Origin of the sequence: Thermococcus sp. ES12, from assembly GCF_012027515.1 — an archaeon.
GTDB lineage: Archaea > Methanobacteriota_B > Thermococci > Thermococcales > Thermococcaceae > Thermococcus > Thermococcus barossii.
This window is the reverse complement of sequence record NZ_SNUP01000002.1, coordinates 218,136-326,878: the sequence shown is the minus strand read 5'-3', so window position 1 is coordinate 326,878 and position 108,743 is coordinate 218,136. Positions and strand designations below refer to the sequence as shown.

115 protein-coding genes, 5 tRNA genes and 1 pseudogene (2 of these 121 cut by a window edge) are annotated in these 108,743 nt (G+C 56.3%); 55 read left to right on the top strand and 66 right to left on the bottom strand.

Features of this window, described 5'->3' with window-relative positions; all coding sequences use genetic code 11:
• Nucleotides 1-1,507: the 3' portion of a S9 family peptidase gene (locus tag E3E37_RS06535; protein WP_167715931.1), read on the top strand. 359 nt of this gene lie to the left of the window's left edge; only the last 1,507 of its 1,866 coding nucleotides appear in the window; its start codon lies beyond the left edge, outside the window; its stop codon occupies nucleotides 1,505-1,507.
• Here E3E37_RS06535 and E3E37_RS06530 read toward each other — a convergent pair.
• Nucleotides 1,420-2,193 carry a hypothetical protein gene (locus E3E37_RS06530; RefSeq protein ID WP_167715929.1) on the bottom strand — a complete coding sequence of 258 codons (774 nt, stop codon included), beginning with the start codon at nucleotides 2,191-2,193 and terminating at the stop codon, nucleotides 1,420-1,422. The genes E3E37_RS06535 and E3E37_RS06530 overlap by 88 nt on opposite strands.
• A gap of 155 nt (nucleotides 2,194-2,348) precedes the next feature.
• Between E3E37_RS06530 and E3E37_RS06525 the strand changes: the two genes are divergently transcribed.
• The 3 genes from E3E37_RS06525 to E3E37_RS06515 are packed head-to-tail and all read left to right on the top strand — an operon-like array spanning nucleotide 2,349 to nucleotide 8,044.
• Complete coding sequence (locus tag E3E37_RS06525; RefSeq protein WP_167715927.1) at nucleotides 2,349-5,312, top strand: OB-fold nucleic acid binding domain-containing protein; 2,964 nt, start codon at nucleotides 2,349-2,351, stop codon at nucleotides 5,310-5,312.
• A 5-nt stretch (nucleotides 5,313-5,317) separates the two neighbouring features.
• Entirely contained in the window at nucleotides 5,318-6,640 is a 1,323-nt protein-coding gene (locus E3E37_RS06520; RefSeq protein ID WP_167716353.1) for a tripartite tricarboxylate transporter permease, read from the top strand.
• A 6-nt stretch (nucleotides 6,641-6,646) separates the two neighbouring features.
• Nucleotides 6,647-8,044 (top strand): metal-dependent hydrolase, encoded by a 1,398-nt coding sequence (locus E3E37_RS06515; protein ID WP_167715925.1) that lies wholly within the window; start codon nucleotides 6,647-6,649, stop codon nucleotides 8,042-8,044.
• On the opposite strand, the gene E3E37_RS06510 is transcribed toward E3E37_RS06515, so the two are convergent.
• Genes E3E37_RS06510 through E3E37_RS06500 form a run of 3 tightly spaced genes read right to left on the bottom strand, consistent with a single transcriptional unit; the run spans nucleotide 8,041 to nucleotide 10,959 of the window.
• Nucleotides 8,041-8,898, bottom strand: a complete 858-nt coding sequence (locus tag E3E37_RS06510) for a methyltransferase domain-containing protein (protein WP_167716351.1) — start codon at nucleotides 8,896-8,898, stop codon at nucleotides 8,041-8,043. The genes E3E37_RS06515 and E3E37_RS06510 overlap by 4 nt on opposite strands.
• Before the next feature lie 40 nt (nucleotides 8,899-8,938).
• Entirely contained in the window at nucleotides 8,939-9,874 is a 936-nt protein-coding gene (locus E3E37_RS06505; protein WP_167715922.1) for a dipeptidase, read from the bottom strand.
• Nucleotides 9,871-10,959, bottom strand: a complete 1,089-nt coding sequence (locus E3E37_RS06500; protein ID WP_088865411.1) for a hypothetical protein — start codon at nucleotides 10,957-10,959, stop codon at nucleotides 9,871-9,873. Before E3E37_RS06500 ends, E3E37_RS06505 begins: the two co-directional genes overlap by 4 nt.
• Nucleotides 10,960-11,022: 63 nt before the next feature.
• On the opposite strand from E3E37_RS06500, the gene E3E37_RS06495 reads away from it, so the two are divergent.
• From E3E37_RS06495 to E3E37_RS06485, 3 genes are all read left to right on the top strand, one after another.
• A complete protein-coding gene (locus E3E37_RS06495; RefSeq protein WP_167715920.1) occupies nucleotides 11,023-11,574 on the top strand; it encodes a DUF531 domain-containing protein in 552 nt (183 codons plus the stop codon).
• The gene (locus E3E37_RS06490) at nucleotides 11,547-12,023 is read left to right on the top strand and encodes a signal peptidase I (protein WP_088865409.1); all 477 of its coding nucleotides are present in this window, start codon (nucleotides 11,547-11,549) and stop codon (nucleotides 12,021-12,023) included. Before E3E37_RS06495 ends, E3E37_RS06490 begins: the two co-directional genes overlap by 28 nt.
• Nucleotides 12,024-12,479: 456 nt before the next feature.
• Complete coding sequence (locus tag E3E37_RS06485; protein WP_167715917.1) at nucleotides 12,480-13,229, top strand: biotin/lipoate A/B protein ligase family protein; 750 nt, start codon at nucleotides 12,480-12,482, stop codon at nucleotides 13,227-13,229.
• A 1-nt stretch (nucleotide 13,230) separates the two neighbouring features.
• Here the strand turns inward: E3E37_RS06485 and E3E37_RS06480 are convergent, their stop codons facing one another.
• On the bottom strand, nucleotides 13,231-13,869 hold the full coding sequence (locus tag E3E37_RS06480) for a hypothetical protein (protein ID WP_167715914.1): 639 nt from the start codon (nucleotides 13,867-13,869) through the stop codon (nucleotides 13,231-13,233).
• Between the two features lie 137 nt (nucleotides 13,870-14,006).
• On the opposite strand from E3E37_RS06480, the gene E3E37_RS06475 reads away from it, so the two are divergent.
• The 3 genes from E3E37_RS06475 to E3E37_RS06465 all read left to right on the top strand — a co-directional run bounded on the left by E3E37_RS06475 (nucleotide 14,007) and on the right by E3E37_RS06465 (nucleotide 15,261).
• A tRNA-His gene (locus tag E3E37_RS06475) sits at nucleotides 14,007-14,083 on the top strand.
• A gap of 290 nt (nucleotides 14,084-14,373) precedes the next feature.
• Entirely contained in the window at nucleotides 14,374-14,901 is a 528-nt protein-coding gene (gene cobO / locus E3E37_RS06470) for a cob(I)yrinic acid a,c-diamide adenosyltransferase (RefSeq protein WP_167716349.1), read from the top strand.
• A 108-nt stretch (nucleotides 14,902-15,009) separates the two neighbouring features.
• Nucleotides 15,010-15,261 carry a UPF0147 family protein gene (locus E3E37_RS06465; protein ID WP_014013138.1) on the top strand — a complete coding sequence of 84 codons (252 nt, stop codon included), beginning with the start codon at nucleotides 15,010-15,012 and terminating at the stop codon, nucleotides 15,259-15,261.
• Nucleotides 15,262-15,296: 35 nt separating this feature from the next.
• Here E3E37_RS06465 and E3E37_RS06460 read toward each other — a convergent pair whose 3' ends face one another.
• Together E3E37_RS06460 and E3E37_RS06455 are read right to left on the bottom strand one after the other, a co-directional pair.
• Nucleotides 15,297-15,857 (bottom strand): aldolase, encoded by a 561-nt coding sequence (locus tag E3E37_RS06460; protein WP_167715913.1) that lies wholly within the window; start codon nucleotides 15,855-15,857, stop codon nucleotides 15,297-15,299.
• Nucleotides 15,854-16,435 carry a hypothetical protein gene (locus E3E37_RS06455; RefSeq protein WP_167715911.1) on the bottom strand — a complete coding sequence of 194 codons (582 nt, stop codon included), beginning with the start codon at nucleotides 16,433-16,435 and terminating at the stop codon, nucleotides 15,854-15,856. The genes E3E37_RS06460 and E3E37_RS06455 overlap by 4 nt, the downstream gene beginning before the upstream one ends.
• A gap of 76 nt (nucleotides 16,436-16,511) precedes the next feature.
• Between E3E37_RS06455 and E3E37_RS06450 the strand changes: the two genes are divergently transcribed.
• A tRNA-Tyr gene (locus tag E3E37_RS06450) sits at nucleotides 16,512-16,589 on the top strand.
• 172 nt (nucleotides 16,590-16,761) lie between these two features.
• A complete protein-coding gene (locus E3E37_RS06445) occupies nucleotides 16,762-17,205 on the top strand; it encodes a Tfx family DNA-binding protein (protein WP_088865398.1) in 444 nt (147 codons plus the stop codon).
• Here the strand turns inward: E3E37_RS06445 and E3E37_RS06440 are convergent.
• Together E3E37_RS06440 and E3E37_RS06435 are read right to left on the bottom strand one after the other, a co-directional pair.
• Nucleotides 17,167-17,841, bottom strand: coding sequence for a CidB/LrgB family autolysis modulator (locus E3E37_RS06440; RefSeq protein ID WP_167715909.1), 675 nt, complete (start codon nucleotides 17,839-17,841; stop codon nucleotides 17,167-17,169). The two genes, E3E37_RS06445 and E3E37_RS06440, sit on opposite strands and share 39 nt — an antisense overlap.
• Nucleotides 17,838-18,185, bottom strand: a complete 348-nt coding sequence (locus tag E3E37_RS06435; protein WP_167715907.1) for a CidA/LrgA family protein — start codon at nucleotides 18,183-18,185, stop codon at nucleotides 17,838-17,840. Before E3E37_RS06435 ends, E3E37_RS06440 begins: the two co-directional genes overlap by 4 nt.
• An 89-nt stretch (nucleotides 18,186-18,274) precedes the next feature.
• Between E3E37_RS06435 and E3E37_RS06430 the strand changes: the two genes are divergently transcribed.
• Nucleotides 18,275-19,741 carry a DUF2139 domain-containing protein gene (locus tag E3E37_RS06430; protein ID WP_167715905.1) on the top strand — a complete coding sequence of 489 codons (1,467 nt, stop codon included), beginning with the start codon at nucleotides 18,275-18,277 and terminating at the stop codon, nucleotides 19,739-19,741.
• Nucleotides 19,742-19,751: 10 nt separating this feature from the next.
• Here the strand turns inward: E3E37_RS06430 and E3E37_RS06425 are convergent, their stop codons facing one another.
• The gene (locus E3E37_RS06425; RefSeq protein WP_167715901.1) at nucleotides 19,752-20,057 is read right to left on the bottom strand and encodes a DUF3213 domain-containing protein; all 306 of its coding nucleotides are present in this window, start codon (nucleotides 20,055-20,057) and stop codon (nucleotides 19,752-19,754) included.
• A 9-nt stretch (nucleotides 20,058-20,066) separates the two neighbouring features.
• The gene (gene tes, locus E3E37_RS06420) at nucleotides 20,067-21,842 is read right to left on the bottom strand and encodes a tetraether lipid synthase Tes (RefSeq protein WP_167715898.1); all 1,776 of its coding nucleotides are present in this window, start codon (nucleotides 21,840-21,842) and stop codon (nucleotides 20,067-20,069) included.
• Nucleotides 21,843-22,001: 159 nt separating this feature from the next.
• Here tes and E3E37_RS06415 point away from each other — a divergent pair, with 159 nt between their 5' ends.
• The 5 genes from E3E37_RS06415 to E3E37_RS06395 all read left to right on the top strand — a co-directional run bounded on the left by E3E37_RS06415 (nucleotide 22,002) and on the right by E3E37_RS06395 (nucleotide 27,557).
• Nucleotides 22,002-22,361 (top strand): hypothetical protein, encoded by a 360-nt coding sequence (locus E3E37_RS06415; RefSeq protein ID WP_167715895.1) that lies wholly within the window; start codon nucleotides 22,002-22,004, stop codon nucleotides 22,359-22,361.
• A 9-nt stretch (nucleotides 22,362-22,370) separates the two neighbouring features.
• A complete protein-coding gene (gene udg, locus E3E37_RS06410; protein ID WP_167715892.1) occupies nucleotides 22,371-22,958 on the top strand; it encodes a type-4 uracil-DNA glycosylase in 588 nt (195 codons plus the stop codon).
• A gap of 310 nt (nucleotides 22,959-23,268) precedes the next feature.
• Nucleotides 23,269-24,864: a Na+/H+ antiporter NhaC family protein gene (locus E3E37_RS06405; protein ID WP_167715889.1), complete on the top strand. Its 1,596-nt coding sequence runs from the start codon at nucleotides 23,269-23,271 to the stop codon at nucleotides 24,862-24,864.
• A gap of 67 nt (nucleotides 24,865-24,931) precedes the next feature.
• Entirely contained in the window at nucleotides 24,932-25,834 is a 903-nt protein-coding gene (locus tag E3E37_RS06400) for a pantoate kinase (RefSeq protein ID WP_167715888.1), read from the top strand.
• Between the two features lie 43 nt (nucleotides 25,835-25,877).
• Nucleotides 25,878-27,557, top strand: a complete 1,680-nt coding sequence (locus E3E37_RS06395; RefSeq protein WP_088865388.1) for an ATP-dependent DNA ligase — start codon at nucleotides 25,878-25,880, stop codon at nucleotides 27,555-27,557.
• On the opposite strand, the gene E3E37_RS06390 is transcribed toward E3E37_RS06395, so the two are convergent.
• Nucleotides 27,541-28,284 carry a PrsW family glutamic-type intramembrane protease gene (locus tag E3E37_RS06390; protein WP_088865387.1) on the bottom strand — a complete coding sequence of 248 codons (744 nt, stop codon included), beginning with the start codon at nucleotides 28,282-28,284 and terminating at the stop codon, nucleotides 27,541-27,543. The two genes, E3E37_RS06395 and E3E37_RS06390, sit on opposite strands and share 17 nt — an antisense overlap.
• Before the next feature lie 106 nt (nucleotides 28,285-28,390).
• On the opposite strand from E3E37_RS06390, the gene pyrE reads away from it, so the two are divergent.
• Complete coding sequence (pyrE, locus tag E3E37_RS06385; RefSeq protein WP_167715885.1) at nucleotides 28,391-28,951, top strand: orotate phosphoribosyltransferase; 561 nt, start codon at nucleotides 28,391-28,393, stop codon at nucleotides 28,949-28,951.
• Here pyrE and E3E37_RS06380 read toward each other — a convergent pair.
• Both E3E37_RS06380 and E3E37_RS06375 read right to left on the bottom strand, forming a co-directional pair.
• Nucleotides 28,907-29,740, bottom strand: coding sequence for a MinD/ParA family protein (locus E3E37_RS06380; protein WP_167715883.1), 834 nt, complete (start codon nucleotides 29,738-29,740; stop codon nucleotides 28,907-28,909). The two genes, pyrE and E3E37_RS06380, sit on opposite strands and share 45 nt — an antisense overlap.
• A 52-nt stretch (nucleotides 29,741-29,792) precedes the next feature.
• The gene (locus E3E37_RS06375) at nucleotides 29,793-30,008 is read right to left on the bottom strand and encodes a helix-turn-helix transcriptional regulator (protein WP_088865384.1); all 216 of its coding nucleotides are present in this window, start codon (nucleotides 30,006-30,008) and stop codon (nucleotides 29,793-29,795) included.
• 109 nt (nucleotides 30,009-30,117) lie between these two features.
• On the opposite strand from E3E37_RS06375, the gene rlmD reads away from it, so the two are divergent.
• Together rlmD and lrpA are read left to right on the top strand one after the other, a co-directional pair.
• Nucleotides 30,118-31,371 (top strand): 23S rRNA (uracil(1939)-C(5))-methyltransferase RlmD, encoded by a 1,254-nt coding sequence (rlmD, locus tag E3E37_RS06370; protein WP_167715880.1) that lies wholly within the window; start codon nucleotides 30,118-30,120, stop codon nucleotides 31,369-31,371.
• 69 nt (nucleotides 31,372-31,440) lie between these two features.
• Complete coding sequence (gene lrpA / locus E3E37_RS06365) at nucleotides 31,441-31,866, top strand: HTH-type transcriptional regulator LrpA (protein ID WP_088865383.1); 426 nt, start codon at nucleotides 31,441-31,443, stop codon at nucleotides 31,864-31,866.
• A gap of 172 nt (nucleotides 31,867-32,038) precedes the next feature.
• On the opposite strand, the gene E3E37_RS06360 is transcribed toward lrpA, so the two are convergent.
• Both E3E37_RS06360 and E3E37_RS06355 read right to left on the bottom strand, forming a co-directional pair.
• Nucleotides 32,039-32,116 (bottom strand) — tRNA-Gly (locus E3E37_RS06360).
• Between the two features lie 16 nt (nucleotides 32,117-32,132).
• Nucleotides 32,133-32,768 carry a class I SAM-dependent methyltransferase gene (locus E3E37_RS06355; RefSeq protein WP_167715877.1) on the bottom strand — a complete coding sequence of 212 codons (636 nt, stop codon included), beginning with the start codon at nucleotides 32,766-32,768 and terminating at the stop codon, nucleotides 32,133-32,135.
• 99 nt (nucleotides 32,769-32,867) lie between these two features.
• Between E3E37_RS06355 and E3E37_RS06350 the strand changes: the two genes are divergently transcribed.
• The gene (locus tag E3E37_RS06350) at nucleotides 32,868-33,503 is read left to right on the top strand and encodes a hypothetical protein (protein WP_167716347.1); all 636 of its coding nucleotides are present in this window, start codon (nucleotides 32,868-32,870) and stop codon (nucleotides 33,501-33,503) included.
• Here the strand turns inward: E3E37_RS06350 and E3E37_RS06345 are convergent.
• The 7 genes from E3E37_RS06345 to E3E37_RS06315 form a co-directional block, all read right to left on the bottom strand.
• Nucleotides 33,500-33,796 carry a DUF2103 domain-containing protein gene (locus E3E37_RS06345; protein WP_088865380.1) on the bottom strand — a complete coding sequence of 99 codons (297 nt, stop codon included), beginning with the start codon at nucleotides 33,794-33,796 and terminating at the stop codon, nucleotides 33,500-33,502. The genes E3E37_RS06350 and E3E37_RS06345 overlap by 4 nt on opposite strands.
• Nucleotides 33,797-33,820: 24 nt before the next feature.
• Nucleotides 33,821-34,861, bottom strand: a complete 1,041-nt coding sequence (locus tag E3E37_RS06340; protein ID WP_088865379.1) for a hypothetical protein — start codon at nucleotides 34,859-34,861, stop codon at nucleotides 33,821-33,823.
• 2 nt (nucleotides 34,862-34,863) lie between these two features.
• Complete coding sequence (gene arcS / locus E3E37_RS06335; protein WP_167715874.1) at nucleotides 34,864-36,570, bottom strand: archaeosine synthase subunit alpha; 1,707 nt, start codon at nucleotides 36,568-36,570, stop codon at nucleotides 34,864-34,866.
• A 9-nt stretch (nucleotides 36,571-36,579) separates the two neighbouring features.
• Complete coding sequence (locus E3E37_RS06330; protein ID WP_167715871.1) at nucleotides 36,580-37,482, bottom strand: coiled-coil protein; 903 nt, start codon at nucleotides 37,480-37,482, stop codon at nucleotides 36,580-36,582.
• Between the two features lie 145 nt (nucleotides 37,483-37,627).
• Nucleotides 37,628-38,470 (bottom strand): ATP-dependent Clp protease proteolytic subunit, encoded by an 843-nt coding sequence (locus E3E37_RS06325; protein WP_088865376.1) that lies wholly within the window; start codon nucleotides 38,468-38,470, stop codon nucleotides 37,628-37,630.
• A 47-nt stretch (nucleotides 38,471-38,517) separates the two neighbouring features.
• Nucleotides 38,518-39,465: a carbamate kinase gene (arcC, locus tag E3E37_RS06320; protein ID WP_167715868.1), complete on the bottom strand. Its 948-nt coding sequence runs from the start codon at nucleotides 39,463-39,465 to the stop codon at nucleotides 38,518-38,520.
• 137 nt (nucleotides 39,466-39,602) lie between these two features.
• A complete protein-coding gene (locus E3E37_RS06315) occupies nucleotides 39,603-40,871 on the bottom strand; it encodes an NAD(P)/FAD-dependent oxidoreductase (RefSeq protein WP_167715865.1) in 1,269 nt (422 codons plus the stop codon).
• A gap of 99 nt (nucleotides 40,872-40,970) precedes the next feature.
• On the opposite strand from E3E37_RS06315, the gene E3E37_RS06310 reads away from it, so the two are divergent.
• On the top strand, nucleotides 40,971-42,677 hold the full coding sequence (locus E3E37_RS06310; protein WP_167715862.1) for a class I SAM-dependent DNA methyltransferase: 1,707 nt from the start codon (nucleotides 40,971-40,973) through the stop codon (nucleotides 42,675-42,677).
• Here the strand turns inward: E3E37_RS06310 and E3E37_RS06305 are convergent.
• The 11 genes from E3E37_RS06305 to gcvT form a co-directional block, all read right to left on the bottom strand.
• Entirely contained in the window at nucleotides 42,666-43,514 is an 849-nt protein-coding gene (locus E3E37_RS06305; RefSeq protein WP_167715859.1) for a hypothetical protein, read from the bottom strand. The genes E3E37_RS06310 and E3E37_RS06305 overlap by 12 nt on opposite strands.
• A gap of 55 nt (nucleotides 43,515-43,569) precedes the next feature.
• Nucleotides 43,570-45,528, bottom strand: coding sequence for a glyceraldehyde-3-phosphate:ferredoxin oxidoreductase (gor, locus tag E3E37_RS06300; protein ID WP_167715855.1), 1,959 nt, complete (start codon nucleotides 45,526-45,528; stop codon nucleotides 43,570-43,572).
• A 116-nt stretch (nucleotides 45,529-45,644) separates the two neighbouring features.
• Nucleotides 45,645-46,010 (bottom strand): DUF1667 domain-containing protein, encoded by a 366-nt coding sequence (locus E3E37_RS06295; protein WP_167715851.1) that lies wholly within the window; start codon nucleotides 46,008-46,010, stop codon nucleotides 45,645-45,647.
• Nucleotides 46,003-47,253, bottom strand: coding sequence for an NAD(P)/FAD-dependent oxidoreductase (locus E3E37_RS06290; protein WP_167715848.1), 1,251 nt, complete (start codon nucleotides 47,251-47,253; stop codon nucleotides 46,003-46,005). The genes E3E37_RS06295 and E3E37_RS06290 overlap by 8 nt, the downstream gene beginning before the upstream one ends.
• Nucleotides 47,243-48,742, bottom strand: a complete 1,500-nt coding sequence (locus E3E37_RS06285) for an NAD(P)/FAD-dependent oxidoreductase (RefSeq protein ID WP_167715845.1) — start codon at nucleotides 48,740-48,742, stop codon at nucleotides 47,243-47,245. Before E3E37_RS06285 ends, E3E37_RS06290 begins: the two co-directional genes overlap by 11 nt.
• 298 nt (nucleotides 48,743-49,040) lie before the next feature.
• Complete coding sequence (gene glpK, locus E3E37_RS06280; RefSeq protein ID WP_167716345.1) at nucleotides 49,041-50,528, bottom strand: glycerol kinase GlpK; 1,488 nt, start codon at nucleotides 50,526-50,528, stop codon at nucleotides 49,041-49,043.
• Between the two features lie 118 nt (nucleotides 50,529-50,646).
• Nucleotides 50,647-51,774, bottom strand: coding sequence for a fructose-1,6-bisphosphate aldolase/phosphatase (fbp, locus tag E3E37_RS06275; RefSeq protein ID WP_167715842.1), 1,128 nt, complete (start codon nucleotides 51,772-51,774; stop codon nucleotides 50,647-50,649).
• A gap of 105 nt (nucleotides 51,775-51,879) precedes the next feature.
• Nucleotides 51,880-52,116, bottom strand: a complete 237-nt coding sequence (locus E3E37_RS06270; RefSeq protein WP_167716343.1) for a hypothetical protein — start codon at nucleotides 52,114-52,116, stop codon at nucleotides 51,880-51,882.
• Nucleotides 52,117-52,414: 298 nt separating this feature from the next.
• Nucleotides 52,415-52,555 (bottom strand) — tRNA-Trp (locus E3E37_RS06265).
• Nucleotides 52,556-52,594: 39 nt separating this feature from the next.
• On the bottom strand, nucleotides 52,595-53,422 hold the full coding sequence (locus E3E37_RS06260; RefSeq protein ID WP_167715839.1) for a DMT family transporter: 828 nt from the start codon (nucleotides 53,420-53,422) through the stop codon (nucleotides 52,595-52,597).
• A gap of 129 nt (nucleotides 53,423-53,551) precedes the next feature.
• Complete coding sequence (gene gcvT, locus E3E37_RS06255; protein ID WP_167716341.1) at nucleotides 53,552-54,748, bottom strand: glycine cleavage system aminomethyltransferase GcvT; 1,197 nt, start codon at nucleotides 54,746-54,748, stop codon at nucleotides 53,552-53,554.
• Nucleotides 54,749-54,850: 102 nt separating this feature from the next.
• On the opposite strand from gcvT, the gene E3E37_RS06250 reads away from it, so the two are divergent.
• Nucleotides 54,851-55,687: a universal stress protein gene (locus tag E3E37_RS06250; RefSeq protein WP_167715836.1), complete on the top strand. Its 837-nt coding sequence runs from the start codon at nucleotides 54,851-54,853 to the stop codon at nucleotides 55,685-55,687.
• A gap of 91 nt (nucleotides 55,688-55,778) precedes the next feature.
• Here E3E37_RS06250 and E3E37_RS06245 read toward each other — a convergent pair whose 3' ends face one another.
• Both E3E37_RS06245 and cutA read right to left on the bottom strand, forming a co-directional pair.
• Nucleotides 55,779-56,366, bottom strand: coding sequence for a DUF99 family protein (locus tag E3E37_RS06245; protein WP_167715833.1), 588 nt, complete (start codon nucleotides 56,364-56,366; stop codon nucleotides 55,779-55,781).
• A complete protein-coding gene (cutA, locus tag E3E37_RS06240) occupies nucleotides 56,363-56,674 on the bottom strand; it encodes a divalent-cation tolerance protein CutA (protein WP_167715830.1) in 312 nt (103 codons plus the stop codon). Before cutA ends, E3E37_RS06245 begins: the two co-directional genes overlap by 4 nt.
• A gap of 71 nt (nucleotides 56,675-56,745) precedes the next feature.
• Here cutA and E3E37_RS06235 point away from each other — a divergent pair, with 71 nt between their 5' ends.
• Nucleotides 56,746-57,021 (top strand): acylphosphatase, encoded by a 276-nt coding sequence (locus E3E37_RS06235; protein ID WP_167715827.1) that lies wholly within the window; start codon nucleotides 56,746-56,748, stop codon nucleotides 57,019-57,021.
• Here the strand turns inward: E3E37_RS06235 and E3E37_RS06230 are convergent.
• Complete coding sequence (locus E3E37_RS06230) at nucleotides 57,011-57,604, bottom strand: regulator of amino acid metabolism, contains ACT domain protein (RefSeq protein ID WP_088865359.1); 594 nt, start codon at nucleotides 57,602-57,604, stop codon at nucleotides 57,011-57,013. The two genes, E3E37_RS06235 and E3E37_RS06230, sit on opposite strands and share 11 nt — an antisense overlap.
• Before the next feature lie 116 nt (nucleotides 57,605-57,720).
• On the opposite strand from E3E37_RS06230, the gene E3E37_RS06225 reads away from it, so the two are divergent.
• The 4 genes from E3E37_RS06225 to E3E37_RS06210 all read left to right on the top strand — a co-directional run bounded on the left by E3E37_RS06225 (nucleotide 57,721) and on the right by E3E37_RS06210 (nucleotide 60,490).
• Nucleotides 57,721-58,611, top strand: a complete 891-nt coding sequence (locus tag E3E37_RS06225; protein ID WP_167715824.1) for an ADP-dependent ribose-1-phosphate kinase — start codon at nucleotides 57,721-57,723, stop codon at nucleotides 58,609-58,611.
• Nucleotides 58,612-58,751: 140 nt separating this feature from the next.
• Nucleotides 58,752-59,036 carry a hypothetical protein gene (locus E3E37_RS06220; protein WP_088865357.1) on the top strand — a complete coding sequence of 95 codons (285 nt, stop codon included), beginning with the start codon at nucleotides 58,752-58,754 and terminating at the stop codon, nucleotides 59,034-59,036.
• Nucleotides 59,037-59,177: 141 nt separating this feature from the next.
• Nucleotides 59,178-59,711: a transcription factor E gene (tfe, locus tag E3E37_RS06215; RefSeq protein ID WP_088865810.1), complete on the top strand. Its 534-nt coding sequence runs from the start codon at nucleotides 59,178-59,180 to the stop codon at nucleotides 59,709-59,711.
• A gap of 44 nt (nucleotides 59,712-59,755) precedes the next feature.
• Complete coding sequence (locus E3E37_RS06210) at nucleotides 59,756-60,490, top strand: DUF2110 family protein (RefSeq protein ID WP_167715821.1); 735 nt, start codon at nucleotides 59,756-59,758, stop codon at nucleotides 60,488-60,490.
• Here the strand turns inward: E3E37_RS06210 and E3E37_RS06205 are convergent.
• The 3 genes from E3E37_RS06205 to E3E37_RS06195 all read right to left on the bottom strand — a co-directional run bounded on the left by E3E37_RS06205 (nucleotide 60,474) and on the right by E3E37_RS06195 (nucleotide 63,870).
• Nucleotides 60,474-61,841 carry a hypothetical protein gene (locus E3E37_RS06205; RefSeq protein ID WP_167715818.1) on the bottom strand — a complete coding sequence of 456 codons (1,368 nt, stop codon included), beginning with the start codon at nucleotides 61,839-61,841 and terminating at the stop codon, nucleotides 60,474-60,476. The two genes, E3E37_RS06210 and E3E37_RS06205, sit on opposite strands and share 17 nt — an antisense overlap.
• Before the next feature lie 86 nt (nucleotides 61,842-61,927).
• A complete protein-coding gene (locus E3E37_RS06200) occupies nucleotides 61,928-62,830 on the bottom strand; it encodes an Mrp/NBP35 family ATP-binding protein (RefSeq protein ID WP_167715815.1) in 903 nt (300 codons plus the stop codon).
• 122 nt (nucleotides 62,831-62,952) lie between these two features.
• The gene (locus tag E3E37_RS06195) at nucleotides 62,953-63,870 is read right to left on the bottom strand and encodes an AAA family ATPase (protein WP_167715813.1); all 918 of its coding nucleotides are present in this window, start codon (nucleotides 63,868-63,870) and stop codon (nucleotides 62,953-62,955) included.
• 335 nt (nucleotides 63,871-64,205) lie between these two features.
• Between E3E37_RS06195 and E3E37_RS11765 the strand changes: the two are divergent.
• From E3E37_RS11765 to E3E37_RS06165, 7 genes and pseudogenes are all read left to right on the top strand, one after another.
• Nucleotides 64,206-64,286, top strand: a pseudogene (locus E3E37_RS11765) (4Fe-4S binding protein); the annotation flags it as partial.
• A 141-nt stretch (nucleotides 64,287-64,427) separates the two neighbouring features.
• Nucleotides 64,428-64,811, top strand: coding sequence for a 4Fe-4S dicluster domain-containing protein (locus E3E37_RS11760; RefSeq protein WP_371731703.1), 384 nt, complete (start codon nucleotides 64,428-64,430; stop codon nucleotides 64,809-64,811).
• Nucleotides 64,808-66,778: an anaerobic carbon-monoxide dehydrogenase catalytic subunit gene (cooS, locus tag E3E37_RS06185; protein WP_088865351.1), complete on the top strand. Its 1,971-nt coding sequence runs from the start codon at nucleotides 64,808-64,810 to the stop codon at nucleotides 66,776-66,778. The genes E3E37_RS11760 and cooS overlap by 4 nt, the downstream gene beginning before the upstream one ends.
• A gap of 33 nt (nucleotides 66,779-66,811) precedes the next feature.
• Entirely contained in the window at nucleotides 66,812-67,291 is a 480-nt protein-coding gene (locus tag E3E37_RS06180) for a 4Fe-4S binding protein (protein WP_088865350.1), read from the top strand.
• Complete coding sequence (locus tag E3E37_RS06175; RefSeq protein ID WP_167715810.1) at nucleotides 67,288-68,340, top strand: FAD-dependent oxidoreductase; 1,053 nt, start codon at nucleotides 67,288-67,290, stop codon at nucleotides 68,338-68,340. The genes E3E37_RS06180 and E3E37_RS06175 overlap by 4 nt, the downstream gene beginning before the upstream one ends.
• Complete coding sequence (locus E3E37_RS06170) at nucleotides 68,340-68,864, top strand: 4Fe-4S dicluster domain-containing protein (RefSeq protein WP_167715807.1); 525 nt, start codon at nucleotides 68,340-68,342, stop codon at nucleotides 68,862-68,864. The genes E3E37_RS06175 and E3E37_RS06170 overlap by 1 nt, the downstream gene beginning before the upstream one ends.
• A gap of 21 nt (nucleotides 68,865-68,885) precedes the next feature.
• A complete protein-coding gene (locus tag E3E37_RS06165) occupies nucleotides 68,886-69,347 on the top strand; it encodes a hydrogenase maturation protease (RefSeq protein WP_167715804.1) in 462 nt (153 codons plus the stop codon).
• A 39-nt stretch (nucleotides 69,348-69,386) separates the two neighbouring features.
• Here E3E37_RS06165 and porB read toward each other — a convergent pair whose 3' ends face one another.
• The 7 genes from porB to E3E37_RS06130 all read right to left on the bottom strand — a co-directional run bounded on the left by porB (nucleotide 69,387) and on the right by E3E37_RS06130 (nucleotide 75,020).
• A complete protein-coding gene (gene porB, locus E3E37_RS06160; protein WP_088181006.1) occupies nucleotides 69,387-70,382 on the bottom strand; it encodes a pyruvate synthase subunit PorB in 996 nt (331 codons plus the stop codon).
• 10 nt (nucleotides 70,383-70,392) lie between these two features.
• Complete coding sequence (gene porA / locus E3E37_RS06155; protein WP_167715799.1) at nucleotides 70,393-71,577, bottom strand: pyruvate synthase subunit PorA; 1,185 nt, start codon at nucleotides 71,575-71,577, stop codon at nucleotides 70,393-70,395.
• Nucleotides 71,578-71,588: 11 nt separating this feature from the next.
• Nucleotides 71,589-71,906 (bottom strand): pyruvate synthase subunit PorD, encoded by a 318-nt coding sequence (gene porD, locus E3E37_RS06150; RefSeq protein WP_088865345.1) that lies wholly within the window; start codon nucleotides 71,904-71,906, stop codon nucleotides 71,589-71,591.
• A gap of 66 nt (nucleotides 71,907-71,972) precedes the next feature.
• Nucleotides 71,973-72,908 (bottom strand): 3-methyl-2-oxobutanoate dehydrogenase subunit beta, encoded by a 936-nt coding sequence (locus tag E3E37_RS06145; RefSeq protein ID WP_167715796.1) that lies wholly within the window; start codon nucleotides 72,906-72,908, stop codon nucleotides 71,973-71,975.
• Between the two features lie 5 nt (nucleotides 72,909-72,913).
• Nucleotides 72,914-74,104: a pyruvate ferredoxin oxidoreductase gene (gene porA / locus E3E37_RS06140; protein ID WP_167715793.1), complete on the bottom strand. Its 1,191-nt coding sequence runs from the start codon at nucleotides 74,102-74,104 to the stop codon at nucleotides 72,914-72,916.
• A gap of 1 nt (nucleotide 74,105) precedes the next feature.
• The gene (locus E3E37_RS06135) at nucleotides 74,106-74,423 is read right to left on the bottom strand and encodes a 3-methyl-2-oxobutanoate dehydrogenase subunit delta (RefSeq protein WP_088865342.1); all 318 of its coding nucleotides are present in this window, start codon (nucleotides 74,421-74,423) and stop codon (nucleotides 74,106-74,108) included.
• Nucleotides 74,424-74,462: 39 nt separating this feature from the next.
• Nucleotides 74,463-75,020 carry a pyruvate/ketoisovalerate ferredoxin oxidoreductase subunit gamma gene (locus tag E3E37_RS06130; protein ID WP_088865809.1) on the bottom strand — a complete coding sequence of 186 codons (558 nt, stop codon included), beginning with the start codon at nucleotides 75,018-75,020 and terminating at the stop codon, nucleotides 74,463-74,465.
• 230 nt (nucleotides 75,021-75,250) lie between these two features.
• On the opposite strand from E3E37_RS06130, the gene E3E37_RS06125 reads away from it, so the two are divergent.
• Entirely contained in the window at nucleotides 75,251-76,213 is a 963-nt protein-coding gene (locus tag E3E37_RS06125; RefSeq protein ID WP_167716339.1) for an inorganic phosphate transporter, read from the top strand.
• Nucleotides 76,214-76,218: 5 nt separating this feature from the next.
• Here the strand turns inward: E3E37_RS06125 and E3E37_RS06120 are convergent, their stop codons facing one another.
• From E3E37_RS06120 to hflX, 4 genes are read right to left on the bottom strand one after another with little or no spacing between them, the layout of a single operon-like run.
• Nucleotides 76,219-77,031 (bottom strand): hypothetical protein, encoded by an 813-nt coding sequence (locus E3E37_RS06120; protein ID WP_167715790.1) that lies wholly within the window; start codon nucleotides 77,029-77,031, stop codon nucleotides 76,219-76,221.
• Nucleotides 77,028-77,201, bottom strand: a complete 174-nt coding sequence (locus E3E37_RS06115; RefSeq protein WP_167715788.1) for a hypothetical protein — start codon at nucleotides 77,199-77,201, stop codon at nucleotides 77,028-77,030. Before E3E37_RS06115 ends, E3E37_RS06120 begins: the two co-directional genes overlap by 4 nt.
• A gap of 9 nt (nucleotides 77,202-77,210) precedes the next feature.
• The gene (locus E3E37_RS06110; RefSeq protein ID WP_167715785.1) at nucleotides 77,211-78,089 is read right to left on the bottom strand and encodes a hypothetical protein; all 879 of its coding nucleotides are present in this window, start codon (nucleotides 78,087-78,089) and stop codon (nucleotides 77,211-77,213) included.
• A gap of 45 nt (nucleotides 78,090-78,134) precedes the next feature.
• Nucleotides 78,135-79,421 carry a GTPase HflX gene (gene hflX, locus E3E37_RS06105; protein WP_167715783.1) on the bottom strand — a complete coding sequence of 429 codons (1,287 nt, stop codon included), beginning with the start codon at nucleotides 79,419-79,421 and terminating at the stop codon, nucleotides 78,135-78,137.
• Between the two features lie 110 nt (nucleotides 79,422-79,531).
• Here hflX and E3E37_RS06100 point away from each other — a divergent pair, with 110 nt between their 5' ends.
• Nucleotides 79,532-79,888 carry a carboxymuconolactone decarboxylase family protein gene (locus E3E37_RS06100; RefSeq protein ID WP_088865339.1) on the top strand — a complete coding sequence of 119 codons (357 nt, stop codon included), beginning with the start codon at nucleotides 79,532-79,534 and terminating at the stop codon, nucleotides 79,886-79,888.
• A gap of 14 nt (nucleotides 79,889-79,902) precedes the next feature.
• On the opposite strand, the gene E3E37_RS06095 is transcribed toward E3E37_RS06100, so the two are convergent.
• Nucleotides 79,903-80,235: a nascent polypeptide-associated complex protein gene (locus E3E37_RS06095; protein ID WP_167716337.1), complete on the bottom strand. Its 333-nt coding sequence runs from the start codon at nucleotides 80,233-80,235 to the stop codon at nucleotides 79,903-79,905.
• Between the two features lie 88 nt (nucleotides 80,236-80,323).
• On the opposite strand from E3E37_RS06095, the gene E3E37_RS06090 reads away from it, so the two are divergent.
• Entirely contained in the window at nucleotides 80,324-80,506 is a 183-nt protein-coding gene (locus E3E37_RS06090; protein WP_088865337.1) for a hypothetical protein, read from the top strand.
• Nucleotides 80,507-80,522: 16 nt separating this feature from the next.
• Here the strand turns inward: E3E37_RS06090 and E3E37_RS06085 are convergent, their stop codons facing one another.
• The 3 genes from E3E37_RS06085 to E3E37_RS06075 are packed head-to-tail and all read right to left on the bottom strand — an operon-like array spanning nucleotide 80,523 to nucleotide 82,769.
• Complete coding sequence (locus E3E37_RS06085; protein ID WP_088865334.1) at nucleotides 80,523-81,554, bottom strand: tetratricopeptide repeat protein; 1,032 nt, start codon at nucleotides 81,552-81,554, stop codon at nucleotides 80,523-80,525.
• Nucleotides 81,530-82,066 carry a methylated-DNA--protein-cysteine methyltransferase gene (gene otg, locus E3E37_RS06080; RefSeq protein ID WP_167715781.1) on the bottom strand — a complete coding sequence of 179 codons (537 nt, stop codon included), beginning with the start codon at nucleotides 82,064-82,066 and terminating at the stop codon, nucleotides 81,530-81,532. Before otg ends, E3E37_RS06085 begins: the two co-directional genes overlap by 25 nt.
• On the bottom strand, nucleotides 82,053-82,769 hold the full coding sequence (locus tag E3E37_RS06075) for an RNA methyltransferase (protein WP_167715779.1): 717 nt from the start codon (nucleotides 82,767-82,769) through the stop codon (nucleotides 82,053-82,055). The genes otg and E3E37_RS06075 overlap by 14 nt, the downstream gene beginning before the upstream one ends.
• A gap of 45 nt (nucleotides 82,770-82,814) precedes the next feature.
• Between E3E37_RS06075 and E3E37_RS06070 the strand changes: the two genes are divergently transcribed.
• The 6 genes from E3E37_RS06070 to E3E37_RS06045 all read left to right on the top strand — a co-directional run bounded on the left by E3E37_RS06070 (nucleotide 82,815) and on the right by E3E37_RS06045 (nucleotide 88,114).
• Nucleotides 82,815-83,714 carry a 2-dehydropantoate 2-reductase gene (locus tag E3E37_RS06070; RefSeq protein WP_088865332.1) on the top strand — a complete coding sequence of 300 codons (900 nt, stop codon included), beginning with the start codon at nucleotides 82,815-82,817 and terminating at the stop codon, nucleotides 83,712-83,714.
• Nucleotides 83,715-83,749: 35 nt separating this feature from the next.
• The gene (locus E3E37_RS06065; protein WP_167715777.1) at nucleotides 83,750-84,397 is read left to right on the top strand and encodes a TIGR00153 family protein; all 648 of its coding nucleotides are present in this window, start codon (nucleotides 83,750-83,752) and stop codon (nucleotides 84,395-84,397) included.
• A gap of 13 nt (nucleotides 84,398-84,410) precedes the next feature.
• Nucleotides 84,411-85,325, top strand: a complete 915-nt coding sequence (locus tag E3E37_RS06060; RefSeq protein ID WP_167716335.1) for a hydroxyacid dehydrogenase — start codon at nucleotides 84,411-84,413, stop codon at nucleotides 85,323-85,325.
• 121 nt (nucleotides 85,326-85,446) lie between these two features.
• Nucleotides 85,447-86,739 carry an ATP-binding protein gene (locus tag E3E37_RS06055; protein ID WP_167715775.1) on the top strand — a complete coding sequence of 431 codons (1,293 nt, stop codon included), beginning with the start codon at nucleotides 85,447-85,449 and terminating at the stop codon, nucleotides 86,737-86,739.
• A 17-nt stretch (nucleotides 86,740-86,756) separates the two neighbouring features.
• The gene (locus tag E3E37_RS06050; RefSeq protein WP_167716333.1) at nucleotides 86,757-87,608 is read left to right on the top strand and encodes a fumarate hydratase; all 852 of its coding nucleotides are present in this window, start codon (nucleotides 86,757-86,759) and stop codon (nucleotides 87,606-87,608) included.
• Entirely contained in the window at nucleotides 87,599-88,114 is a 516-nt protein-coding gene (locus E3E37_RS06045; protein ID WP_167715773.1) for a FumA C-terminus/TtdB family hydratase beta subunit, read from the top strand. Before E3E37_RS06050 ends, E3E37_RS06045 begins: the two co-directional genes overlap by 10 nt.
• On the opposite strand, the gene E3E37_RS06040 is transcribed toward E3E37_RS06045, so the two are convergent.
• Both E3E37_RS06040 and E3E37_RS06035 read right to left on the bottom strand, forming a co-directional pair.
• Nucleotides 88,111-89,721 carry an acyl CoA:acetate/3-ketoacid CoA transferase gene (locus tag E3E37_RS06040; RefSeq protein ID WP_240921930.1) on the bottom strand — a complete coding sequence of 537 codons (1,611 nt, stop codon included), beginning with the start codon at nucleotides 89,719-89,721 and terminating at the stop codon, nucleotides 88,111-88,113. The genes E3E37_RS06045 and E3E37_RS06040 overlap by 4 nt on opposite strands.
• 52 nt (nucleotides 89,722-89,773) lie before the next feature.
• A complete protein-coding gene (locus E3E37_RS06035) occupies nucleotides 89,774-91,045 on the bottom strand; it encodes an NADP-dependent malic enzyme (protein ID WP_167715769.1) in 1,272 nt (423 codons plus the stop codon).
• Nucleotides 91,046-91,184: 139 nt separating this feature from the next.
• Between E3E37_RS06035 and E3E37_RS06030 the strand changes: the two genes are divergently transcribed.
• Together E3E37_RS06030 and E3E37_RS06025 are read left to right on the top strand one after the other, a co-directional pair.
• Nucleotides 91,185-91,262: transfer RNA gene (locus E3E37_RS06030), tRNA-Ala, on the top strand.
• Between the two features lie 184 nt (nucleotides 91,263-91,446).
• Nucleotides 91,447-92,724 carry a phosphoadenosine phosphosulfate reductase family protein gene (locus E3E37_RS06025; RefSeq protein WP_167715767.1) on the top strand — a complete coding sequence of 426 codons (1,278 nt, stop codon included), beginning with the start codon at nucleotides 91,447-91,449 and terminating at the stop codon, nucleotides 92,722-92,724.
• Here E3E37_RS06025 and E3E37_RS06020 read toward each other — a convergent pair.
• Nucleotides 92,719-94,647, bottom strand: coding sequence for a S16 family serine protease (locus E3E37_RS06020; RefSeq protein WP_167715765.1), 1,929 nt, complete (start codon nucleotides 94,645-94,647; stop codon nucleotides 92,719-92,721). The genes E3E37_RS06025 and E3E37_RS06020 overlap by 6 nt on opposite strands.
• Nucleotides 94,648-94,758: 111 nt before the next feature.
• Here E3E37_RS06020 and E3E37_RS06015 point away from each other — a divergent pair, with 111 nt between their 5' ends.
• The 3 genes from E3E37_RS06015 to E3E37_RS06005 are packed head-to-tail and all read left to right on the top strand — an operon-like array spanning nucleotide 94,759 to nucleotide 97,065.
• Nucleotides 94,759-95,316 (top strand): universal stress protein, encoded by a 558-nt coding sequence (locus tag E3E37_RS06015; RefSeq protein WP_335755155.1) that lies wholly within the window; start codon nucleotides 94,759-94,761, stop codon nucleotides 95,314-95,316.
• Between the two features lie 9 nt (nucleotides 95,317-95,325).
• A complete protein-coding gene (locus tag E3E37_RS06010; RefSeq protein WP_167715763.1) occupies nucleotides 95,326-96,612 on the top strand; it encodes an SLC13 family permease in 1,287 nt (428 codons plus the stop codon).
• A 3-nt stretch (nucleotides 96,613-96,615) separates the two neighbouring features.
• Entirely contained in the window at nucleotides 96,616-97,065 is a 450-nt protein-coding gene (locus tag E3E37_RS06005) for a universal stress protein (RefSeq protein WP_088865322.1), read from the top strand.
• On the opposite strand, the gene E3E37_RS06000 is transcribed toward E3E37_RS06005, so the two are convergent.
• Together E3E37_RS06000 and E3E37_RS05995 are read right to left on the bottom strand one after the other, a co-directional pair.
• The gene (locus E3E37_RS06000; RefSeq protein ID WP_088865321.1) at nucleotides 97,062-97,316 is read right to left on the bottom strand and encodes a hypothetical protein; all 255 of its coding nucleotides are present in this window, start codon (nucleotides 97,314-97,316) and stop codon (nucleotides 97,062-97,064) included. The two genes, E3E37_RS06005 and E3E37_RS06000, sit on opposite strands and share 4 nt — an antisense overlap.
• On the bottom strand, nucleotides 97,313-97,822 hold the full coding sequence (locus E3E37_RS05995) for a metalloregulator ArsR/SmtB family transcription factor (protein ID WP_088865320.1): 510 nt from the start codon (nucleotides 97,820-97,822) through the stop codon (nucleotides 97,313-97,315). The genes E3E37_RS06000 and E3E37_RS05995 overlap by 4 nt, the downstream gene beginning before the upstream one ends.
• An 82-nt stretch (nucleotides 97,823-97,904) precedes the next feature.
• Between E3E37_RS05995 and E3E37_RS05990 the strand changes: the two genes are divergently transcribed.
• The 5 genes from E3E37_RS05990 to E3E37_RS05970 all read left to right on the top strand — a co-directional run bounded on the left by E3E37_RS05990 (nucleotide 97,905) and on the right by E3E37_RS05970 (nucleotide 104,090).
• Complete coding sequence (locus E3E37_RS05990) at nucleotides 97,905-99,266, top strand: TldD/PmbA family protein (protein ID WP_167715761.1); 1,362 nt, start codon at nucleotides 97,905-97,907, stop codon at nucleotides 99,264-99,266.
• Between the two features lie 86 nt (nucleotides 99,267-99,352).
• The gene (locus tag E3E37_RS05985) at nucleotides 99,353-99,838 is read left to right on the top strand and encodes a ferritin family protein (protein ID WP_240921947.1); all 486 of its coding nucleotides are present in this window, start codon (nucleotides 99,353-99,355) and stop codon (nucleotides 99,836-99,838) included.
• A gap of 43 nt (nucleotides 99,839-99,881) precedes the next feature.
• Nucleotides 99,882-101,171, top strand: a complete 1,290-nt coding sequence (locus tag E3E37_RS05980) for a TldD/PmbA family protein (protein ID WP_167716332.1) — start codon at nucleotides 99,882-99,884, stop codon at nucleotides 101,169-101,171.
• Between the two features lie 63 nt (nucleotides 101,172-101,234).
• Nucleotides 101,235-101,897 (top strand): DUF257 family protein, encoded by a 663-nt coding sequence (locus E3E37_RS05975; RefSeq protein WP_167715757.1) that lies wholly within the window; start codon nucleotides 101,235-101,237, stop codon nucleotides 101,895-101,897.
• A 45-nt stretch (nucleotides 101,898-101,942) separates the two neighbouring features.
• Entirely contained in the window at nucleotides 101,943-104,090 is a 2,148-nt protein-coding gene (locus tag E3E37_RS05970) for an alpha-amylase family glycosyl hydrolase (protein WP_167715755.1), read from the top strand.
• On the opposite strand, the gene E3E37_RS05965 is transcribed toward E3E37_RS05970, so the two are convergent.
• The 6 genes in view from E3E37_RS05965 to E3E37_RS05940 are tightly spaced (at most 47 nt apart) and all read right to left on the bottom strand, a layout consistent with a single transcriptional unit that may run on beyond the window.
• The gene (locus E3E37_RS05965) at nucleotides 104,087-104,665 is read right to left on the bottom strand and encodes a PH domain-containing protein (RefSeq protein ID WP_088865315.1); all 579 of its coding nucleotides are present in this window, start codon (nucleotides 104,663-104,665) and stop codon (nucleotides 104,087-104,089) included. The genes E3E37_RS05970 and E3E37_RS05965 overlap by 4 nt on opposite strands.
• 47 nt (nucleotides 104,666-104,712) lie before the next feature.
• Nucleotides 104,713-105,534 carry a hypothetical protein gene (locus tag E3E37_RS05960; RefSeq protein WP_167715753.1) on the bottom strand — a complete coding sequence of 274 codons (822 nt, stop codon included), beginning with the start codon at nucleotides 105,532-105,534 and terminating at the stop codon, nucleotides 104,713-104,715.
• Complete coding sequence (locus tag E3E37_RS05955) at nucleotides 105,531-106,784, bottom strand: DUF58 domain-containing protein (protein ID WP_167715751.1); 1,254 nt, start codon at nucleotides 106,782-106,784, stop codon at nucleotides 105,531-105,533. Before E3E37_RS05955 ends, E3E37_RS05960 begins: the two co-directional genes overlap by 4 nt.
• Complete coding sequence (locus E3E37_RS05950) at nucleotides 106,781-107,752, bottom strand: MoxR family ATPase (RefSeq protein WP_167715749.1); 972 nt, start codon at nucleotides 107,750-107,752, stop codon at nucleotides 106,781-106,783. The genes E3E37_RS05955 and E3E37_RS05950 overlap by 4 nt, the downstream gene beginning before the upstream one ends.
• The gene (locus E3E37_RS05945; protein WP_167715748.1) at nucleotides 107,749-108,738 is read right to left on the bottom strand and encodes a hypothetical protein; all 990 of its coding nucleotides are present in this window, start codon (nucleotides 108,736-108,738) and stop codon (nucleotides 107,749-107,751) included. Before E3E37_RS05945 ends, E3E37_RS05950 begins: the two co-directional genes overlap by 4 nt.
• Nucleotides 108,731-108,743: the end of a transglutaminase domain-containing protein gene (locus tag E3E37_RS05940; RefSeq protein WP_167715746.1), read on the bottom strand. 3,215 nt of this gene lie beyond the right edge of the window; 13 of the gene's 3,228 nt are visible here — the last part of the coding sequence; the start codon falls outside the window, past its right edge; it ends in the stop codon at nucleotides 108,731-108,733. Before E3E37_RS05940 ends, E3E37_RS05945 begins: the two co-directional genes overlap by 8 nt.

Sequence of the window (108,743 nt, the reverse complement as noted above, 5' to 3'; positions counted from 1 at the left end):
TGTCGGCTTCAAGCGCAGGGATGACGACGACTTCGTCTTCGACGACGACGTCCCTGCCTGGTTCGACGGCATGGGCTTCTTCGACGGGGAGAAAACAACATTCTGGGTCCTCGACACCGAAAGCGAGGAAATCCTTGAGGAGATTGAGAAACCCCGCTTCAGCTCCGGCCTCTGGCACGGCAATGCCATAATCATAAACGTCCCGCACAGGGAAGGTTCCAAGCCGGCCCTCTTCAAGTTCCACGACATCTACCTATGGAAGGACGGCGAGGAGGAGAGGCTCTTCGAGCGCGTTTCCTTCGAGGCTATCGATTCCGACGGGGAAAGGATACTCCTGAGGGGCAAGAGGGAAAAGCGGTTCATCAGCGAGCACGACTGGCTCTACATATGGGACGGGGAGCTTAAGGCCGTCTATGAGGGCCCACTCGACGTCTGGGGAGCGAAGCTGACCGACGGGAAGGTTTACTTCCTCACTCCGGACGCTGGAAGCGTGAACCTCTGGCTCTGGGACGGAAAGGCCGAAAGGGTCGTTGTGGGCAACCACTGGATTTACGGGCTGGATGCGAGCGGGGGCAAAGCTCTGCTCCTAATAATGACGGCAACGCGCATAGGCGAACTCTACCTCTACGACGGCGAGCTGAGACAACTGACGGACTACAATGGGCCGATATTCGCCAGGCTAAAGACCTTCGAGCCGAGGCATTTCCGCTTTAGGACCAACGACCTTGAGGTGGACGGCTGGTACCTGAAGCCCGAGCTGAAGGAGAACGAGAAGGCGCCGGTTATAGTCTTCGTCCACGGCGGACCGAAGGGGATGTACGGCCACCGCTTCGTCTACGAGATGCAGCTGATGGCGAGCAAGGGCTACTACGTCGTCTTCGTGAACCCGCGCGGCAGCGACGGCTACACCGAGGACTTCGCGCTCCGTGTTCTGGAGAGAACAGGCCTGGGGGACTTCGAGGACATAATGGCCGGAATCGAGGAGTTCTTCAGGCTTGAGCCCCAGGCCGACCGCGAGAGGGTTGGCATAACGGGCATAAGCTACGGCGGCTACATGACCAACTGGGCGCTGACCCAGAGCGACCTCTTCAAGGCTGGCATCAGCGAGAACGGCATAAGCTACTGGCTGACGAGCTATGCTTTCTCGGACATCGGCCTCTGGTACGACGTCGAGGTCATCGGCCCGAACCCGCTCAAAAACGAGAACTACCGCAGGCTAAGCCCCCTCTTCTATGCGGAGAACGTCAAGGCCCCGATACTGCTGATACACAGCCTTGAGGACTACCGCTGTCCCCTCGACCAGAGCCTCATGTTCTACAACGTGCTGAAGGACATGGGCAAGGAGGCCTATATAGCGGTCTTCAGGCGCGGTCCACACGGCCACAGCGTCCGTGGAAGTCCGAAACACAGGGCAAAGCGCTACAAGCTCTTCATCGAGTTCTTCGAGAGGAAGCTGAGAAGGTACGAGGATGGCTTTGAGGTGGAGAAGATACTCAAGGAAAGCTGAGGCCCATCTCTTTTAGCTTTTCCTTCAACCTTTTTCTGCTCCCTCTGAAGTAAAAAAACGCACCACCCATCTCTACAGGCGATTTTGAACTCTCCATCAACGTCGTCGATGTTTCCTTCTAGCTGGACTACCCCGACGAAGCAGCCTTTATCCCTCCAGATTTCGGGTTTCTCCGGCTTTAGAAGCCCCATGTAAAGGGCCTCTCTCAGGGCGAAGAACTCGAAGGCACAGCTGACTATCCCAAAGTGATGGTTGTGCTCGAAGAGCCTGAGGAGAAAGGCGATGTAATCCTCATCGTTCAGGTCGTAGATGGGGTCGGGCAATCTTTTCACGATTTCCTTTGGGACCGGCTTTCCCTCCAGGAACAGCGTTCCTGCCAGGTAGAAGGGAACGTAGGGATCGCCGACTTCAATGATGCGGACCCCACCTTTTTCTGCTTCCACTATCAGCTCCTCCGCTTTATTGAACCCCGCAACAACTCCCAGAAGAACGTACTTCCCAAGGAGCTCAAGGAAAGACTCTTCCCTGTATCTCACCAGCCCCTCCATGAGGTAGTTCCTCTCGAAGTCCCCGAGAACCTTCTCGAATTCTGCCCTGTTTCCCTCAACGAGAGCCTTGCTTGCCTTGACGATGAGGAGCCGATGGAAAAGATGTCTTTTTTGGTCTGTGACCATGATAACGCGCATGACGTGATTGTGTTCCCATGATTTAAATTATTTTCTGCCATCGTAAAGTTCTTTCCTGCCCAGGTATGCCCTTTTCTGCCTCCATCTGGCACGAAAGCGTTAAAAAGAGCACCCATCAACTGGATTGCTACGTCAAATAAACCGGGGGTCTGTTCATGACCGAGAGGAAGGGTGAGAAGAAGCTCTATTATCACGGTCTGAAGGAACAGAAGAGACTCGACGTTTCGAGGCTCAAGTATCTCTCGCTCCTGCTCTCAGTTATCGGCGTTGCCGTTCTTCTCGTTGCTGCCCAGAGCGCCCAGGCACCGCTCGTAAGGGTGAGCGACGTCTACGGCAACTACCTGATGAACTACGCCGTGGTGAGGATAAACGGAACGGTGGTTACCGTCCCCTACGTCTCCCAGACCGGTGGAAAGCTCGGCATTACGTTCACGGTCGACGATGGAACCGGGCAGATCGACGTCCGCGTTTACTCCCCGCTGGCGGACGAGATGATACGGAAAGGCCTGGTTCCCTTCCCCGGCGACGAGATAACGGCCGAGGTCCAGCTCCGCGTGAGGGAGACCTACACCTACTCGATGCTCCAGTACCTCGGCGGCCTGGAGTTCCGTTCGAAACTCTACTCTGAAAACCCACCTCTCGTCAAGTCCCTCACGGTTAACATGAGCAACACCTACGTGGCCGTCGAGGGCATCGTCACCGGGTTCTCCAACGTCAGCTCTGGCTACCTGCTGACCGTCGATACCGGCGATTCCTCCGTCTCGGTTCTCATCCCGAGGGTCCTCCTCGTCTTCAACAACCTCTCCGTCAAGGTCGGGGATACTCTCTACGCCCCGGGGATAGTCTACCTCTACAAGGGCACCTCGCCGGAGATAGTCGTCAGGAACCTCACTCAGCTGTCTATAACTCCCATCGAGGAGGCGCCGCTGGTGCCCATAGGCGAGGCATCCCGCTATCCTGGAATGGTCATGGCCGTTGAGGGGACGCTGGCCGGAATAACCTACGAGAACGGCCGCTACGCCCTCACCCTCACCGATGGTCAAGACTACCTCGATGCCCTCGTGCCGCGCGAGGTTCTCGCGAACCTCAACCCCTTCAACGCCTCCAGCGAGAGCACGGTCAAGGTTGCGGGAAGAATGGGGGACGACGGCAGGCTCGTCGCGGCTTACCTTGAAGTCGTCAGGCCTGTGAAACCCGAGTTCAGGCCGATAGGGACGCTGACCATCGACATGCGCGGCTCGTTGGTGGCGGTGAAGGGTAACATCGAGGAGGTTGACAGGATAGGCTCGAACCTCAAGCTGGTCATCGACGACGGCACCGGAAGGATGGACGTCTTCATACCCTCGGCCACCCTCGCCGAGCTCTCGAACGAGACCCTGGCCCAGCTCAAAGTCGGCCTCGGCGTGGAGGTCGGGGGTTATCTGGAGGAGTACCGTGGAAGGCTCGAGGTTGTCGTTTACACCGGAGAAGGGATTAGGGCCCTCGGAGAGCCGGTTCCACCTGGCGAGATAGAGCTCCCGAGAGTGACCGCAGGTGAGCTCGGGGACTACGTTAACCAGCTCGTGGACTTCGTCGGCTCCATCGATGGCCTGACCTACGCAAACGGCACCTACTACCTCACAGTGGACGGCGTCAAGGCTTCTCTCCCGAGGGAGGCCCTGCTGAACCTCAACCCGCTCAAGGCCGGAACCGGAAGCCAGGTCGTTGTCAGGGGCCTCGTCATCGAGGAGGGCCTGGTGAAGGGACAGAACCTCACCGTTGAGGAACCGATTCCACCGACCCCGCTCAGACCCGACGAAATCACGGTCGAGATGAGGGGAGAGCTGGTTGAAGTGGTGGGCAGGGTCACGGAGGTGGCCAACCTCAGCGGCAACCTCAAGATAACCATCGGCGAGCTGCCTGTCTTCGTGCCGCGCTCAACCGCCAACGGGCTGACCTACGTCCCTGCCAAGGGTGACTTGGTGCGGATCGGCGGATACGTTGAGATATACCGCGACGAGCCCGAGGTGGTGCTCTTCAACCCGGCCTCGATCGAGAGGGTCGAGGAAACCGGCCCGAGGGAGGGCACGGTCTCCGAACTCGCGAACGCCACGGAGCCGCTCCTCCTGACGGTCACGTGGGACTCAATTGCCTACCAGAAGCCAGACTACGCCCTGACCTTCCACGACTCCACCGGAAGCGCAACCCTGCTCGTCGAGCGCTCCCTCCTGCCCAACCCGCTCAAGGCCGGAACCGGGAGCGAGCTGAGAATCGTAGCCGACCCGCTCTCCGGCAGGATAACTTCCCTCAACGTCACCAGGGCCAAGCCATCGCCGCTGGTCAGGACGGGCTCAATAGACCTCTCCATGAAGGGCAAGACCGTGGCCGTGAACGGAACGGTTTCGAGCGTCTTCACCCTCGGAAGCAACCTCAAGCTGACGGTAGATGACGGGAGCGGTGGGATAGCGGTCTTCATACCAGGAGGCGCCAACCTGAGCGTCAGGAAGGGCCAGAGCGTCACCGTAGCCGGCTACGTGGACGAGTACGGCGGCGAGGCCGAGATCATCGTCTACGACCTCGATGCAGTGGTTATCGGGGAGGAACCCGTGGAGGGGATAGAGGAGATAACCGTCTCGGAGCTTCCGGACGCGACCGGTAAGGTGAACCTCACCGTCACCTGGGACGGGCTGAGCTACGATAAGGGCTACCTGATGACGATTCACGACCACACGGGGAGCACCGAGCTCAGGGTTGCGAGGGAGCTCCTCCCGGACCCGAGGGAGGCGGGAACGGGAAGCAGGCTGAGGATAACCTACGACGCCGACGCCGGCGAGGTGGTTTCCATAACCGTCGTTGAAGCGGTTCCGGCGGAGGAATTAAGGACGGGCGACGTTACCCTCGACCTCCTCGGGAAGACCGTGGTCGTTGAGGGGACCATCACGGACGTCTACACCGGCAGCACCTTCGTCAAGCTGACCATCGACGACGGAAGCGGGGAGCTGGTGGTCTTCATACCGAAGAGCGTGGCCCAGCCCGACCTCAGCGAGGGCCAGACGGTCAGGGTCGCTGGCTACGTCGCCGAGTACAAGGGGGTCGTCGAGGTGATCCCCTACAGGGCCGACTGCATCGAGGTGAGGTGATGGCCATGCTCCCCCTCTCTGACCTTTTAATCTGGTCCCTCGCCGGTGTGCTCTTCGGCGCCCTCATATCCTGGATCCCGGGATTTCACATATTCAACATAATGGCCCTGCTCGTTGCCGTCTTCGGCGTCGGCGAGCTGATGCCGGTCCAGGCCTTCCCCTTCTTTGCCATCGGCGCCATAGTCGCCTACGCCTACGTGAGCGCGATATCGAGCGTCTACTTCAGCGTCGCCGACGAGAGCGCCGTCTTCCTCCTCTTCCCCACACAGCGCTACCTCCTCCTTGGTAGAGGCCACGAGGCGGTCCTGCTCTACCTCATCGGAGCGGTAGCGGGGACCCTCTTCCTCGTGATCGGCGCGCTCTTCCTCTTCCCGAGGATCCTCCCGCCGATCTACCAGGCGACCAGCCCGTACATCACCTACTTCCTCGTTGCGATAGTGGTCTTCATGTTCATGAGCGAGTGGCCCAAGGAGGGCGACCGCGGAAGAACACCGGCGGAGAGGCTCTGGCTGGCTTGGAGGCAGATATTCGGTGGAATCCTCGTGTTCTTCCTCTCGGGCCTGCTGGGATTCATAGTGATGAACACCAACCTCCTGCCGACGACGAGCGCCTACACCCGCCTTACCCCGATGTTCATAGGCTTCTTCGGAATGTCCTGGGTGATACTCAACATACTCTCCAACCCGCCGATGCTCGAGCAGGTTCCCGACGACAGGGTCGAGAGCAGCCTCTACAACACCCTCAAGGCCAGCTTCGGCGGTGCCCTCGGTGGAACCATAGCGGCCGTCTACCCGATAATCACCGGTGGAATGGGAGCTTTGATAGCGGGCCACATGACCAGCCAGCGCGGAGACGACGCCTTCATCATAAGCCAGGGGGTGAACAGGGTCATCTACTACGTCGGAGCCTTCACGCTCCTCTTCCTGCCCCAGCTGAGGCTCACGAGGGGAGCCGCTGCGTGGCTCGTCAGCTCAATCTACACCCCCAAGAGCTACGCGGAGTATCTGGCCGCGATAGGTGCCATACTGCTCAGCGCGGGCATAAGCTTCCTCTTCACCTACTACCTCTCCAGGTTCCTAGCCAAGAGCTTCAACGTCGTCCACATCAAGAAGCTCTCCTACGTTGTTGCGGTGACGCTCGTCGTGATAAGCTACCTCCTCACCGGCCCGATGGGGCTGGCGGTGCTCTTCGTATCGACGGCGATAGGCCTGATGGCGGCTGCCTTCAACACCAGGAGGAGCTACTGCCTCGGTGGACTTATCCTGCCCGTGCTCATCAGCATGACCGGCCACACCGGCTACTTCATGCACCTGCTCGGACTGGGGTGATGTGAGATGAGGGGATTCACCCACTACATCTCGGGCCTCGCGGCGGCGACCTTCTTCGCCGCCCTCGTCGGTGATCTAAGGCTGGGCATACTCATTCCGGTCATCGCGGCCGCCTCCGCCTATTTCCCGGACTTCGTGGACTTCAAGTTCGGAAAGTTCCTGGCGAGGAGGGACTACGAGATAGACCCCGCCCCCTGGGACGAGAAGAAGCACTACGCGCCGAAGCTCGTCAAGGTAAGCGAGCTGAGCGAGGAAAACCGCTACCAGTTCTTTGCCATCGAGGGAACGGTGGAGGATATACTCGTCAGGGGCTCCGGGAAGGTCTCCTACAAGGTCCTCCGCGAGGACGGAAGCGAGGAGACCGTCACGGAGGAGTACAATAGCATAGTCTTCACCCTCAACGACGGAACGGGGAAGATAACCGTCGAGGCCTTCGGCGACGACTACGAGTTCTTCGAGGAGGAGTTCGGAAAGATTGAGGAGGGCAAGGAGATACTCGTCTTCGGCTACGTCGATGTCGATGAGGATGGCCTCAAGCTCGTCGTCAGCGATGCCCCCCACCCGCAGGGCATAGCGGACACCATAGCGAGGGCCATCGAGGAGGCCTACCGCGAGGGCGAGAGGATAGTCAAGATACACAACATTCGCCTTCCTGGCGACGTTTACAGGCGCTTTCTGGTTCACCTCGACCCGCCCAGGAGGGAAGTCCGCGTCGAGATGGGGCCGATAGTAACGCCTGGAGGTGTCGCGATAGGTGGCGAAGTGCCCGAGTACAGGAAGTACGGCGTGGCCAAGGTGAGCGTGCCCTTCATCAAGACCTACCCCAAGCCCACCAGGATAGACTCCTTCTCCGGCCCGGAGATAGCCTTCAGGAGGGCCGAGTTCAGGGGCAAGACGGTCGTCAAGGACCGCTTCCTGCCCTGGCACCACGGCTTCAGCCACTCCCTCACGATGGGCATGATAATAGGCCTCGTCGTCTTCGCCCTCTTCAAGCTGATCGGCTACGAGCACGCCACGGAGCTGGCACTCGCCTCGATGATCGGCCAGTGGCTCCACGTCTTCGAGGACCAGCTCGGCTTCATGGGGAGCAACCTGCTTCCTCCCATCACGAAGGACGTCGTCCCGGGCTTCAAGCTCGGCGAGAGCGGCAGCGGCCTGACCAACTTCTCGACGGCCTGGCTGATGATATCCTTCATGATATGGAACTTCAACCGCTTCACCGACCCGAGGCCGATACCGATGAGCGACGCCAAGCTGCTGCTCCTCCTGGCCTGGCCGTCGATAGTAGGCTTTGCCATAGCGATAGTCAGGAGCTTCAGGCTTAGAAGGGAGATCTCCGAGCTCATGGACTACTACACGAACCTCGAGGCCTTTGAGGAGATGGAGGAGGTCGGAGGGATTTAATCCTTCCCTCCTTTGTTTTCCGGTTTTCTCGCCACGACGCCGAGAGCTTCCTCAACGCGCTTAACGCCAACGAAGCCCGCCCTCCTCAGCCTCTCCATGACGCCCCTCTGCAGGTCCTTCCTCCGGTACTTCTTCCCGGGGTTCCCGACGTAGTGGAAGAGCCTTCCGTCAGGTTTGAGAACCCTGAAGAGCTCGCCGTAGAACTCCTCCGAGTAGAGCTGGCCCGCTAAAGAAAAGCGCGGCGGGTCGTGGATTATCGCGTCAAAGCTCTCATCTCTAAAGCGTTTCACGACCTCGAAGGCGTCGCCCTGAATAACCTGAACCTTTCCCCCCGTGAAGAGTTCCCTGCTCCAGGGGTTTATTCTGGCAAGCTCAATCACGTTCGGGTCCTTCTCGATGGTTATGACGTACGCCCCGCGCTTTGAGGCTTCTATGGCCGTGTAGCCGAGTCCCATGCAGGTGTCGAGAACGGTCTCCCCTTCCTTTGGCTTCACCGCGTTCACCTTGTTCCTCGTGTCCTGGAGGGGGTTCACTTCCTTTGTCCTGTGCATCCTGATGCCGTTTATCTCAATCGTCGGCGGAATCGTCGGGACGAGCTTGTAGAAGTGTTCCCCCGCTATGGCCGCCTTGTAGATGCCGTTTTTGACGAAGTAAACGCTCCCCTCGTCCCTCGCGATTCTCTCCAGAACGTCCCGCGAAACCCTCGTTCCGTCGGGGAAGATGAAATCCTCTCCCTCCCGTTTTATCTCCCACGCCCTGCTGGTTTTCCTTAGATCGAGGTTGAGCCTGACGTTCCCCCCGGAGAAGAGAAGCCTTCTCGCCTCCCTCGCTGTCAGAAAGTAGAGCTCGTCCATAACTCCCACCGTGCAGTGCTGGGGACGGGGGAATAAAAACCTAACCCACGACCCTCTCAAAAACGCGCTCGAAGTTCTTAAAGGTTATAGCCTCGATCTCTTTTTCGCTGAAGTTCTCTCCCAGCCTCTCGACGAGCGCAGGAATCCTGGATTCGTCCTCAAAGCCCTCCACGCTCCTCCCGCTCCAGCCTGGAAGGTAGTAGACGAAGTCGAAGCCGAGGCCGACGTGCCTGTAGCCAATCAGGTCCGCCATGTATGCTATGTGCTCCACGTACCTTTCCAGCGTGGGCTTTTCTCTGTGAACGAAGCTCGGTATCGCGACCGCTCCAACGACGCCGTCCCTCTCCGCTATCGCCTTCAGCTGTTCGTCCGTTAGGTTCCTCGGGTGGTCGCAGAGCTTCCTTGCGTTGGAGTGCGAGGCAATCACTGGGAAGGAGGTGACCTCCAGCGCGTCCCAGAAGCCGGCCTCGTTTATGTGGCTCAGGTCCATCACTATGCCAAGCTCCTCGGCCTTTCCGACGACCTCGACTCCGAAGTTGGTAAGCCCTCCGCCGGTTCTCTCGAAGACCCCATCGGCTATCGCGTTCCTCAGGCTCCATGTGAGCGTCAGAACCCTCAGTCCAAGGCGATGGAAGACCTCAAGGAGGTGTATACTCTCCCCTATCGGCTCCCCTCCCTCCAGGCCGAGCCATAGGGCGACCCTTCCTCCCTCGATGGTCCTTTTCATGCCGTCAACGGTTGTCACGAGTTCGAAGTGCTCGCTCTCCTCGATGTCCCTGATGAAGGCGTTCAGAACCTCCAGTCCGTAGACGGTCGCGTTGCTCCTTCTGTCTGGCCTCGTCCATATCGCCATGACTCGCGCGCCTATTCCCGGGGCGAAGAAGCGCTCGAAGTTCTCCTCCAGGACGCGAGTTTTTCCTGCCTTCCGCTCATCGTAAACGAAGGTTGGGAGGTCTGAATGGGCGTCGAATATCATATCCCCTCACTGGCCTCCTCTATGGCTATTATCTCCGTCAGCGCCTCGGTCTTTATTCTGGGGTCTGGTATGCTTCTCACGATTTCTCTGGCTTCCTCGAATTCTTTCCTCCTCGCCAGCTCCAGGGCTATTGCCCTGAGCGCATCGCTCCTCTTGCGGACGTCCTTTATCTCCCTCGCGAATTCGAGTGCCCTCTTTAGGCTCCCAAGTTCGGTCAGAAGCCGGGCTATCTTCTGAACGTTAGCCTCAGTGAAGCGTGGACTCTCGCAGTGTTCAAAGGCCTTGTCCACTATGTCCAGGTACTCTATGTTGTTAACTCTCTTCATCCAGAGGGCGACCTCCAGCTCCCCGATGAGCCTCACAACGCCTGCGTATTTCTTCTCTATGAGGGCTAGGGCGTAGTGGTTCCTCCCTTCGAGGAGGGCCCGCCGTATGGCCGGAAGGCCGACGTCATAAACGGTCTGGGCCAGCTCTATCTTCTTCTCGACTATGGCCGCGCGCTGGTTGACGTGAAGCTTGTCGAATATATCGAATGCCATCCTGTAAAAGTCGAGGGCCTTGTTTGAGGGTAGCGTGTCGCCAGCCTTCTCAAGGAGCTCTCCTATTCTTATTATGCCGTCCACCTTGAGGTTGTAGCCTATCTCGGCTCCTATTATGGTATCGAAGGCTATGTTGAACAGTTCGAGGGCCGTGTCGGGACGACCGGCGAGGGCCAGGTGATAGGCCAGCTCCGAGAGAACCACTCCCTTCTCTATGGGGCTTTTTATGCCATCCGTCTCGTCTATGGCCCTGTTGAAGAAGTCCATCGCGTCCTCTTCGTACTCCATTCTCGCGAGGGAGGAAGCTATCGTCGAGTAGGCCACAGCCTTGTTGGCGGGGTCCTTGAGCTTCTTGGCTATGTACATCGCGTCCTCTATTATGCTCGGAATCCACTCCTGTGGTCCGCCGTGCTCGTATATGGCAACGGCTATGTCCGTGAGAACCTCTATCTGGTCGAGGGGGTCGTTCAGCTTGTGAACTTTGGACAGAGCCTCCTCGTAGTATCTCCTCTCCACTAGTAGTTCTATCTCCTCTCGCGTCGTCATACTAACTATTTAATCCGTTCTAAATCCTTATAAACCTTTGTTGGACACTCTGAGTGAGGAACGATGTTGACGCTGGCGCTTTACAACACGTATGACCCCAAAAAGCTTCACGAGGCCCACTTAAGGGCGATAGCCAGGGCGGGTCCAATAGCGTACTCATACGGCTTCCATCTGGCCCTCGTCGGCTTTCCCTTCGAGGGAAAATCCCTCGACGTTGCTGAGGAGATAAGCACCCACACGACCATAGGTGAGGGAGGCAGGTACCTCCTTGAGCTGGCTGAGAGGAGCCGCTTCCACCTCCTGGAGTTTCCAAAGAGGGGTTTTCCGCCTCAGTTTGGAATCCCCGTGGCAACGACAAGAAAGCCGAGTGAAGAAAAGGAGATAACCCCACTGGAGCTCGCCGAGAGGGCCCTCCGCGGTGAGAGTTTTCTCCTGCTCGTCGGCCTCGGGAGACACGGTCTCCCGAAGGAAATCTTTAAGATAGCCCGTTATCATATGGATATCACCGGAAAGAGGGTGAGCCTCGAAACGTGCACCGCAATAGGTGCCATACCCGCGAGAATAAGCACCCTCATGGAGGCGCTGAGATGGAGGACTCATGGAAAAAAGATTTAGCCTGGGTACTTATAGCCCTGCTGGCCGTCTTCACCCTTCAGACGGGTCTCAAGGTGGCCCTTCACACGGACTCGCCCCTGGTGATAGTCGTCAGCGAGTCCATGGAGCCGGTGTTCTACAGGGGAGACGTCGTCCTGCTCAAGGGCATAAACGAGGAGAACATAGACGACGTTCACCTCAACGACGTCATAGTCTACAAACGCCCCGGTTACGAGTATCCCATCATTCACCGCGTTAGGGATATAAAGACCGTTGAACTGGGGGGTAAGGTGGAGAAGTGTTTCGTAACCTGGGGGGACAACAACTGGGCGCCCGATCCGGATTATCCGACCCCCTACGGGATGATACCCTGTGTCCCGGCCTACGCGGTTGAGGACAAAGCCCTGCTCGTCTTCCCGAAGATTGGCCTCATCCCGCTGATAATCAGGGAACACCTCGGCCTGGGATGATGTGAGGGTAGGTGACTGAGCTGTGATGAGCTAATCGGCCCCTGACCGGCAGCCCTTTGCTTTGCAAAGCGCTGGCGGAAAGTTTGGCTCCTTTTAGTTTTTTCTCCTGAGTCTGCGCACCTGTTAAACGGCGGATTTATGGTGATTTCAGCATCGAAGGGCGGATTTTCTATCGAGTCCCTCAAAGTACGACGCCCTACGGGCGTCAAAAGAAAGTAGACTCAGAAACAACTGCCCCCTAACTAACTGAAATCTCAGCACGTTTGAGGGCTTTTAAGAGGTGCACCCTAACTTGCTCCTGATTTTTAATGGGTCGCGGGCTTTGATGAAACTTTGCGAGGGCAAAGTTTCTTATCCGCTCAGTGGTGACCGCTCTCATCACCCCTCTCAGGAGGGCTTGGGCGTCATCATCGCTGGACTTAAAAACGCTCTTGATTTTTTAACTTTGGTGATGGCATGAGGTTCATTCCGCTCATAGTTGCCCGACCTGAGGTTCAGATGGCGATAGACGAGGCAATAATGCGCGCGAGGATTGAGGGCAAGGTCCCCGACACGGTCAGGCTCTACGCCTTCTCGCCGAGCTCGGTGACAATCGGGAGATTCCAGAGCATCGTCCATGACGTCAACCTGGGGGAGGCGAGGAAGCTCGGTATTCCCGTCGTCCGCAGGATAACCGGCGGCGGTTCGGTGTTCCACGACGAGTTCGGCGAGATAACGTACTCGGTGGTCATCGGCGAGGACTACCACCCCATGCTCAGGAACGTCGAGAGCAGCTACCGCTACTTAGCCGGCCCGCTGGTAGATGCCCTGAGAGAGCTTGGCCTTGATGCCGGCTTTGCCGGCCTTAACGACATCGTCGCCAGCAGGAAAAAGATAAGCGGCTCGGCCCAGACGAGGAGGAAGGGGGTTATACTCCAGCACGGCACCTTCATGTACGCGACGCGCGTTGAAGTCCTCGCGAAGGTTCTGAGGGTCTCGAAGGTCAAGCTCTCCGATAAGGGCGTTTCAAGCATCTGGGAGCGCGTCACCACCCTGGAGCGCGAGGGGATAAAGCTGAACCGCTGGGAGGCCTACGAGCTGCTGAAAGACAAGTTCTTTGCCGCGTTTGAGCTGGAAGAGGGCCAGCTGACGGACTACGAGCTCCAGCTCGCCGAGAGGCTGGTGGAGGAGAAATACGGGAATCCTGAATGGAACGAGAGCCGCTGAACTAAGGCAGCTTCCAGTTTTCCTCTATTTTGTAATTCTCGGCCAGTTCGTAGAAAATCTCGTCTTCTCCAAGCTCTTTCCTCAGCCTCCTGAAGTTCTCCTCAAGCCTCGGTAACCTCCCCTTGCTCCTGCGCAGCATGCTGTTTCCGAGCTCAACCGCAAAGCGGAGGTATTCTTCGCCCACGAGAATTTTTCCGTCCCTTCCGAGTGGTGCCGTGAGGTACTCGGTGGCGTTTATCTCCACGAGGTGGCGCTTCGAGACGACCTTGAAGGTGGTGTACTTGAAGCCGCTCGCGAGGCCGAGCTCGTGCAGTCTCTTCGCCCTCTCCATGTCCTCGGCGACGACGTGGAATATCGGGGGCTGGCTCTTGAGGAAGATGAGGCCTTCCCTCGCTTTCTTCAGCGCCTCCCTCGCTTCCTCGAACTCCATCGGCCTGTGAACCTTGACCAGCCACCTCGCGAGGGGCTTCGCCCCGAGGTCGGGCTCCTCTATTATGCCGATCCTCCCGGAGCAGGACGAGGTCGTGTAGATGCCGTTAATCGAGTTGATCAGCAGGAGGAGGTCGGTTATGTCTCCGTCGACCTTTCCTTCTCTCATCGCCGTGAAGAGGCTCACGAGGGCTTCGCGCTTGGCTTTCATATTCAAACCCTCCTTGCTCTTTCCCGCGTTAAATCTCGCCTCAGCGCCTGGTTATGGTATGTAAAAGGTCTCAGCTCCCTCTTTCAGCCCGTTCCGTCGAAAACTTTATAAAGCTAACCCAAAAGCTTTTAGCGATGGCCGGGGTGGTGTAGCCTGGTCAGCACAGGGGACTGTGGATCCCCTAGCCCGGGTTCAAATCCCGGCCCCGGCCCCAGAATTACTGTTCTCCCAGAATAAAAAGCTTCCAAAGCCAACTCCACTGGCGTTACTGTCTGGGGGTTTCATCACAAGGCCCCTTTGTGGGTGTACCCTTCTAAACTGGCGGATACTGAAAAAAGTGGGAGAAATGGTGAACCCTTTGATGTGTCTAGTACCCGGCCGTCCTACATACTGTGGAAGTGACGGCCCGTCACTAATGATGGGATGTTCACTAGTTTGACCAATTCCCTGAACATGCCCAACACCCTTAAAACCCCTGGCAATTATATCCATCCGGTGAATGGTATGTCGTGGAAGGACAAGCTCGGCTTGGTTCATATCTACACCGGCAACGGGAAGGGGAAGACCACCGCGGCATTTGGCCTCGCCGTGAGGATGCTCGGCTCCGGCGGGAGGGTGATAATCCTTCAGTTTATGAAAGCTGGAGACGTTTACGGCGAGCAGAGGAAGATAGCCGAATGCGGCACGGTCATAGAGTCCTTCGGTTTGCCAAAGTTCGTCCACGGGAAGCCGGAGCCGGACGACATAGAGGCGGCCAAAAAAGCTCTTCAGCGCGCGAAGGATGTCGTCTCAAGCGGCGAGTGGGATCTGGTGATCCTCGATGAGATCTGCGTTGCCCTCGGCTTCGGCATGCTCGACGTTGATGAGGTCAGGGGGCTCATCGAGAGCAAAGCCCCTCACACCGAGTTAGTTCTAACCGGCCGCTACTGCCCGGAGGAGCTCTTTGAGCTGGCCGACTACGTGACGGAGATGAGGGAAGTCAAGCATCCCTACCAGAGGGGGATTCTCGCGAGGAGGGGCGTGGAGTTTTGACCTCCTTCCTTTTCCTTTCGACGTTGACCGAAAAGCTTTTTAGTTAGGAGAGCTTAAGATAATCCGGGAAGGTTTTAGTAACAATTCTTTAGAAAAGGGGGTGATAGAATGAGCGAGCTCATCGGTCAGATCGTGCAGGTTCTCAAGGAGCAGGTCGTCCAGGACACCGTTGTTCCCAGGAACATAAGGCGCGCCGCCGAGCAGGCCATAGAGGCCCTCCTCGACGAGAGCAAGGAGCCGGCCGTTAGAGCGGCCGATGCCATAGCGATCCTCGAGGAGATAAGCGAGGACCCGAACATGCCTATGCACACGAGGACGATCATCTGGGAGGTCCTCGGTGCCCTTGAGCAGGTCAAGTGAGCGTTTTTCTTTTCCCGCTCATTTCCTGCGTTTGATCAGTCTCTTCTGCTTAGGTACCACAGTTTGGCGCTCTCCTCCACAAGCTCTGCCTTGTAGAACGCCTCCCTCAGGCTCCTCCCCACGGTAACTATGCCGTGGTTCTCCATGATGGCGGCGTCGGAGTGGCATATAGTTTCCGCGACAATCCTGGCCAGCTCCTCAGTTCCAGCGGGCCTGAACGGCACTATCGGGATTCTCTTCAGGTATATCTCGGCCTCGGGGGTTATTATGGGAAGCTCGACATCGATGATGGTGGAGGCGGTTATGGAATACGGCGGGTGGAGGTGCGCTATTGCCGTCACCTCCGGCCTCTTGTGGTAGATCTCCAGGTGGAGCCTGTATTCGGAGGAGGGCCTCACGCCGGAGACCTGCCTCCCTTTCATGTCGATTACGGCAATCTGTTCCCCCGTCATGTCGTCCATCACCGCTCCGGTGGCCTTGATGAAGACGAGGTTTCCTTTTCTGATGCTCATGTTTCCTCCAAATGCTGCCGTAAGTCCCCTCTCGTGGGCCAGCCGGGAGTACTTCACGAGCTGGGCTTTGATGGCCCTGCTCATCCTCTCACCACCTTCACGCCGTAGCCGCAGTCTTGGCAGTAGGCCTTCTCCCCTTTCCATGCCAGCTCCCCGCCGCATATCGGGCAGGTGTGGATGTCTCCCTCACCCCTCCAGCGCTCGTAGGTTTTGCCGTCGATGACGAGGAAGAGCCCCTCCTCATCCTCCTCGAAGTGGCCCAGAACCGGGTTGCTCTCAAGTTCAAGCGTCTCCCCGTCTATGATTATCGGCTCGATTCCAACGTTGCCCTCGTACTCCAGGTCGTTGGTCGGGAGTATCTCAACGACGAAGGCTTCGAGCTTTTTATCGGGATAGGCTATGACCTCCAGCGCGTCGCTGAGTTCACCGCTGGAGGAAATCACATCGATCACGATGGTCTCCTCCCTCGGAAAGACGAGCGCTATCAGAAATTTACTCCTGTAAACCCCAAGCCCCCTGTCGAGACAGACCTCCTCAGGGCCGAGGTCCTTCAGCATCTCGCGAAGCTCGTCGCCGCTTGGCAGCCTGCCCTTCCGTCGTATGAACTCTCCAATCTCCTTTGCGAGCGGCATGGCGAGAGTAACGGGTTCGTAGAGCTTCATGTTCCCACCTCCATTAACTCGGGAGAAAAATTTATAAACCTACCCGGGGCACTATGGAACGGGCTGACTGTAGGGTCCCGCGGTAGCCTAGCCTGGGAGCGGCGGCGGACTGTAGATCCGCAGGTCCCCGGTTCAAATCCGGGCCGCGGGACCACCAGAATTCTAAAGTGTCTTCTGAAACCTTAATCTGTCGGGTTCTCTCGTGTTCGCTGGGAATCGTTGGACTTTTATGCGTGGCCGGTTTTGAGAGTTGGTACTTCGCAGTGGCATCTTTGCGGGAAAAAACTTTTTAATCTTTGGCGCCGTGTTAAACTCTGGTGTTTAAAATGGGGAACCGGAGCTTTCTCACCGAGCAGCAGATTAGAATCCTCCGCCTGCGAGCCAGGGGCCTGAAGCAGAGTGAGATTGCGGAGATGCTTGGCACGAGCAGGGCAAACATAAGCATCCTTGAGAGACGAGCGCTTGAGAAGATTGAGAAGGCGAGGAACACGCTCCTCATCTGGGAGCAGATAAACTCGAAGATAAGCGTCGAGGTCAGGAAGGGTGAGGACATCTTCACGGTCCCGGAGAGGCTCTTCAGAAAGGCGGATGAGCTGAGACTTAAGGTTCCCTACAGCACCGCCGAGATAATAGCCTTCCTCGTGGAGCATGCCCCGATAAGCGACAGGATAGCGAAGCGCGACTTCACGCTTTTTCTTGACGCGAAGGACAGGCTCAGGATAAGCGAGTGCCTACTTGAGGATTTCGATAAGGTAGGGAAGCAGGAGTGACGTGAAGACGCCGTTCAGGGCCATAGCAAGGCCGCTTACCGCCCCCGCCAGCTCATCCTCAAGGATTATCCTCGCCGTTCCGAGGCCGTGCGAGCCCACGCCCATCGCCAGACCGCGGGCTATTCTGTCCCTCACCCTCGCAAGGTTGAGGAGCTCCGGGCCGATGGCGTTGCCCATTATCCCGGTGAGTATCACGAGAACCGCGGTTAAAGCTGGAATGCCCCCTATCTTCTCGCTTATGCCTATCGCTATCGCGGTTGTAACGCTCTTCGGTGCTATGCTCAGGAGAACCTCCTCGCTCCCGCCGAGGAGCTTAGCGATGTAGAAGGCGCTGAGGATTGCGACAGTTCCACCGACGGCTATTCCCAGGGCTATCTCCTTTGAGTATGCCCTTATAGTGTCCCTGCCCTTGTAGACTGGAACTGCGAGGCTCACCACCGCCGGCCCAAGCAGGAACTTGAGTATAACCGCGCTGTCCATGTAGCTCCCGTAGGGTATCCCGAACCATTTCAGGATAACCGCTATCGTGATTATAGAGAGAAGAACCGGGTTCGTGTAGAACGCCCTTCTCCTGGAGTGGAGCTCCGAGAACAGGTAGAAGACCACCAGGGTGAGGGTTATTCCCAGCGGGTTCACATTTCATCCCTCCTGAGGAGGTCGACGGTCTTCGCCGTGACGAGGAGCGTTACAACGAAGCTTATCACCAGTGCCCCGAATATCGGCACCGCCTGGCTCTTTATCAGGCCGATGTAGGTGACTATCCCGACGCCGGGAGGCACGAACATGACGCTCATGTTCCTGACGAAGAGCTCGGCCTCGTTTTCAACCCACTCCAGCCTGATGGCACCGGTGAGGAGCGCCCCCAGGAGGAAGAGCATGCCGAGCACGCTCCCGGGTATCGTGAGGTTGAGGGCAAAGCTCGTGAACTCACCCAGGGCGTAGAAGCCGAATATTATCGCCAGTCCGCGGTAGGGCCTCATGCTTCAATTTAAGATGTCTCTGTATAAAAGCATCCCGGATGATGCGAAAGGCCAATAAGTCCCTAATGCGCAACACCTACGGTGATACAATGCTCATGAGGGACTACAGATTTCCCCCAAGATACGGTCCGGAGTGGGGCAGCGGTGGGATATTCGGGCTGAGGTACCACAACGGTGTCCTATACTACGCCCTCGCCTTCGAGGCCGAAGCGCACTTCATCGACGTGAAGACCGGCGACGAGAAGGTCTACGACTTCACCCTCCTCGGGGATGCCCCGACGAGCGGTGGCGACACCTACAACGCGGTCGAGGCCGTTGACGAGTTCATATACTTCGGCGGCTGGGTTCACGCCCCCGCGGTTTACCGCGAGGAGAGGAGAATACTCTTCCACAACAAGTACTCCCACGTCCACGTCTACGACACCGAGAACGACTCCATAAGGCTCCTCTGGAAGGACTCCATTCACCATGAGACCGACTGGGCTGGCGAGGTGGGAGATATACTCTACGACCCCGCCAACGACAGGCTCCTCATTGCGAGGGAGGACGGTCATGCAAACCTCGGAATCTACGCCCTTGACAGAAGGACCGGGAAGGCCGAGGCCCTGATTCACGAGCCATCCCTCAAGGGGACGATAGTCCATGATACTGCCTTCTTTGGCATCGGCAACAACTTCACTGAGGGGCTGAGGGAGATACGGGCCCTCGACCTTATTGGGGGAAGGTGGAGTGCCTTCAAGCCCGGTGAGAGCGTTGACGGACGGCCATACATAAGGCCCGAGTACGGCCCCCTGGCGAGCGCCTACAACAGGGCCTTCGCCTTCGTTCGCGGTGGGGTTATAGCGGGAAACCCCTTTATGGGCGAGGACTTCCGCTTCTTCCGCCTCTTCGAGTTCTACACCTTCTACGCCCCCTTCAGGGTGAACGCGATAAACCTTGGGGGAGGAATCCTCACGGCCTACAACGCCCACCACGACGCGGTTTACAGGCGGGACTCACATGCAGGGGGCATGGAGTGGACTTCGACGAACACCATACCGGGCCCCAGCGTTTTGGTATACCTCTCCCCGCCTATGGTCAAGATAGTGGGGGCCTTTGGGGCCAGGGTTACGAGCATAGAGAAAATGGACGGGAAGCTGCTCGTTGCCACCAACACCACTCCAAACACTGGCTCAACTGAGGCGACGCCCTTCGACACCGGCAACAGGGACATTGTGGTTCTCGATGAAAAGATTATCCAGGAAAATCCCCCCACGGTAAGCTTCTCCCTTCCGCTGGCACTCCCGAGCATGGCGAAGAACCTGGGGGCCGGAACCTTTGGAGGAATCCCCCTGGACGGCTACCGCGAGCCGAGGATGGTTCTCTACCTGAGCGGGGACAACAGGCTGACCGTCCACGAGTACGACCTCTCACTCCCTGGGGGAGAGGCTGTTAGCGAAACCTTCGAAGTCAAGAGGGGCAAGAATATACTCGATCTGGATTCTTTCAGCGGCATCGTGAGCTTTGAACTGGAAAAACCGGAGATGAAAGGAAAGGTAAGGATAGAGCTTCGGTGAGTTCTTTCCTTCACGATTCCATTTTTCCGAGGATGTTGTTCCATGAGTAGCTGGACTCTATGAGCTCCCCGACGGTTACGCTCTCCTCCCTGACTATCTCCGGCTCAAGGTCGCCGAGCCTCTTGAGGAGCTCCTCCCTGGGAAGGGCTTCCTCGTCGAATATCACGAAGCCGTTCTTGGCGTAGCCGTTGATGAAAGCCCTCCAGACCCTTTCGTCCTTCAGGAGTTCGTACTGCTTCGCCGTTGCCCTCTCCCAGTCTATGCTTCCGAACCTGAGGAACAGCTTGGTGAGCCTTTTATCAGGTTTGACCGTCATGCCACCACCTCACTCCTTCGTCTTTATCGTTCCGAAGTAGTCCTCTATGTCGATGTACGTCTTTCTGTAAAGCTCGCTGCTCTTCATGCTCTCCACGAACTCCCTGGTCCTGATGTACTTGTCCTTCTGGTACTCCCAGTCCGGATGGAGGGCCTTCCACTCCTCCCAGGTGTAGCTGAACTGGGCCTGCACCTTGTCGCGGTAAAGCTCTGGAATCACGTTGAACGTACAGAACGGCACTATCCTTCCGTCGGGCATGGCGTAGTGGATGACGCAGCGCTCCACCCTCTCGACGTCGTAGTTGTACTCGTCCATGAAGTGCATCATTCCGAGGAAGAGCGAGTTCATGTGGAACTTACCCAGTGCATCGTAGTTCCCGTACATGAAGGCGTTCTTTATGAGGTCGAGCACCTTCAGTCCCTTGGGGGCGTACCTGTCATCGTAGAAGCTCTTGAACTTGACGAAAATCTCCGCACCGAGCTTGAGCTTCTGGAGCCTTCCGAGGTTCTTCCACTCCTCGATTTCCTCGGCCTTGCTTTCCAGGTATTCTACGAAGCCTTCAACATCCAGGAACCTGCTTATTGGAACGACCCTCTTGTTCTCGCGGTCGAGGAAGACGTAGGTGGCGGCACCACAGCAGTAGTGGCTGGTCATGTAGTAGCGCGAGCCGGTGAAGGCCTCAAAAAAGCGGGCTATGTGACCGGCTATTGGAATCGGGTACCAGTCCTCCATGGCTATGGTTCCGTTGGTCTGCTCCTCTATGCGCTTTATTGCCCCCGGAATCGTTATCCTGAATCTCTGGCGCTCCTTCCTGGGAACCCTTCCGACGAGGGAAATCGGCTGGAAGTTGACACCCCTGACGATGTCGAGGTGATTCAGGCCGAAGTTGATTATCGCACCGAGCTCGTGGTCGTTGACGTTCCTTATGGTTGTCGGCACGAGGACTATTCCCGGCCCGTTGGCCTTTCTCACGTTCTCGAAGATGAGCGGAATCTCCCAGTGGTTCTTCCAGTTGGTCTGGGGCGTCATTCCATCGTAGCTCAGGTAGAGAACGTTAACTCCCGCCCGCCTTACCGCCTTAACAAGCTCCGGCTCGAAGGCGAGCTTTATTCCATCGGTGTTGAGCTGGACGTGGTCGTAGCCTTCCTCCTTGGCAATCTTGATTATCTCGATGAGATCCTCCCTCAGTGTCGGCTCGCCGCCGGTGAGCTGGACGGCGTTGGCACCGACTGGGTGCTCCTTCTTGGCATTGCGGAGCATCATCCGAATCTGCTCAAGTGTCGGCTCGTAGATCGGCTGACCCTCCTTTGCGTAGAAGAAGCAGTACCAGCAGCTCAGATTACAGCGGTTGGTGAGCACTATATTGAGCAAACTGGTGTGGGAGCGATGCCTCGCGCAGAGGCCACAGTCCAGGGGGCAGTTGACGCCGGAAGCGTCAACGTTGGTGCTCATGAGCTTGAAGTCGAACCTCCACCTCTGGAAGCGATAGTACTGCTCAACATCCTCGTAATACACATCGGTTATCATACCTTCGGGACAGCGCTTCGTTATCCAGACCTTACCATCCTTCTCCCATACAAGGGCAGGGACGACCCTCCTGGTCTCGGGACAGAGCGAGTACGTTCTGTGCGGCAGCGGTCCGCCGTAGGCCCTGCTGGCCTTTTTGAGCATCTCCTCGAACTGCTCCTCGCTTATTTCGGGGAACTCGATTATGTCCCTGATCCTCCTTGTTAGCTGGTTGAATTCCTTTTCGCCGCTGGGCACTTCACCAACGCTCTCTGCCATGCTACTCACCTCTCCAACTTTTGTCTTTGGTCATTTATCCAATCACCAGGTATAAAAACTTTTGCGTAAATATGAAGATTTTCCTGCATATCTATGCCCCACATCTGGGTAACGGGCTAAGGGTTAAAAGCACACGGGCAAAGTTACTCCGGTGGTTAGATGCCGGCGAGAGAAATGAGGATGGAGATGTTCCTTCGCGCTTTGCTGAGGAGGGACTTCACCAAGGCGAAGGCCCACCTGGAGAAGCTCCAGAAGATGGCGGGTTCGGACGAGTGGGGCAGAGGTTACGGTAAGGCGATAAACGGCTTTATGAGCGCCCTCAAAGACAACGACACCGATGCCCTCATAGTCCAGCTGATCAGCGAGCATGACAGGGAAAAGGCCGAGGGACTGCTGAGGCACTTTCAGAGTATCCTGGAGCACGAGTTCCGCGATGAGTACGAGAAGGGCTACTACACCGCCTGGGTCGAGTTCCTCAAGGCTTATTTAAGCCAAAAGACGCTCGCACTCAAGAGATGAGGTGTTCCCATGGGGAAGGAAGAGGCCATGAGAAAGCTCGAAGAGCGCATAAGGAACTGCAGGAAGTGTCCGCTCGGAGAACTCAGAACCAACCCCGTTCCTGGCTCCGGTAGCTACGACGCCAAGGTGATGTTCGTTGGTGAAGCCCCCGGCTACTGGGAGGACCAGAAGGGCCTGCCCTTCGTCGGACGGGCCGGAAAGGTTCTTGACGAGCTCCTGGCTGAGATAGGTCTGAGCAGGGATGAGGTGTATATAACCAACATAGTCAAGTGCCGGCCGCCAGAGAACAGGGACCCGACGGAGGAGGAGATAAGGGCCTGCTCGCCCTACCTGGACAGGCAGATAGACATAATCCGGCCCAAGGTCATAGTCCCGCTCGGCAGGCACTCCATGAGGTACATCCTGGAGAAGTTCGGCTTTGAGCCCGAGCCGATAAGCAAGATACACGGAAAGACCTTTGAGGCTCGCACCCTATTCGGGAAGTTCGTCATAATGCCGATGTATCACCCGGCCGTTGCCCTCTACAGACCTCCACTGAAGGAGGAGCTAAGGAAGGACTTTCAGAGGCTTAGAGAGCTGATAGAGGGCCAATTATGAAAGGTCCTTCAACTTTCAAATACTCTTCCGAGTGAGTGCGCCTTTCCTAGCGTTTTTTAAGCCTTAAAGTTTCTTTACTGAAGCTTTTCTGGGAAAGATTTTTATGGTATTGGTGCGCATTATTGTACCTGAGAGCATGCATTAATGCAGGGGTACACCAGTATTCATCAGAATGCAGAAAACCCGGTTCAAATGTATGGAAACGACCCACGGGATTTTCGGAAACATGTCATTGTGTCAAAAACTTTTCAGGAAACCTTATATTCCACCCAAGGATTCCAAGGCATGATATTTAGGTGGGGGTGAAACCGTGTCGGATTTCGGAGTGCTGTCTCTGCTGCCACCGCTGGTGGCTATTATCCTGGCGATATGGACGAAGAGGGTTATCCTGGCTCTGTTCGCCGGTGTCTGGATTGGAGGCGTAATGGTCTCCGGCTGGAACCCGGTGACGGGAACCACCCAGACCCTCGACTGGATAGTCGGCAACGCCATCGATGACTGGAACGTCAAGATACTCCTCTTCGACTTCCTCATCGGTGCCGGCGTTGGCCTTATATACAAGTCCGGAGGAGCGATGGCCATAGGCCGTGCCCTCGCGAGCAAGGTGCGCTCCAGCAGGGGAGCCTCGGTTATGGGATGGCTCCTCGGCGTGCTCATATTCTTCGATGACTACACAAACACCATCATAGTCGGTAACACCATGAGGCCCATCACCGACAGGACGAGGGTTTCCCGTGAAATGCTTGCCTACATAGACGACTCAACCGCGGCACCGGTTGCGGGGCTGGCAATAGTCTCGACATGGATAGGCTACGAGGTCGGTCTCATAGGAGACGCCTTCAAGGACCTCAACGTTGACTACGGCGCCTACGTCGCGTGGATGCACAGCGTTCCCTTCAGGTTCTACTCGATACTCGCGATAATACTAGTCTTCATCGTGGCCTTCACCCACAGGCACTACGGCCCGATGCTCAAGGCAGAGATGCGCGCGAGGACGGAGGGCAAGGTTCTCCGCGACGGCGCGAAGCCACTCATGACCACCGAGATTGACCTCGGCATGCCGAAGGAGGACGGCAGCGTCCACATATTCATCTGGCCGATACTGACGCTGATATTCGTCACCCTCTACGGCATGTGGTACACCGGCGGCGGGAGCGAGGCCTATGCCGAAGGTGGTCTCATGGAGGTTCTTGGAAACTCCGACTCGGCCCTTGCGCTTCTCTGGGGTTCCTTTGCCATGGTCGTGGTGGCGTTCTTCCTCGTGCTTGCCATGAAGCGCATGACCATCGAGGAGGCTGAGGACGCCATCGTCCGCGGAATGAAGCAGATGGTCATAGCCAACACGATACTGCTCTTGGCTTGGAGCATCAAGAGCGCCACAGATGCGGTTGGAACCGCTCCCTACATCGTTGACCTCGCCAAGAGCGCCGGCGTTACCGGTAGCTGGGTGCCACTGATAGTGTTCCTCATCTCCATGTTCATCTCCTTCACGACTGGAACCAGCTGGGGAACCTTCAGCATCATGCTGCCCATCGCCATACCGCTCGCCTACGGCGTCACCGGCTACGTCGGCCCGGAGGTCTTCGCGGCCATCGGTGCGGTCTTCGCCGGCGGTATCTTTGGTGACCACTGCTCCCCGATAAGCGATACGACGATCATGAGCTCGATGTTCTCCGGCTCCGACCACATCGACCACGTCACGACGCAGGTGCCGTACGCGGTAACTGCATCGGGCGTCGGCATAATACTCTACCTGCTCTTCGGCTTCGGTGTTCACAGCTGGGCAGTGCTCCTACCCCTAGGCTTTGTACTCCTCATCGGAGCATGGTACTTCCTGAGCGAGTGGTACGGCAAGAAGTACGGGATACCACACGGCAAGGTTCCGGTTTACGTGGCCGAGGACTGAAATTTTCTTTTTTCCTTTCTCGCCACTTTTAAAAGGCCGAGGGAGTACTCTTCTTGGAGGTGAAAGCTTGCTCGTCAGAGCCTTCGTTCCAGCGCATATAACGGCATTCTTCGTACCGGTGTTTCACGATGACCCGTTAAAGGCTGGCTCCCTTGGGGCCGGGATAAACCTTGACAAGGGGACCAACGTCTTCGCGAGCATCGAGACCGGAACGCTTGAGAGGCACATCCACATCGCCTTCAACGGCGAGCCCGTGAAGAGGGAAGAGGCAATAATCAGCTACTCCGTCGCGGAGAGGCTCGTTCCCAACGACTTCCTCGGCGAGGTTGAAATCTGGCAGTACTTCGACTTCCCGAACGGCCACGGCTTCGGGAACAGCGCCGGTGGTGCCCTGGGAACGGCCTTAGCTTTGAGCTACGCCTTCGGCGGGACGTGGCTTAAAGCTTCTCAGCTTGCCCACGAGGCCGAGGTGAAGCATAAGGGCGGCCTCGGCGATGTCATAGCCCAGCTCTCCGGCGGCATAGAGGTTCGCGTTAGGGCTGGAGGCCCCGGGGTGGGCGTGGTGGACAACCTCTTCTTTGAGGACTACAGGGTTCTTGTAGTCCCTCTGGGGAGACTCTCGACAAGGGAAGTCCTGGACGGGGACGTGGTTGATGCAATAGAGCGCGAGGGAAAGCTCGCCCTCGAAAACCTTCTCAAGGATCCGAGGCCCGAGCGCATGATGGCCCTCGCGAGGGGGTTCGCCGAGAAGACCGGCCTTTTGAGCGGTGAACTTCTTGAACTGGCGAGGCAGCTGGATAAAGTTATTTCCACCCCCAGCTCAATGATAATGCTCGGAAGGGGCCTCTTCGCCCTTCTCAGGGAGGACGAGGTGGAGAACGCCATAAACCTCCTCTCCGACCTCGACCTGCCCTACGACGTGACCGGAATCCATGAGGGCAGGCCGAAGGTTGGCAGGTGGGTTGGCTAAACCCTTTTATCCCTCTGTGACAACTCCATTTCAGGTGGTGAGTATGAGGTACTCCGAACTGGCCGACCTTTACAAACGCCTGGAAAAAACTACCCTCAAGACGCTAAAGACAAAATTTGTCGCCGACTTCCTCAAGAAGACACCCGATGAGCTCCTTGAGATAATTCCCTACCTCATCCTCGGCAAGGTCTTCCCGGACTGGGACGAGAGGGAGCTTGGTGTGGGCGAGAAGCTCCTCATAAAGGCCGTCTCCATGGCCACCGGCGTTCCGGAGAGGGAGATAGAGAACTCCATCAAGGACACCGGCGACCTTGGAGAGAGCGTTGCCCTGGCGCTCAAGAGGAAGAAGCAGAAGAGCTTCTTCAGCCAGCCGCTGACGATAAAGCGCGTCTACGACACCTTCGTGAAGATAGCCGAGGCCAGCGGGCAGGGGAGCCAGGATAAAAAGCTGAAGTACCTCGCCAACATCTTCATGGACGCCCAGCCGGAGGAGGGCAAGTATTTGGCCAGAACTGTCCTCGGGACGATGAGGACGGGCGTTGCCGAGGGTCTCCTGAGGGACGCCATAGCCGAGGCCTTTAAGGTAAAGGCGGAGCTGGTTGAGAGGGCCTACATGCTCACGAGCGACTTCGGATACGTGGCAAAGGTTGCGAAGCTTGAGGGTAACGAGGGGCTCTCGAAGGTTCGCATACAGGTTGGAAAGCCGATAAGGCCGATGCTCGCTCAAAACGCGGCGAACGTGAAGGAAGCGCTTGTTGAGATGGGAGGGAAGGCGGCGTTTGAAATCAAATACGACGGCGCTCGCGTTCAGGTTCACAAGGACGGCGAGAGGGTGATCATCTATTCCCGCAGGCTGGAGAACGTTACGAAGTCCATTCCGGAGATGGTCAATGCAGTGCTTGAAAGCCTGAAGCCCGAGAAGGTCATCGTCGAGGGTGAGCTCGTTGCCGTCGGGGAGGGCGGAAAGCCGAGGCCATTCCAGTACGTTCTCAGGCGCTTCAGGAGGAAGTACAACATCGAGGAGATGATAGAGAAGATTCCCCTGGAGCTGAACCTTTTCGACGTTCTCTACGTTGACGGGGACGGGCTGATTGATACCCCATTCTCCGAGCGCAGAAAGCGGCTTGAAGAAATTGTGAAGGGGAGCGAGAAGATAAGGCTGGCGGAGCAGCTTGTGACGGGAAGTGCAGACGAGGCGGAGACGTTCTACAAGAAAGCCCTTGAGCTCGGCCACGAGGGGCTGATGGCCAAGAGACTCGATTCCGTCTACGAGCCCGGGAACAGGGGCAAGAAGTGGCTCAAGATAAAGCCCACCATGGAGGACCTGGACCTCGTCATCATCGGCGCGGAATGGGGCGAGGGAAGGCGCGCACACCTCCTCGGCTCCTTCCTGGTGGCCGCTTTCGACCCGCACAGCGGCGAGTTCGTCCCTGTTGGAAAGGTGGGAAGCGGATTCACGGACGAGGACCTGGCGGAGTTCACGAGAATGCTCAGGCCACTCATAGTCCGCGAGGAGGGCAAGTTCGTGGAGATAGAGCCTAAGATAGTCATCGAGGTTACCTACCAGGAGATTCAGAAGAGCCCCAAGTACAGGAGCGGTTTTGCCCTGAGGTTCCCGCGCTACGTCGCTTTGAGGGAGGACAAGAGCCCGGAGGAGGCGGACACAATTGAGCGCATAGCCCAGCTCTACGAGTTCCAGGAGAGGTTCAAGGCGAAGAGGTGACCTCGCTTTCCTCAGTTTCTTCACCGTTTTCCCACATTTTGCCCGTTTCTTCGCCTTCCTCGGGAACCAGTTTTCCGGCCAGCTCGGCGGCCCTCTTCGCCATGAGCGGGGTCGCGAGAAGGAAGCCTGTCGAGAGGCCCGCCAGGTAAGCGATCGCGTTTCCCGAATAGCCGTCCACCATGGCCAGGGAGGGGAGGTCGTAGAGGGCGTGGGCAATCATTGAGAAGGCCAGCCCGGCGAAGCGCTTCCATTCCCTCTCTCCGAGCAGGAAGCCAACCGTGATTGCCGCCCAGGTGGCATGAAGTCCCATCAGGACGATTCTGACCCCGACGAGGTATGCCGGCTGGTTGAGGGCGAAGATTCCCGCGGTGTAAAATATCCCCTCCACAATGCCAAGGAAGAGGCCCGCTCCGATGACGAGCTTCCACCTCTCCCATTCCGGCGAGCGCCCGAAGAACTTCAGGGGCAGTAGCTTCACAGACTCCTCGATTATCCCGGCAGCGAAGGCCAGCGCAATCCACGTCTTGAGAAACAGTAACGGCGCCTCAAGGATTGACGCCATGACGAGGCCCAGTAGCCCGAGGGCGAACGAGGGAACCTTCCAGCCGCTCTCTGGAAAGGAGCGCCACCTCTGGAGGGTGTACCTGATCGCCAGAAGAACGGACAGGCCCCCGACCACCGTTATGATTCCGAAGTAGTATTCGATGACCCTCTCCGGTGTGAGCATGGTACTTTCTTACCGTCCTGCCTTATTAAAGTTGGCCCCAACTTTTTTAAATCTCGTGTGGATTTTCCTCTGGAACTGTCACAAAATTTACACGAAGGTGTTCAAGATGGAGAATGGAAAGACCAGACTCATAGACATGTTCTTCTCCGAGGGGGCGGTGCTCTTCGGCCGTTTCGTTCTCACCTCCGGCAGGGAGAGCGACTACTACATCAACGTGAAGAAGCTGTCCACAAATCCCAGGGCGCTGAGGATAATCGCGAGCCTGATGGCCGAAAAGGCCAGAGCGCTTGGCATAGAGTTCGACCGGGTCGCCGGCCCGGAGCTGGGGGCGGTACCGATAGCAACGGCGCTATCGCTGGAAACCGGAAAGCCCCTCGTCATAGTCCGGAAGAAGCCCAAGGGGCACGGCACCGGGAGCCAGATTGAGGGTGAAGTGAACCCCGGCGATAGGATACTCCTGGTCGAGGACGTGACGACTACCGGCGGGAGCGTTCTGCGCGCGGCCGAGGTTCTTGAGAATGCCGGGGCGGAGATAGTCGCCATAAGCGTGGTGGTGGACAGGGAGGAAGGCGCTGCCGAGAGAATAGGGGAGAAGTACCGGTTCATACCCCTTGTCACGGTTTCAGAGCTTTTTGCCCGCAGGCGCTCTTCCGGAGTGCAGGAATGAGGTTATGGCCTCGTAGAGCCTGTGGAAGAAACCCTCCTTTTTCTTCCTTCCGAATATCCACTCGTCCAGAACAGAGCCGGCCTCGCTGATGGCCTTTGAGGCAGGTGCGTGGGGCGCGTAATCCAGAACTGGCCGGCCCATATTGGTGGCCTCGGGAACCTTGTAATCGTAGGGGATTATGCCCACGACTGGGACGTCAACGCTGTACTCAAGGAAGTCCACCACGTCGTCGACGTTGGCAGAGGATTCCCTGACCTTGTTGATGATTACGCCCACCTTTAAACCGTAGGCCTCGCCGAGAGTCTTAAGCTTGATGACCTCGTTCTCCACCATCCGGTGTACCGAGTGTATCGGGCAGCGTTCTATCTCGAGTATGATGATCTGGTACTGGGCGAGCCTGAACGTTGATATCGTGTCGAAGGGTATTCCGACCGGGGAGTCTATTATAGTCATCCTGTATCTGGCCGAGATTTCCCTCACGATGTCTCTGAGGCGCTTGTTGTCGAGGTCAAGGACGTCGTACAGCCTTGAACTCCCCGGAAGGACATCAACTCCCGTATTCACATCGTGGTAAACCGCGTTGAGCACCCGCATCTCCGGATTCTTTAGGAGGGTGTGGAGGTTGTAAACGGGATTGTATATGCCGAAATGGAACGCCAGCTTCGGCAGGTACAGGTCGCCATCTATGACAAGAGTTCTGTAACCGTTCTTGGAGAAGTAGGTGCTCAGATTGGCAGTCATTGTGGTCTTTCCTGCCCCGCCCCTTCCGGTTATGACTACTGACACCACCTTCTAGCCCTCCGTTCGTTCCCCTTATTCCCACAAAAATTATTGAAAGGAATCAGAGGTAATCCTCTATTGTCTTGGCCCTGACCATTATTGAAGCCTTTTTCTGGCCGTAGAAAACCTCCACCAGGCCGTCGGATTCAAGCTGCTTAACTGTTTTGAGAACCGCAGGCATTGGAGTTTCAAGTTCGGCGCTTAGTGCCTGAAGCGCCACGGCCCTTTTCTTGGTAGCAAGGGTCTTGTAAACAACATCCTTACGCCTGCCGAACATCAAGGGCACCGATATCTAATTACTTCCTCCTACTAAATAAACCTTCTGGGGCGGAGTTCGGCACATGTACAAAAGGCAGGTTTATAAGGCAGCCGCTGGATGGGAAACCATGCGGGGAGTGGTCGAAGGACTCGATATGGAAGGCCTGGGCGTGGTGAGGCTTGGGAAGAGGGAAATCCACGTTCCGTTCACCGCACCGGGTGATGTTGTGGAAGTCAGGAGATGGCGGAGAAGGAAGAGAAGGCTCATAGCCACCGATTTTGACGTCGTGGAACCCTCCTCAAACCGGACCGAGCCGGGTTGTCCCTACTTCGGAACGTGCGGTGGCTGTCTCCTTCAGCACCTTCCGTACAGGGAGCAGGTCAGATTTAAATCCGACAAATTGAGGGAGATTTTAGGATTTGACGTCGAAGTTATTCCGTCTCCGAAGATATACGGTCACAGGAACCGCATTGACGTTGTCGTTTCGACAGCGGGGATTGGATTCAGGAGGCGCGGCACTTGGTGGGACGCGGTTGACATCGAGTGGTGTCCCGTTTTTGGTGAATCCAGCAGGAGGGTTCTCAAGTCCTTGAGAGAGTTTATAGAAGACCACACACCCACTCTGTATGAGATACGGAAGAACAAGGGGTTCCTGCGCTACATCGTCATCCGCGAGGGCAAGTTCACAGGTGAGCTGATGATCAATCTGGTCACCTCCGAGGGGAAGCTTCCCGAGGACTTTCCCGAGTACTTCGACTACGCCGATTCCATCTACTGGAGCGTCAACAGGACGCCGAGTGACGTCTCCTACGGCGACGTTGAGAGGTTCTGGAAGGGAGAGTTCATAAGGGAGCGCCTCGACGATGTCACCTACCTGATCCACCCCAACAGCTTCTTCCAGACGAACAGCTATCAGGCGGTTAACCTGGTTAGGAAGGTGGCGGGGCTAGTGGATGGGGAGAGGATTCTCGACCTCTACTCCGGCGTTGGGACGTTTGGCATTTACTTGGCGAAGAGGGGTTTTTCGGTTGAGGGCATCGAGGCGAACCCCTTCGCGGTGGAGATGGCCAATCGGAACGCCGAGCTGAACGGCGTTGAGGCAACCTTCCGTGTCGGTGAGGATAGGGACGTCGAAAATCTTTCGAAATACGAGACGGTAATCGTTGATCCGCCAAGGGCGGGGTTGCATCCCAAACTGATAAAGAAAATCTTAAAAGACAAACCGCAAAGCATCGTTTACGTCTCCTGCAATCCAAAGACTCTTCGGGACAATCTCGACGCTTTATCGGAGGGATACGCGGTAGAGACCGTCGTTGGGCTTGACATGTTCCCTCATACGCCTCACGTGGAGACGGTTGTCAAACTTAAACTCAAGGTTTAACTTTAGAACCAACAGGTTCAAAAACTTAATATACCTAGTCTGCATAACTGTAAACAGAGGTGATGAAAAATGCTTGATGAAAGGGACAGGATTATAATCGAGATGCTCACCAAGGATGCCCGCACTCCGTTCACGGAGATAGCCAAGGTTCTTGGCATAAGCGAGACCGCAGTCAGGAAGAGGGTCAAGGCCCTCGAAGAGGCCGGCGTCATAAAGCAGTACACCGTCGTGGTGGACCCATCGAAGCTCGGCTACAACCTCGTCAGCCTGACTGGCGTTGACACGCTTCCCGAGAAGATATTCGAAGTGGCCAGCAAGCTGAAGGAGTTCGAGTTCGTGAGGAGCGTCTACCTCACCAGCGGTGACCACATGATAATGACCGAGGTCTGGGCCAAGGATGGGGAGGACCTTTCGGACATAATCTCCAACAAGATAGGCAAGATAGACGGCGTTACCAAGGTCTGTCCGGCGATAATCCTTGAGAAGCTTAAGTGAGCTCTTCTTTCTTTTTGCTCTTGAAAGAATTCACCTTAAGCTCGGCGGTGTATTCAGCCGGAATCTCGTTGGTGTTTTCGACTAGGGCTGATACCGTTATCGTGTCCCGGGCGGTACAACGGTTTTACTGACCTTGGATAGGACTGCCGGAATACATGGACGGAAAGAATTATGGTGCGGTGGCCGGGATTCGAACCCGGGTTACCGGCTTGGGAGGCCGGTGTCCTAGACCAGGCTAGACTACCACCGCCCTGGCCCGGCTAATATTAAGCCCCCCGGTCTTTAAAAGCTTTACTTTCTTCACCGGGCTTCCTTGCAACGATGAGCCTTACTATGCCCCTGTAGTGGCTCTCCTCGTGCTCGATTTCGAAGTATTTTCTCGCAAGAACGTGAGTTTCCCTCAGTGTGTTGTCGTCGAGGAGCACCCCAAGGAGAATGTCGAGGGGCTTGAGGAAGAGCCAGTTCAAAAGCCGGCAGTCGCTCTTCGTATGCTCCAGGAAGATCGCCCTTCCGCCAGGCTTAAGAACGCGGTGTATCTCGGCCATAGCCCTTTCCGGGTTCGGGACGGTGCAGAAGACGAAGGCTGAAAGGACGGTATCGAAGCTCCCGCTTGGGAACTCCAGCTTTTCGGCGTCCATAACGTAGAAGTTTGCGTTCAATCCGAGCTCTTCCGCCTTTTTCCCGGCTATCCTGACCATTTCCGGCACTGCGTCAACTGCGTGGAGCTCAATGTCGGGGGGATAGTAAGGGAGCATCTTCCCGACGCCTACACCGACCTCCAAGACTTTTCCCTTGACAAACTCTGCCGCCCTCTTCCTGAGCGGACAGAAGAACCTATCCAGAGGTTTTTCCAGGGCATCGTATCTCTCGCCCAGCCTCGCGTACTTCTCCCGGAAGCCCATGAACCTGGCTCTCCACTTCCCGTTAAAACCCTTGCTGGGCAGGATTGGGGAGTCGGCAGGCTTTTAAGGCCAAAGGGCAAAGCGGGCGTGGTGATGCTCATGCCGTACCTGCTCATAGAGCACCTTGAGGAGCTGCGTGACTGGGTTCTCCTCGAATACAGGCACGCGAGCGAGTGGTGGGGAGAAAAGCTGATATTCACGAACGTTCTGCCGGAGGAGAGGGAGGAACTGGCGAAGCTGGGAAGCGTCCTGAGCCAGAGCGTTACGGAGTTTCCCTTCGATCGCTCGAAGCTCATAATCCTCGACCCCTTCGCCGACGAGGAGCTCAAGCCGGAGGACATCGAGGAGGACAGCATAATAGTCGTCGGTGGAATCCTCGGAGACTTCGAGTTCACGGGGAAAACCAAGAAGTTCATAACCGAGAAGATTGAAGGAGCAAAGGCCAGGCACATCGGGAGCGTGCAATTCTCCATAGACGGCTCGGCGATAGTTGCAAAGCTCATAGCCGGGGGCATGAGGCTGGAGGAGATTGAGTACGAGCTGAACCCGACGATAAAGCTGGATGAGTTCAGCGAGATAACGCTCCACTACGCGGTTCCGAAGCTCGACGGGAAGCTCCTGCTCACGCCCGGCCTGATAGAACTCCAGAAGAGGGAGCTGGGCTACACAGAAACGGACGACGGGATAAGCGACGAGGAGCTTGAGGCGTTTTTCGAGGGGAAGGAGGAGCTTTAGTCCCTCCACTTCTCTGCCAGCCCCTCTACCTCCCTTCTCACCCTCTCCCTGTCGGCCTTGTCCACGACCAAGAAAACCTCTTGGACGGAGCCGTCGCTCTTGGCGACGAGCTTCAGGCCGGTCGGTGTTTCCCTCGTCACCTTGATCTCGAACCCCCGGGAATCGCTCGCGTAAATCCTGCCAGGAATCACCTTCTTAACTCCTGGAATCTGGGCTATCTCTTCGAGGGGCTTCTCAAGTCCCCTGAGAAAGTGGTGCTCCCTTTTGACGCCCCGTTTGAAGTGCCTCGGCATGGTGTCAGGAACGAGGGGATGCTTTTAGCCTTTTCTAACCGTGAAGAACCAGGTGAAGCCTATAAGTGCGAGCAGGACAACAGCCACCCAGAACTCGAGGGCGTACGTCCTCGGCACCTCGCACCGGCTGAACGTCACGTTATCGACCGTTACCACGAACCTGCTCCCCCTGGCCTCCCCGAGGGAAAATGCCCTAATGCTTCCATCGTAGTAGAGAACGGAAACCTCCGAAATCCCGCGAACGGAGACGCTCTCGTTTCCAAAGGCCAGCATTTCGCCCGTGGAATTGGCATCCGGGGCGAAGTAGTGCGTAACGTCCGGTGGTACCAACAGAATCGCGTTCTCAAGTTCATACGCCCTGAGATGACCCGCTTCCTTGGCATCCCACAGATGCTCGGCAACGGCCCGGAGGGATAGCTCTACCCCCTTCTCAGGAATTTTAAGCTTTCCGTCGGCTACCTCGGTATTCAACGGTTTCGGCGGCTTCTCCGGTTCGTCCCCCTTCAATTCAACGCCCCACGAGCCCTTGACTACGGTTACTCCTCTGAAGTATGTGCCGCTCTCTGTTTCCCTCAGGTCGAGGATTCCGGCGGTGGCGTTTCTGGCGACATTGATGGCAAGGAGCTCGTTCTCGGACACCTGGACCACCAGGTATGGCACGGCCACGGCGAAGTTGGGCGAACCTTCCAGATTCGTCTTCACCGATGTGACCCTCTCAAAGCAGTCCTCACCCATTCTATAGACATCCACCATCCCGTCATTCGGGGCAAAAACGTAGTAGAATCCTCTGTACCAGTAAACGACCGGCATGTCCAATGATCCACCGATGAAATACGCCCCGGTCGAGTTCACGTAGAAGTTGTAGTGGAAGTACCCGGTGGGAACGAGCGCACCGCTCATGGAAGTGGAATATGGGACATAGACGAGTGAGAGAACGGCCGAATCGCCGTACACCGCTAAAACGTGAAAGTCAACGCTCTCTGCCCCAAGGTAGTCGGCACAGACACCGGAAAGGAACGAAAGGAGAACCGTGAAGATGAGTGAAAGGGCCAGACTCCTCCTCATTGTCAGGCCCTCTTCCTGACCTTGACGGCGACTCCCTTCTTCGCCTTAACCATTTCCTCGCCGCTCAGGACTGCCTTTCCGACACCGACAACTTTCCCGTCCCTGACGATTCCCACTATGTCGTCAGGTCTTATAGCTGGGTCTGCCTCATCAACTCCCACCGCGAAGACGTCGCCGCGAAGCTCAAAGTCTATCTTCACCCAGTAGCCCCCAACGGCGTCGTATATCCTCTGCATTCCGTATGGTGTAACACTTATCACACCGTCCCTGAAGGTTCCGGTCTGCTGGCCGTCGACAAAGAGGCGGAGCATCTTGGAGCCCTTGACTTTACCGTCCTCCGGCAGGACGGCCTCTCCGGCTCCGGGGCCGAAGTAGAAGTCGAAGACCTTCCTTATGCCCTCGAAGTAGCGGTAGGTCCTGTCCTCCTTCGTCCCCTCAATCTCGAACTCCCCGAGGGTTTCAGTCAGTGACCTGAGACTCTCCCTGCTCGTCGTGCCGTTCTCAACGCGGGTGAAGGTTATCTCCCTCCCGCTCATCTCGCCAGCGAGCTTTGCAATCTCGACGTAGGCCTCGTCAAGGTGCGCTATGATCGGAACGTCCTTCGGGTACTTCTCCAGTGTCTTCGCGAGGAGCTCTGCCGCTGGTTTAATCTCCTCCTCGCTCCAGTGGCCGGTGACGACTATGTCATACTTTGCTAACCACTCCCACTCCCTCGGCACGACGCCGAATGGGGAAGTGAGGATAAGCTCGTGGACCCTGGCAATGCCAGAGCCGAGGGCCTCCTTCACAGCTTTGCGGTAGAGGGTGTGTGAGCGCGAGAATGAATAGGGCTTTTTGGCCGAGCAGGGGAAGAGGAGCACAAGCTCGGTGTTCATCGGTGGGACGAAGCGCTCAGCAACGCGGGAGTGCCAGCGCTTAACTTCGGGCCTCCTTATCGAGGCTTCGCTTATGAAGTAGACCGTCTCCCTCTGGATTGGAGTGTATTTCTCAAGGTAATCCCCGTGCTCCAGGTCGGCTATCCTCAGAATCCCCGCGTGGTACTGGGTGTTGAAGAAGTTCTCGACGAGGTAGCGGAGCTTGCCCTCTTCAATGGCCCTCCTGACGAGCAATATGGTTTCCCTCGCGAAGTCGAGGGAGTTTGGTTCCTTATCCCAGAGGAAGGGGCTGTACCCGGTGAAGCCCTTGCCCTCGAAGTCGTAGAGCTTGAGCGAGCGCGTTTCAAAGGCATCGACGCCAAGGTAAACTGCCAAGGGGTAGAAAAATGGCTCTAAATCGGCGATTATCATGAGGTTGGGGAACCTCTCGCGGAGTTCCCTTAAAATCGTCACGAAGTAGCGGTATTCCCTAACGAGTATCTTAGTGTTGCCGAGGTAGACGGCCTCAAAGCCATAGCGTTCGATTATCTTGAAGAACTCGGGAAGGTACTCCGTCCTCCTGAGTGCCGGAAGGTAGAAGGCGTTGAAGCCGTCGTAGTTTACGCTCCAGAGCCTTCCCAAGGCTTTCTGAATGACCTCGTCTGGCGTGTAGAAGCCGAGCGGGATTGCCGGGGCAAGGTTGAAGTCGTAGTTACCGGGCTCCTCCGGGTGGAAGAAGGAGTTGAACGGGGAGAGGGTGAAGTCTATCCCCGCCAGGGCAGGAGTTCTGAACGCATGCTCCCTAAGCCTCACGAGGCCCAGCCTTCCAGGCCCCTCGTGCCTGATGACCTCCATAGCCAGGCCTCAGACGAGATTGTAGCGCTGGAGGAGCAGCAGCTCGTCGAGGGTGAGCTTCTCACCGCGCTTGAACTTCTCCAGAGCCTCGACTGCCTTCTCAAAGCTGGCGTCCTTCTTGGAACGCATCCTGGCAACGAGTCTGTAGGCGATGAGCTCCTTGTGCCTCTCGTCGTACTCCCTTATCTTCTTCTCGATCTCGCGGAGCTCCTTCCTGACTTCCTTGATCTTTTCTCTGAGCTCAACGACCTTGGCGTGATACTCGTCGGCCTCCTTTTTGACCTCGTCGGCCTGGTTGAAGGCCTTTATCATCTGCTCGTGGAACTGCTGGCTCTGGTTGGCAAGTTTCTGTATCTCCATGCTTATGGCCCTCCTGGCCTTCTTGAGCTGGTCGACCTTCTTCCTCGTTTCCTGGAGCTTGGTGTGGAACCTCTGGGCCTGCTGGATTATCTCAAGCTCCGTCGCCAGAACCTGTATCTGGTCAACTATCTGCTTCTCCCTCTCCGGGGTTATATTCGGGTTGGTCTGGAGTTCCCACTCCAGCTTCTCTATCCTTTCCTGTATCTTCTCCGGCGGCATCTTGAGCCGTCTGAGCTGGTTGTACTCGTCCCTCTTTGTCCTGTATTCGAGTATCTCCTGATAGAGAAGGTCGAGCTTCGCGTTTATCTCCTCGCGGTTCTTCTTCAGCTCCTGTATGTGGGCGTTGATTTCATCCCTCTTGGCTTTATACTCGCGTCCCTTCTGTCTCAGCTGCTTTACCTCGTTGTTCTTCTCGTCCCTCTTTTGAATCCATATTTGAAGCTCCTTCTCCAACTCCTCCAGTTTGGCCCTTATCTCGTTTCTCTCCTTTTCAAGGGCCTCTATCTCCCTCTTGATCCTCTTAATTTCCTCTGGGTCCACTTTCGCTTGCATCTCTCTTCCCCTTCCCTCTTTTTAGAATAGCCCGTGAGCTTACTCCAAACATCTGGACTGAAAAAGGCAAGAGTAAATAAAAACTTTTTGGCTGGAATTTTGCTGGTCTTCCAAAAATGGTGGAAGTGGAGAAAGACTAGGCTCTTTAGGAGCTCTCGCCCCTCTGGGTATACGGCATGAACTCCACCGTGCCCCTCTGCTTCGTTGGCTGCTTGTAGAGTTCCATGAGGGCATAGACCTCCTCCGGAACCTCCGTCTCGACGTGAAGTCCGAGCTCCTTTGCGTGCTCGTAGGTTATCGGGTAGTCGTGCGTCCATCTGCCCTCCGTGAGCACCTGGGCAAGTTCCCTGGCCTTCTCATCACCATACCTGTCCTTCAGCAGGTTGTAGACGAAATCTCGAACCTGCTTGATGGCCTTCTCGGCGACATCTGCTAGGATAAGCGTCTGGTCGTCCACCTTATCAACGCCCTTCCTCTCGACGGCCCTGACGATGCTCGGTCCGGGATACTGGCCGAGCTGCGGGTCAACGGGACCGAGAACCGCGTGGGGGTCCATTATTATCCTGTCCGCGGCGAGCGCTATCAAAGTTCCTCCGCTCATGGCGTAGTGAGGGACTATGACCCGTGTCTCCGCCGGGTGGTCGTGGAGTGCCTTGGCTATCTGCGTCGCCGCCAGTACAAGCCCACCCGGTGTGTGGATTATGAGGTCTATCGGCTTGTCCTTGGGGGCTGAGCGGATTGCCCTCAGCACCTCCTCGCTGTCCTCGACGCTTATGAACTTGTAGAAGGGGATTCCAAAGAGGCCGATGCTCTCCTGCCTGTGGATCATCGTTATTACCGTTGACTTTCTCTTCTCTGACAGCCTCTTGAGCAGCTTCGCCCTCGCTATCTGGAGGCTCCTGTACTGCATCTGGGGCCAGAGCAGGATGTACATGAAAAACAGCCACCACAGCAGTGAACCGAAGAATCCGCTGGCTGCCTCACTCATGGTATCACCTGATAAAGAAAGGAGGGAAGATATTTATAGCCTTTGGTTCAGCTCTTTATGACCTGCGTTCCGGTCTTCCCTTCAAGGGCCTCAACGGCCCTGTCAAGGGCAGCTATGACGGCCCTCTCGCCGCCCCACTCGACGAACCTTATCGCGGCCAGAACCTTCGGCCCCATGCTTCCCTTCTTAAAATGGCCCTCCTCGTAATAGCGCTTCAGCTCCTCGACGGTAACCTTCCCGAGCCAGCGCTCGTCGGGCTTGCCGAAGTTCACCGCCGCACCGTTCACGTCTGTGAGGATCATGAAGATGTCGGCTTTAACCTCCTCGGCGAGCCTCTCGCCGGCCAAGTCCTTGTCTATAACGGCCTCTACACCCTTGAGCTGGCCGTTCTCTTCCACAACGGGAACGCCACCGCCACCGCTGGTTATGACTATGAAGCCTTTCTCCACGAGGTCGACTATCACCGGCGCCTCGACGTGGCCCTTTGGATCGGGACTCGGCACGACGCGCCTCCATCCCCTCCCGGAGTCCTCTATGACGACCCAGCCCTTCTCCTTCGCGAGCTTCTTTGCCGTTTCCTCGTCGTAGAACGGTCCGACCGGCTTGCTCGGGTGCTGGAACGCTGGATCGTCCTTGTCCACGAGCGTCTGAGTCACTATCGTTGCAACCGGCCTCTCCACTCCGCGCCTCTTCAGCTCGTTCCTTATAGCCTGCTGAATCATGTATCCTATCTGGCCCTGGGTCATCGCACCAGCAACGTCCATCGGCTGGGCCGGAATGCCGTGGACGGCCTGGCCAGCGTCCATGTGAAGGAGAAGCGCCCCAACTTGGGGGCCGTTCCCGTGGGTGATTACAACCTCATAATCGCCGTCGAGGATTATGTCCACTATCTGCTTGGCCGTCTTCATGACGTTGGCCATCTGCTCCTCGTAGGTTCCCTTTTGGCCTCGCTGGAGAATAGCGTTACCGCCCAAAGCTATGACCACCCTCTTCATAACCTCACCTCCGGGATGTATAGATACGCGAGGGAGGATAAAAACGTTCGTTAGGAGCCAGCCCTGTTCACTGGAAAAAGGTTCGAGGGGAGGGAAAATAAGTTGGCAAAGGTAAAGAATCAGCCGGGTGAAGTGGCCTAGAGATACCACTCCCGGAAGTTCCCGAGGTTTAGCCTCTCAAGCGTTTTCATGACGCCGAGAGCTATGCCCTCGACCTCTATTCCCCCGGGCGGCCTGTAGGCGTCGCCGACGATGTAAACATCGCTTATCGGGAAGTCCTCAACGGTTTGCCCGCTCGCGACCCTGTTCACGGGATTCCCGTCGAGATACGTCTGGACGAGCAGTATTTCGCCCTCCTCGTCGAGGTTCGGGAAGATGCGGTAGATGTCATCTATTCCCTTTTTTCTCTCGGATTTTAGGTTCCTGCTCTGCAAAGCGTGGTGGAGCATCACCAGCGTGTAGCCTTCCCTTGCCAGCTCCGGGGAAAGGCTGGAGGGCTCGTTGTAGCCGTTTATCCTCTCGGTGTCGAGCGTGAAGACGACGGTGTTGCCGACCCTCGGCCCACCCTTCAGGGCCACGTTGTACTTTATCCCCTCGCTCGGCCTCAGAGAATCAACGCGCTTGAGGTAGTCCCGCTCGAAGTTGTCCCTTCCGATGAGCTCGACGGTCTCCTTGATTCCTATGTTGGACACCAGCACGTCGTAGGGAAGCTCCTCGCTGTCAGCAGTAATGACTCTCTTTTTCTCGACGTCGATTTCGACGGCCCTCTTGCCGGTTATTATCCTTCCGCCGTTCATGCGGATTATCATAGAGAGTGCCTCTGGAATGGACTTACAGCCGCCCTTGACTAAGCCAGGCCCACCCCATCTCAAAGCGGCCTTAATCTCCCTCACCAGCTCCCCTGCCGGAACATCCAGCACGCTGTCGGCCCAGCCAAGGAAGCTCTGGAAGAAGAGGTCCACGAACTCGTTGTCTCCAACCCTCTCGCGTATCCACTCGCGGCCGCTCATCTCTGCCTCCTCCCCCACGGGGAGCTTGCCCCTCCTCACGTCCGCCATGAGCTTCATCGCCCTCGCCTTCTCCCTGAAGCCAAGGTACTTCCAGCCCTCGCGGTAGGAGAAGGTTCTTCCCTCGTAGAAGATCATGCCCTTCGGCTGGGAGTTGACTATTTGAACATCCGCACCGAGGAGCTTGAGGAGGTGAGCGAGGGGCCCGTTCTCGCCGTGGGGGAGCATATGAAAAGCTCCGGTGGAGAGGCCGAAGCCCTTGTACTCCAAATTCGTGAAGCGGCCCCCTATGTAAGGGGATTTCTCGATGACGGTGACATCGTAACCATTTTTAGCCAGAAACGACGCGGTAAGAAGACCGCCGATTCCCGAGCCTATGACAACCGCTTTGGCCTTCATTTTTTCCACCTACAGCGTTAATTGACTCTGAGATTATAAGAATTGCTAGACCGCAACATTTATTTTGGATTACTCGAGTAAACTCGAGTAGGTGAAAACATGGGAGAGACCGTTACCACTGACAAGGTTAAAAACTTGGGACAGGTCATAACCCCCAGCCTCATTGCAGAGTTTATGGCTAGATGGGCTATAAGAAGCCCTGAGGATAAAGTGCTTGAACCTAGTTGTGGTGATGGAATATTTCTTAGGGCATCCCTTCGGGAACTACTGTCTTTAGGGGCTCAGCCTGAACACATACCACGGCAAGTATATGGGGTTGAACTTGATAGGGGGATGATAGAAGAAACAAAAAAACGGCTATTGTTAGAGTTTGGGGTAGTTCCTACACTTATCAATTCAGACTTCTTCGACGTTCAGCCTCCATCACCCCAGCTCAAGTTGTTCTCCGACAAACGCCAATTGCCGCCCGTTGATGTCGTTATTGGAAACCCACCATACATAAGATACCAGCTTTTCAAAGGGGAGATAAGAAAAAAGGCAATGGCTTTGTCGAAAGAGGAGGGTGTCGATCTGACTGAACTCACGGCATCATGGGTTCCATTTGTCATTCACGCCGGAAAATTCCTGCGAGATGGTGGGCGAATGGCAATGGTTCTTCCATCCAAGCTGCTGCACGTCAACTATGCAAAGTCCCTAAGGAGGTGGCTCCTGAAAAACTTTGAGAGCATAATCATAATTTCGTTCGAAAAAAGGGCATTCTCGGTACTAGAGGACACGATTATACTGCTGGCAACAAAGGGTCACTATACGAGTCCGAATGTTAGGTTTGTAACTCTCCATTCAGAGGCCGAGCTTTCAAGAGACACGTTCATGATGGAAGTTGAGGGGTATCCTGCCTTCACTCCCAATGCCGATGAGAAATGGACAAAGTACCTTCTGCCCCCAGACCTTCTCAAGAAGTACCTGAAGATCGTGAATAAGGTTGAGAACATGTTTTTTTCTCTTGGGGAGATTGGAAAGGTAACAATTGGGGTCGTGACTGGGGACAATAGGTTTTTCACACTGACTGCTGACGAAGCTGAGAGGTGGGAGATCGAGGAGAAGTATCTGGTCCCTCTCATATCTCGTGCCGAGCATCTCAATGGCCTAAAAATAAGCAACAAGGACTGGGAGTTTTTGTGCAAGTTAGGTCAAAAATGCTATCTTCTCCATGTAACTGAGCCTTGGGAAAGGATCTCCCCCCATTTGAGGGAGTATTTAACCATTAGAGGCGGAGAGCTTGGTGTAAAAAAGCGGTATAAGGTGAGGATTAGAAAGAGATGGTACGAAGTTCCTGGAGTTAGGTTCCCCGACGTTTTCATGAGTTATATGATCCATGATGTCCCCAAGGTTTCCGCCAACATGGTCCATGTCAACGGTAAGTCAGCCACGAGCACAAACACAGTTCACCAGATATTCATAAAAACTCAGCTCGAACCGGTCTTACTTGCAACGTCATTCTATAACTCGCTGACCCTAGCATCGCTTGAACTAAACGGCAGATTCTACGGTGGAGGTGTCCTTAAGATCGAACCGAGAGAAGCTGAGAAAATAGTTCTTCCAAAGATGGAAAATGCTGAGGAGCTTCTCGAGAAAAGCGAAAAGATTGATAGGCTACTGAGAAGAAGGAAGTTTAACGAGGTCGTAGGATTTGTCAATGAAGTTCTATTGGAGGGTGGTTTGGGTCTCAGCATGGGAGAAGTGGAAACTATTACAAGCGTCTGGGAGCGTCTCAAAAACAATAGGCTTGAAAAGTCAAAAAGCTGAGACGCGGGAATCAAGAAAACGGATTAAATCGTCAATGGCGTTGTCTATTCCTAAATTTAGCCCCTTTATCTCCTCTTCGCCAAAGGGAACATACTTACCTCCTTTCTCCCGGAACATGAAAACTCCCACGGCATTGTTGTATTTGCGTAATTTATCGAACTTCTCAATGAGCAATCTTGGATTGTCGGCATTTGTGACCTTATCGCCCTTTCGTTGCCCTGAGGCCAATCTCGATGCCCAGAAAGAGTAGAAGCCAGGAATCGATGACCGGATCCATTCGTCCCACCAAGCTGGATAGTGCGTGGACAATAGGCCCTCTTTGGATACTATTTTGGCCATAGTTCTGTTGGGGGTGTAATATAGTTTTAGGTCAACTGCGGTGAACTTGACTTCCTTCAGTCTCTTGTCGAGGTCACTCTGTGTTTTTCGTTCCCTCTGAATATAGTTTCCCCGACGATGGGCGGGGCTGCCAGTCATCTTAACCTCCCCAGCAACGAGAAGTGTCTCGCCTCGCACATACGCTAGATCAACGTCGTGGTTTTGTTCGGTGTAACCTCTAACCCTTCTATCCATAAGTCGGTACTGACTCCCTGACCTTACGAAGATTAGCTCGCTTATAAAATCACGAAAAGCGTTTCCCTTCTGTCTGTATTCTCCCTCAGGAAGGGTTCCGTTGATCCTTGGGATCTCAACAAGCTCGTAGTATGCATTAAGAAACTCCTCGGAGATGGGTTCGAAGTATCCTCCGGATTCTCTGGCAAGGTGTGCAATTTTATTGCAGAACCTTTTGATTGAAAAACTCTTGAGTTCATTACAGACCACGGTCATCAACCCCATGGGTTAATGCTCCGAATTAAAATTTAAAGTCTTTGGGGAGTACAAAGAAAAAATGTTAGAGCCTCCACTCAACGCCGAGCGCTTCGCTGTAGGCATCGAGAACCCTTTCGAGATACTCCTTTGCAGTGCCGACCTTGTCGAGCCTGAACCTCTCGGCCCACCTCTCGTTTCCGAACTCCTCGCTTCCCGCTGCCACGAGGTCTATAACGCGCATCGAGTCCCAGAAGACCGGGCTGTAGCCCGCTTTCCTCGTGTATTCAATGAGCCTCTTGAGCTGCTTCCTCGCGTGCTCCTCCATGTCCACGTTGACCCCGTAGGCCTCCATGAAGAGCGCCTTGAGGACGGGCTTCATCCACCCCCTGTGGAAGCGGCACCAGCCGACGTTGTCGTACCAGAACTCCCAGAGGGCGCTCGCTATTATCTTGCTCGCCAGCTCCTCCGGTTCAAGGAAGACGCCGAACTGGTAGAAGGTCCAGTAGCGGCCCTGTATTGGCAGAGGGATATAGTTGCCTATCGCCCAGTACATCGTCGGTGTCATCTCGCCGTTCTCGCCGAGGGGAGTGAAGACCGCGTAGTCCTTGAAGCTCTCGCCGTACTTGAGCCTGTCCTTGAACTTCTCGTCGAGGATAACGCTCGCCTTCCTCTTGCCGAGACCGATTATCTTGGCTATTTCGTTCTCGGCGAAGGCGACGCGGTGGGCTAATTCAGCCACAAGCTTGGCGTTGACCTCGCTCGCCTCGACCGGTCTCTCAAGAAGGGCCTCCTTAGTGAACTCGGGCTTTCCGCTGAGGCCGACCTCTTCCGGCTTGAGCAGACCGCGGTGAACGAGCTCGAGAACCCAGGCCGCGGTTCCGCCAAACTCTATGGCATCGAAGCCCATGGCATCGACGGCGTGGACGCTTATGTCGCTGGCGCGGAGGCTTATGCTTCCGCTGAGCGGGCCGTTGGCCTCGTAGGGCTCGTACTCGACGTGGTGTCCGCGGCGGTACTTCTTACAGACGACGGGACACGGCTCGCCGCAGGTCGTCCAGTTCTTGGGCTTTATCGCCTCTTCGTTGAAGGGCTCCCAGTAGTGCTTCATGATGTTCTCATGGATCCTTATGCGCTCCTCCTTCGGTATGTACGGCATCTGCCAGTTGAGAATCGGCACGAAGTCGCCCTCGGCCGGGTAGTTGCCGCCGAAGGTTCCGCCGGTGTTGAGCTTGGGGTTAAAGCGGTACTTGGTGGTCTTCTCGCTGATTATCTCGTTGTAAGGCTTCTTGTGGACGCCTTCCACTATGCCCTTGGCCGTTCTGAAGTTACCAATGTCCTCACCGGGGAAGGCGCGCTTCCTCGGCTTCCCGCCGAAGATTACTCCAACGACGTTGTGAGCACGGAGGAGAACGCTTCCAGAGCCTCCTCTCGCCGCCCAGTCCTCGCTGCCCACGAGCCTTTCTCCCTTCCTGAGGGCCTGGGAGAATATCGCGCCGTAGTTGGTGTTTAGAGCAGCGGGGCCTACAACGGCTATGCGGTACTCGAAGTCAAACTTATCGCCAAAGCTGTCTATGAGGTACTGGGTGAGGGCATAAACCCCCTCTTCGCCCTTGTAGCCCCTCCATATTTCGATGACCTTTTCGAGTTCAATCTCGTGGAGTTCAACGTGAACGTTCTCACCATCGTTGTAGAGGAGAACTACCACCGGCTTCTCGGTTTTGCCCTCAAAGGTTACGAAATCAACGCCAACGTTCTTGAAGGCGTAGGCCGCTCCGCCCATTGCAGAGGGGAAGAGCGTGCCGTAGAGCGGCGAGCGGAAGAAGAACATTAGCCTGTGCGCTCCGGGCAGGGTTGAGCCCGAGAACGGCCCCATTCCCATTATCACAACGTTTTTGGGGTCGTACGGTTCAAGGCTGTGGGTCTCAAGGCTCTCGTGAACCTCTATGCCGTAGTCCAATACGCCGTATACCCCGTCTCTCTCCAGTTCCTCGCGTTCAACTTTTCCTTCGTTCAGGTTGAGATGGAGAACCGTGAACTTCATGTTCCTCACCCCGTATCACTCCCGGTGTTATTTACAATCAATGTATTTAAGAGTTTTGAGAGTTGCACCGCATCCCGTCGTCTGAAGGAAATAAATGGAGTGGACGCTTTAAGGTTCTACGCCTCCCTCGTCGCGACTATGTTGGCCCCGGTGCCGAGGATGTTCTCCACGATGACCTGCCCCACGCGAACCGGTGCCTCGACCTCAACTCCCGCGAGCTCCCTCATGATCTTCGGAATGAGCTCCTTGGGAACGGGCCGGTCGCTTTTTACTGAGACCGTTGGGAACATTCCCCCCTTAACCTTGACGACGCTCATGACAACGCGCTTGGGCTCGGTTACCTCCTGAACGGCATACTCCTCCCCCCTGGGACAGGTGCACCCGGTTATGCCGGTTATCCTGTCGCCCTCCATCGTCACCTCTATGGTGCACCCCAGCGGGCATATTATGCAGGTCAGTCTGAACTTTTTGACCTCACTCATTGGGGACGACCTCCATCGTTATTCTGTCCCCTGCCCGGGCTATGTCCTCCTTTCTCAACTTTATCCTTATCATCTCGGACGGCTTGACGAAGGGCAGCCGAATTTCCTTTCCTATCTCCGGGAAGCGCAGCTTAACGTTCTCCTCTGGGTACGCGACCCTGGCGTATATCGTTACATCCTTGGTGTCCGCCAGATAGTGGGGCACCGCCAGCCTAATGTTCCTCCCCTTCACGAGCTTTCTCCATCTGAGCGCCGGGAGCCCGTCGTTTTTGACGAACTCGTACGCTCCCTTAGCGGCCTCTTCTCCCTGCTCAACCACATAATCCACGAGGTCGTTGATGACGAGGGCGTTTCCGGCAACGAAGATTCCCGGAACGCTGGTTTCAAGGTAGCTGTTCACGACGGGACCTTTCGTGGCGGGGTCTATCTCCACGCCGGCCTTTTCTATGATTTTCAGGTACGGCACGAGACCTGCGGCCAGGACGACGGTGTCGCATTCAATCTCCTCCTCGGTTCCGGGAATCGGCCTGAGGTTCTCGTCAACCTTTGCCACGATTACCCTCTCAACCCTCTTTCTGCCCTCAATCCTGGTGACCGCGTGGCTCAGGTACAGGGGTATCCCGAAGTCCTCCAGGCACTGGACCACGTTCCTTGTGAGTCCTCCGGGATAAGGCATCAGCTCTATGACGGCCTTGACGTGGGCGCCCTCAAGGGTGAACCTCCTCGCCATTATGAGGCCAACGTCGCCTGAACCGACTATGACTATCTCCTTCCCGGGCATTACCCCGTAGATGTCCATCATGGTCTGGGCTTCCCCGGCGGTGTATATCCCGGCAACCCTGTGGCCGGTTATGCCTATCTCAAACATGTGCCTCTCCCTGGCGCCCGTTGCGTAGATGACGGTCTTCGCCCTGACCTCGAATAGCCCTTTATCCGTCACCACCCTGAGAATCTTGTGCCTGTAGGAGTAGGGCACCACCTCAAGAACGTGGGCGTTCGTGTAGTACTCAACATTCAGCGCTCTGAACCGTTCGATTATGCGGTGTATGAACTCCGTTCCGGTCAGGTCTTCCTTGAAGTAGTGGAGCCCGAAGCCAGGATGAACACACTGCATTGGAATACCGCCGAGGAATTCCCTGTTTTCGATGAGGAGAACGCTCATTCCGAGCTCCTTCGCCTTTATCGCAGCAGCCAGACCGGCCGGCCCGCCACCGATGACAACGACATCGTACTCACTCCTCATCCCTCTCCCCCCTCAGAAGAACCTTTATGTCGCCGATGCCGTACTCCGTCCCCTCTCCCTTTAGGGTAACCTTCCAGAGCGGAATTCCGGTTTCTCTGGCGATGATGTTGGCTATCCTCACCCTGCAGTACGAGCCCTGGCAGGTCCCTGACATGACGCCGCTCCTCAGCTTAACTCCGTCGAGGGTGATGGTCTTAACGCCCATCCGCTTCATGCGGTGTATTATGTCCACTATGTCACCCTCGGTGATCGTGCGGCACATGCAGATTACCCTTCCGTAGGCGGGGTTCCTCTTTATCAGCTCCGCCTGTTTCTCTCTCGGCAGGGCCTTGAACCAGAAGGCGTTTCTGTAGGGATTCCAGTGGGACTTTTTGGTCAGTTTTACCTCCAGTTTGCCCTGAATCAGCTCCCTGACCACGTAGTGCGCTATTGCGGGCGCGGCGGTGAGTCCCGGTGACCTTATTCCGGCAACGTTTATGAAGCCCCAGGGATCGTCGTAGGCCTCTATTATCCACCTCCCGTCGGGGGGCTCTGGCCTCAGGCCCGCGAAGGTTCTTATCACCCTGTTCTTTGGGGGAAGTCCCTTAACAAGCTTCTTCGCCATCTTCCAGACGAACTCCAGTCCCTCCCTGGTCGTCGAGGTGTCGTCCTTTGCATCCTTCGGCAGATCCTCGGCGGTGGGTCCTATCATCACCCCATCGTTCATCTCGGTGATTACGTAGACGCCCTTCGTCGTGGGGGTGGGGGTCTGGTGGACTATCCTCCTGACCTTCGGCCCGGCATCGTCGTCGAAGATGTAGTACTCGCCCTTCCTGGGGCGTATGGTGAAGTGGTCTATGCCGGCCATGGCCGAGATTCTGTCCGCGTAGAGACCGGCGGCGTTTATGACGATGTCGGCTTCAATGAACCCCCCGTTGGTCTCAACGCCCTTTACCTCACCTTTCTCCACCTTTATCCCACGCACTTCAGTCTCCGGGTGGAACTTTACTCCATTTTCAACGGCGTTCTCGGTGAGCGCCACCGCCGCCATCGGGGAGGACATGACTCCTGCTGTTGGAGCCCACAGCGCTCCCGCGGCGTTTGGGTTCGCGTTGGGCTCAAGCCTCAGGAGCTCTCCCCTCTCGACCAGCCTGACACCCGGAACACCGTTCCTCTGGGCGAGTTCGAGGTAGTACTCGGCAACCTTCAGGTCCTCCTCTTCGAGGGCAACCATGAGCTCACCGGGCCACTTTGCCGGGATTCTCAGCTCCTTCGTCCACTGGTACCAGAGCCTGTTTCCCTGGACGCACAGTTTTGCCCTTAGCGGATACTTCCCGGGGTCGTCCTCGTGTCCGGGATGGATTATTCCCGTGTTGGCTTTGCTGACCCCCATTCCTGCATCGGCGTTCCTCTCGATGAGGTGAACCTCAAGCCCATCGTACTGGCTGAGAACCCTGGCTATCGACGCCCCAACGACGCCGGCACCGATTATGGCTATCCGTGTCTTCATTCCTTCTCCCTCCCAACTGACTCAAGAAAGTGTCTTTCTCGTTTTAAAGCTTTCTTAAACCTCAGGTTTTGGTCAGCGGCGCGTAGAGAACAGATTTGGGCATAAGGGGATAGCACATTGGTGGACACTGGGGGAGTGGACTGAAGTGTCCCCTGTTTGGTTTCAGGAACGCAATAAAGACGGGCTTCCTCGGGGGGTTAGTTGCCTTTGAGAACTTTTTCGGTCATCCGTTGGGCATATTCGCCCTTTCAAATTGGCCTCATGGATAACAAAAGTGGAGGAACTGAATAACCCCCTTTCAAGTTCCGGTAACCTTCGCCCACCCCAGTGCCCTCTTTACAGCCTCCTTCCAGCCGCGGTAGAGCCTTTCCCTCGTCTCCCGGTCCATCTTCGGCTCAAAGATTCTCTCGGCCCTCCAAAGGTCCTTAATCTCCTCCATGCCATCCCAGTAGTCAACGGCCAGTCCTGCTAAGTAAGCCGCTCCGAGGGCGGTCGTTTCTTTGACGACGGGCCTTATGACGCGCTTTCCAAGTATGTCCGCCTGGAACTCCATCAGGAAGTCGTTCGCCGTCGCTCCTCCGTCAACGCGGAGCTCCTTTATGCCCACGAGCCTCTCCATCTCTTCGATCACGTCGCGGGTCAGGTAGGCTATCGCCTCCAGCGTTGCCCTCGCGAGGTGCTCCCTCCCGGTTCCGCGCGTTATGCCGATTATCAAACCCCTCGCGAACTGGTCCCAGTAGGGGGCACCGAGACCCACAAAGGCCGGGACGAAGTAAACGCCCTCGTTGCTTTCGAGCTTCTTTGCGAGTTCTTCGGTCTCGGGAGCGCTCTCTATGATTCTTATCCCGTCGCGGAGCCACTGGACTGCCGCTCCGGTTATGAAGACGCTCCCCTCAAGGGCATAGGTGACCTTTCCTTTGAGCCCCCACGCTATCGTGGTGAGGAGGTTGTCCGAATACCGGACGGTCTTGCCGGTGTTTGCCAGAATGAAGTTTCCAGTACCGTAGGTTGCCTTTACCATCCCAGCCTCAAAAGCGGCCTGACCGAATAAAGCCGCCTGCTGGTCGCCTGCGTCCCCGCTCACCGGGATTTCGGCTCCCAAAAGCTCCCTCTTCGTGTAGCCATAGACCTCGCTCGACTCCCTGACCTCCGGCAGAACCTCCGCGGGGATATCAAAGATTTCGAGCAGCTCGTCGTCCCAGTCGAGTTTCTTGATGTTAAAGAGCATCGTCCGAGAAGCGTTGGAATGGTCGGTGACGTGCTCACCGGTCAGGCGGTAGATCAGGAAGGTATCCACCGTCCCGAAGAAAACTTCGCCTCTCTCGGCCTTTTCCCTCAATCCCGGCACGTTGTCGAGGAGCCACCTGAGCTTGCTCGCCGAGAAGTACGCATCTGGAACCAGGCCGGTCTTCTCCTTAATTACATCCCCGTATTCCCTCTTTATTTCCTCCACCATCTCGGCCGTTCTCCTGCACTGCCAGACTATCGCGTTGTAGAGTGGCTTGCCGCTCCTGTCCCAGACTATCGTCGTCTCGCGCTGGTTGGTGACGCCTATCGCCGCTATCTGACCCGGCTCTACCTTAGCCCTCTCCAGTGCCGTCTTGATGGCCCTGAACTGGGCGTTCCAGATTTCTTCGGGGTTGTGCTCGACCCACCCTGGCCTTGGGTAGTGCTGCGGAAACTCGTACTGACCCATCCCAACGACGTTGCTTTCCCTGTCGAAAACTATTGCCCTCGCACTCGTGGTTCCCTCGTCGAGGGAGAGTATGAATTTATCCCCGTCCATTTCAACCACCGGTGTGCATCTCCATCCTCCCGGCGGGAGGGTTATATTGACGGCTATGGCGCTCCGGGTTATAAGATTTTACTGGAGAAAAGAGATTGTGGGAATAAGGAAAAGGAAATCACTCGACGGGCTCGAACCTGTCCTTGAGCTTCTCCAGAACTCCCGGAAGGGTGGTATACTCCATGTCCTCCATCGGGAGCCTGTGGGGCTCGAAGGGTCCGTGCCTGCGCATGTATTCGGCAATCTCAACGGCTTTCTGCCTGGCACCGTCGAAGGCCGGGTCGTCGAAGAGGTCAACCGGGCCGACGAGCTTTCCTTCCGGGCTTATCTGCCAGCCGAGGGCGACTACGCGCGGCGGACCGTCGAAGCGCGTCGGGTTTGCCTGGTGCATCGGAACCGGCATGACCGGACCGTTGTGAGAACCCCTCATCCAGCCGCTGACGAGGTGCGGGAAGGCGAAGGGCTCAAGAACCTCGCCGAGGGCCGGAAGACCGCTCTGGGCGCGGACTATCGCAACCGGATCGTCCTTTCCGACGTACTCCCCCGCTATTTCATAAAGCTTCTCCGTGCTGACAACTGCCACTGGCTCGTCCTTGGATATCTTGTGGCCCTCCTTCGGGAAGACACGCTTGATGACGTAGCGGCTCTTGGCCCCGATGAGGGCAAGAAGGTCGTAGAGTTCCTCTGGGGTGCTGAGGATGACCCTCGTGTGCTCCTTTATGTCCCAGACCTCGAAGCGGAAGCCCATGTGCATGTTGGGGTCTATGACAAGCCCGGCGGTGTTGAATGGGTCCGCGAACATCCTGAATATCGGGAGGTTAAAGGCTCCGGGTTCAGTCTTGTCCATGTGGAAGGTAACTATCGGCTCGCTCTTCCTGAGGGTTATCTCCATCTCGGCAACGCCCGGCCCCATCCCGCGGACGTTACCGCTGAAGGCGTCCTTGAGCAGGTCCTGGCCCGCTCCGTAGAGACCGAGCTCCTTCGCTACCTTCGTGGCCTCCTCGAAGGCATTCCAGGCAAGACCGTGTATCTCGGGGCTGTCAACACCCTTCTTGTGGGTCATGATGAGCTGAAGATCATCGCCGCAGGTCGCGACGTAGAAGTCTATTATGGTGCCCTCCTCCCGGGCCTTGGCGAGAACCTCCTCGGCGGTCTCGACGAGCTGGGGATGAACCCTTGAATGGCCCGGCCAGCCGCCGATGTCGGCCTTTATAACGCTGATCGTTATCTTCTCTCCAACTGCCATGGCAATCACCTCGATGGCTTTTAAGCACTTTTATGCTTATAAAACGTTAATATCACCGCCGATGATACCAGAGGGGCGGCAAATTTCACAGAAATGGAAAGGGGGTCATTCGCAGATGTCGGTCCAGCCGAACTGTTCCCTGGCGACCTTTATGAGGTTCTTGAGCTCCTCTTTCTTGATGTTGACGCTTGAGCTCGCACCGACGAGGGCTATAATGCCGTGAACTTCCTCCTGTACCTGAATCACGTCGTCGCTGACCTTAACCACGCGGAGTTCCCTTCTGGCGGTTTCTCCTTCGCCAATATAGAATTTGTCGTGGCCGATCTTAACGGGCTCTTCCATGCCCATCACCTCGTAAACTTTTTGTAAGTCAAAGTTAATAAAACTTCCGCCGGTGCTTGCGAGGAAACTTTGCGGGGCAGAGTTTTTATCAAACTTCGAGTTAAGCCTTTAACAAAGGCTGGCGAAAAGTTCGGGCTCTTGGAGGAGTACCCCTGGAAAGTGCTTTCAAAATTATGGTGGCTACTTGCCCAAAACCCCACTTAAGGGTTTGACTCGTGAAGAAAAAGCAAAACACGTGTTGAATGCATTCCAAAAAGAGCCACTAACTCTGATGACTTTGCCTGTCAAAAGTTTCTGATGGTGGGGGCGCGGGGATTTGAACCCCGGTCCGCGGGTTTCTCCGGGTCAGAGCTCCAAAGGCTCATCCCCAAATCAGCAAACCCGCAAGTCCTCATACCTCTGGAGCCCGCGATGATGGACCAGGCTACACCACGCCCCCATCTGGCTTAACCTACCCAAGCCGAGTTTATAAGTTTTGCTATCTCCTCCCGATGATGATGCCGCCCACTATCATCGCCAGGCCGACCACCGTTGCCGGGGCTATGCTCTCCCCAACGACAATGGAGATAAAAAACAGGCTCAGGAAGGGCACGATGTAGGCCAGGTTCGAGGCAAAGGCTATGTCCCCCTCCACCGCCCGGTACCAGAGGAGGAACGTAACCCCCATCTCAAAGAGGCCGACGTAAACCGCTCCCGAGAGGCCTTTCAACTGTGGGACGGCGAGGTTTCCCGTCACCGCAGCGGCCACAAGAACGTAGATGAACCCGAAGAGGAAGTTCCAGAACATCTTCTCAACGAGCGGTCTCTCATCGCGGAGGTTGAGGAGCCAATAGCTCGCCCAGACCACCGCGCTCCCCAGGCCGAGGGCAACGCCGACCGGGTCGGTGAAGTTGAGACCTGTTAGGTTTCCCTTCGTTGCCACCACTATTGCCCCAATAAAACCGAGCACTAGGCCGAGTATCGTCTTGGCACCTGGTTTCTTTCCGAGGAGCGGGATTGAGAGGAGCACGAGCATCAGCGGCCAGGTGTAGTTTAAAGCCTGTGCCTCCTGGGCTGGCAACCTGTCATAGGCAGAGAAGAGCACGGTGTAGTAGAGGAGAGGGTTTACAAGGCCCAGGTAGGCCGAACGGAGGTTCTCCCTCCTCGGGCTGAAGTCCCTCGCATAGAGAAGCCCGAAGACCATCAGCGAGGTCAGCGAGGCGTAGAGGAGAAGCTGAGGTGGATTCATGTAGCGGAGCGAGAGTTTGAAAGCTGAAGCCACCGTTGACCAGAGCAAAACCGCACCGACGGCGTGCTTTCTCGACATGACCTCATCTCATCTTCGGGAAATATAAATCCAGCGATTTTGGCCTTCCGAACAAAATTTGATTCTGCTCCCGTTACCAGGTAACGGTACCGTTACCCAAAAACGTTTTGGATAAAAAGAGGGAGGAAATCACTCCTCCCTGAAGGCGCCGTACTTCTTGGGGTCATAGAATGGAGGAGCAACGGTCACGGCCTTCTTGGACTTGCCCCTTATTTCTATCTCCAGCTCGACGCCGGGCTGGGCGTACTCCGTCTTAACGAAGGCGATACCTATTCCAATGCCGAGGAGCGGTGAGCTGGTTCCGCTCGTAACTTCCCCGATGAGCTCGCCGTTGGCGTAGACCTTATAGCCCTCTCTCGGGATGCCCTTGTCGATCATCTTGAAGTGCACCATCTTTCTCGGGATTCCGCGCTCCCTCTGCTTGAGAAGTGCCTCCTTCCCTATGAACTCCTTGTCCCAGAAGATGGCGAAGTCGAGGTTGGCCTGGAGGGGAGTAACCTCGTCGATGTCCGTGCTGAGGAGCTGGAGCTCCTTGGTCTCGTTGCCGTAGAGCGTGTAGCCGGCCTCAAGCCTGAGCGTATCGCGAGCTCCAAGTCCGGCGGGCTTTATCCCGTACTTCTCTCCCGCCTCAAGGATGGTCTTCCAGACATGGAGGGCCTTCTCGGGCTCGCCCCGCTTTGCTGGATCGGGATGGTAGGGATTCGCGTCCTCGAAGTAGACCTCAAAGCCATTCTCGCCGGTGTAGCCGCTCCTTGAGAGGAGCATCTTAATACCGTCGAGCTCGACCTCCTTGGCCTGGAACCACCAGAGCTCGTTTATATCGATGCCGAAGAGCTCCTTTGCGAGGTCTCTCGCCTTCGGCCCCTGTATTGAGAACATGGCCATGTCGTAGGTCTTGTTCTCGATCTCAAGGTCCAGCTCACCGAACTTCTCTATTCCGCGCTTTATTGCGTTGAACCAGGCTTCGAGCTTCTCGAAGGCGTCGCTGTCGCAGACCATCATGTAGGTGTCGTTCCCCATGTTGAAGACCAGAGTCTCATCCTTCACCGCTCCTCTCTCGTTGAGAACCAAAGTGTAGGTTCCGCTTATTGCCGGGGGCTTGCTTATGTCGTTGGTCGTGACGTACTGGAGGAACTCAAGGGCGTCCTTACCGCGGAAGATGAACTCTCCCATGTGGGAGACGTCGAATATGCCAACGCCGTTCCTAACGGCGAGGTGCTCCTCCTTTATGCTGGAGTACCAGATGGGCATCTCCCAGCCGGCGAACTCTTCAACTTTCTTCGCGTTTTCTTTGTGCCAGTCGAAGATGTGAACCCTCTTGACCATAGCCATCACCGTTAAAACTTGGACCTGAGCGTTATAACCCTTTCCAATGCATGGGCAACGATAATAAGCGTCAACGTCCAAGTTAATACTGAGGTGTTGCGGATGTTTGAGAAGATTCTCTATCCGACGGACTTTTCGGACGTGTCCCTCCATGCCCTGCGCACCTGCGTACCAAAACTCACATCCATGGGTGTTAGGGAGCTCCACCTCATCCATGTCGTTGACATAACCATCGCCGAGTTCGAGGCCTTTGAGCTTGAGGACATCTACCGGGAGAAACTTGAAAAGCTCGCCGAGGAGCTAAGAACCGATGGTGTAAAGGTGAACGCGATAGTCAGGATAGGCATCCCGTCGATAGAGATAGCGGAGGTTGCGGAGGAGGTTGACATAGACCTCGTCGTCATTCCGAGCGTTGGTGAGAACATCTGGAGAACCATGTTTATGGGCAGCACCGCCTCCAACCTCGCAAGGGCTACCAAACGGCCGGTTCTTCTGCTCAAGTACCAGAAGAAGGACGACGGCTTTGAACCCTCTGTGGACTGCTCGGCCATATTCAAGCGACCGCTGGTCTCACTGGACTTCTCGAAGTGCTCGATAAAAATAATCAAGACCGTGAGGAAGTTCGAGGAACTGATAGAGAGGGGCATCATGGTGCACTCCGTTGACTACGGGGGGATGGAGGAGCTGGAGCGCAACATCGAAGCCGCGAAGCTCAACCTCGAAAAGTCGGCGAAGGGGATAAAGGCTGGGTTCGATGTGGAAGTGCTGGTAGGCTCGGCAAGCCAGGCCATAATAGGAACCGCCCTCGCAAAGAACGCCACGCTCATAGTCATCGGTAAGAAGGGCAGGAACTTCCTGAAGGATCTTCTCCTTGGAAGCACGGCGGAGAGGGTCATGAGGGATTCAAAAATCCCCGTCCTGCTGGTACCATGTGATTAGCCTCAGACTGGAACGGCTTCCACATCAAGATTCGGTAGCTACCCTGTTGCCATCATCGGCCGTTTCTTTCTTTTCTGAGCCGCTTATAAACCTACTCCCTTTTGCTCTCGCCCGTTATCACGGCGCTGGCTATCATGTGGGCGAGCCTTAGGGGTTCAGGGATCAGGCCCGTCTTGGTCGTCGTTCTTACAATCTCTCCCGCCGTTTTAATTTCGAGACCGGTTGCCTGGATGTAGAGCTTTCCAGGAACAAGCTCCACCAGCGGGGGTGCATTCCTCAGGAGGCTTATCCTCTCCTCCGCATCGCTGAAGTGCTTTCTCAGTGCTCCTTCCATGGCATCGAGGTTGGGCCTTTTCCTCACAACAACCACAACGGGGAGTCCGGTTTTCCGGTGGAGTCTTTCGAGGTCAACGATGTTGAAGCCGGCGTAGGTTATCCCCTTCAGAAGGATGACCCGGAGGTCTTTGAATCTGGAGGAGTTGATGGCGTCTATCATGGCATCCGTGACGTCGTTTCCGTCTACCGTTATCCAGCGGGAGAGAACGCCCACAACCTCATGGGAGCCCTTCATGACAACGCCTATCAGAATCGTTTTGTTCCGTTCGAGTTTGGAGAAAAAGGAGAACGTCCCGTCGTCGAAGCCAACGGTGCGGATTTGAGGTTTGACCTTCCTTATCATGACAGCACCCTCTCAAGCCACTCCGCGTACTCTCTGTTGACCTTATCGACTTCTATCCTTGCTATTACTGGAACCTCGTAGGGATGCATCTCCTTGAGGGCCTCCCGAAGTTCCCTCCACTTCCCCACTTCGGTCTTGAGGATAGCGCCTACCTCGGTGTCTTCCTCAATCTTCCCCTCCCATAGGTAAAGCGCCCGGTGCTCCCGCAGGTTGGCGCAGGCGATGAGTTTCCTCTCAAGGAGTGTTCTCACGATACTCTCGGCGCTCTCCCAGTCCGGGAACGTGGTGTAGACGAGTATCATCTCCATCCTCCCTCACCGTTTTGGGATAGACGGATAAGCTTAAATCGGTTGTGGGGGTATCATCAACGGGATGGTGTATGAGGAGGGTAAGGGCTCACCTTAAAATCTACGGGCGCGTGCAGGGGGTTGGATTCAGGTGGAGCATGCAGAGGGAGGCCAGAAAGCTCGGTGTAAGCGGCTGGGTGAGGAACCTTCCCGACGGGACGGTTGAGGCGGTTATTGAGGGTGACCCCGAGAGGGTTGAAGCGCTCATAGGATGGGCACACCAGGGTCCCCTACTGGCCAGGGTCACGAGGGTTGAAGTGAGATGGGAAGAACCGGAAGGGCTTGAGGGTTTTAAGGTCACTGGGTAGCCTCTAGCCTCTCTATTAGGATCCTTTTTGGGCAGTACTTGACCTCGCAGTAGTTGCAGACGAAACGCTCCTTGTCCTTCTCGGGGGTGTGGAGGATGAGCTTTCTAAAGCCCTCCATCTCCTTGACCCTCATGAAGACCTCGACGGGCAGGGTGCCGTCTATGACTATGTAGAGCTTCGTTGGTTCCTCGCGGAGGTTTCTGCTGAAGACTTCCATGACCGGAACACCGTTTTCCGAGAGCAGGCCGAGAACCTCTGAGAAACCGTGAAGGTAGTCTTTCTTTTCGAGTTCTATCTCCAGGACTTCCCATCCCATCAGGGGAGCAACGTCTATCAAACTTGGCAGCGGGTTGAGCTTCTCGAAGATTAGCTTTAGGGGATACGTCTTCTCGATGTATTCTATCGTGTGGTACACTATCTTCCTGTTGACTCCGATTACCCTTGCGAGCTCGCTTATCGGAACCTCCACGTTTCTGAGGTATATCTTCCCGTTCTTTACGCTGAGACCGTTTTCGAAGAGAAACTCCGCCACCTTCCTCCTGGCCGGATAATTCTTGAAATACGCCTCCAGTATGAGCATCATTTTTGTCCACCTCTTACCCATATATGAGTAGGAATGGATATTTAAATCTTTCCCCGGATTCCTCCGCAAGGTTATTAACAGTGTCTGTTTTATCTCCTCATTCAGAGGTGGAGATTATGGCAAGATTCGACGTTGTGGGCGTGGGCAACCTCAATTACGATATCATACTGCTTGTAGAGCGCTTCCCCGAGTTCCATGAAAAGGTTAACGCCGAGAACGCGTTCTTTGGCCTGGGCGGTGCCGCCGCCAACACGATAAGCTGGCTGGCCACGTTCGGGTTGAGGACGGGCTATGTGGGGGCCGTTGGCAGGGACGAGATTGGAGAAGCTCACATCTCGTACTTCAAAAAGCTGGGAGTTGACACTGGGGGCATCAGGACGGTGGACGCGCCTTCGGGGGTTGCGGTTGCCATAATCCACGGTGAGGACAAGCGGATAGTGAAGTACCCCGGGGCCAACCTCATGAAGGAGATAGACTTCGAGTACCTTTCTAAGACGAGACACGTGCACCTCTCCTCGAATCCTCCTGAGACGATAGTTGATGTCGTGAACTTTGCCAGCGGGAGGGGGATAACGGTCTCTCTGGACATAGGCGAGGCCGAGCTCCCGAGGGACGTGGAGGCGAGGGTGGATTACCTGATGATGAACGAGGACGAGTACAGGCGGAAGTTCGGCTCCCTCGACCTATCGCTCTCCTCGGCCAGGAACCTCGTGGTTACACTCAACGGCGGCGGGGCTTTGGTGAGGGACGAGAAGGGAAACGTCAGCGAAGTTCGCGGATTGAGTGCGGAGGTCGTTGACTCGACCGGTGCGGGAGACGCTTTCGACGCGGGGGTTATCTACGGCGTTCTCAACGGCTGGACGCTTGAAGAAGCTGCCAGGCTCGGTATGCTGCTGGCATACCTGACAGTTCAGAAAGTTGGGGCGAGGAGCGCGGTGGTTCCTCTGGAGAGGGTCATGGAAGTTGCGAGGGAAACGGGACTTGAACTTCCCATTGGGTCGGGATGAGCCCGGCAAAGTCTTCCCTCATAACGTTTAAATAATAGACGGTGACATTTTATCCAGAGGGTTGGTTAGGAAACCCTTAAAAATCCGCAACCTAAAAGCCTTAGAGAGACCAAAAAGTCTTTGGGTTGGAGGTGGAGCGCTTGGAAATCATAATTGACAACTTCAAGCCGAAGATCACCCGTCCCTTCAAGAGGAAGAACGAATACTGGGTCAAGCTCATCACTCAGGATGGGGAGTATATAATGAAGTTTAAGACCCCCCTTGAGGCTGAAGATGCCATCTACGGCATGCTTGACGACCTTCAGGTCTACGGGGGCAAGGTCAAGCTCAAACTCAGGGAGGGCAACGTCATCGAGCACATAGAGGTTGTGGAGCTTTACAAGCCCTCCGCAAAGGAATTGCTCAATGAGTACTTCACCGATTAGTCTATTCAACGTTCTTTTCTGTTCACTGGCGTTGGAAATATGACAAAAACCTATATATACTCCAGTTCACATACTTTGTTATTGGACAGTATTTGTGCACTAAAATACAGTGTGTTTAAATATTCTCTGGAGGTTGTTATGGTGGCGAGGAGAAAGAACAAGGAGCTCCTTGAGCTTGCGCTGGACATGGGCGGGGAGGAGGCCGTTGAGGTAATCAAGGCTCTCGAAAAGAAGAAAGAATCCACGGATGAGGAGCTCGCCGAGATAACTGGCATCAGGGTCAACACCGTCAGAAAGATTCTCTACATGCTCTACGATCAGGGCTTGGCTGAGTTCAAGCGTATAAGGGACAAGGAAACTGGCTGGTATTACTACTACTGGCGCCTTGAGACCAAGCGCCTCCCGGAGATAATCCGGGCCAAGAAGATGGCAGAACTCAAGAAGCTCAGGGAGATGTTGGAGGAAGAGACCAGCGAGATATACTATCACTGCGGCACACCGGGTCATCCAAAGCTGACTTTCGATGAGGCCATGGAGTACGAGTTCCAGTGCCCCATATGCGGTCAGATGCTCATGCAGTACGACAACACCGCCGTTGTTGAGGAGCTCCAGAGGCGCATCGAGGAGCTCGAAATAGAGCTCGGTCTCAGGAAGAAGCCCAGGAAAAAGAAGTGATGTGGAGTTTGAACGGCTTGTAATGAACTTCGGGGATGGTGAACATGCAGGAAGTAGTTATTCTTGAGAAGGTTTACGGAGATAGGAGTGGTTTTCTCAAGCTCGACAGGAGGCTGAAAGCCCTCCTTGGAGATTTGGAAGTTGAATGGAAGCTTTCGGCGGTTAAGAAGAACTGGGTCAAGGTTTCTCTTAGCGGAGATGACGAGGAGATAAGCGCGAACCTGGTCCGTGAGGAGTTCGGCGAGGTTCCCTACAAACTGAGCGCGGTTAAAGAAGGCAAGATCTACAGGGGCCGCTTCATAGACCTGGGAAAAGTCGGTTACGGGGCCTACGTGGACATTGGAATCTTCACTCCCAGACCAAAGGATGCCTTGATTCCTCTTTATTACCTTAAAGAGGTTTTCGGAGAGATGCCCGTCAGGCAGATGATAAGGAACTTTGGCTGGGTTGACAATCTGCCCGTCGAGGTCACCGTGACCGAGGTGGAATTCGGGGCCAGGGAGGTGGAGCTGGCCTTCAGCGAGGCTCAGCTGAAGCGCATAAAGGGCTGGCTAAGTGACGGCTACGACAAGCTCTTCATAGCCGGTACGGTGAGCGAGAACGTCGAGAGGGCACTCATCAAAACGGGACATGGAAGGGACGTGAAGCGCATGGAGGAGCTGGGTCTCATGGAGACCCTCTTGGTACTCAAGAAGGGAACCCAGGCCCCGGGAATAATAAAGGAGATCGGTCCACACCTCAGGGGCACCCTCATCGGCGCCGTCAAGTTCCGGGAGTGAGCCCGTGAATAAGTCTCACGGTAAGAGCGGCGATGAGGACAAAGCAGTAGGGGAACAGGGAGGGCACGAAGAGGGCCGCGGGGAGGTACAGAATCGTCATCAGAAGCAGGAACGCCGTCTGGCCCTTCATCTTTATTCCCCTTTTTCCAGCGGCCATTACATAGGCCATAGCCATCAGTGCTAAGGCACTGTTGAACAGGAATCTCTCCAGGTTCCTCAATCCGTTGGGATCCATTCCGGTTGGTAGGCCGACGGGAACCCCGAACCGGAGGTACATGAGGAGCACTCCGGCGCCGATTATCAGCAGGTATGCGTAGTTTCTCAGGTGTCTCTTCGGGAACGTGATGACGAAGGCTATCGGGATGAGAACCAGGTACGGGTTTATCGCTATGGTTAGCAGGGTAAAGGTCGAGAGGACGAGGGTCTGGAGCAGGGCTTTCCACTTCTCCGGGGAGAAGGTTACGTTATTCACGATGGCGAGTGTTATTACAAGACCCGCCAGTCCCAGGGCGCTTCCACTGATGTGATAGAGGTTTTCCCTGAACATCGGGGCCACGAATTCAAGCCCGAATATTAAGAAACCAAGCTCTCGGGCTCTTTTCGGGGCCAGATAGAATGAGAACGACGCGATGAGGAGAATGAGAATCCAGTGGACGAAGATTATGTTCTCCTCTATCGGGGGCACGAACCTGAAGACGGTTCCCATTATCGTGCTGAGGGGCGATTTCGGAGAACCCCCGACAGAGAACGTTACGGCCTGGAGGAGATAGCGCAGGAAGCCCTCTGTCAATGCAGGTCTCCGGGCCGTCAGGTACCAGAGAACGAACAGAGATGCAGTCAGGATGTAAAAGCTGCCCGCGTGGCTGTCGTCGCGCCTCAGAGCGAGCAGAAACGTCAGGATGAGTGCGGATGTTAGTATCAGAAACGCCACCACCGAGCCCCTAGGGGGATTCCACAGCCCCGCGAAGGCCTTCTCGGTGAGGTAGATGTTGTTCTCGGAGCCGGTTATTAGAACGGTGCCGTTGAGGATGACGATGGAGGGGAGAAGGGAAGCGTTGGCAGGGAGCCCGGTGAGGTTCCACAGGGAAGCCATCTGAGGATTGTTGTAGACGTTCCCCACCAGGACGAGCGTTCCGTTCCCGTGGGGCTTTATCGTGTAGAGCCTCTCGTCCACGTAGTAGGCCCATCCCCTGGCCCACGCATCGTTACCCGCCACAACAGTGTAGGGTGAGCTTGAGTTCAGAAACGCCTGAAACGCCTCCCGGTTAGGATAGTAGCTCAATTCCCCGGCGGAGACGAGGGGAAGGGCGATTAAGAGGATTAGAGTTGCCAGAACGAGGGTCCATTTCATCGTATCCCTCCCAATGAGATACCCAGAAGTGGTTAAAAAGTTAATGCAGCGAAACCATGTGAAGAATTGAGGGAATCCTCCGGGGATTACTCTTCCCCGGGTTCCTCTTGGTTCTTTTCACCCTTCATGGCTTCGAGCTTCGCCACGAGCTTGTCAACTATCTCCATGAATGCCTTGGCGGCGACTGTGTCCTCGTAGAGGACTATCGGTATTCCAGCGTCGCTGGCTTCTCTGGCCTTGAGATCGATGGGAATCTCACCGAGGAAGTCAACCCCCTCCTTCTCGGCGAGCTTCCTTCCACCGCCCTTGCCAAAGAGGTCTATCTCGTTGCCGCAGTGGGGACAGATGAGGTAGCTCATGTTCTCCACGACGGCCACGTAGGGCACTTCCATCTTCTTCATCATGTTCACTGCCTTGCCCGTGTCGAGCAAAGCGACCTCCTGGGGGGTGGTGACTATAACGGCAGCATCGAGCTTGAGGGTCTGGGTTACGGTCAGTATCTCGTCGCCGGTTCCGGGGGGGAAGTCGATTATCATGAAGTCGAGGGAACCCCACTTGACGTCACCGAGGAGCTGCTTGATGGCCTTTGTTACAAGGGAGCCGCGCCAGATTATCGGCTGATCCTCCGGGACGAGGAATCCCATGCTCATGACCTTTATCGGGGTCGTCTGGCCCAGGAAGTCGTTCATCGGCGGTATCATCTCGAACCTGCCGTCTTCCATCTTCTCGGCCAGAACTTCCGCCCTGTCAACGCCGAGCATCTTGGCGACGTTCGGGCCGTGTATGTCTGCGTCGAGTATTCCAACGAAGTAGCCCTTCTTTGCCAGGGCCGCGGCTATGTTAACCGCCACGGTGCTCTTGCCGACACCGCCTTTGCCGCTCAGGACGGCTATTTTGTACTTCCACTTCTCCTGTTTCTCGTTTATCCTCTGGGTGAGGGGATCAGCGCCCAGTCCGCCTATGTTGAGTGTGGGAGCTTTGATGGTCATTCAATTCACCTCCGGCTTAGGTTGACCTAAAGAGCTTAAAAGTTTTGTCCCAAAGTTTGACAGTGTTACACATATATGAGTATTCAGCTTGGGGGATGAAATTTGAGAGAAACTGCAGGGTGTCAGCGTTCTGGCTGTTCCGCGTACCTAAGAAGGATATCCTTCAGCTCCAGGGCCTTCCTGTAAGTCGGTGACTCTGGATTGGTGAGTATTGCCTCTATCTCGGGGTCGTACTCCTCAACCATTTCGTCATATGGTATCACGATCTTCGTTGTGAAGTCGTTGAAGCCAAGCTCGTTCAGAATTCTCTCAACCTTTTCCACGTGGGCTTCTTTCTTCACCTTGTTGATGACCAGGTGGATGTGTTCGATGCCCAACTGTCTCGCCAGTTTTGCCGCGTCCACCGCCACCTGGACGGAGTTGTAGGTCGGTTCGGTTAGTATAACCGCCTGCTTGAAGCCCCTTGCCAGAGCCCTGCCGAAGTGCTCCAGTCCTGCCTGGGTGTCCATCAGGATTATCTCTCCCTTCCTGAGGTTTATGTACTTGATGACGGCATCGAGGAGGGCATTTTCGGGGCAGAGACAGCCGGCCGCAGCCTGGACAACGCTCCCCATGACGAGGAGCATGACACCGTCCGGCCCAACGACGCCGAAGCGGTCAACGACGTCCCTGACGTCGGGGGTGAGGGAGAAGTACAGTCCCCAGTTGGTGCCCGGCCTCGCTCCCGTCTTCTCCTCGATGTAGTCAAGGTTTCTGTTGAGGGGGATTATCTTGTCCCTCACTTCCTTTGGAACGCCGAGGGCGTGTGCGAGGTTCATCTGGGGGTCTTCATCAACGGCCAGAACGCGATAGCCGTCCCTGGCAAGGAGTCTTGCGAGAAGGGCTGTCATCGTGGTCTTTCCAACACCGCCCTTGCCCGTTATCACGACCCTAAAACCTTCCTCAGGAACCTGTTTTTTTGTCCTCTCCCTCAGCTCATCTGCGATTTCAAACAGTTTCTTTCTCCTCTCCTCATCCTTGGAATTCAAGGGTTTCGCCATAGTCGAGCACCTCTAATGATTGAAATACGGCGATATAAATGCTTTTAGGTTTGATGTTCGAACTCATTGATTCAACAAATTTGGGTACTCAATACCATTTCTTGGAATCAATGTACAGTCTTTTGTAAATGACATTTAGTGGACAGGAATGTATAACCTTTGGTTTCACACTTTTGGGTAATTATCTCGCTGGAGGGTGTATCCGACCTCTATTTATTGCATTGTTGTGTTTTTTCGAGTTTCTTGTTACAATTTTAAAGACTACTCCATGGTTTCATGTTAAAACGGAAAGGAATTTATAAAATATACGTCAAAAAGAACAACGGTGATTCCCTATGCCCACCGATTCAAAGCCTACCATTTTCATAAATCCAGCAAAGTGCATTGGATGTCGGCAGTGTGAGATAGCGTGTGCAGTGGAGCACTCCCAGAGCAAGGACCTGTTCTCGGCGATCTTTGAGGACCCCCTGCCCCTGCCGAGGATACACATCCTGCCGATGGGCGCCTACAACGTGCCCATGAACTGCCGGCACTGCGACGGCGCACCGTGTGTTGAGGTGTGTCCCACCGGCGCGCTCTACCATGACGAGGACGGCGCGGTAATGATAACTCCCGAGAAGTGCATCGGATGTAAGATGTGTGCCATCGTCTGTCCATTCGGTATCCCCGAGTTCGAAGCCCTCAACGGCGTGATGTTCAAGTGCGACCTGTGCCCCGACAGGAGGGCCGAGGGCAGACCGCCCGCCTGTGTTGAGGCGTGCAAGACTGGAGCGCTGATGTTCGGCACCATAGACGAGGTAGTCTCGCAGGTCAGGAAGGAGACCGCTGAGAAGATAATCAAGCTGAAGGAAGGCACGTACGAGGAGGAATACAACGGTTGGGACCTTTTCAGGTCCATGTACGCCGAAATTATTCGTATTAATGAGGGGGAGTCGAAATGAAGAAGTATAAGGAAGTCTCCATAGATAGTACCACCCAGCAGATGTACGAACGGGCCCGGGAGATGGGCATCGAGACCGTTTGGGAGAGGCTTGAGAAGCAGCAGCCACAGTGCGGCTACGGTCTCCTTGGTGTCTGCTGCAGGAACTGTATGATGGGACCGTGCAGGATCAACCCCTTCGGGGGTGAGCCGAGGAGGGGTGTCTGCGGTGCAGATGCCGATACCATAGTTGCCAGAAACCTTCTCAGGATGATAGCGGCGGGTGCGGCCGCCCACAGTGACCATGGGCGGCACGTTGCCCTGACCCTTCTAATAGCGGCGGAAATGGCCGAGAAGTTCAAGAAGGAAGGTAAGCCAGTCCTTGAGCTGGACAACATGGCGTCAAGCACCCTGCCCTATCAGGTCAGGGACGTCGAGAAGCTGAAGGCCGTTGCAGAGAGGCTCGGAATCGAGACCGAGGGCAAGACCATCAGGGAGCTCGCCAAGGAAGTTGCCGAAGTGGCGCTTCATGATTTCGGGAAGCAGGATGAGGAGGCTCTGGCGTTCCTCAAGGCCTACCTCAACCCCAAGACCTACGAGGTATTCGAGAAGGCCGCCGAGAAGGCAGGTATGCCCTGGTTCGAGAACGGCATCCTGCCGAGGGGGATAGACAGGGAGATAGTTGAGAGCCTTCACAGAACCCACATCGGAACCGACCACGACCCGGTGAGCATACTCCTCCACGGCCTGAAGACGTCCCTTGGCGATGCGTGGGGAGGCTCGCTCATAGCTACCGAACTCCAGGATATACTCTTCGGCACGCCGCAGGTCATAAAGGCCGAGGCCAACCTCGGGGTGCTCAAGGAGGACTACGTCAACATAGTCGTCCACGGCCACGAGCCGGTTCTCTCCGAGAAGATAGTTGAGGCCGCGCAGGACCCCGAGCTGATCGAGCTGGCCCAGAAGCTCGGTGCGAAGGGCATAAACGTCGTCGGAATGTGCTGCACCGGTCTTGAGGTTCTCATGAGGCACGGCATACCCATAGCGGGCAACTTCCTCCAGCAGGAGATGGCCATAGTCACCGGCGCGGTCGAGGCCATGGTGGTCGACGTCCAGTGTATAATGCCCGCAACGGTTGACGTGGCGAGGTGCTTCCACACCAAGATAATAGACACCAGCCCGCTGGCAACCTTCCCGGGAGCTATACACATCAAGTTCGACGAGAGGAGGGCTGACGAGATCGCAAAGGAGATAGTGAAGACCGCCGTCGAGAACTTCCCGAACAGGTCCAAGCAGAGGGTCGAGATACCGAAGGAGAAGATGGCCGGCTACGTTGGCTTCAGCGTCGAGGCTATACTCAAGCACTTCGGAGGCTCCCTCAAGCCCCTGGAGGAGGCGATAGTGGAGGGCAAGATAAAGGGCGTCGCCGGTCTGGTCGGCTGCAACAACCCGAAGATAAAGCAGGACCACAACCACATCAAGATAGCCAACGAGCTGATGAAGAGGGACGTTCTCCTCATAGGAACGGGCTGCTGGGCCACAGCGGCCATGAAATACGGCATCTTCCTGCCGGAATACGCCGACACCGAGAACGTGGGGCCGGGCCTCAGGGAGTTCGCCAAGGAATGGGGCATACCTCCAGCCCTCAACATGGGTTCGTGCGTTGACTGTACCAGGATGCTGGTTCTGGCCGACCTCATCGCGAGGGACCTCAACGTTCCGATCTCGGCACTGCCCGTCGTCGGCTCCGCCCCGGAGGCCATGACTGAGAAGGCCGTCTCGATAGGAACCTACTTCGTGGCCAGCGGAATCACCACGCACCTCGGCATAATACCGCCTGTCCTCGGAGGTCCAAAGGTGGTTAAGATACTGACGCAGGACCTGTACGACATCGTTGGGGCGGCCTTCATAGTGGAGCCCGACCCCTACAAGGCGGCAAAGCTGATGTACGACCATATAATGAAGAAGAGGAAGGAGCTCGGCATCTGAGCTCCCTTTTTTATTCCCTTTTGAGGTGGGAGAATGTTCAAGCGCATCAGGGGGTTATTCGGGAGGGAAGGGAAGGCTCCGGCTTCAACCTCAAGTGAAGTCCCGGAAACTCCGGAGAGGAGAGGCCTCAAGGCCGATGCCTGCATAGGCTGTGGTCTCTGTGCCCAGGTGTGTCCCCACAACGCGATATTCGTAATCGACAACGAAAAGAGGGTCATCTCGTTCCACCCCGAGCTCTGTGGGGAGTGCAACTACGAGTGCAATGACATATGTCCAACGAAGGCCATCGAGGGCCGTCCCGACAGGATTGACCTGGAATTCGAGTACGCCCACTGCCAGGTCTGTGGTAAAAAGCTGGACTACACGGTCAAGACCGCGGAGTTCCTCTACCATAAGCTTGAGAGGTTCTACGACCATCCAGAGGTCGTCTTCATGTGCGACAGGTGCAAACACGACCGCGTCAAGGAGTTCCCGAGCGAATACCTCAGGTTCTTTGGGGGAATGCTCAAATGAGGGGGATGAAGTTTTCGTTTCTATGCAAAAGGAAACCCCAGAGGACAGGGAAGAGGATAGCCATAGTCGGCGCCGGCCCCGCCGGTTTGACCGCCGCCGGCTACCTCGTGTGCAGGGGACATGACGTTGATATCTACGACAAGATGCCCGAGCCTGGGGGTTTGATGCTCTTCGTGATCCCCGAGTTCAGAATCCCGGTTGAGAGGGTTCGCCTCGGTGCCAAGGAGCTTGAGGAGGAGTTCGAGGTAACGTACTATCCCAAGACGAAGGTCATGGAGGGCGAAAGGGAAGATGAAGGCGACGAGTTCTACGAGAGGGTCGTCAGGCTGAGCGAGCTCAGGGAGAACTACGACGCCGTCCTGATAGCCACAGGAATCTGGAACGTCAGGAGGATTGGAATCCCGGGGGACGACCTTGAGGGAATTCTCTCACCGCTGGAGCTCCTCTTCTGGATAAAGGGCCATGAACTCGGCTACGTCCCCGAGGAGAAGGTTCCAAAGCTGAGGGGCAAGAGGGTAGGCATAATAGGTGCTGGACTTACGGCGGTGGACGTGGCCTTCGAGTGCAACCGCCTCGGTGCGGAGGTGGAGATATTCTACCGCAGGACGATAAGGGAAGCACCGGCGGGTGCCTACGAGATAAACATCCTCCGGAACAGGGGGGTCAAGTGGTTCGAGCTCGTGACTCCAAAGCGGGTGATAGGTGAGAACGGTCGCGTCAAGGCCATTGAACTCCTCAGAACCCGCCTCGGCGAGCCGGACGAGAGCGGGAGGAGGAGGCCGATACCTATTGAGGGCTCGGAGTTCCAGGTGGAGCTGGACTACCTCGTCTTCGCCATAGGCATGGTATCCACCCCACCGGTGAACGGCTCCTACCTGGCAACAGACAGGAGGGGAAGGCTTCTCGTTGATTCCAGGCACATGACGAGCGTTGAGGGAATCTTCGCGGCCGGCGATGTTGTCAACGGCCCCACAAAGGTCGGCAGGGCGATAAAGGACGGCCTCTATGCGGCGGTATCAATGGACAGGTGGCTCAGGGGTGAGTCCTGATGGAGAGGAAGTACCTCTACCTCGACTACCTCACCTGCATCGGTTGCGAGACCTGTGAAACGGTCTGCGCCTTCATCCACGATGGGAGCCCGCACATCAGGATATACGTCACGGAGAACAAGCAGTACGTGCCGATAAACTGCAAGCACTGCGACGATGCACCCTGTGTGAGGGTGTGCCCGACTAACGCAATCTACCGGGACGAGGACGGGGCCGTGAGGATAGCTGAGAACAGGTGCATCGGCTGTCTCGCCTGCCTCCAGGTGTGCCCGTACGGCGTTCCCTTCTACAGCCTCAAGGTCAGGGAGATAACCAAGTGCGACATGTGTGCGGAGAGGCGCGAGGAGGGGCTGGAACCGGCGTGCGCACTCATGTGTCCGGCGGAGGCCATCCAGTACGGCCCACTGGAGATGGTTCTGGAGCTGGTCAACGAGAGGCGCGCCAAGAACATCCCCGAACACAGGAGGGAGCTTACTGAGGAAGAGCTGAAGGAGAGCGTTAGTTCTGGCTACGTTCTCCTCTGACACCTTTTTGGAGGTTCGGCCGTGCGAGTGGACGAGATAATCGGGGACGCACGCAGGGTTGTTATCTGCGGCCTGGGCAACGAAAAGCGCGGGGATTACGGGTTCGGAGCTTATCTGGCGGAGGCCCTTTCAGTGGCGGTCGAGAACCCAAACTTCCGTCCCATCAACTGTCACGACGTGCCGGAGAGCCAGGCTGGGGTTATAATACGCTTCCGTCCCGAGCTTGTGATAATAGCCGTTCCCCTTGAATTTGGGGGCGAGCCTGGTAGAGTGGTCGTTGCCGACCCCTGGGAGGCCATGGGAGACATCCCCCAGGACTTTCGGTTCCAGCTCAGGGTTACGCTTGACCATCTGGCAGAGTTGCTTCCCGAGACCCGGTTCGTTCTCCTTGGCTGTCAGCCCGGAGACTGGATGGAGGTAAGCGATGAGGTGAAGAACTGCGTCAGGGCGCTTGCACTGGCCTTTAAGGATGCGGTGGACTGAACATTCGGCGAAATCTCAAATTGGAAAGAAAAGGAAGGCTCACTCCTCCGGCTTCGGGAGGGTGACGTCCACACCGAGGACCTTCCACATGGCCTTGATCTGCTCGCGCATGACGTCTATGGCTTCCGGCTGCTTGAAGAGGTGCTTGAACCTGCCCTGCAGTTTAAGGTACTCCTCGATGGGCTTCTTGAACTCTATGGCGACTACGCGACCGCCCTCGCGCTTGACCTTCGCTCCTCCGCCGGGGCTCTGTATCTTGATGTTCCAGAGGTCGCCGTTCTCGATCTCAAAGAGCGGCCAGACGCCGGTCTCTATAGCCAGGCGGGCAATCTCGACGCCCTTCTCGAGCGGGCTCTTCCAGCCGGTCGGGCAGGTGCACTGGACCTGGACGAAGGCCGGGCCGTCGACTTTAGCGGCCTTCTTCATCTTCTTGACGAAGTCGAAGGGGTTGCCTATGCTAGCCGTTGCGACGTACGGAACCTGGTGGGCGGCGGCTATAAGCGCGACCCACTTCTTGGGCTTGTCCTCACCGATGGAGTACTTGCCCGGCGGGCTGGTGGTGGTCCAAGCACCGTAGGGTGTTGAACTTGAGCGCTGTATTCCGGTGTTCATGTAGGCCTCGTTGTCGTACATGAGGTAAACGACGTTGTGCCAGCGCTCAAGCATGCCGCTGAGGGCCTGCATACCGATGTCGGCGGTACCACCGTCACCGCCTATGGCGAGTATCTTGCCCTTCCTCCCGAGCTTCTTCCATGCTGCTTCGACACCGCTCGCAGCAGCGGCCGCGTTTTCAAAGGCCACGTGGATCCACGGGGCCTTCCAGGCGGTGTAGGGGAAGACGGCTGAGACAACTTCCATACATCCGGTGGCCTGGGCTATGGCGAAGGCGTTTGGATCGCCGTACTTCTCCTCCATGGCCTCGCTGAAGGCCTTGGTGGCGAGCCTCAGAGCGGTGGCACAGCCACATCCGGCACAGGCTGCATGCCCGGGTGCCCAGTACTCGCGAGTGGTAATCGGGGGTTTTCTAACGGCCATCTTCATCACCTCACAGAATCTCCTTCCTCAGGCCGATCCAGTTGACCTCGTCAAACTCCTCCCCGTTGAGGGCCTTCTGGGCAATCGCGAGTGCCTCGTCGAGGTCCTTGAAGGTGACGTCCCTTCCTCCTAGGCCGAGGATGAAGTCAACAATGACCGGCTTCTCGCTCTCGTTTATCAAAGCCCTGCTGAAGTCCTGGAAGAGGGCTCCGCCGACGCTGAAGGTGACGTTCTTCTCAAGGAGCGCGAGAACCTTCGCCTTCTTCGCCAGCGCCCTTACCTCCTCGATCGGGAACGGCCTGTAGACGGTGAGCTTGGCAGCACCGGCCTTGATGCCCTTCTCGCGGAGGTAGTCAACGTACTCCTTGACTGTACCGGCGAGCGAGCCCATCGTGACGAAGATTATCTCGGCATCCTCCGTCCTGTACTCCTCTATCTTCTGGTACTTTCTTCCAAACTTCTTCTCGAACTCGGCAAAGACCTCGTCAATGACCTTCTTCGCGTTCTCGTTGGCCTCCCAGAGGGTGTAGCGGGCCTCCATGTAGTGGGCCGGGAAGGCGAGGGTGCCCTGGGTTATCGGCCTGGCCGGATCGAGGTAGGCGTGCTTGGGCTCGTACTCGCCGAGGAACTCGTCAACGAGCTCCTGATCCGGAATCTCGACCGGCTCGACGGTGTGGGTGAGTATGAACGCGTCGAAGCCGACCATCGCCGGGAGGAGAACGCGCTCGTCCTCGGCGACCTTGTATGCGATGAGGATTAAATCGAGGGCCTCCTGGTTGTTCTCGGCGTAAAACTGCATCCAGCCGGTGTCGCGCTCGCTTATGCTGTCCTGCCAGTCGTTCCAGATGTTGATAGGAGCGCTCAGGGAGCGGTTTCCAACGGCGATGACTATCGGAAGGCGCATCCCTGCGGCGATGAAGAGTATCTCGTGCATCAAAGCCAGACCCTGGGAGGCGGTGGCTGTGAAGGTTCTTACGCCAGCTGCAGAGGCACCCACACAGGCTGAAATTGCTGAGTGCTCGCTCTCGACCTTGATGAACTCTGCGTCAAGCTCCCCATCCGCGACGAACTCGCTAATCTTCTCTGGAACGAGCGTTGATGGTGTAATCGGGAAGGCCGCTATGACCTTCGGCTTGGCGAGCTTGGCCGCCCAGGCGGCGGCTTCGTTGGCCTTCATAACCTTTCTCATCGGCATCTTTCACCACCTCACTTGGTCTCCCTAACCATTATGATGGCATCCGTCGGGCACTCGTTGGCACATATCCCACAGCCCTTACAGTAGTCGTAGTCGAAGACCGGGTAGTTCTCCTCGTCGAGGTAGATTGCCGGCTCGGGGCAGTAGATGTAGCAGAGATAGCAGCGGACGCACTTGTCCTTGTAGAACTCGGGCATAAAAACTCTCCAGGAACCGGTCTTGTTTATCACGCTGCTCCCGGGGATGGTTGCTATCGCTCCCGGGGTCATCTTTTCGCTATACTCCTTCTGAACCCTCTCGATATCGGCCTTAAACGGACTCTCGGCCATGTTTATCACCTCAGGTGAATTATCATATTGAAACTTAAACCTTGCGAGGAATTAAAGATGGAAAGCTCAGCCGAAGACCTCGGCGAGCTTCTTGAGCTTCTCCCACTCGTGGAGCACCCAGCTCTGGAGTATCTCTATGTCCTCCTTGGTCATGTACTTGAACCTGCCCTGGAGCTTGAGGAACTCCTCTATCGGTTTCGGCTCCTTCTTGGTTGAGGGCATGTTGATCTTGTACCTTCCGTTCTCGTACTCGAAGAGCGGGAAGTATGCTGTCTGAACCGCGAGCCTCGCGAGCTCAATGCTCTTGTCGGTCGGTGAGCGCCAGCCGGTCGGACACGGTGCGAAGAGCTGAATGAAGCTCGGTCCAGGGGTCTTCTGGGCCTTCTTGAGCTTCCTTATGAAGTCCTCCGGGAAGGCGATGCTCGCCGTAGCGGCGTAGGGTATCTCGTGGGCTATGACTATGTCAATGACCTTCTTCTTGTGCCTCTTTTCGAGGAAGTGCCTCTTTCCACCGGGGGTGTTCGTTGTCCAGGCTCCGTAGGGTGTTGAACCCGACCTCTGGATTCCGGTGTTCATGTAGGCCTCGTTATCGTACATGATGTAAACCGCATCGTGGCCCCTCTCAAGGAATCCGCTCAGTGCCTGAAGGCCTATGTCTGCGGTACCTCCATCGCCGGCCCAGCCGACGACCATTACTCCGTCCTCGCCCTTGACCTTGTATCCCTTGGCCTTGAGTGCCGCCTCGATGCCGCTCATTACTGCACCGGTGGTCTCGAAGGCCGTGTGGAACAGGTTTGCCTCGAAGGCGGTGTACGGCCAGGGACCGGCGATGATGGTTGAACAGCACGCCGGGATTGTGAATATGGTCTTCCTTCCGTAGGCCTTCAGCACGTAGCGGATGCCGAGGGAGGCCCCACAGCCCTGACAGGCCGTGTGGCCGGCGTAAAAGTGCTCGTCAGCGGGGATGCTCAACCTCTTCTTAACGTTCTCTGGAATCTCCATCATTCTCACCTCTTAAGGTGGTACCAGTCCACCTCTACATCAAGCTCTCCCTTCTCGATTATCGCCTTCATGTTCTCGGCTATCTTCCTGACGTCGTTCACGGTGAAGTCCCTTCCGCCAAGGCCGACGATGTAGTTCTTGATGAGCGGCTTCGCGTCGGTGTTGTAGAGCGCTCCCTTGGCCTCGTTGAAGAGTATGCCCTCCTGTCCGAAGGAGAAGTTCCTGTCGAGGACGGCTATGCCCTCAACGCTCTTTGCCAGCTCGTAGAGCTCTTTCTTCGGGAACGGCCTGAACCAGCGGACTTTGGCTGCTCCGACCTTGTAGCCCTCCTCGCGGAGAATATCCACCGCCTGCTTGACGGTTCCCATGAGCGAGCCCATGCCCATGAAGACAAAGTCAGCGTCCTCAGTCCTGTAAAGCTCTATCATCTGGCTGTAGTCCCTTCCAAAGCGCTCGCCGAACTCCTTTCCGACCTCGTGGATAACCTTCTCGGCCTTCTCCATGGCCTTCTGTATCTTGTAGCGGAATTCGTAGTAGTCGTTCGGGCCACCGAGGGCACCCACGGCTATCGGATTGTCGAAGTCGGTGAGGGTGTAGAGGGGCTTCCTCGGCGGGAGGAACTCGTCAACGAGCTCCTGTGGAATCATCTCCACAACGTCGTAGGTGTGGCTCAGTATGAAGGCGCTCTCGACAACCATCGCTGGAAGGTTAACGGTCTCGGCTATCTTGAAGGCCATGAGCACACCGTCGTAGACTTCCTGGTTGTTCTCGGCGTAGAACTGCATCCAGCCGGTGTCCCTCTGTGACAGGCTGTCCGTCTGGTCGTCCCAGACGCTCCATGGGGGAGCCATGGCACGGTTGACGTCAACCATGACTATTGGCAACCTCGCTCCGCTGGCCCAGTGAAGCATCTCGTGCATGAGCGCGAGACCCTGGGCAGAGGTGGCTGTGAAGGCCCTGGCGCCGGTGGCGCTCGCTCCTATACAGGCCGCCATGGCCGAGTGCTCGCTTTCCACCGGAACGTACTCAAGCCCCTCGATCTCGCCGTTGGCCAAGAACTCGGCTATCTTCTCGATGATGCTCGTCTGGGGAGTGATCGGGTAAGCCGCGACGACCTCAACGCGGGCGTGCTTGACGGCATACGCGGCGGCGTAGTTGCCGCTCACAACCTTCCTAATCGGCTTGTACTCCGCCATCTCACTTCTCCTCCTTCTCCATTGTTATAGCGTTGGTCGGGCACTCGTTCGCACAGATACCGCAGCCCTTACAGTAGTCGTAGTCCACGCCGACGTAGCCGTCCTCTCGGATGAATATGGCCGGCTCCGGGCAGAACTTCCAGCAGATGTAGCACTTGACGCACTTGTCGTCGTCTATCACCGGTATGAATGTCCTCCAGTCCCCTGTAAAGTTAACGAGGGTCGTTCCCAACGTTATCGGGGCTTCCGGGTACTCGTCCACCGATTTAAGGACGATTTTGGTTGCCCCTTCCTTCCTTTCACCAAACAACGTGTTCACGCTTTTCACCCCTTATCAAGGATTATGAAGGAAAGAGAATCAGAGTTCGTAAATGACGGTCTTGTTGAAGGCTTCCTCTGCGGCCTTGGCGTTCTTCTCGCCGAGGGCCCCTGAGAAGACGTCCTGGATGGCCTTCTGGACGTGCTCCAGAGTGACGACGCCTGTGGCCTTTGCGACCGCACCGAGTATAGCAGTGTTGGTGATCGGAAGACCGAGAATGTCGAGGGCTATGGTCGTGGCGTCGACGAGCGCGAGCTTCGCTGGCTTCTTCTTGAGCTTGGCGAGGACTTCGTCCTTGCTCTTCTCTGTGTTGACGATGACGATTCCGTCGTCCTTGAGACCGGCGGTGACGTCAACGGTGTCGAGAAGGCTCGGATCGAGGACGACCACTATGTCCGGCTCGTATATCTGGGTCTTTATCCTTATCGGCTTCTCGTCGATCCTGGTGAACGCTGTAACCGGCGCTCCACGCCTCTCGACACCGAAGAACGGGAACGCCTGGACGTACTTGCCCTCAAGGAAAGCAGCTGAGGCTAGTATGTTGGCGGCGGTAACTGCGCCCTGTCCACCCCTACCGTGAAAACGAATCTCTATCATCATTCCTGCCTCCTTAAGTTTGTCAAACTTTATTCATCCAATGCATTTATTTAAGTTTCGGTATTGGCTTAAGCTCTCTTCGGCAGGTGTCTTTGGGTAGGCATGAACGTTGTCAGTCGTCAATGGCCCGATTGGGGCATCATTTCTCGAAAAAACTTCGTCCAAGTCTTGGCAAAAATTTTTAAGCCCAACCTCCCCTCGGGAATATATAGACTATATAGGTGATGTCCATGGATGGCCTGGCCTTGGCAGCGATAGCGGTGGCGTTCTATATCGCGTGGAACATAGGCTCCAACGACTCAGCCAATGCCATGGGCACTGCGGTTGGTGCCGGAATACTCAGCTTCCGCCAGGCTACCCTCACGATAGCGATATTTGTCCTCATGGGGGCCTATCTGAAGGGATACAAGGTCATGAAGACCGTCGGCGAGGGCATAGTTCCCAGCGGCTTTTTGACAATGGAGATGGCGGTTATAGCACTTCTCGCCGCTGGAGTGTGGGTGACGATAGCGACAGTGAAGGGCCTGCCGGTTTCCACGACCCAGGCGATAGTTGGTGGAGTCATAGGCGTTGGTCTCGCGGCTAGAGCGCCCGTCAACTGGTACACCCTCGTCAAGATAGCCTCCGCGTGGGTGGTTTCCCCGATACTTTCTGGAATCCTGGCCATCCTGCTCTTCCGGTTCTATTCGTGGGCAATCTCCAGAATCAAAAGCGTTTCGACTATCGAGACCCTTTACAAGGCCCTCGCAATACTCGGCGGCTCGTACATGGCCTTCAACTTCGGGACGAACGAGGTCGCCAACGCCTCCGGCCCACTCGTCGGTGCCGGCTTCATGGAGCCGAAGGTGGCGGGAATCTTCGGGGCCATCGCTCTATCAATAGGTGCGCTCACGTTCAGCTATGCGGTGATGCACACCGTCGGAAAGAAGATAACCGCCCTCGGCCCGGTTTCAGCCTTTGCGGCTCAGTTCGGTTCGGCGATAGCTGTTAGTCTGGCCAACTTCTTCGGCCTTCCCGTTAGCTCAAGTCAGTCCATTGTGGGCGGCGTTGTGGGCGTTGGCCTCCTCGCCGGTGAGGGGGTTGATAAATCCGTCATCAGGGACATAGTCTTCGGCTGGGTAGCGACGCCGCTTACGGCCATAGTAATTTCACTGCTTATATTCAAGGCCTTCTCGCTGGTTGGGCTGGTTTAGTCCCTCTATTCCTTCTCCCATGTGCATTCCACTAGGGGGAGGTCGCCTCTTCTGAAAACGCATCTGCCCCAGACGTCGGTCTCTCCACTCCATCCCGATAGGCTGTAGGTCACCTTTACGTATTCATCGCCCACGCTAAGGCTTACCCTGACGCCGAGGAGATGCTCTCCGGCGCTCGCCACGAAGACTTTCTTCACCTCGCTTCCATTCACGACGTAGATGAAAGCTTTCCCGCTGAACAGACTCGCTCCGGCAAGGTAAATCTCGTCTCCGATGACCCTAACGGCCGTGATGTAGAACCTGTACTCGTCGGGGCAAAAACTGAATTGTTCCTCCCCGCTCGAGGGGTCGAGGAGGTAGATGCAACCATGGGAGAGGTATTCATCCGAGAGCACGAGGAGAATGCTACCGTTCTGATAGTCCCTTGGGAGTGCGGGAAGTTCCCGCTTCCACATGATGCTCAGGTTGTAGTCAAGAAACGCTCCCTCGCCTCCAGTTGATTCGCCGGGATAGAAGGTGTAAATCAGAACCCCCTCTGGAGTGCACATGCGCTCCCCAGCGGGCCCTTTGAGGGTCAGGTTAACCGTTTTATTCCCTCTGCTGAGCGTGAAGTGGGTATAGTAATCCTCCCCTTCGACGGTTCTCTTTGAGATCCTCAGCGATGAGGGGCAGGCAAAGATTGTGGGCCTTCCAGGTGGTGTGTTGTACTCGGCATCCCTTGGCTGAGTTCCGGCCATGAGGGCCTCTATCTCATATGGGATGCCTCCCCTTCCGCTGATTATCTGACCTCCTCCCGCCGTGAACGGCGAGGCTTTCAAAAGAAAAATGTAAAGTTTACGAATGGAGTACCGTTGACCTCGTAGGGGTAGACGTTTACGGATAACAGGCTTGTGGTGGTTTCCGTGGGTGGAGTTTCCCCGTTCGGGGCTATGCAACCGGCAGTTATCATTAGGAGGACCACCAAGAGGGTAATAATACCCCTTCCCATACCACCACCTCAGGGCGAGATTATCCTGTAGGCCTTAACATCGTCCAGAACCTTGACATAGACGGTGTCGCCCTCAACCTTGACGTTTAAGGCCGCGTGCCGGAAGCTTTTACACCCAACGACCGTCAGGTCATCTGCCCTGAAGACGCAGAGACCGTCCCTCTCCCTTCCGGTCGCGGTGTACATGAAATAGGACACCGCCACGTATTCCTCGTTGCCGTCTATCCGGAGCTCGGCCACCGCTGGATCGCCCAGAAGGTTGGCGAAGGTTTTCTTTCGGGTCTCTCCTCTCTCCACGAGATAGATTATCGCCTTCCCCACGTCTCCCCTTAGGCCTTTCTCAACCGAAACAACCGTCACGTACGCACTCTTGTTCATGAAGAACACGTCTGCAATCTTCGACCTCGGCTCGTCCGAGCAGAACCTAAAGAGGAACCTGCCCGTTGACGCGTTTAGGAGGGTTACACATCCGCCCTTGAAGAGGTAGATTGCCCCGTCTGAATACTTCCCTGGAAATCCCGGGATTTCCCTCCACCACCTCTCGGTCAGGTTGGTAGTCTCGACCAGCGCCCCGTACATCCCGGCATAGGGGTCTCCGGGATAATAGGAGTACACGAAAATTCCCTCCGGAATGCAGACGTGCTTTCCCACGACTCCCCTCAGGGAGAAGTTCGCTAAAGGCGTGCCGTTCTCCACAATCGTGAACTCAACGCTCTGGGTGCTGAAGTTGAGGTGTGTTCTCACGAAGAACGGGCACTTCACGAAGCCGGAGCTTCTGAGTGGAAAGCTGACTTCTTTGGAGTCTGTGGGCAGCAGTAATCCCTTTGGCAGGAGGAAGACCAAAAGAATGATAAGGATTACGCCCCCGGCCAGGGTTCTGGGTTCCATGTCTTCCCCTCGATTACTATCCGCAGTTTTCCATAAAAACTTTTCTCACTCGTTCTCTACTGAGAGCCTCTTTATCCCGACGCCCAGCCGCGTGAGCTCCTTTATCATTCCCGTCTGGATGTAGGCCTCTATCCGTGTCTCTTTTCCATATTCGACGGACAGAACCTCACCGATGGCGTTTATCAGCGCCATGACCTGCGGAACCTTCCCCGGCTCGCTCACGGTTATCTCGAAGGCACCGTACTTGGGCAGCGCCAGAATGACCTCTTCAAGGGCTCTGTAGAGTTCATCCAGCTGACCGAGCTTGGCCGATATTGCCACCACACGGGAGACGTTTATCCCGCGTTCCTCGATTATCTCCCCTATCCTTTTGGCCTTATCGCGTACGTCCTCCTCTGTGGTGAGGTCAATCTTGTTAAGAACGACTATCATGGGTTTGTCCAGGGTCTTCAGCTCCCTGAGAACGTTGAGGGAGGCCAGGAACTTCCTCCGTATCTCCGGCCAGGGCTCACTGACGTCGAGGACGAGCAGAATTACATCGGCCTTCACTATCTCCTCCAGAGTCGAGTGGAAGGCTTCAACTATAAACGGCGGAAGACCGTCTATGAAGCCGACGGTGTCAGTGACGAGAACCCTCTTTCCGGAGAGCTTGAAGCGCCTCGTTGTCGTGTCCAGCGTCGTGAACATCTGGTTCCTCGCCTCTATCTCCTCCCCCGCGAGGGTGTTGAGGAGAGTTGACTTGCCGGCGTTCGTGTATCCCGCGAGGGCGAGCAGTATGAAGCCGACCTCCTCGCGGCGCTTCCTCTTCACCGCGCGGTCGGCCTTGACCTTCTCCAGCTCCTTCCGAATTCGTCCCATACGGTAGCGGATGTGCTTGAGGTACTGCCTCGTCTGGTACTCACCCATTCCCTTGAAGCCGGCCCTGTCGCCGAGCTTTATCCGTCTTATCGCTTCCTTCACCAGAGGAACCTCGTACTGGAGCGAAGCCAACTCAACTTGAAGCTTGGCCTCCTTTGAGTGCGCCCGCCTCTCGAATATCTCAAGAACGAGCTGCCACTTATCAATGATTTCAACCCTCAGCTCCTTCCAGAGGTTGTAGGCCTGGCTCGGCGTGAGTTTGTTGGCGAACACAACCTTGTCCGGCTCCAGCTCCCGAACCAGCTCCCTGAGCTCCTCCAGCTTTCCCTTTCCGATATTGTACTTGGGGTGCTCTTCCCGGTTCTGCTCCAGAATCGCCACTACCTCGTAGCCGGCACTCCTCAGGAGCTCTTCGAACTCCTCGCGGCTTATCCGCTCTCTCCTTGATTTTCTTATGACCCCTATGGCCCTCATCGTATCCACCTATTCGACGGGGTTTATAGTCTTTTGGAACGGCTGGTTTCTAACCTGAAGTTGGAGATAGGCCTTTAAACCCCGAACGCGAGTTATTTACGGTGGTTACCATGGATTACGACGAGGTTAACGTCAAACTTCAGGAAATAGAGGAGCTCCTTGACAAGCTTGGCAAGGAGCACCCGAAGGAGATTTCGGCCTTCTCCCGCTTCCTGCGCGAGACCCTCGACAACAAGGCCCTGACGACGCGCGAGAAGGAGCTCATAGCCCTTGCCCTCGGCATAGCCCAAGGCTGCGAGTGGTGCATCTATCTCCACACCCAGAAGGCCCTCGCCGCCGGTGCCAAGCCGGAGGAGCTTATCGAAGCCGGTCTCGTTGCCGTTCTGATGGCTGGAGGTCCGGCCCTAATGCATCTCATTCCGCTCGTGAAGGCAATAGAAAACTTCGGAAAGGAGCAAAAGGCGTGATGCCCTTTTCTTTTTCATTCCCCGCTCAGCCTGAGTATGGCCTCGGCGAGGTCTCCCTCGGCCTCTTCCAGTGCCTTCTTGGCTGTGTCGTAGTCGACGCCGGTCTGTTCCATCACGAGCTTTATGTCCTCCTCAGGGATGCTGACTATCGCCCTGACCTCCTCCGGTCCGATTATCTGGTAGCTCTTCTCGCCCTGTGCTGTGATGACCGTGACCGCAGGTTGCTTTATGATTATCTCCCTGTTCTCAAGCCTGATTACCACCTCTTTGACGCCCTTAAGCTCCTCCATCTTGATGCCCATCTGACGCATGAGCTTCTTCATCTGCCGGGGGTTCATTCCCATCATCGCTGCCACCTGGTGGGATTTCCACCCGGATTTTAAAAAGGTTGGCAAAGTTTTTTAGGTGGTTTTCGAAATTTCCTCCGGTGGAAGTATGACCTACATTCCCCGAACCGTCCCCACGGACGGGCAGATACTGCTTGGCTTTCTTGGCCTGGCCATTCTCCTCCTCGCCGGAAAGTTCTTCTTCAACTGGATGGAAGGGTACGCCGAGAAGAAGGAGAGAGAAATAGCGAAGGAACTTGAGGAGATTGAGAAGAGGGGCGAAATGTATTAGGCGGGTTTTATGAAATTTAGCCCTCCTCCTTCTCCTCCGGGAACTTCGAGGTCTCCTCGTTGGTTTTCATTATCTTTGCCCTGTACTCCTCGTACTTCTTTCTGGCTTCCTCCGCCTTCTCCCTCTCGCCGAGATACTCGTAGGCCTCCGCCACGTGCTTCCACCACATAGGATCTTCCTCGGCCTCCTTCAGGCAGTACTCCAGGAACTTCTGGTACGCTTCCCTCGCCAGCTCCTCCCTTCCGAGCTTCCTCGCTATGTTCCCGACGTCCTCCCAGAAAACGCCTTCCTCCTGGGCCTCCTTCTGGTAGTACTCCAAGGCTTTCTCCCAGGCCTCCCTGGCCTTCTCCTCGTTGCCCAGCTCCTCGTAGAGCTTTGCCACGTCCTCCCAGAACCAGGGCTCCTCCTCGGCGTAGCGCTCAAGGGCCTTCGCCGCCCTCTCCATGTTTCCAGCTTTCTTCCAGTACTCGTGGGCCTCCTTGAGGTAGTAGGTGTCCTTCTCCTTCTCGTACAGCTCCTCGTATATCTCCGCGGCCCTCTCGTACTTCCCGGCCTTCTCGTAGGCCCAGGCGGCGCTCTCCATCCAGCCGAGCTTCTCGTACATCTCCGCCGCCTTCGAGTAGTTCCCGGCCTTCTCGTACTTTCTGGCCGCCGCCTTGTACTTGCCCATGCGTTCAAGCTTCTCGGCCGAGCGGAAGCGATCCGCTAAGCTCAGATCGGGCTCGCTGATGTACCAGATTCCGAAGGCGAGTATGGCGATGAAGAAGACTATTATCCCGCCAACTACCTGGAGGTTTTGCCACGTTGCGCTAAGGTAAAGGCCGTAGCCGCTTATTGCGGTGAAGATCGCGAGGACTATCCCGTACTTCCAGCTCTCTGCGTAGAGTGTGAGTCCCGTGAAGAAGAGCAACATCAGCGTAACTCCCAGGAAGCCGAGGGTCAGGATAACCCTGAGCAGCATCGTCCAACCCCATTCATAGACTATCCCTGCGGCTATCCCCAGAATGATGAGAACGAACGCTATCAGGTACGCTTTGAGTCTGTCCATCCTTTCACCCCCTCAATTTCGAGCAGGAACACCTTCTCCTCCAGCCTCGGAGTGTAGTAACCGATGCCACCGCTGGCAACGACCCTGTGACAGGGAACGACTATCGGGTAGGGGTTCCTTTTCATGGCCCCGCCGATTGCCCGTGGAGACGTTCCAATGGCCTTCGCAAGGCTACCGTAGGTTATAACGCTCCCTCTTTTAACGTTTTTCGTGAGCCATTCGTAAACCCGCCTCTCAAAGGGTGTAACGCCGTCGAAGGATAGCATGGGGAGAACCTCTGGGTTCTCCTTCCTGCCCAGGATAACGTCCCTCACGAGTGAGGGATAGTCGCTCTCCGCCTCTTCCGTGTTCGCATTGACCCCTCTCTTTCTCAGGAAACCCAGGAGGCGCTCGATGTTCGCTCGAAACTGCGCCCCGTCGAGGGCGAAGGTTATCCCCTGGATTTTTTTCTCGTGGATCACGCCTATCCACACTTTTCTGCCCGCTATCTCAAAAACGTCAACGCTCAGCATCCCGACATTCCTCCAGTTTGATGGCCGCCTTTCTCAGCGGACCAATTAGCGTGTGAACCTCCCTCCCGTACAGAACGGCCCTCCCCACGAAGCGCCGAAACACCTTTGCAAAGACCTCCCGTCTCTCCGGATCCTTGGGGTAGTTGAGAGCCTCCAAGAGTCTCTCCCACGCCCCCACAAGCTCCTCCTTCTCCCTCCTCGTCGCGGGCTCAAGGGAACGGACTTTGGCTTCAGGTTTTCCCTTCGTTAGCTCGTAGAGGATCACCGCGACGGACTGTGCGAGGTTCATCACGGGGTATTCCCCGCTGGTCGGAACCGTCACGGTGAAGTCGAGCCTTTCCAGCTCATCGTTCCTCAGCCCGATGCTCTCCCTGCCGAAGAAAAGGCCGACCCTCCCGGGATAGCCTTCAAGCGTCTCCCCCAGCTCCCAGGGATAGATGGGAACTCGGTATGGGATGAAGCCTTTCCCGGGCTTCCCGGTCGTTCCGACCGTCAGGTCGAAGAGCTCAAGCGCCTCATCGAAGCTCTCGACCACAGTTGCCCTGTCCAGAACGTCGCCCGCGTGGACTGCATAGCTGTAGCTCTCCTCCGTGATGTTCGGCTTGACCATGACTAGGCTGGAAAATCCAAAGTTCTTCATGGTTCTCGCTATCATACCGATGTTTGCCGGCCCCTCCGGCTCAACGAGAACGACACTTATCATCGGTAAGGCTTTAAGGATGGGGCTTTAAACGGTTGCGGTGGTGGGATGAAGGTTTACGTACTCGGCGCGGGGAGCATAGGTTCGCTCTTCGGGGCCCTGCTCGCGAGGGCCGGCAACGATGTGACGCTCATCGGAAGGGAGGAGCAGGTGAGGGCGGTAAACGAGAACGGTCTCCACGTGTTTGGGGTTGAGGAGTTCACGGTCTATCCTGAGGCAAGCCTCTACGCCCCCGACGAGCCGCCTGATCTCCTGCTCCTGGCTACAAAATCCTACTCAACTAAAACCGCCCTTGAGTGTGCGAAAAGCTGTATTGGACCGGAGACGTGGATACTGAGCATACAGAACGGCCTCGGCAACGAGGAGCTTGCCCTTAAGGTCACCCCGAGAGTTATGGGTGGAATAACCACGAACGGCGCCATGCTGGTCGAGTGGGGGCGCGTGAGATGGACGGGAAGGGGTATAACCGTCATCGGGAGGTATCCAACGGGAGGTGACCCCTTTGTCGGAAAGGTCGCCGAGGTTTTCAACGCTTCCGGTCTGGAAACCCACGTCACGGAGAACGTTCTGGGCTGGAAGTGGGCGAAGGCCATAGTGAACTCGGTTATTAACGGTCTTGGGACGGTTCTCGAAGTCAAGAACGGGACTTTGAAGGATAATCCGTACCTTGAGGCCATTTCCGTTGACATAGCCCGTGAAGGTTGCACCGTTGCCCAGCAGCTCGGTATCGAATTTGAGATACACCCGCTGGAGCTCCTGTGGGACACGATAGAGCGCACTAGGGAGAACTACAACTCCACCCTCCAGGACATAAGGAGGGGTAAGAGAACGGAGGTTGACTACATCCACGGCAAGATTGTAGAGTATGCGGCCGAAGTTGGCCTCGAAGCGCCACGGAACGAGCTCCTCTGGGCGCTCATCAAGGCGAAGGAGGGGCAAAGTAGATAAACCCCATCGCTGGAAGTTATTCAGGGGGAGGGAAAATGCCCATATTCGGTGGTAAGGAGAGCAGCGTTTTTGAGGCCATCGATAGGCATCTTGAGGTTGTTAAGGAGTCCTTGGTTGCCTTCAGGGAGCTCATGAACGCCTACCTTGATGGGGACTTTGAAAGGGCCAGGGCCTTTGAGAGGGAGGTTGACCAGCTGGAGAGCAAGGCAGACACGCTCAGGAGGAGCATAGAGACGATGCTCTACGAAGGTGCCTTCCTGCCGGCCAACAGGGGTGACTACGTGAGGCTTTCCGAGCTCATTGACCAGGTGGCCGATGCCGCCGAGAGCGCGGCCCACACGCTGATTCTGGCGAAACCGAAGGCTCCCGTAGAGCTCAGAGACGAGATTATGAAGCTCGTTGAGTCGGCCATAGAGAGCTACGCCCTTCTTGAGGAGGCCGTCAATGCCCTCAACTCCGACGTTGACAGGGCGATAGAGCTTGCCAAGGCCGTTGAGGATGCCGAGGAGAAGGCTGATGAGGTTGAATACGACGTCAAGGGGAAGGTTTTTGAGAGCGAGACCGTTACGACCTATGCCAAGCTTATCTGGAACCAGATACTGACGAAAATAGGAGACATAGCCGACCGCGCCGAGGATGCCTCCGACCAGGTCATGCTCATGGCTATAAAACGAAGGGGATGAGGTGATGGAGATGGTGAAGGTTCTCGTTGCAGCTCCGCTCCACGAGAGGGCGATAGAAGTTTTGAAGAACGCCGGTTTTGAGGTTATCTATGAGGAGTATCCCGACGAGGAGAAGCTCGTTGAGCTCGTTGGGGATGTGGATGCCATAATCGTCAGGAGCAAGCCGAGGGTGACCAGAAAGGTCATTGAGGCCGCTCCTAAACTCAAGGTCATCGGAAGGGCGGGGGTTGGCCTCGACAACATAGACCTTGAGGCCGCGAAGGAGAGGGGGATTAAGGTAGTTAACAGCCCGGGGGCAAGCTCAAGGAGCGTCGCCGAGCTCGCCGTTGCCCTGATGTTTGCCGTTGCCAGAAAGATAGCCTTCGCCGACAGGAAGATGAGGGAAGGTATCTGGGCCAAGAAGCAGTGCATGGGCATGGAGCTTGAGGGCAAGACGCTCGGAATAGTCGGCTTTGGTAGGATAGGCTACAGCATAGCCAAGATAGCCAGGGCCTTGGGGATGAACGTTCTCCTCTACGACCCGTACCCGAACGAGGAGAGGGCCAGGGAAGTCGGCGGGAAGTTCGTCCCGCTGGAGGAACTCCTCAAGGAGAGCGACGTAGTTACCCTCCACGTTCCGCTGGTGGAGCAGACCTACCACCTCATTAACGAGGAGAGGCTTAGACTCATGAAGCCTACAGCAATACTCATCAACGCCGCCCGCGGGGCGGTGGTTGACACCAGCGCCCTCGTCAAAGCCCTCCAGGGGGGCTGGATTGCCGGAGCTGGCTTAGATGTTTTCGAGGAGGAGCCCCTGCCGAAGGACCACCCTCTCACAAAGCTTGACAACGTCGTCCTCACTCCCCACATAGGCGCCTCAACGGTTGAGGCCCAGATGCGCGCCGGGGTTCAGGTTGCCGAGCAGATAGTCGAGATTCTCAAGGGCTGATTGCCCTTCTCACTTTTTCTATCAGACACTCTCAAAACTTACCAGCATGATGGTAAATTTTACTCAGAAAATTTACCAGTATAATGGTAAACTTTATATGAAGTTTGCACTATCTTAACCCATGAACGTTGAGGAAATCCTGAGGGCCCTCGCCGACCAGAGGGAAACCCTGAACGAAAAGCTCCTGAGGGAGAACCTCATAGAGAGGGAGCTCAAGGACAGGATACTCCGGAACTTCGCCCCCACCGCTCACATCATCACAGGCCCGAGGCGCTCTGGAAAGTCGGTTCTGGCCTTCAAGCTGGGGGAAAAGGCGCTCTATGTGAACTTCGAGGATCCCGCGATGGCGGGTTTCTCTGTTGGCGACTATAAAAAGCTCCTGCAGGCGGGCTACGAACTCCTCGGCGAGTTTGACTATGTGATTCTCGACGAGGTTCAGGAGGTGGAAGGCTGGGAGAGGATGGTTTCCGTTCTGAGGGAGAACTATCCAACTGTAGTGACTGGAAGCAACGCCCGGCTCCTCTCGCGAGAGTTTTCCACCTACCTGACTGGCAGGTACCTGAGCTACACGCTCCTGCCTTTCTCCTTCAGGGAGTTCCTGGCTTACAGGGGAATTGTGCCAGACGTGAAGACAACGCGGGAGGAGGCAATGGTAAAAAGGGCCCTGGAGGAGTACCTAAAGCGGGGGGGATTTCCCGAGGCTCTTCAATTTGGCAGGGAGTACCTCGTGAATCTCTACAACGACATTATAACACGGGACGTAATCGTTCGCTACGGTGTCAGGAACGTCAGAGAGCTGAAGGAGGTGGCCTTCTACCTCTTCTCGAACTTTGCCGGCAGGTTCACCTACAGCAAGACCAAAAACGTCCTCGGAATCGGGAACGTCGAGACGGTAAAAAACTACGTGGAGTACCTTGAGTCGGCATACCTCGTTTTTGAGCTCCCAAAGTTCTCCTTCAAGCCAAAGGAAGTCCTCAGGGGAGATAAGAAGGTCTACGCAGTGGACACCGGGATGATCAACGCAGTTGTCCCCCGGGTCTCGGAGAACATCGGCAGGCTCATGGAGAACGCGGTTTTCCTCGAACTGCTCAGGGTGAAGCACTACCTCAAGCCGGAGCTTGAACTCTACCACCACCGCGACACGAGGGGGGAGGTGGACTTCGTCGTGCGTGAAGGCGGGAAGACGGAACTGATACAGGTTACATACGCCTCGGACGGGGACGAGATAGCGAGGAGGGAGCTGAAAAGCCTTTTCAGGGCAATGGAGCTTTTTGGCGTCAAGGAGGGAACCCTTGTCACCTGGGCCTATTCGGGGGAGCTCACGAGGGGCAGTCTGTGTGTCAGGGCCGTGCCCCTGTGGAGATGGCTTTTAAAGGAAAGCGTCAAACTTTTTAACTCCAATTCCGACTTTTAACAGGTGAATGCCTATTGATTGCCAATGCCATCGTCGAGGCGATAAGGCTTGCCGTCACGAGGATTCCCGATGATGTCGTTTTGACTCTCAGAGAGGCTTACGAGCGGGAGGAGAGCGAAATAGCGCGCTTCAACCTTGAGAACATTCTCAAGGCTATAGAGATCGGAAAAACCGAGTCCATTCCCGTCTGCCAGGACACCGGAACGCTAATCTTCTTCATTAAAGCCGGGGTTAACAGCCCCTTCCTTGGGGAGCTCGAAGATGCCATAATCGAGGCGACGAGGAGGGCGACGGAAGAGGTGCCCCTCAGGCCAAACGCCGTCGACATTCTGACCGGGAGGAACTCGGGCGACAACACTGGGAGGGGCGTTCCGGTGATCCACTGGGAGATAACTGAGGGCGACGAAATCGAGGTGGCGGTTCTCCCCAAGGGTGGTGGAAGTGAAAACTGCTCCGCCCTGGCTATGCTTACCCCCTCCGAGGGCTGGGAAGGGGTCAAGCGCTTCGTCGTCGCGCACGTTAAGGCCTGCGGCGGAAAGCCCTGCCCACCGGTTATTCTGGGTATAGGCGTTGGTGGAAGCGCTGACCTCTCACTGAAGCTCGCCAAAAAGGCCCTTCTCAGGAGGGTCGGCGAGAGGCATCCCAACGAACGCATAGCCGGGCTTGAGGAGGAGATACTCGGGGCAGTTAACTCCCTCGGGATCGGCCCGATGGGAATGGGTGGCAGAACGACCGCCCTCGACGTCAAAATCGAGGTCGTCCACAGGCATCCGGCGAGCTTTCCGGTCGGTCTGGTCGTTCAGTGCTGGGCCAACAGGCGGGCCTTCCTGAGAATAAAGCCCGACGGGAGGGTTGAGGTTTGGCAGTGAAGCTAAAAATGCCCCTGAGCGAGGAAGACGTTCTGAAACTGAGAGCTGGTGATATAGTCCACCTCTCCGGAACGATCTACACCGCCCGCGACTCGGCCCACCGGAGGATTCTGAGCCTGCCGAGGGAGGAACTGCCCTTCGAGCCGGAGGGGGCGGTGATATACCACTGCGGCCCCGTGGTCAGGAAAAGGGGAGATGGCTACGAGGTCGTCTCGGCGGGGCCGACGACGAGTGCCAGAATGAACCGCTACCTCGACGGGATTCTGGGCCTTGGGGTTCGGGGGATAATAGGGAAGGGCGGAATGGAGGTCGGGCCCTTCAAAGGCCGCGCAGTTTACTTTGCCTTCACTGGCGGTGCGGGTTCACTCGCGGCAAAGAGCATAAAGAGGGTTAAAGCCGTCCACTGGCTCGACCTCGGAATCCCCGAGGCCCTAAGGGTTCTTGAGGTTGAGGACCTTCCGGTGCTGGTGGCCATAGATTCCCGTGGAAACTCGCTCTACCGTTAGAGTTCGTCCTTCAGCCCCATCGGCTCCTCCCGGAAGAGCCTCTCGTCCATTTCCCTGAGCTTTGGACTCACGATGGGCTCGAACTCCATGTGGGCCAGGACGTCCTTTTCGATATCTATCCCCGGCGCATGCTCTTCCAGGACGAGTCCCCTCTCCGTCAGCCTGAAGACGGCCCTTTCGGTTATGTAAACGACCTCCTGGCCCCTCTTCAGGCCGAGGGGGGCGTTGTAGACGACCTTGTAAACCCGCTTTACGAACTTTTTGATGTTCCCGTCCCGTACTATCTTGAGCTTCCCGTTGGCCACCTTCAGCTCCTTCTTTCCGGCCGTGAAGTGGCCGGCGAAGAACATCCTTGGTGAGCCGTAGGAGATGACGGGGAAGCCTCCAGGCCCCGGAAGCCTGCCCGGAAGCAGCGAAGGGTTCACGTTGCCCATCTCATCCACCTGCATGAAGCCCAGGCTGGCCGCGTCTATGACGCCGCCCTCGTAGTTGGCAAACTGGTCGGGCTGCGAGATTATCGCGAAGGGGCCTATCGAAGCTCCGAAGTCCGGACCGCCGAGGGCTATGCCGCCGAAGGGGCCCGATTCGACCGTCGTGAATACCCACTCTGAAATGCCCTCCTCCATGGCCACTCCAGCCACTCTGTCCGGAATTCCTATGCCGAGGTTGACGAGTACCGGCCTGTTGAGCCTTTTGACGAGCCCGACCATCTCCAGGAGGATCCTTCGCGCTATGACCTTCTTACTTCCCAGCTCCATTTTGGGAACGGAGCCGGAATCCATAGGTGGTATGACCTCGCCGGAAATCCTGGGGTCGTAGGTCACGTTAGCGCTCTGCCTGTGGTACTCCGGAGGGGAAACGACCACGTAGTCGACGAGCGGGCCGGGAACCTTCACGTCCTGGGGCTTCAGCGACGGATACCTCGCCACCCTCTCGACCTGGGCCACCACGATGCCCTTGTCCGGCTCGGCCTTTGCCGCCTGTGCCATGTTGAGTATCTCCGTGAAGGCTCCCTCTCGCTCGGTCGTGACGTTGCCTATCTCGTCCGCGGTGCTCCCCCTGATGAAGGCAACGTTTGGCTTTGGAGCGCGGTAGAAGAGGTACTCCTCACCGCCGATTTCAACACGCTCAATCAGGCACCGCTTTCTCTTCCTTGCCAGCTCGTTGAGGTAGCCGCCGTCCTCCCTCGGATCCAGGAAGGTTCCGAGACCGACTCTGGTCAAAACGCCCGGAATCCCCCGCGCCACCTCGCGGAAGAACCATGAGGCAGTGCCTATCGACCAGGTGTAGCCCTCAACCCTGTTCTCTTCGATGAGCCTCTGTATGTAGGGCGACCACCCTGGGTAGGTCACCAGCATTCCGGCCAGAAACTCCTGATCCTCCTCGCGGTACAGCTCCCCCAGGATTCTGTCGAGAACCCTGTTCGGTGCCGTTGGAATGGGGTTGACCTCCAGGAATATTCCCTTCGGGTGGCTGGTCTCCTTATAGCGCTCGAAGAGCTTGAGCAGGAGGTATTCGGGCGCAACGAGCAGGTTGAAGCCCGAGACGGCTACAACGGCTTTATCCGGAACGGTCCCAACGGCCCTCTCAGCTTCGACAACCTTCATGGACATACCCCCGCCGCCGATTGCTGTATCTATGGCGGCGGGACTTATATGCCTACCGTCCCGCGCTGATGGGGGCTATCCTTTCCTCGTAGAACTTCCTCCAGCGGCGCAGGTTTTCCTCGACTTCCTCGCCGCTAATCTTCCTCCTCGCGACGCCTTCTTTCACGGCCTCCTCCGCGACGGCCCTCGCCACCCTGGGGTGGACTTCCGGGTGGAAGGGCGACGGGATTATCTCCTCCTCGCTGGGCTCTATCACCGATGCCATCGCCTTTGAAGCGGCGATTATCATGCCGTCGGTTATCGTCTCGGCCCTCACGTCGAGGGCACCCCTGAATATCGCCGGGAAGCCGAGAAGGTTGTTCACCTGGTTGGGGTAATCGCTCCTTCCGGTTGCCACTATCCTCGCTCCGGCCTTTTTGGCGTCCTCAGGGAGAATCTCAGGTATTGGATTGGCCAGAGGAAATACTATCGCGTCGTCCGCCATTTTCTCTATCCACTCGGGCTTTATCACGCCCGGTCCGGGCCTTGTGAATGAGATGAGGACGTCCGCACCTTGCAAAGCTTCCTCTGGCCCTCCCTCAAGCCCTTCGCCGTTCGTCTTCTCCAGCAGTTCCCCGCGGTACGGGAAGAGCTCCTCCATGGGCAGATCGGGAGTCAGAATCCTTGGCCTACCCTCCACGATTTCGACGACGCAGACGTTCCCGGGCTTAACCCCCGCCGCAGTGATGATTCTGAGCGTCGCGAAGCCCGCTGCACCCGCCCCGAAGAGGGCCACGGTTATTTCGTCGAGGCTCTTCCCGACCACTTCAAGGGCGTTTATCAGTCCTGCCAGCACAACGGAAGCTGTCCCCTGCTGGTCATCGTGGAAGACGGGGATGTTCAGCTCACCCCGGAGCCTCTCAAGGATGTAGAAGCACTTGGGTGAGGCTATGTCTTCGAGGTTTATCCCGCCGAAGGAGGGAGAAACTGCCTTGACGAGTTCGATGAACCTTTCCGGGTCCTTCTCAGCTAAAACGAGCGGGAACGCGTCAACACCGCCGAAGGCCTTGAAGAGGAGCGCCTTTCCCTCCATGACCGGGAGCGCCCCAAAAGGACCTATGTCGCCGAGGCCGAGAACCCTTGTTCCGTCGCTTACAACGGCTATCGTGTTGCACCTGTTGGTGTACTCGCAGGGGTCTTCTCCGTTCGCTATTGCCATCGAAACCTCCGCCACGCCGGGGGTGTATGCCAGGCTCAGCGTTTCCCTCGTGAGCGGAACCTTGGGGATGACCTCGATCTTCCCGTTGCCGGGAAAGTTGTTCCTGTGAAAGTTAAGCGCGTCCATCCAACCACCGGGTTTGATTGGCACCTTTAAGTTAAAAGTCCTTCCTTTCCAGTGGAAATTAAACTCAGAAATGTTTACCAATCCCCTGGTTTATACCAAAACTTTTTAAAGGCGAGACGGTTCCCATATAACCGGGTGCGGGCCGGTAGCTCAGCCTGGTATGAGCGCCGCCCTCGCAAGGCGGAGGCCGCGGGTTCAAATCCCGCCCGGTCCACCAAACCTCCCTGCAAAAACGATTTTACTGATGGTTGCGTTCTCCACCGGAACTGTTCTCGGGGGTGTCATAGACAAGTGTTGGGGGTCCATTACAGCCTCAGGTAGCCGGTTCTCCTCACCGTTCGGGGCAGGGAGTTTTCATCATCGGCGGCAAAGGTTTTAAGCTTACCCTAAAATCTTTTTCCATGTTCCATCTCATAGTCAGGGCCAGAAAAGACGCCAAGGCCCTTCAGTACATAAACGAAAGAAACTACGGTGGTTTTCTGAAGGTCTCAAGCCTCGGGGGCGGCAGAACCCTGGGGGAGATTGAAGGTCCCCTTAGGGAGCTCCTCGATGAGCCGTACGTGCCCATCCTGCTCCTCGGGGAGGCGGAAAGGAGTCTGATGGAGGAAGCGATGCCCATCCTTGAGGAGTCCGGCAGACCATTCTACGCGAGGCTTTTGAGGACGAAGCGCGTGAGGAATATGAGGGTTGACGAACTGCACTCCAACATCGAGGAGATAAAGGCCAGGTTTCGCCTCGGGATCGAGTGGAGGGACGGCTACGCCCTGAACCCTGAAAATCCCCTTGGAGTTGAAGTTCACCCGGACTATGATATCTACCTTGCTATCGGGGAGGGCTTTAGAAACGCCATGCGCTCCATCCTCGGCATCAAGCTGGGTGAAAATCCCCTCGTGCTCAGGAAGCTGATGAACCTGGAGGTCTATTACTCCGGTCCTCACAGGGTCGCCGAGGTCAGCAAGAGGCTCGGCTTCCCGACGGAGGTTCTCTGGAGGATTCCCTCATCCGAAGACGTGCCTCTGGAGAGAATCGTTGAGCTTAACCGGGACTACGTGGAGGCCTTTGCGGAGGCCAGCAGGGCCTTTCTCCGGAGGTTTGAGGGCCACGACATAGTCGTCCCGTGGAGTGGTGGAAAGGACTCCACTGCCGCCCTTCTCCTGGCCAGGGAGGTTTTTGACGAGGTCACTGCCGTCTACGTCCGCATGGAATACGAAATGCCCGGGACGGACGAGTACGTCGAAGGGCTGGCGAAGAAGCTTGGCGTGAACCTAATCAGGGTTGATGTTCCCATGCCGCTTGAGAGGTACGGCATGCCGACTCACCACAACCGCTGGTGCACGAGGCTGAAGGTGGAGGCCCTTTACAAGGCCGCCTCGGAGTTTGAGAGGCCCCTCCTTATCGTTGGAGACCGCGACGGTGAGAGTGCAAGAAGAAGACTCAAGCCGCCCGTTCTGGAGCGGCGTAATGAGATACTTGGACGGTTCCTTGAGGTAATGCCCGTGAAGTTCTGGAGTGGCATGATGGTTCAGCTCTTCATTCTGATGCGCGGTATCAGGCTCCATCCGCTCTACTACGAAGGATTCTACCGCCTGGGATGTACAGTGTGCCCCAGTCTCTCTGACTGGGAGGTGAGGCTCCTGAAAAAGAAGGGAGTAAACGAACTCCCCGGGGAGGGTTCATAGCTTCTTGCCCACCGCCGCACCGACGAGGAAGGCGCCGACGGCTATCAGAATTATCGCCGTCTCCGGAATCTTTCCGGTGGAGTCGGAGGAAGTGTCGGTGGAAGTCTCGCGGGGCGATTGGGTGGGGATGACTATCTGGGGAACGTCGGTTGCCGTCGTGTTGGCTGCAGGTACGGACTGGGCGGGTTTGCTGAGGAACAGGTTGGCGGTCTCCCTGGCGTACTGGTAGAATATCATGGCGGTCTGAAGGTCGTCCATGCTGCCGTTCTCCTCGGCGCTCTGCTCGTAGCTCTCCGCGAACTCATAGTAGGCTATGGCCAGCACGGGGGTTATTCCCTGGCTCTGGGCCATTGCGATGGCCGCCTTGGCGCCCTCCTTCATTCCGGTCAGCTTGTCCCTGAGGACTGTCTCGTTGTCTATTCCAAGGGTGTCCAGAAAGACCTGCGCCCTCACGCGCGCCTCCATAGCCGTGAAGAGCGCCGCCGAGTACTTGCCGTCCTCGTAGTACTGCTCCGCCTGCTGGATGCTCTGGCTCAGGTCACCCCCAACGGTGCCGTACATGGACTCTATGTAGGTAACTATGAGGTTTGACTCGTCGATGTAGTCCCTTGCAGTGGCCTTAACCACGTCCCTGTCTATCACATCTCCTGTCGCGAACCTCTCGCCGAGGTTCGCCCAGAAGACCGCGGTCTTTGCCCTTTCGTAGGCATATGCTGCATCACCAACGGCGTCCCAGTAGTCCCCGTTGTAGTAATACTTCCAGGCCTCGTCAAGGAGGCTCTTCGCCTGCTCCACCCTCTCCTCGGCGGCCGCGACGGCCTGGAGCATCGTGGTGCCCCTTATCGCGATGTTTGAAACCCTCCTCTCCGAGGCGTTTATCTCCGAGCCCGTTGTCCTCAGGATTCTCTGAACGTCCTCCTCGGACTTAACCCCGAGATACCAGTCCACGTGCCTTATTATTATCCTCGCCTGGAAGTTCTTGCTCATCGTCGTGTAGTACCTCCCGTCGTCGAGGCTCTTCTTTGATTGGTTGAGCACGGCCTGGGCCTCGTTAAGGGCCTCCATGAGGGTTGTATAGGTGGCGTAGTTGACGTCGCTCTTCTTGAGCTTCTCAAGGGTGACCTGGTAATAGGCGGTCGTGTTCTCGTAGTCCTTGAGCGCATCGTCCTTGAGGAACGAGGTGTCTATCTTTATGTACGCTGGCGCCTCCGGCCTTGGTATCTTGTGGCCGGTGAAGTAGTAAACGGCATCGTAGATGTCCTTGATTTCAATTACTGTCAGCCCCCAGCGCTCCTTGGCGTAGTCAACCACGTCAACTCTCTTCGTCCGGGTGTTTATCTCGACTATGCCCCCAATCTCCTTCTTCTGGGTTTCCTGAACGTACTGGATGCGCTGTCCCTGGGGAATCAGAAAGAGTTCTGCCCCGACGTCGTGGGCGGCGGAGGCCTTCTCCAGGATACCTCCGACGGGTCCTATGGTGCCGTCAGGGTTTATCATTCCGGTCATCATTACCTTGGGATTGACCTTCCACCCCTCAAGGGCGGCTATAATTCCGACGGTCATGGTGCCCCCGGCAGAGGGGCCGCCGATTATCGGGGAGTCCGCCTTAATCTGGATGAAAACATCGTACTTGCTCATATCCACCCCAAGAACCTTTCCTGCTATCTGAGCGGCCAGCCTCGCACTCGCCTGCATGTCCACCTCGGCGAGGGGCCAGGTCTCAACGTAGACGTGTCCCGTTCCTGGGGCGACGGTTATGACGAAATCCGTTGCGACGCCTATAAGCTCTCCGCTGGCTGTCCTTGATACCGCCGGTGCCTTCAGCACAACCGTGTGGCCTTCGCTGGGACATTCAGCGGCGGCGAAGGATGCAAAGGGGAGCAGAAGCATGATTATCAGCAGTGGTACGAGTGCCCTTTTCATTTTCTCACCCCGTTTTTAGCTCATCGCGCCTTAATAAAGCGTTTGTGGTTCAACCCTCTAAAACCGGGTGACAAAAAGCTTAAATCATCTCCTTATCTTTCCACTCCGGGGATGGCAATGGACATCTTCAACAAGCTCATTGCCAGGAAGTTCAGGAACATCGCAGGTGAGAGGTACGAGGAGATAGCCAAACGCTACAGGGAATTTCTGCTCCTCCCTGAGGAGTTCGTTCTTCCGGAGATACACTCCATACTCCTCCCGGTGGACAGGTTTTCGGGTGAGATTCGGGAGGAGCTCTACGACACCCTGAGCGCCTACCCCGGGGCATCGGTCACGGTCGTCTACATCTCGGAAAAAAGAACCCTCTCCCTCATAGAGCAAACCCTCGGTAGGGAAGAGGCCGAAAAGCTCAGGAAGGCCAAGATGGAGTTTGCGGAGAGGCTAGCCAAGGAAATAGCCTCAAGGCTTGAGGCCCACGGGCTTCGGGTCGAGAGGAGATACTTCATCGGGAGCAAGAGTGATGACGTCGTGAGGATGATGGAGGAAGAGAACTTCGACCTCCTCGTTATCTCCAGGAGCTACGGCTCCGAGGTTACGAGAACGTCTCCGATAAGTCCACTGGTCCTCAAGATAGTCCAGCACGTGAACAGACCGACCATAGTGTATTAGGTGATTCAAATGGTGCTGAACGAACAGGTGGCAGTCGCGGTTGCAGTGTTCATATTAATCTACGCCCTGATAATCAGTGAAAAGGTTCACAGAACGGTCGCGGCACTCTTCGGTGCCTCCATAGTGCTCTTCATCGGCGTGGTTCCATGGGAGAAGATGCCCGAGTACCTTGACCTCGGAACGCTGTTCCTTCTGATAGGGATGATGATGATAGTCAACACCGCCAAGGAGAGCGGCCTCTTTGAGTTCATAGCGATAAAGACAGCGAAGTTCGCCAAGGGGAGTCCGATGAAGGTTCTCATACTGTTCTCCGTGGTCACGGCACTGGTTAGCTCGGTTCTCGACAACGTTACAACGGTCCTCCTGCTGACGCCGATGATCATATACATAACCCGTCTCATGGACGTTAACCCAATCCCATACCTTCTGGCGGAGATATTCGCCTCCAACATCGGTGGAACCGCGACGCTCATCGGCGACCCACCCAATATAATGATAGGCTCCGCCGCCGGGTTGAGCTTCAACGAGTTTCTCCTGAACATGGGGCCCATAGCGGCGATTGACCTCCTCCTAACCCTCGGCATAATATACCTCATTTATCGCGACGCCATGAGGATAACCCAGGTCAAGATGGAGAGGATTCAGTCAACCATCCAGATGTTACGGGAGGACGAGGCCATAAGGGACAGGGAACTCTTCAAAAAGTCGGTGGTCGTTATAGTCGCGGTCGTGTTGCTGTTCTTCGTCCATGATAGACTTGGAATTCCCCCTGCTGTGGTGGCCCTCAGCGGTGCCTCGTTCCTTCTCCTCTGGAGCAGAATGGAGCCGACGGAGATACTCGAAAAGATAGAGTGGACGGCGATATTCTTCTTTATGGGACTCTTCATAATAGTCGGCTCCCTCGTTGAAACGGGCGTGATAGACGACGTCGCCCACTGGCTGCTGGGCTACGTTCATACGACGGGCGAGGCAATAGTAATGATAACGTGGTTCTCCGCGGTGGCCTCTGCCATAGTTGACAACATCCCCCTGACTGCGGCCATGATACCCTTGATAAAATCCATGGGCGCCTCGATGAACGTCTATCCACTCTGGTGGGCGCTCTCGCTGGGTGCGTGCCTCGGTGGAAACGGAACGGCCATAGGAGCGAGTGCCAACATCGTCGTTCTCGGTATAGCCGCAAGGGAGAGGCTCAACATAACGTTCATGGACTTCCTCAAAGTGGGCCTCGTGATAATGCTCAGCACCGTTGGGGTTGGTATGGTGCTCATATGGATAAGGTACGTAGGGGTGTGAGTTATGAAGATACTCGTGCTCGTTGACGGCTCCAAGTGGAGTCAGAAGGCTGCCCTTCATGCGATAGCCATCGCCAAGAGGAGGGGAGGCAAGCTCATTCTGTTCTCCGTCCTCGACCGGAGGGAGGCAAGGGCCCTCGCTTTCAACATGGGCATGCTCAGCCAGGACCTCACCAACGTCCAGAAGTTTGAGGAGGAGATATGGCGGGAGATGAAGAAGAGCATACGCGACATAATGACGAACCTTCTTGAACTCTGTCATCAGGAGGGGGTCAACTGTTCGATAAGGATCGTTGAGGGCTCCGCAAAGGACACCATATTGGAGGAAGCAAACTCGGGTGAGTACACCTTGGTCGTCATGGGTGCCTATGGAAGGAGTGGAAAAACGAGGATAGGAAGTCTCCTTGAGGAGGTAGTGGGTTCAATAGAGCCCCCGGTCATGGTTGTGCGCTAACGCTTCCAGAGGGCGACCACGAAGAGCAGCAGTACGATGACTTCAAGGGCCCCTACGGCCATGCTCACGTCCTTCTCTATCCATTCCGCCAGATGCAGGGTCTCTATGACCTTCTTTATGGCCAGCAGGAGAAAGGCAGCTATCAGATAGAGGGCCGCCCTCAGGTGGCTCTTCCTGTAGGCGATTAGCGAAATTCCCGCGAGGGCCAGCGACAGTATCAGGGCTATTACCGCCAGTACCGTTTCCATCATTCCTCATCACCTACGCTGGTGAGCAGGTCTATCAAGTTATCGGCCAGCTTCTCCCAGAGGCTGGGTCTGTACTCCTTTATGACGCGCGCTATTATCGCGGGGTCGTAGGAGAGGGTGTACGTCACGCTCTTCCCCTCTTTCCGGGCATCAACGATGCCGAGCTTCACCAGCTCTCCCATGTGGTAGCTCACGGTTGGCTGGCTGAGGCCCAGCCTCTTGGCTATCTCGCTCTGGGTCAGGGGGCCATCCATGAGGAGCAGGAGGATTCTCCTTCGGGTCTCGGTCGAGATGGCTATCAGCAGTCTCTGGCATTCACCTTCGAAGCCCGCCGGGAAGATATAGCGCCTCTTTCCGACCTTCCGTGAAAACACCTTCCCCTCTTTTTCCAGCCGGTAGAGGTGGTACTGGAGGTCCCCTATCCCTATTCCAAGCTCCCTTGCCAGCTCCCGGAAGGTTATTCCCGGTTTGCTTTGGATGTGGTGGAGTATCTCACTGCGCCTCTCCATACCCAACACTTAAACCCTTGTGGTTCATTCCTCTATGGGAAGTCATATAAACGCTACCCCTTTTATGTCCACCGGTGGAAGGATGGAGAGACTGATAAGAAAGGCCCAGGAGCTCGCGGGGCGTTACGGTATATCATATTATGAGATACGTATTATCCGCGTCACGGCTTCCCACCTCACGATGCAGAACGGTCAGCTCGAGGAACTGGCCATGAACACGGAGATTGGTATAGGGGTCAGGGCCTTCAACGGTGCTTGGGGTTTCTCAAGCGCCAACGACATGAACCGCGCCGAAAAGGCCGTGGAGACGGCCATGAAGATAGCGAAGCTCTCGAAGGGCGATTCAAGGATTTACCTCGGCGACCCCATTGTTGATAGGGCTGAGATGAGGCCGAAGAGAAGCTTTCTTGACGTGGATATTGAGGACAAGCTCGCCCTCGTGAAGGAGATTGATTTGCTCCTCCGGGGTGATAGGGTTTCCAACAGGAGCGTTCACTACGGCGACGGCCTTAAGGAGGGCTTCTACTTCAACTCCCTTGGAAGCGAGATTGAGACGGTCGTCCCGAGGCTGAGGCTGGGCTTCTCGGTTACCGCCAAGGAAAACGGGGAGATGCAGAGCTACTGGAAGAGCTTCGGCGGCACCGCGGGCTGGGAGCTCGTTGAGGGGATAGACCTTGGCCACTGGACCTCCTTCGTGAGGGAGAAGGCAATATCCCTCCTCCATGCCCAATCACCCCCTTCGGGGGAGTTCCCGGTGATAATGGACCCGGAACTTACGGGCGTGTTCATCCACGAGGCCCTGGGCCATGCCGTTGAGGCCGATTCTGTCAAGAACGGCGACAGCATACTCGCCGGAAGGCTGGGGGAAAGGATAGCGGTGGAAGAACTCACCGTAATTGACGACCCCACCTTGCCGGGCAAGTTCGGCTCCTACGTCTACGACGATGAGGGGATGCGGGCGAGGAGAGTCGAGATAATCCGGGACGGCGTTCTGGTGGACTACCTCAACGACCGCGAGACGAGCGCCATTCTCGGCCTTGAACCAAACGGCCACGGCCGCGCCCAGGGCTACAACTACCAGCCCCTCGTGAGAATGAGCAACACCTACGTCGAACCTCGCGACTGGTCCTTTGAGGAGATGGTTGAGGAGGTCAGGAACGGCCTCTACATGATAGGTGACAAAGGCGGTGAGGTTGACACGGCAAACGGTACATTCACGTTCGGCGCGAAGGAGGGTTACATAATCGAGAACGGGGAGATTAAGGGCCAGGTCAGGGACGTGGCGCTCTCCGGCAGAATCCTCGACGTCCTGCGGAATATACGTGCTATAGGGAACGACCTGGCGATTGAGTTTCCCGGCTACTGCGGTAAGGGCCAGTGGGTGCCGGTTGATGACGGCGGACCGCACGTGCTCACGAGGGCGCTTGTCGGCGGTCTACGCTGAACATTCCCCCGGGACCGGCTGGGCTTTCCTGAAGAAACGGTAAAGCGTATATACCTCCAGCTTTAATTTTACATTTGGTGAGTGAAATGGCGATAGACGTGGGCATTATTCAAGATGTCGAGACGCTGCTCAAGAATCTCAACGGATATGAGCTTCTCAGCTACGCCATCTGCAACGAGGAATGTGGCGCAGAGACCTATGAGTGGCTTGCCGGTCGGGTTGAGGGCATCCTCGTGGACGAATTCAGGTATCTCGCCAAGGAAAAGCGGAAGCACGCGGCTGAATTGAGAACGCTCTTTGAGGAGCTATATCCAGGCATGAAGCCCCTTGAGTTCAACGCCCCGCCCCTTGACACTCTGCCCGTGTGCAGGGAGCTTATGGAAGCCAGAGAGCTTGAAAAGGCCCTTGCAATTGCCATGCTCTCCGAGACAATAGGCAGGGACATCTATCGAAAGCTTCAGAGGATGACCGGGGACGAAGAGGTGGCGGAGCTGTTCAAAAGGCTGGCCGAGATGAAGGAAGCCGCCTACGAAAAGCTTCTAACCCTCTACGAGGCCATGGGGGAGGAGTAGCAGAATACCTTTTAAATCCTTATCCGAACTTCCCCCGGTGTCCATGGTAGACGAACTCATCGGCATACTCGAACGCGAGAACGTCGAGTGGGAACTTTACTGGGAGCTGGGGAGAGGGGGCTCCTTCAGGATAGAACGCGAGAGGCTCGACCGCTCCCAGAGAAAGTTCCACTCCGGCATAGGGCTGCGCATAGGTTACAGGGGACGGCTCGGCTTTTCCTACATAACCGGTCTGAACCACGACAGGAAAACCCTTGAGGGATTTGTAAAGCGGACGATAAAGCTCGCCAGGGTTAGCGAGGTGCCCTTCGTTGGCTTTCCCTCCCCCTCGAAGGTGCCCCGCGTTGAGAAGCTCTACGACAGAAGGATAGATGAGATTCCCTTTGAGGAGGCCCACTCCCTCGCGGAGGAGTTCGCCTCAAGGATGAGGGAACTGAAGGAGGAGTCTACCACCCTCTCTGGCTCGATGGCCCTCGCGGTAAGCACCTACGGGATAGCGAACTCCAACGGGGTTTGGCTTGAGGCCAAGGGCACCGGAATGAGCGTCTCGGCCTATGCCGTGAAGAAAGATGGAAAAACCGGCTCCGGTTCGTATTATCAGGCCTACCGCTCCCTTCAGCCCTTTGAGGAGCTTGAGACGGCGATAATCTCCGCCATCGAAGAGGCCCGGCTCAGCCACAGCGCCGGGAAGATGGAGCCTCATTCCGGGGAAATCCTCCTCGAACCCGAAGCCTTCCGCGCCGTTCTTGGGATATTCCTCGAAAACCTGTCGGGCGATAGCGTTTATCATGGCAGGAGCCGCTTTTCGAGGCTCGGTGAGGAGGTGGCCTCGGAGGGGCTTACGGTAGTTGACGATGCGACCGTCCCCGGCGGTGTTGGAAGTTTTCCTTTTGATGGAGAGGGCAATCCGGGTGAGAGGACGGTTCTGGTCGAGGATGGCATCACACGCTCCTTCCTTCTCGACGAGACCTACGCCCGCTTCCTGAATCTGAGGAGCACGGGCAACGCGGTTAGGGACTTCAGAACAACCCCGCACATAGGGACGAGCAACGTGCTGGTAGCTCCAGGCGATGAGAACCTCGCGGACTTTAACGGAATCGTCGTGAGAAAGGTGTTCGGTGAGCACACCGCCAACCCTGTGAGCGGAGACTTCTCGCTAACCGTTGAGCTGGGCTACGTTGTTAAGGACGGCGAGGTAGTCCCGTTCAGGGACAACATGCTGGTCGGTAACGCCTTCCAGTTTCTCCGTTCACTCCGGGGAATCGGGCGTAAGATAGCCAGAAAGGGCTCCTTTTATTCCCCAAGGGTTCTTGGAATTGCCAGATTGGTGTAGATTCGGCCCCTCTCGGTAAGCTTTTATAGTTCCGCGCCTTAGGGACTAAAGAGGTGAGCGGACATGGCATGTCACGGGATTGACAAGATCCTTCTTAAAATAAGGCCCGGTGAGACGGTGCTCGTTGAGTACAGCGCGGTGTCATCCCCAGAACTCCTCCTCTACCTCATGTGCCGCAGATGCGGGAACGTGGAGAGCCCGGTTCTTATTGACGATATCTCGGATACCTTTTCGGAGTACGTAATTCGACTCGAACTCATGGGTCTGGACACGGAGCCCCTTATGGAGATCCCTGTGATAAAGATTGGAGGCAACAGGGAGTTCGGCAACGTCGTCGGTAGGGTTGAGGTGGACAAGTACTCCCTCGACTTCAAGTACTACGGCAAGATATACGACAAGGTCGTTCCGGAAAAGGTCGTGTGCAACCCGGTTCTGGGGATACACAAGCTCTTCGTGGCCCTTGAGAGGCAGGAGGTGATAAGGCTCGTTCGCAACATATCAACGTTCGTGGGCAGGAAGAGCCGCTTCGCCTTCTATTTCATAAACCGGGACGTTATGGAGCGGAAGAACCCAGAACTCCTGCCGCTCCTTGAGGAAACCGCCAGCACGGTGCTCCAGTGGGAGGCTGGCAAGGGAAAGTACAGGCTCAGGGCGCTGAAGGCGGCGAACGACGAAATCCTGGGCTCTGTGGTGTCCATGAGCTTCAAGGACATATCGAGACAGTAGTGTGAATGTTTTTAAACCCCTGTTCTTATCACCTTTGGTGATATAATGAGGTCAGCGGTGGCGGCTCTCGTCGTAATACTCCTGCTCCTCCCCCTCGCGGGCGCTTACCAGGTTCCCGAGAGGGGAGTGGTCTATCAGGTGATGGTTGACCGCTTCTACGACGGAAACGCGAGCAACAACGGGCCCTTTTACGACCCCTCAATGAGCAACTACCGCCTCTACTTGGGAGGCGACATAGAGGGACTCACGGAAAAGCTCGACTACATAGCCAGCCTCGGCGTCTCGATGGTATGGGTTTCCCCGCTCAACGACAACATAAACAGGATGGCCTCCGGCTCGGCCCCATACCACGGCTACTGGACGAGGGATTACAAGCGCATAGAGGAGCACTTCGGAACCTGGGAGGACTTCAGGGAGCTGGTGGAGGAGGCTGAAAAGCGGGGAATCTGCATAATCGTTGACTACGTGCCCAACCATGCTGGCCCGGCAACGGACGGTGAGTTCGGCTCCATCTACGACAACGGCACATTCATCACCCACTACTACGAGGACGCCAAGAACGCCACGCGCAACCCATACACCGGTAGCGTCGATGGAATCTACCACCACAACGGTAACATAAACGACTGGTTCGGCTTTCAGCTCAAGTACGCCAACCTCTTTGGTTTAGCCGACTTCAACCAGCTCAACCCCTGGGTGGATTCATACCTCACCGAGGGCGCGCTTCTCTTCGCCGACTCAGGCGCCTGCGGTTTCAGGATTGACGCCGTCAAGCACATGGACCTCGGCTGGCTTGAGAGCTTCTACCTGCGCCTCTACTCAAAGGGCCCCCTCTTCATCTACGGGGAGTACTACTCCCTTTCGCCCGATAAAACGGACGACCTCTACGAGCTCTACCGCTACTCCAACGTCTCGCCGGTCCTCAACATACCCATACGGGAGAGCATCGTGAGAACCTTCGCCCTCTTCGGTGGCCTTGACGCTCTCTCAAAGGAGCTTGAGGACTATTACTCCCTCTTCACCTATCCCAATAAGCAACTCAACTTCCTGGACAGCCACGACCTCGTCCGCTTCCTCAACGCGGCGGGGAGGAAGGACAGGGTGGAGCGCTTCCACATGGCACTGGCCTTGACCATGACCTTGCCCGGAATTCCGGTGATATACTACGGCGACGAGAGCTACCTAGTGAGCGGGGACGGAAAGGGCGACCCGTACAACAGGCCGATGATGGCGTTCAACAACACCACCGAGGCCGCCCACATAATCAGAACCCTGGCTGAGCTGAGGAAGACCAACGACGCCTTAGCTTTCGGCGACTTCAAAACCCTTTACGCCGACTACAACACCTGGGCCTTCGAGAGAACCTTCGGAAGCCACAAAATTTTCGTGGTCATGAACAAAGGCTCTCCGAGGAACCTCACGGTTCCCCTTGACTGGGACGCCGGGACTTACCGCGACGCGTTGAGCGGTGCCGGGATGAGGGTTGTCGGTGGAAAGGCCTCGCTCGAACTCCCGCGCAACAGCTTCTACGTCTTCCATGCTGAGGAGGAGCAGGGAGAGTCTCTCATTGGCTCGGTGACTCCATACACCGCCCAGCCCGGTCAGAGGGTTCTCATCGGAGGGGCGGGCTTCGGCTCCTCGGGAAGGGTCATCATCGGCGGCGTCGAGGCGAGGGTTATCTCATGGAACTCAACCGAGATACTCGTCGAGGTTCCGGGGGTGAAAACTCGGAAGGCCTGGCTCGACGTCGTGGTAGAGACTGGGGGAAAGGCCAGCGACCCGGCGAAGCTGCGCTACTACTCCGGGAACGACGTTCCGGTTCTCCTCGTGCTGAACGCCACAAACATCACGGGCCAGCTCTGGATTAGGGGCAGCCTCCCGGAGCTGGCTGAACCAAGGCCCCTGCTCAAGTCTCCGACCGGCCACTACTTCACCGTCGTTCCGCTCCCCAATGGAACGACCTTCGAAGTTGAGCTTTACCGCGGCCTCCGCTGGGAAGGACTTGAACCGGTCAACGTCACGCTCTACGGTTTCGTGAACTCGACAACCGTGGTTCTCGGGAAGAACCCCGTGGAGATGCCGGGCGAAACCCCTTCAGAAACCGAACCCCCGGAGCGGGGGTGGGACTGGGTTATCATCCTCTTGGCCGCGGGAGTTTTGCTGGCGGTGATATGGAAATGGAAGGGGAGTTAAATCTGTTCGAGTAGCTTCTTTCTCTTTTCCTCATACTCCTCCTGGCTTATCACGCCCATGTCGTAGAGCTCCTTCAGCTTCTTGAGCTTCTCGATGGGGTCTTCCTTCTTCTCCACCGCCGGCTGGTGCTGTACGGTGGTTCCCCCGGGAACGACCCTGCTAACCAGCTCCTTCGGCTTCTTGAGCTTCCACGTCTCGTGGGTGAGGCCCTTCTTGACCTCTATGGTCACCGGCTCGATGGCTATCGCGTTGAGGGCGTCCTTTATGGCGTTTATTGTCTTCCTGGCCTGCTCCTTGTTCATCCAGCCGAGCTTGAGCCTTATGTTTTCCTCACCCTTTATGAGAAACTCCGAGGACACGACCCCCAGCTCGACCTTAACCTCCTCCAGCTTCTGGTACGGGATGGCCTTCACCTCGTACCTTCCGAGAACCTTTTCATCCAGGTATATTATCCTCCTGTCGGTTATCAAAAGCCACTTGGGCTTCTCAAGGCTCACCTTCTTCCTGACTGTGAAGAGAACCTCCTCTCCGGGTTCGAGAACCTTCCCGGCTGCCTTAGGCAATTTCTCGGTCATCTTTCTCACCGGAATGGATATACGCGGCGCCATATATTAACCTTCCCTCACCCCCGGTAGAGGAGGAACAGCGTTTCCCCGTCAACGCTCTCCATGAGCGGGGTCAGAACCTCTTCGTCTTCGCCCCTCCGCAGGACAACCCTTCTCGGTCTTTTCCTCATCTCAGCTTCCAGCCTGAGGACTTTGCACTCGAAGGCAGCTGAACGGCTCAGCGGCATGACCCGGCTCTCATCTGGCCCCTCTATGACAACCTCCCCGTTCATCGGAGGAACCTCAACGGCAACAACGACCCTCCGGTAGCTTCCACCCTCGATGGACGAGTACGCCACGGTCAGACCGAGGACGAGGAGAATGACCGGAAGCAGAATGCCCCCCGTTGAGAGTCCCAGGCTCCTTCCGAGCCACAGGAGGGCTAGAGATAGCCCGAAGGCCAGCAGGACGATGGGCAGGCCGTAGAGTAGAGTCTTTCCTCCGGTTCCCCTCCATCCAAGCTCTCCCAGAACGTTCTCCCACGCATCGGCGGTCTCGATGTAGTCCGCGAGTATGCTCAGGGCAATCAGGGCGAAGATTGGGAGCGGGCTTGAGAAGTAGGGGCTCTTCAGTATCGTCCCGCTGAGGTTCTGGTAAGCCTCCGGGAATGCCAGGGGTAGGAACTGTGAAAACGCTATGGCGTAGGGAACCGCGTACAGAACCGTCGAGAGGAACACCGTCCCGCTGGCAGAGTTCCTTGAGAGGAACGTCCCCATGAGGATCGTCCCCAGGGCAACGGCCAGCAGATAGTCGCTGGGGCGGAGTATGTCGGAGTAGGCCAGTGACGTCAGGACTATCGCCGGGAGCACAACCGCCAGCTTCACCGCCCTGAGGCTCATCTTATCTCCCCCAGGAGCCTGCTCAGCACTTCTCCAATCTCCTCCCTTCCCGGAAGCCAGCGAACGACGTATGCCCCGGTGCCCTCAAGCTCCCTGATTATGGCCCTCTTCTCCATCTCGATAAGGGTGCCGGTTTTCGGGTCCAGGGCAGGGTAGACCGAGATGTCCACCACCACAGGCCGGGTTTTGCCCCTGTGAACGGCCATTACTGTGAGAACCCCCCTCTTGGTTTCGCCGCTCGTCCTTTCGAGGACGTTGGAGACGTAGATCACGAGGGGGCTGTACTGCACGAGTATCCTCTTCAGCCTCTCAACGGCATCGGCAAAGCTCTCCTCCCCCGTTCGAACCCTCTCAAAGTCCATCATCGTCTTCACAATCGTGTGGAGCTGCCTCGGCCCCGTGGCCGGCGGGAGGAACTTCCTCGTGCCGAGGAGGTAGAGGCCTACGTGATAGTCCTTCCTCAGGAAGCGATGTGCCATGGACGCGACGAGGTTCATGGCGTGCTCGTACGGGCTCTCGCTCTCGGGGCCAATCTTCATGCCCTCCCTCGCGTCCACTATGAAGAGGACGGTCTTCTTGCCCTCCCTTTCGAACTCGTTGACGAGCACCCGTCCCATCCTCGCGGTGGCCTTCCAGTTTATGAGCTTTACCGGGTCACCGGTCTGGTAGTCCCTGATCTCCTTGAAATCGGTCGATATCGGCCCCCTTATCGAGAAACTGGTTTCCGGGACGCTTATCTTTGCCTTCCTTCTGGTTTCTGCTATTGGAACGGCCCTGACGACCTTTGGAACGGCCCTTAGTCTGAGCTCCTCACCGTACAGCCCCCAGATGTACCTCGTGCCCAGCGGGTTCCTCGTGGTCACCTCGCTCCTCGGCAGCGTGTAAAAGCCCCGGAGTACGGGCCTTATTCTGTAGGTGTAGCTCCTCCTCAGCGGCTTGAGTCCCTTGAAGAAGACCCCCACGTTGTTTCCGGCGGTGAGGGCGACGTTCTTTGGAAGCCTGTCCCTGACGACGACGAGACCGAGGCCCTTTTCCACCGTGACCTCTACCCTAATCTCGACCTCCTCTCCGAGACTTATCTCGTGCCTTGAGAGCTTTCTCCTAACCTTCACCCCTCTTGGGGGGTCAACGAGCATCGCCAGGGCCAGCAGGGAGAGGGGCACTATGGCCAGGCCCACCATCCCCGGCGAGAGGAAGGCCGTTCCAAGGATCAGGGCCCAGAGGACGTATCCCATCAGGCTCCTCTTCATTTTTCTTCGCCTTTGGGTACGGGTGTTTTCTTCAGAGCCTCGCGGACGATTTCCTCCCCACTCACACCCTCAAAAGCGTACTCCGGCTTAATCACAATCCTGTGAGCGAGAGCATCAACCGCGTAAGCCTTCACATCATCCGGCAAAACAAAATCCCTTCCCTCAAGCAATGCATTAGCCTTCGCAACCTTCATCAACGCAATCCCCCCGCGAGGACTCGGTCCGGCTTCAACCCGCTCATCAGCGCGGGCATTCCGCACGAGTTCAGCAATGTACCTCAGCAAGTCCCTGCTGATGAAGATGCCCTTTTCAACAAGCTCCTGCATTCTCACGAAGGTCTCACGGTCAATCAAAGCCTCCATGTCCACCGTCGGATCATCCCTCCCCCAATTCAAGCGCGCCTCAAGAATGGCAATCTCGTCCTCGAGGCTTTTGGGGTAACCCACGCGCAACCGGAGGAGAAAACGATCCAGTTGAGCCTCTGGCAGGGGGTAAGTCCCCTCGAACTCGATTGGATTCTGTGTGGCGATGACGAAGAAGGGTTTTTCAAGCGTGAATGTTTCACCTTCAATCGTCACCTGCCGCTCCTCCATCGCCTCCAGGAGGGCACTCTGAGTCTTTGGTGGTGCACGGTTGATCTCGTCCGCCAAAAGCACGTGCGTGAAGATTGGGCCTTTAATGAGTTCGAAGGTTCCCAGGTTTTGACGCCAGACTTTCGTGCCAAGAATGTCCGCGGGCAGTAAGTCTGGGGTGAATTGAACGCGCGTGTACTTCAAGCCTAGAACTTTTCCAAAGGCCTTCGCCAGCAACGTTTTTCCCAAGCCGGGATAATCCTCAAAAAGAACATTCCCATTCACTAACGCGGCAGCTAGAGTCTTCCTGACAACGGTCTCATTGCCAACAAACACGTCGGAAATCCTGTCAACGATTGCATTGAGGGTTTCAAACGCCTCCTTAATCTCCATCATGACTCCCACCCCATGAGTGTTCTGAGTTCCTCAAAAACTTCCTCAACGATTCTAATCCTCCTCTCAAGCTCCCTTCTCTCGTAGGCGTGCCTTATCCAGAGCGGCGTCAGCCTGGATGTCTGCCTTTCCCTGTAGTCGGCTATCTTCTCCACGAGCGCTCCGAAGCGCTTCCTGTCATCGAAGAGCCGCGAGCCGTAGTAGGCTATGAAGGTCAGAAGCGGCCCCTTCCTGCCCCTGACCACGAAGTCCTCAACCGCCCTGCTGGCCTCCGCGAGCTCTGGACCGAGTCTCTCCACGGTCTTTGCCTCGTGCTTCTTCCACTGGGAGAGCAGGTACTTTTCGGGGTCTTTCTCGCTGATGTACGAGTAGACCATGCTTCCCGCCGTGATGACGCCGAGGAGAAGAACCAGCCACTCCCCGTAGAACACGAGCTCCGGGTGGCTTTCGCTCAGAGTCCCTCTAACTGCCGCGTAGAGGCCGAGGATTGCTCCGAGGGCACCGAGTCCGAGCAGATTCCTCTCAACCGGCTCGGTCCAGGGGTACCTCTCTCCGAGCTCTGCCACGGAGTAGCCGAGGAACAGGAAAAGGCCGGCGTAGCTGAAGACGCTCCCCACCGCATCCAAGGGGGGAATCCCCGAGAGTCCGTAGAGGCCGAGCAGCAGTCCCAGCCCCCTGGCGAAGCGGGAGTGTTTTCTGAGTTTTGGGGCCATGAGGGCAATTCCCCCGCCGAGGACTGTCATGGAGGCCGGAACCTTCCATTCCACCGGGATGGAGAGTGCCGCGAGGGTGGCTCCCAGCAGTCCCGTCATAAACGCCCAGGTCTTCCCCCTGAGGGCGAGGATAACTTCCCCAATGGTCAGGAACGCCACCAGAACCGTTGCCGGAAGCGTGAGCCCTTTCAGTGCATCCACCTGGGTGGAAAGGGCGTAGGTGAGCGTTAGGGCACCGACGTATATTGCGATCCTCCCCCAGTTGACCTTAAACAACACAG

Bases quoted from the DNA above. Each gene is read 5' to 3' on its own strand.
- fbp (WP_167715842.1), bottom strand. From the start codon at position 51,774: ATGGCAGTTGGAGAGAAGATAACGATCAGCGTTATAAAGGCCGACATC.
- lrpA (WP_088865383.1), top strand. From the start codon at position 31,441: ATGCTTGATGAAAGGGACAGGATTATAATCGAGATGCTCACCAAGGAT.
- E3E37_RS06170 (WP_167715807.1), top strand. From the start codon at position 68,340: ATGGAGAGGAAGTACCTCTACCTCGACTACCTCACCTGCATCGGTTGC.
- E3E37_RS06015 (WP_335755155.1), top strand. From the start codon at position 94,759: ATGGCAATGGACATCTTCAACAAGCTCATTGCCAGGAAGTTCAGGAAC.
- E3E37_RS05970 (WP_167715755.1), top strand. From the start codon at position 101,943: ATGAGGTCAGCGGTGGCGGCTCTCGTCGTAATACTCCTGCTCCTCCCC.
- E3E37_RS06390 (WP_088865387.1), bottom strand. From the start codon at position 28,284: ATGCTCACACCGGAGAGGGTCATCGAATACTACTTCGGAATCATAACG.
- E3E37_RS06100 (WP_088865339.1), top strand. From the start codon at position 79,532: ATGGATTACGACGAGGTTAACGTCAAACTTCAGGAAATAGAGGAGCTC.
- E3E37_RS06010 (WP_167715763.1), top strand. From the start codon at position 95,326: ATGGTGCTGAACGAACAGGTGGCAGTCGCGGTTGCAGTGTTCATATTA.
- E3E37_RS06085 (WP_088865334.1), bottom strand. From the start codon at position 81,554: ATGGACAGACTCAAAGCGTACCTGATAGCGTTCGTTCTCATCATTCTG.
- E3E37_RS06285 (WP_167715845.1), bottom strand. From the start codon at position 48,742: ATGAAGACACGGATAGCCATAATCGGTGCCGGCGTCGTTGGGGCGTCG.
- E3E37_RS06005 (WP_088865322.1), top strand. From the start codon at position 96,616: ATGAAGATACTCGTGCTCGTTGACGGCTCCAAGTGGAGTCAGAAGGCT.
- E3E37_RS06340 (WP_088865379.1), bottom strand. From the start codon at position 34,861: ATGAGGAGGAGTCTGGCCCTTTCACTCATCTTCACGGTTCTCCTTTCG.
- E3E37_RS05980 (WP_167716332.1), top strand. From the start codon at position 99,882: ATGGTAGACGAACTCATCGGCATACTCGAACGCGAGAACGTCGAGTGG.
- pyrE (WP_167715885.1), top strand. From the start codon at position 28,391: ATGGAGAATGGAAAGACCAGACTCATAGACATGTTCTTCTCCGAGGGG.
- E3E37_RS06070 (WP_088865332.1), top strand. From the start codon at position 82,815: ATGAAGGTTTACGTACTCGGCGCGGGGAGCATAGGTTCGCTCTTCGGG.
- cobO (WP_167716349.1), top strand. From the start codon at position 14,374: ATGTCGTGGAAGGACAAGCTCGGCTTGGTTCATATCTACACCGGCAAC.
- E3E37_RS06225 (WP_167715824.1), top strand. From the start codon at position 57,721: ATGGCAAGATTCGACGTTGTGGGCGTGGGCAACCTCAATTACGATATC.
- E3E37_RS06325 (WP_088865376.1), bottom strand. From the start codon at position 38,470: ATGAGTGAGGCAGCCAGCGGATTCTTCGGTTCACTGCTGTGGTGGCTG.
- E3E37_RS06270 (WP_167716343.1), bottom strand. From the start codon at position 52,116: ATGGAAGAGCCCGTTAAGATCGGCCACGACAAATTCTATATTGGCGAA.
- E3E37_RS06115 (WP_167715788.1), bottom strand. From the start codon at position 77,201: ATGGGAAGGGGTATTATTACCCTCTTGGTGGTCCTCCTAATGATAACT.
- E3E37_RS06180 (WP_088865350.1), top strand. From the start codon at position 66,812: ATGTTCAAGCGCATCAGGGGGTTATTCGGGAGGGAAGGGAAGGCTCCG.
- E3E37_RS05965 (WP_088865315.1), bottom strand. From the start codon at position 104,665: ATGACCGAGAAATTGCCTAAGGCAGCCGGGAAGGTTCTCGAACCCGGA.
- E3E37_RS06000 (WP_088865321.1), bottom strand. From the start codon at position 97,316: ATGATGGAAACGGTACTGGCGGTAATAGCCCTGATACTGTCGCTGGCC.
- E3E37_RS06200 (WP_167715815.1), bottom strand. From the start codon at position 62,830: ATGACCATCAAAGCTCCCACACTCAACATAGGCGGACTGGGCGCTGAT.
- gcvT (WP_167716341.1), bottom strand. From the start codon at position 54,748: ATGGTCAAGAGGGTTCACATCTTCGACTGGCACAAAGAAAACGCGAAG.
- E3E37_RS06235 (WP_167715827.1), top strand. From the start codon at position 56,746: ATGAGGAGGGTAAGGGCTCACCTTAAAATCTACGGGCGCGTGCAGGGG.
- E3E37_RS05990 (WP_167715761.1), top strand. From the start codon at position 97,905: ATGGAGAGACTGATAAGAAAGGCCCAGGAGCTCGCGGGGCGTTACGGT.
- E3E37_RS06510 (WP_167716351.1), bottom strand. From the start codon at position 8,898: ATGGACGAGCTCTACTTTCTGACAGCGAGGGAGGCGAGAAGGCTTCTC.
- E3E37_RS06295 (WP_167715851.1), bottom strand. From the start codon at position 46,010: ATGAGTGAGGTCAAAAAGTTCAGACTGACCTGCATAATATGCCCGCTG.
- E3E37_RS06020 (WP_167715765.1), bottom strand. From the start codon at position 94,647: ATGAAAAGGGCACTCGTACCACTGCTGATAATCATGCTTCTGCTCCCC.
- E3E37_RS06330 (WP_167715871.1), bottom strand. From the start codon at position 37,482: ATGCAAGCGAAAGTGGACCCAGAGGAAATTAAGAGGATCAAGAGGGAG.
- E3E37_RS06175 (WP_167715810.1), top strand. From the start codon at position 67,288: ATGAGGGGGATGAAGTTTTCGTTTCTATGCAAAAGGAAACCCCAGAGG.
- rlmD (WP_167715880.1), top strand. From the start codon at position 30,118: ATGCGGGGAGTGGTCGAAGGACTCGATATGGAAGGCCTGGGCGTGGTG.
- E3E37_RS06415 (WP_167715895.1), top strand. From the start codon at position 22,002: ATGCCGGCGAGAGAAATGAGGATGGAGATGTTCCTTCGCGCTTTGCTG.
- E3E37_RS06125 (WP_167716339.1), top strand. From the start codon at position 75,251: ATGGATGGCCTGGCCTTGGCAGCGATAGCGGTGGCGTTCTATATCGCG.
- udg (WP_167715892.1), top strand. From the start codon at position 22,371: ATGGGGAAGGAAGAGGCCATGAGAAAGCTCGAAGAGCGCATAAGGAAC.
- E3E37_RS06250 (WP_167715836.1), top strand. From the start codon at position 54,851: ATGTTTGAGAAGATTCTCTATCCGACGGACTTTTCGGACGTGTCCCTC.
- E3E37_RS06520 (WP_167716353.1), top strand. From the start codon at position 5,318: ATGCTCCCCCTCTCTGACCTTTTAATCTGGTCCCTCGCCGGTGTGCTC.
- E3E37_RS06485 (WP_167715917.1), top strand. From the start codon at position 12,480: ATGAGGTTCATTCCGCTCATAGTTGCCCGACCTGAGGTTCAGATGGCG.
- cutA (WP_167715830.1), bottom strand. From the start codon at position 56,674: ATGGAGATGATACTCGTCTACACCACGTTCCCGGACTGGGAGAGCGCC.
- E3E37_RS06500 (WP_088865411.1), bottom strand. From the start codon at position 10,959: ATGACGACGCGAGAGGAGATAGAACTACTAGTGGAGAGGAGATACTAC.
- E3E37_RS06310 (WP_167715862.1), top strand. From the start codon at position 40,971: ATGGGAGAGACCGTTACCACTGACAAGGTTAAAAACTTGGGACAGGTC.
- E3E37_RS06145 (WP_167715796.1), bottom strand. From the start codon at position 72,908: ATGGAGATTCCAGAGAACGTTAAGAAGAGGTTGAGCATCCCCGCTGAC.
- E3E37_RS05995 (WP_088865320.1), bottom strand. From the start codon at position 97,822: ATGGAGAGGCGCAGTGAGATACTCCACCACATCCAAAGCAAACCGGGA.
- E3E37_RS05985 (WP_240921947.1), top strand. From the start codon at position 99,353: ATGGCGATAGACGTGGGCATTATTCAAGATGTCGAGACGCTGCTCAAG.
- glpK (WP_167716345.1), bottom strand. From the start codon at position 50,528: ATGGACGGGGATAAATTCATACTCTCCCTCGACGAGGGAACCACGAGT.
- E3E37_RS05975 (WP_167715757.1), top strand. From the start codon at position 101,235: ATGGCATGTCACGGGATTGACAAGATCCTTCTTAAAATAAGGCCCGGT.
- E3E37_RS06260 (WP_167715839.1), bottom strand. From the start codon at position 53,422: ATGTCGAGAAAGCACGCCGTCGGTGCGGTTTTGCTCTGGTCAACGGTG.
- gor (WP_167715855.1), bottom strand. From the start codon at position 45,528: ATGAAGTTCACGGTTCTCCATCTCAACCTGAACGAAGGAAAAGTTGAA.
- E3E37_RS06465 (WP_014013138.1), top strand. From the start codon at position 15,010: ATGAGCGAGCTCATCGGTCAGATCGTGCAGGTTCTCAAGGAGCAGGTC.
- E3E37_RS06375 (WP_088865384.1), bottom strand. From the start codon at position 30,008: ATGTTCGGCAGGCGTAAGGATGTTGTTTACAAGACCCTTGCTACCAAG.
- E3E37_RS06425 (WP_167715901.1), bottom strand. From the start codon at position 20,057: ATGACGGTCAAACCTGATAAAAGGCTCACCAAGCTGTTCCTCAGGTTC.
- E3E37_RS06505 (WP_167715922.1), bottom strand. From the start codon at position 9,874: ATGATATTCGACGCCCATTCAGACCTCCCAACCTTCGTTTACGATGAG.
- E3E37_RS06455 (WP_167715911.1), bottom strand. From the start codon at position 16,435: ATGAAGCTCTACGAACCCGTTACTCTCGCCATGCCGCTCGCAAAGGAG.
- E3E37_RS06395 (WP_088865388.1), top strand. From the start codon at position 25,878: ATGAGGTACTCCGAACTGGCCGACCTTTACAAACGCCTGGAAAAAACT.
- E3E37_RS06245 (WP_167715833.1), bottom strand. From the start codon at position 56,366: ATGATAAGGAAGGTCAAACCTCAAATCCGCACCGTTGGCTTCGACGAC.
- E3E37_RS06210 (WP_167715821.1), top strand. From the start codon at position 59,756: ATGCAGGAAGTAGTTATTCTTGAGAAGGTTTACGGAGATAGGAGTGGT.
- arcC (WP_167715868.1), bottom strand. From the start codon at position 39,465: ATGAAGAGGGTGGTCATAGCTTTGGGCGGTAACGCTATTCTCCAGCGA.
- E3E37_RS06040 (WP_240921930.1), bottom strand. From the start codon at position 89,721: ATGAAGGTTGTCGAAGCTGAGAGGGCCGTTGGGACCGTTCCGGATAAA.
- porB (WP_088181006.1), bottom strand. From the start codon at position 70,382: ATGGCCGTTAGAAAACCCCCGATTACCACTCGCGAGTACTGGGCACCC.
- E3E37_RS06095 (WP_167716337.1), bottom strand. From the start codon at position 80,235: ATGATGGGAATGAACCCCCGGCAGATGAAGAAGCTCATGCGTCAGATG.
- E3E37_RS06315 (WP_167715865.1), bottom strand. From the start codon at position 40,871: ATGAAGGCCAAAGCGGTTGTCATAGGCTCGGGAATCGGCGGTCTTCTT.
- E3E37_RS05955 (WP_167715751.1), bottom strand. From the start codon at position 106,784: ATGAAGAGGAGCCTGATGGGATACGTCCTCTGGGCCCTGATCCTTGGA.
- E3E37_RS06110 (WP_167715785.1), bottom strand. From the start codon at position 78,089: ATGGAACCCAGAACCCTGGCCGGGGGCGTAATCCTTATCATTCTTTTG.
- E3E37_RS06430 (WP_167715905.1), top strand. From the start codon at position 18,275: ATGCTCATGAGGGACTACAGATTTCCCCCAAGATACGGTCCGGAGTGG.
- cooS (WP_088865351.1), top strand. From the start codon at position 64,808: ATGAAGAAGTATAAGGAAGTCTCCATAGATAGTACCACCCAGCAGATG.
- porA (WP_167715799.1), bottom strand. From the start codon at position 71,577: ATGCCGATGAGAAAGGTTATGAAGGCCAACGAAGCCGCCGCCTGGGCG.
- E3E37_RS06230 (WP_088865359.1), bottom strand. From the start codon at position 57,604: ATGATGCTCATACTGGAGGCGTATTTCAAGAATTATCCGGCCAGGAGG.
- tes (WP_167715898.1), bottom strand. From the start codon at position 21,842: ATGGCAGAGAGCGTTGGTGAAGTGCCCAGCGGCGAAAAGGAATTCAAC.
- E3E37_RS06490 (WP_088865409.1), top strand. From the start codon at position 11,547: ATGGAGGACTCATGGAAAAAAGATTTAGCCTGGGTACTTATAGCCCTG.
- E3E37_RS06480 (WP_167715914.1), bottom strand. From the start codon at position 13,869: ATGAAAGCCAAGCGCGAAGCCCTCGTGAGCCTCTTCACGGCGATGAGA.
- E3E37_RS05960 (WP_167715753.1), bottom strand. From the start codon at position 105,534: ATGAGCCTCAGGGCGGTGAAGCTGGCGGTTGTGCTCCCGGCGATAGTC.
- E3E37_RS06495 (WP_167715920.1), top strand. From the start codon at position 11,023: ATGTTGACGCTGGCGCTTTACAACACGTATGACCCCAAAAAGCTTCAC.
- E3E37_RS06435 (WP_167715907.1), bottom strand. From the start codon at position 18,185: ATGAGGCCCTACCGCGGACTGGCGATAATATTCGGCTTCTACGCCCTG.
- otg (WP_167715781.1), bottom strand. From the start codon at position 82,066: ATGCTGAGCGTTGACGTTTTTGAGATAGCGGGCAGAAAAGTGTGGATA.
- E3E37_RS06055 (WP_167715775.1), top strand. From the start codon at position 85,447: ATGAACGTTGAGGAAATCCTGAGGGCCCTCGCCGACCAGAGGGAAACC.
- E3E37_RS06345 (WP_088865380.1), bottom strand. From the start codon at position 33,796: ATGCCGAGGCACTTCAAACGGGGCGTCAAAAGGGAGCACCACTTTCTC.
- porD (WP_088865345.1), bottom strand. From the start codon at position 71,906: ATGGCCGAGAGTCCGTTTAAGGCCGATATCGAGAGGGTTCAGAAGGAG.
- E3E37_RS06130 (WP_088865809.1), bottom strand. From the start codon at position 75,020: ATGATAGAGATTCGTTTTCACGGTAGGGGTGGACAGGGCGCAGTTACC.
- E3E37_RS06290 (WP_167715848.1), bottom strand. From the start codon at position 47,253: ATGAGGAGTGAGTACGATGTCGTTGTCATCGGTGGCGGGCCGGCCGGT.
- E3E37_RS06305 (WP_167715859.1), bottom strand. From the start codon at position 43,514: ATGGGGTTGATGACCGTGGTCTGTAATGAACTCAAGAGTTTTTCAATC.
- E3E37_RS06355 (WP_167715877.1), bottom strand. From the start codon at position 32,768: ATGGGCTTCCGGGAGAAGTACGCGAGGCTGGGCGAGAGATACGATGCC.
- E3E37_RS06090 (WP_088865337.1), top strand. From the start codon at position 80,324: ATGACCTACATTCCCCGAACCGTCCCCACGGACGGGCAGATACTGCTT.
- E3E37_RS06195 (WP_167715813.1), bottom strand. From the start codon at position 63,870: ATGGCGAAACCCTTGAATTCCAAGGATGAGGAGAGGAGAAAGAAACTG.
- E3E37_RS06205 (WP_167715818.1), bottom strand. From the start codon at position 61,841: ATGAAATGGACCCTCGTTCTGGCAACTCTAATCCTCTTAATCGCCCTT.
- hflX (WP_167715783.1), bottom strand. From the start codon at position 79,421: ATGAGGGCCATAGGGGTCATAAGAAAATCAAGGAGAGAGCGGATAAGC.
- E3E37_RS06025 (WP_167715767.1), top strand. From the start codon at position 91,447: ATGTTCCATCTCATAGTCAGGGCCAGAAAAGACGCCAAGGCCCTTCAG.
- arcS (WP_167715874.1), bottom strand. From the start codon at position 36,570: ATGGAGGTCATCAGGCACGAGGGGCCTGGAAGGCTGGGCCTCGTGAGG.
- E3E37_RS06075 (WP_167715779.1), bottom strand. From the start codon at position 82,769: ATGATAAGTGTCGTTCTCGTTGAGCCGGAGGGGCCGGCAAACATCGGT.
- E3E37_RS05950 (WP_167715749.1), bottom strand. From the start codon at position 107,752: ATGATGGAGATTAAGGAGGCGTTTGAAACCCTCAATGCAATCGTTGAC.
- E3E37_RS06035 (WP_167715769.1), bottom strand. From the start codon at position 91,045: ATGGACGCGCTTAACTTTCACAGGAACAACTTTCCCGGCAACGGGAAG.
- E3E37_RS06350 (WP_167716347.1), top strand. From the start codon at position 32,868: ATGCCGTACCTGCTCATAGAGCACCTTGAGGAGCTGCGTGACTGGGTT.
- E3E37_RS06445 (WP_088865398.1), top strand. From the start codon at position 16,762: ATGGGGAACCGGAGCTTTCTCACCGAGCAGCAGATTAGAATCCTCCGC.
- E3E37_RS06065 (WP_167715777.1), top strand. From the start codon at position 83,750: ATGCCCATATTCGGTGGTAAGGAGAGCAGCGTTTTTGAGGCCATCGAT.
- E3E37_RS06460 (WP_167715913.1), bottom strand. From the start codon at position 15,857: ATGAGCAGGGCCATCAAAGCCCAGCTCGTGAAGTACTCCCGGCTGGCC.
- E3E37_RS06530 (WP_167715929.1), bottom strand. From the start codon at position 2,193: ATGCGCGTTATCATGGTCACAGACCAAAAAAGACATCTTTTCCATCGG.
- E3E37_RS06525 (WP_167715927.1), top strand. From the start codon at position 2,349: ATGACCGAGAGGAAGGGTGAGAAGAAGCTCTATTATCACGGTCTGAAG.
- porA (WP_167715793.1), bottom strand. From the start codon at position 74,104: ATGGCGGAGTACAAGCCGATTAGGAAGGTTGTGAGCGGCAACTACGCC.
- E3E37_RS06515 (WP_167715925.1), top strand. From the start codon at position 6,647: ATGAGGGGATTCACCCACTACATCTCGGGCCTCGCGGCGGCGACCTTC.